General features: G+C 71.6%; 103 protein-coding genes (2 of these 103 cut by a window edge). 43 read left to right on the forward strand and 60 right to left on the reverse strand.

Annotation, left to right across the window (positions count from 1 at the left end; translation table 11 throughout):
• The 6 genes from pfkB to IT072_RS17765 all read right to left on the reverse strand — a co-directional run.
• Positions 1–876, reverse strand: the 5' portion of a protein-coding gene (gene pfkB / locus IT072_RS17740) for a 1-phosphofructokinase (protein ID WP_223358157.1). Its footprint begins 72 nt before the window's first position; 876 of the gene's 948 nt are visible here — the first part of the coding sequence; it begins with the start codon at positions 874–876; its stop codon lies beyond the left edge, outside the window.
• Positions 873–1,658 carry a DeoR/GlpR family DNA-binding transcription regulator gene (locus IT072_RS17745; RefSeq protein WP_223358158.1) on the reverse strand — a complete coding sequence of 262 codons (786 nt, stop codon included), beginning with the start codon at positions 1,656–1,658 and terminating at the stop codon, positions 873–875. The genes pfkB and IT072_RS17745 overlap by 4 nt, the downstream gene beginning before the upstream one ends.
• A 151-nt stretch (positions 1,659–1,809) precedes the next feature.
• On the reverse strand, positions 1,810–3,912 hold the full coding sequence (locus IT072_RS17750) for a glycoside hydrolase family 2 protein (RefSeq protein ID WP_223358159.1): 2,103 nt from the start codon (positions 3,910–3,912) through the stop codon (positions 1,810–1,812).
• Between the two features lie 2 nt (positions 3,913–3,914).
• Positions 3,915–4,850, reverse strand: coding sequence for a carbohydrate ABC transporter permease (locus IT072_RS17755; protein ID WP_223358160.1), 936 nt, complete (start codon positions 4,848–4,850; stop codon positions 3,915–3,917).
• 2 nt (positions 4,851–4,852) lie between these two features.
• Positions 4,853–5,767, reverse strand: coding sequence for a carbohydrate ABC transporter permease (locus tag IT072_RS17760; RefSeq protein ID WP_223358161.1), 915 nt, complete (start codon positions 5,765–5,767; stop codon positions 4,853–4,855).
• Between the two features lie 13 nt (positions 5,768–5,780).
• Positions 5,781–7,142: an ABC transporter substrate-binding protein gene (locus tag IT072_RS17765; RefSeq protein ID WP_223358162.1), complete on the reverse strand. Its 1,362-nt coding sequence runs from the start codon at positions 7,140–7,142 to the stop codon at positions 5,781–5,783.
• A gap of 79 nt (positions 7,143–7,221) precedes the next feature.
• On the opposite strand from IT072_RS17765, the gene IT072_RS17770 reads away from it, so the two are divergent.
• Both IT072_RS17770 and IT072_RS17775 read left to right on the forward strand, forming a co-directional pair.
• Positions 7,222–8,238: a LacI family DNA-binding transcriptional regulator gene (locus IT072_RS17770; RefSeq protein WP_223358163.1), complete on the forward strand. Its 1,017-nt coding sequence runs from the start codon at positions 7,222–7,224 to the stop codon at positions 8,236–8,238.
• 94 nt (positions 8,239–8,332) lie between these two features.
• Positions 8,333–9,994 (forward strand): sialidase family protein, encoded by a 1,662-nt coding sequence (locus tag IT072_RS17775; protein ID WP_223358164.1) that lies wholly within the window; start codon positions 8,333–8,335, stop codon positions 9,992–9,994.
• A 29-nt stretch (positions 9,995–10,023) separates the two neighbouring features.
• Here IT072_RS17775 and IT072_RS17780 read toward each other — a convergent pair whose 3' ends face one another.
• From IT072_RS17780 to IT072_RS17805, 6 genes are all read right to left on the reverse strand, one after another.
• Complete coding sequence (locus IT072_RS17780; protein WP_223358165.1) at positions 10,024–10,965, reverse strand: 1-phosphofructokinase family hexose kinase; 942 nt, start codon at positions 10,963–10,965, stop codon at positions 10,024–10,026.
• Positions 10,962–11,933, reverse strand: a complete 972-nt coding sequence (locus IT072_RS17785) for a carbohydrate kinase family protein (RefSeq protein WP_223358166.1) — start codon at positions 11,931–11,933, stop codon at positions 10,962–10,964. Before IT072_RS17785 ends, IT072_RS17780 begins: the two co-directional genes overlap by 4 nt.
• 5 nt (positions 11,934–11,938) lie before the next feature.
• Positions 11,939–12,826: a carbohydrate ABC transporter permease gene (locus IT072_RS17790; RefSeq protein WP_223358167.1), complete on the reverse strand. Its 888-nt coding sequence runs from the start codon at positions 12,824–12,826 to the stop codon at positions 11,939–11,941.
• A complete protein-coding gene (locus IT072_RS17795) occupies positions 12,826–13,779 on the reverse strand; it encodes a carbohydrate ABC transporter permease (protein WP_223358168.1) in 954 nt (317 codons plus the stop codon). Before IT072_RS17795 ends, IT072_RS17790 begins: the two co-directional genes overlap by 1 nt.
• Before the next feature lie 19 nt (positions 13,780–13,798).
• Entirely contained in the window at positions 13,799–15,121 is a 1,323-nt protein-coding gene (locus IT072_RS17800) for an ABC transporter substrate-binding protein (protein WP_223358169.1), read from the reverse strand.
• A gap of 89 nt (positions 15,122–15,210) precedes the next feature.
• Positions 15,211–16,092 (reverse strand): SIS domain-containing protein, encoded by an 882-nt coding sequence (locus tag IT072_RS17805; protein ID WP_223358170.1) that lies wholly within the window; start codon positions 16,090–16,092, stop codon positions 15,211–15,213.
• Between the two features lie 139 nt (positions 16,093–16,231).
• On the opposite strand from IT072_RS17805, the gene IT072_RS17810 reads away from it, so the two are divergent.
• Positions 16,232–17,299: an amidohydrolase family protein gene (locus tag IT072_RS17810; protein WP_223358171.1), complete on the forward strand. Its 1,068-nt coding sequence runs from the start codon at positions 16,232–16,234 to the stop codon at positions 17,297–17,299.
• A 96-nt stretch (positions 17,300–17,395) separates the two neighbouring features.
• On the opposite strand, the gene IT072_RS17815 is transcribed toward IT072_RS17810, so the two are convergent.
• Both IT072_RS17815 and melA read right to left on the reverse strand, forming a co-directional pair.
• Positions 17,396–18,256 (reverse strand): class II fructose-bisphosphate aldolase, encoded by an 861-nt coding sequence (locus IT072_RS17815; RefSeq protein WP_223358172.1) that lies wholly within the window; start codon positions 18,254–18,256, stop codon positions 17,396–17,398.
• Positions 18,253–19,566, reverse strand: coding sequence for an alpha-galactosidase (gene melA, locus IT072_RS17820; protein WP_223358173.1), 1,314 nt, complete (start codon positions 19,564–19,566; stop codon positions 18,253–18,255). The genes IT072_RS17815 and melA overlap by 4 nt, the downstream gene beginning before the upstream one ends.
• Before the next feature lie 128 nt (positions 19,567–19,694).
• Between melA and IT072_RS17825 the strand changes: the two genes are divergently transcribed.
• Both IT072_RS17825 and IT072_RS17830 read left to right on the forward strand, forming a co-directional pair.
• Positions 19,695–20,510, forward strand: coding sequence for a DeoR/GlpR family DNA-binding transcription regulator (locus IT072_RS17825; protein WP_223358174.1), 816 nt, complete (start codon positions 19,695–19,697; stop codon positions 20,508–20,510).
• A 159-nt stretch (positions 20,511–20,669) separates the two neighbouring features.
• Positions 20,670–21,101, forward strand: coding sequence for a hypothetical protein (locus IT072_RS17830; protein ID WP_223358175.1), 432 nt, complete (start codon positions 20,670–20,672; stop codon positions 21,099–21,101).
• Positions 21,102–21,116: 15 nt separating this feature from the next.
• Here the strand turns inward: IT072_RS17830 and IT072_RS17835 are convergent, their stop codons facing one another.
• From IT072_RS17835 to glsA, 3 genes are all read right to left on the reverse strand, one after another.
• Positions 21,117–21,638, reverse strand: a complete 522-nt coding sequence (locus IT072_RS17835; RefSeq protein WP_223358176.1) for a hypothetical protein — start codon at positions 21,636–21,638, stop codon at positions 21,117–21,119.
• A gap of 83 nt (positions 21,639–21,721) precedes the next feature.
• Positions 21,722–23,290, reverse strand: a complete 1,569-nt coding sequence (locus IT072_RS17840; RefSeq protein ID WP_223358177.1) for an MFS transporter — start codon at positions 23,288–23,290, stop codon at positions 21,722–21,724.
• Between the two features lie 49 nt (positions 23,291–23,339).
• Complete coding sequence (gene glsA / locus IT072_RS17845; protein WP_223358178.1) at positions 23,340–24,389, reverse strand: glutaminase A; 1,050 nt, start codon at positions 24,387–24,389, stop codon at positions 23,340–23,342.
• 224 nt (positions 24,390–24,613) lie between these two features.
• Between glsA and IT072_RS17850 the strand changes: the two genes are divergently transcribed.
• The 4 genes from IT072_RS17850 to IT072_RS17865 all read left to right on the forward strand — a co-directional run bounded on the left by IT072_RS17850 (position 24,614) and on the right by IT072_RS17865 (position 28,459).
• A complete protein-coding gene (locus IT072_RS17850; protein ID WP_223358179.1) occupies positions 24,614–25,582 on the forward strand; it encodes a Gfo/Idh/MocA family protein in 969 nt (322 codons plus the stop codon).
• Between the two features lie 179 nt (positions 25,583–25,761).
• Positions 25,762–26,508 (forward strand): 3-hydroxybutyrate dehydrogenase, encoded by a 747-nt coding sequence (locus IT072_RS17855; protein WP_223358180.1) that lies wholly within the window; start codon positions 25,762–25,764, stop codon positions 26,506–26,508.
• The gene (locus tag IT072_RS17860) at positions 26,505–27,410 is read left to right on the forward strand and encodes an alpha/beta fold hydrolase (RefSeq protein ID WP_223358181.1); all 906 of its coding nucleotides are present in this window, start codon (positions 26,505–26,507) and stop codon (positions 27,408–27,410) included. The genes IT072_RS17855 and IT072_RS17860 overlap by 4 nt, the downstream gene beginning before the upstream one ends.
• On the forward strand, positions 27,407–28,459 hold the full coding sequence (locus tag IT072_RS17865; protein ID WP_223358182.1) for an alpha/beta fold hydrolase: 1,053 nt from the start codon (positions 27,407–27,409) through the stop codon (positions 28,457–28,459). The genes IT072_RS17860 and IT072_RS17865 overlap by 4 nt, the downstream gene beginning before the upstream one ends.
• Positions 28,460–28,526: 67 nt before the next feature.
• Here IT072_RS17865 and IT072_RS17870 read toward each other — a convergent pair whose 3' ends face one another.
• Positions 28,527–29,147 carry a TetR family transcriptional regulator C-terminal domain-containing protein gene (locus IT072_RS17870; protein WP_223358183.1) on the reverse strand — a complete coding sequence of 207 codons (621 nt, stop codon included), beginning with the start codon at positions 29,145–29,147 and terminating at the stop codon, positions 28,527–28,529.
• A 77-nt stretch (positions 29,148–29,224) separates the two neighbouring features.
• On the opposite strand from IT072_RS17870, the gene IT072_RS17875 reads away from it, so the two are divergent.
• Both IT072_RS17875 and IT072_RS17880 read left to right on the forward strand, forming a co-directional pair.
• A complete protein-coding gene (locus IT072_RS17875; RefSeq protein WP_223358184.1) occupies positions 29,225–30,283 on the forward strand; it encodes an agmatine deiminase family protein in 1,059 nt (352 codons plus the stop codon).
• Positions 30,280–32,001, forward strand: coding sequence for an amidase (locus IT072_RS17880; protein ID WP_223358185.1), 1,722 nt, complete (start codon positions 30,280–30,282; stop codon positions 31,999–32,001). Before IT072_RS17875 ends, IT072_RS17880 begins: the two co-directional genes overlap by 4 nt.
• 84 nt (positions 32,002–32,085) lie before the next feature.
• Here the strand turns inward: IT072_RS17880 and IT072_RS17885 are convergent, their stop codons facing one another.
• The gene (locus IT072_RS17885) at positions 32,086–32,703 is read right to left on the reverse strand and encodes a TetR/AcrR family transcriptional regulator (RefSeq protein ID WP_223358186.1); all 618 of its coding nucleotides are present in this window, start codon (positions 32,701–32,703) and stop codon (positions 32,086–32,088) included.
• A 78-nt stretch (positions 32,704–32,781) separates the two neighbouring features.
• Between IT072_RS17885 and IT072_RS17890 the strand changes: the two genes are divergently transcribed.
• Positions 32,782–33,870 carry an FAD-dependent oxidoreductase gene (locus tag IT072_RS17890; RefSeq protein WP_223361014.1) on the forward strand — a complete coding sequence of 363 codons (1,089 nt, stop codon included), beginning with the start codon at positions 32,782–32,784 and terminating at the stop codon, positions 33,868–33,870.
• Between the two features lie 16 nt (positions 33,871–33,886).
• Here IT072_RS17890 and IT072_RS17895 read toward each other — a convergent pair whose 3' ends face one another.
• Positions 33,887–34,597: a hypothetical protein gene (locus IT072_RS17895; RefSeq protein ID WP_223358187.1), complete on the reverse strand. Its 711-nt coding sequence runs from the start codon at positions 34,595–34,597 to the stop codon at positions 33,887–33,889.
• 205 nt (positions 34,598–34,802) lie between these two features.
• Here IT072_RS17895 and IT072_RS17900 point away from each other — a divergent pair, with 205 nt between their 5' ends.
• The 4 genes from IT072_RS17900 (at position 34,803) to IT072_RS17915 (ending at position 38,114) form a co-directional block, all read left to right on the forward strand.
• Complete coding sequence (locus IT072_RS17900; protein ID WP_223358188.1) at positions 34,803–35,378, forward strand: M15 family metallopeptidase; 576 nt, start codon at positions 34,803–34,805, stop codon at positions 35,376–35,378.
• Between the two features lie 58 nt (positions 35,379–35,436).
• Positions 35,437–36,873 carry an argininosuccinate synthase gene (argG, locus tag IT072_RS17905; protein WP_223358189.1) on the forward strand — a complete coding sequence of 479 codons (1,437 nt, stop codon included), beginning with the start codon at positions 35,437–35,439 and terminating at the stop codon, positions 36,871–36,873.
• Between the two features lie 64 nt (positions 36,874–36,937).
• Positions 36,938–37,660: an alpha/beta hydrolase gene (locus tag IT072_RS17910; protein WP_223358190.1), complete on the forward strand. Its 723-nt coding sequence runs from the start codon at positions 36,938–36,940 to the stop codon at positions 37,658–37,660.
• A 4-nt stretch (positions 37,661–37,664) separates the two neighbouring features.
• The gene (locus IT072_RS17915; RefSeq protein WP_223358191.1) at positions 37,665–38,114 is read left to right on the forward strand and encodes a MarR family winged helix-turn-helix transcriptional regulator; all 450 of its coding nucleotides are present in this window, start codon (positions 37,665–37,667) and stop codon (positions 38,112–38,114) included.
• On the opposite strand, the gene IT072_RS17920 is transcribed toward IT072_RS17915, so the two are convergent.
• Together IT072_RS17920 and IT072_RS17925 are read right to left on the reverse strand one after the other, a co-directional pair.
• Entirely contained in the window at positions 38,077–39,054 is a 978-nt protein-coding gene (locus IT072_RS17920; RefSeq protein WP_223358192.1) for a diacylglycerol/lipid kinase family protein, read from the reverse strand. The genes IT072_RS17915 and IT072_RS17920 overlap by 38 nt on opposite strands.
• A gap of 325 nt (positions 39,055–39,379) precedes the next feature.
• Complete coding sequence (locus tag IT072_RS17925) at positions 39,380–40,645, reverse strand: serine/threonine-protein kinase (RefSeq protein ID WP_223358193.1); 1,266 nt, start codon at positions 40,643–40,645, stop codon at positions 39,380–39,382.
• 139 nt (positions 40,646–40,784) lie between these two features.
• Here IT072_RS17925 and IT072_RS17930 point away from each other — a divergent pair, with 139 nt between their 5' ends.
• The 3 genes from IT072_RS17930 to IT072_RS17940 are packed head-to-tail and all read left to right on the forward strand — an operon-like array spanning position 40,785 to position 41,788.
• Positions 40,785–41,309: a MarR family transcriptional regulator gene (locus tag IT072_RS17930; protein WP_223358194.1), complete on the forward strand. Its 525-nt coding sequence runs from the start codon at positions 40,785–40,787 to the stop codon at positions 41,307–41,309.
• 50 nt (positions 41,310–41,359) lie between these two features.
• Positions 41,360–41,524 carry a hypothetical protein gene (locus IT072_RS17935; RefSeq protein WP_169730356.1) on the forward strand — a complete coding sequence of 55 codons (165 nt, stop codon included), beginning with the start codon at positions 41,360–41,362 and terminating at the stop codon, positions 41,522–41,524.
• A gap of 12 nt (positions 41,525–41,536) precedes the next feature.
• Positions 41,537–41,788 carry a DUF6458 family protein gene (locus tag IT072_RS17940; RefSeq protein ID WP_223358195.1) on the forward strand — a complete coding sequence of 84 codons (252 nt, stop codon included), beginning with the start codon at positions 41,537–41,539 and terminating at the stop codon, positions 41,786–41,788.
• Positions 41,789–41,857: 69 nt separating this feature from the next.
• Here the strand turns inward: IT072_RS17940 and IT072_RS17945 are convergent, their stop codons facing one another.
• The 3 genes from IT072_RS17945 to IT072_RS17955 form a co-directional block, all read right to left on the reverse strand.
• The gene (locus tag IT072_RS17945; RefSeq protein WP_223360928.1) at positions 41,858–43,021 is read right to left on the reverse strand and encodes an IS30 family transposase; all 1,164 of its coding nucleotides are present in this window, start codon (positions 43,019–43,021) and stop codon (positions 41,858–41,860) included.
• Between the two features lie 310 nt (positions 43,022–43,331).
• Positions 43,332–44,726: a pyridoxal phosphate-dependent decarboxylase family protein gene (locus IT072_RS17950; protein ID WP_442786774.1), complete on the reverse strand. Its 1,395-nt coding sequence runs from the start codon at positions 44,724–44,726 to the stop codon at positions 43,332–43,334.
• Positions 44,727–44,837: 111 nt separating this feature from the next.
• A complete protein-coding gene (locus IT072_RS17955; RefSeq protein ID WP_223358197.1) occupies positions 44,838–45,389 on the reverse strand; it encodes a helix-turn-helix domain-containing protein in 552 nt (183 codons plus the stop codon).
• Between the two features lie 31 nt (positions 45,390–45,420).
• On the opposite strand from IT072_RS17955, the gene IT072_RS17960 reads away from it, so the two are divergent.
• The 4 genes from IT072_RS17960 to IT072_RS17975 all read left to right on the forward strand — a co-directional run bounded on the left by IT072_RS17960 (position 45,421) and on the right by IT072_RS17975 (position 49,626).
• On the forward strand, positions 45,421–46,386 hold the full coding sequence (locus IT072_RS17960) for a DMT family transporter (RefSeq protein WP_223358198.1): 966 nt from the start codon (positions 45,421–45,423) through the stop codon (positions 46,384–46,386).
• A gap of 42 nt (positions 46,387–46,428) precedes the next feature.
• On the forward strand, positions 46,429–47,376 hold the full coding sequence (locus IT072_RS17965; protein ID WP_223358199.1) for a GlxA family transcriptional regulator: 948 nt from the start codon (positions 46,429–46,431) through the stop codon (positions 47,374–47,376).
• A 246-nt stretch (positions 47,377–47,622) separates the two neighbouring features.
• On the forward strand, positions 47,623–48,621 hold the full coding sequence (gap, locus tag IT072_RS17970) for a type I glyceraldehyde-3-phosphate dehydrogenase (protein WP_223358200.1): 999 nt from the start codon (positions 47,623–47,625) through the stop codon (positions 48,619–48,621).
• A 93-nt stretch (positions 48,622–48,714) separates the two neighbouring features.
• Entirely contained in the window at positions 48,715–49,626 is a 912-nt protein-coding gene (locus IT072_RS17975) for an aminoglycoside phosphotransferase family protein (protein WP_327058919.1), read from the forward strand.
• An 88-nt stretch (positions 49,627–49,714) separates the two neighbouring features.
• Here IT072_RS17975 and IT072_RS17980 read toward each other — a convergent pair whose 3' ends face one another.
• On the reverse strand, positions 49,715–51,859 hold the full coding sequence (locus IT072_RS17980) for a DEAD/DEAH box helicase (RefSeq protein WP_223358201.1): 2,145 nt from the start codon (positions 51,857–51,859) through the stop codon (positions 49,715–49,717).
• Between the two features lie 266 nt (positions 51,860–52,125).
• Here IT072_RS17980 and IT072_RS17985 point away from each other — a divergent pair, with 266 nt between their 5' ends.
• From IT072_RS17985 to IT072_RS18000, 4 genes are read left to right on the forward strand one after another with little or no spacing between them, the layout of a single operon-like run.
• A complete protein-coding gene (locus IT072_RS17985) occupies positions 52,126–53,589 on the forward strand; it encodes a phytoene desaturase family protein (RefSeq protein ID WP_223358202.1) in 1,464 nt (487 codons plus the stop codon).
• Between the two features lie 4 nt (positions 53,590–53,593).
• Positions 53,594–54,028 carry an SRPBCC family protein gene (locus IT072_RS17990; RefSeq protein WP_223358203.1) on the forward strand — a complete coding sequence of 145 codons (435 nt, stop codon included), beginning with the start codon at positions 53,594–53,596 and terminating at the stop codon, positions 54,026–54,028.
• 57 nt (positions 54,029–54,085) lie between these two features.
• On the forward strand, positions 54,086–54,358 hold the full coding sequence (locus IT072_RS17995) for a DUF2277 domain-containing protein (RefSeq protein ID WP_223358204.1): 273 nt from the start codon (positions 54,086–54,088) through the stop codon (positions 54,356–54,358).
• Between the two features lie 60 nt (positions 54,359–54,418).
• Entirely contained in the window at positions 54,419–56,782 is a 2,364-nt protein-coding gene (locus IT072_RS18000; protein WP_223358205.1) for an ATP-binding cassette domain-containing protein, read from the forward strand.
• A gap of 384 nt (positions 56,783–57,166) precedes the next feature.
• Here IT072_RS18000 and IT072_RS18005 read toward each other — a convergent pair whose 3' ends face one another.
• Positions 57,167–57,553, reverse strand: a complete 387-nt coding sequence (locus tag IT072_RS18005) for a phage holin family protein (RefSeq protein WP_223358206.1) — start codon at positions 57,551–57,553, stop codon at positions 57,167–57,169.
• Positions 57,554–57,619: 66 nt separating this feature from the next.
• Between IT072_RS18005 and IT072_RS18010 the strand changes: the two genes are divergently transcribed.
• On the forward strand, positions 57,620–58,807 hold the full coding sequence (locus IT072_RS18010) for a S1C family serine protease (RefSeq protein WP_223358207.1): 1,188 nt from the start codon (positions 57,620–57,622) through the stop codon (positions 58,805–58,807).
• A 105-nt stretch (positions 58,808–58,912) separates the two neighbouring features.
• On the opposite strand, the gene IT072_RS18015 is transcribed toward IT072_RS18010, so the two are convergent.
• Positions 58,913–59,671 (reverse strand): IclR family transcriptional regulator, encoded by a 759-nt coding sequence (locus tag IT072_RS18015; RefSeq protein ID WP_223358208.1) that lies wholly within the window; start codon positions 59,669–59,671, stop codon positions 58,913–58,915.
• Between the two features lie 126 nt (positions 59,672–59,797).
• Here IT072_RS18015 and hutH point away from each other — a divergent pair, with 126 nt between their 5' ends.
• From hutH to hutI, 3 genes are read left to right on the forward strand one after another with little or no spacing between them, the layout of a single operon-like run.
• The gene (gene hutH / locus IT072_RS18020; RefSeq protein ID WP_223358209.1) at positions 59,798–61,360 is read left to right on the forward strand and encodes a histidine ammonia-lyase; all 1,563 of its coding nucleotides are present in this window, start codon (positions 59,798–59,800) and stop codon (positions 61,358–61,360) included.
• A gap of 35 nt (positions 61,361–61,395) precedes the next feature.
• Positions 61,396–63,075 (forward strand): urocanate hydratase, encoded by a 1,680-nt coding sequence (hutU, locus tag IT072_RS18025; protein WP_223358210.1) that lies wholly within the window; start codon positions 61,396–61,398, stop codon positions 63,073–63,075.
• Positions 63,075–64,253, forward strand: coding sequence for an imidazolonepropionase (hutI, locus tag IT072_RS18030; RefSeq protein WP_223358211.1), 1,179 nt, complete (start codon positions 63,075–63,077; stop codon positions 64,251–64,253). Before hutU ends, hutI begins: the two co-directional genes overlap by 1 nt.
• A gap of 135 nt (positions 64,254–64,388) precedes the next feature.
• Here hutI and IT072_RS18035 read toward each other — a convergent pair whose 3' ends face one another.
• From IT072_RS18035 to yczR, 3 genes are all read right to left on the reverse strand, one after another.
• The gene (locus IT072_RS18035; protein WP_223358212.1) at positions 64,389–65,303 is read right to left on the reverse strand and encodes an arginase family protein; all 915 of its coding nucleotides are present in this window, start codon (positions 65,301–65,303) and stop codon (positions 64,389–64,391) included.
• A gap of 95 nt (positions 65,304–65,398) precedes the next feature.
• Positions 65,399–68,818: an efflux RND transporter permease subunit gene (locus IT072_RS18040; RefSeq protein ID WP_223358213.1), complete on the reverse strand. Its 3,420-nt coding sequence runs from the start codon at positions 68,816–68,818 to the stop codon at positions 65,399–65,401.
• 235 nt (positions 68,819–69,053) lie between these two features.
• Positions 69,054–70,532 carry a MocR-like transcription factor YczR gene (gene yczR, locus IT072_RS18045; protein WP_223358214.1) on the reverse strand — a complete coding sequence of 493 codons (1,479 nt, stop codon included), beginning with the start codon at positions 70,530–70,532 and terminating at the stop codon, positions 69,054–69,056.
• Between the two features lie 63 nt (positions 70,533–70,595).
• Here yczR and yczE point away from each other — a divergent pair, with 63 nt between their 5' ends.
• Positions 70,596–71,537 (forward strand): membrane protein YczE, encoded by a 942-nt coding sequence (yczE, locus tag IT072_RS21335; RefSeq protein ID WP_327058920.1) that lies wholly within the window; start codon positions 70,596–70,598, stop codon positions 71,535–71,537.
• 109 nt (positions 71,538–71,646) lie between these two features.
• On the opposite strand, the gene IT072_RS18055 is transcribed toward yczE, so the two are convergent.
• Positions 71,647–72,408: a MerR family transcriptional regulator gene (locus tag IT072_RS18055; RefSeq protein WP_223358215.1), complete on the reverse strand. Its 762-nt coding sequence runs from the start codon at positions 72,406–72,408 to the stop codon at positions 71,647–71,649.
• A gap of 165 nt (positions 72,409–72,573) precedes the next feature.
• On the opposite strand from IT072_RS18055, the gene IT072_RS18060 reads away from it, so the two are divergent.
• The gene (locus IT072_RS18060) at positions 72,574–73,854 is read left to right on the forward strand and encodes a hypothetical protein (RefSeq protein WP_223358216.1); all 1,281 of its coding nucleotides are present in this window, start codon (positions 72,574–72,576) and stop codon (positions 73,852–73,854) included.
• Positions 73,855–73,873: 19 nt separating this feature from the next.
• Positions 73,874–74,413: a GNAT family N-acetyltransferase gene (locus IT072_RS18065; protein ID WP_223358217.1), complete on the forward strand. Its 540-nt coding sequence runs from the start codon at positions 73,874–73,876 to the stop codon at positions 74,411–74,413.
• 51 nt (positions 74,414–74,464) lie between these two features.
• Here IT072_RS18065 and IT072_RS18070 read toward each other — a convergent pair whose 3' ends face one another.
• The 7 genes from IT072_RS18070 to IT072_RS18100 all read right to left on the reverse strand — a co-directional run bounded on the left by IT072_RS18070 (position 74,465) and on the right by IT072_RS18100 (position 83,370).
• A complete protein-coding gene (locus tag IT072_RS18070) occupies positions 74,465–75,730 on the reverse strand; it encodes a Glu/Leu/Phe/Val family dehydrogenase (RefSeq protein WP_223358218.1) in 1,266 nt (421 codons plus the stop codon).
• Between the two features lie 211 nt (positions 75,731–75,941).
• On the reverse strand, positions 75,942–77,306 hold the full coding sequence (locus IT072_RS18075) for an NAD-dependent succinate-semialdehyde dehydrogenase (protein ID WP_223358219.1): 1,365 nt from the start codon (positions 77,304–77,306) through the stop codon (positions 75,942–75,944).
• A 129-nt stretch (positions 77,307–77,435) separates the two neighbouring features.
• The gene (locus tag IT072_RS18080; protein WP_223361016.1) at positions 77,436–79,586 is read right to left on the reverse strand and encodes an APC family permease; all 2,151 of its coding nucleotides are present in this window, start codon (positions 79,584–79,586) and stop codon (positions 77,436–77,438) included.
• Between the two features lie 279 nt (positions 79,587–79,865).
• The gene (locus tag IT072_RS18085; protein ID WP_223358220.1) at positions 79,866–80,507 is read right to left on the reverse strand and encodes a PadR family transcriptional regulator; all 642 of its coding nucleotides are present in this window, start codon (positions 80,505–80,507) and stop codon (positions 79,866–79,868) included.
• Positions 80,504–81,355 carry a DUF4097 family beta strand repeat-containing protein gene (locus IT072_RS18090; protein WP_223358221.1) on the reverse strand — a complete coding sequence of 284 codons (852 nt, stop codon included), beginning with the start codon at positions 81,353–81,355 and terminating at the stop codon, positions 80,504–80,506. Before IT072_RS18090 ends, IT072_RS18085 begins: the two co-directional genes overlap by 4 nt.
• A 300-nt stretch (positions 81,356–81,655) precedes the next feature.
• Complete coding sequence (locus tag IT072_RS18095) at positions 81,656–82,249, reverse strand: antibiotic biosynthesis monooxygenase (RefSeq protein WP_223358222.1); 594 nt, start codon at positions 82,247–82,249, stop codon at positions 81,656–81,658.
• A 68-nt stretch (positions 82,250–82,317) separates the two neighbouring features.
• Complete coding sequence (locus tag IT072_RS18100) at positions 82,318–83,370, reverse strand: LacI family DNA-binding transcriptional regulator (RefSeq protein ID WP_223358223.1); 1,053 nt, start codon at positions 83,368–83,370, stop codon at positions 82,318–82,320.
• 398 nt (positions 83,371–83,768) lie between these two features.
• On the opposite strand from IT072_RS18100, the gene IT072_RS18105 reads away from it, so the two are divergent.
• The 5 genes from IT072_RS18105 to IT072_RS18125 are packed head-to-tail and all read left to right on the forward strand — an operon-like array spanning position 83,769 to position 89,884.
• Positions 83,769–85,019 carry a sugar ABC transporter substrate-binding protein gene (locus tag IT072_RS18105; protein ID WP_223358224.1) on the forward strand — a complete coding sequence of 417 codons (1,251 nt, stop codon included), beginning with the start codon at positions 83,769–83,771 and terminating at the stop codon, positions 85,017–85,019.
• A gap of 14 nt (positions 85,020–85,033) precedes the next feature.
• On the forward strand, positions 85,034–86,170 hold the full coding sequence (locus IT072_RS18110) for a carbohydrate ABC transporter permease (protein WP_223358225.1): 1,137 nt from the start codon (positions 85,034–85,036) through the stop codon (positions 86,168–86,170).
• The gene (locus IT072_RS18115; protein WP_223358226.1) at positions 86,167–87,090 is read left to right on the forward strand and encodes a carbohydrate ABC transporter permease; all 924 of its coding nucleotides are present in this window, start codon (positions 86,167–86,169) and stop codon (positions 87,088–87,090) included. The genes IT072_RS18110 and IT072_RS18115 overlap by 4 nt, the downstream gene beginning before the upstream one ends.
• Entirely contained in the window at positions 87,087–87,890 is an 804-nt protein-coding gene (locus IT072_RS18120; RefSeq protein WP_223358227.1) for a peptidase E, read from the forward strand. The genes IT072_RS18115 and IT072_RS18120 overlap by 4 nt, the downstream gene beginning before the upstream one ends.
• Positions 87,887–89,884: a glycogen debranching N-terminal domain-containing protein gene (locus IT072_RS18125; protein ID WP_223358228.1), complete on the forward strand. Its 1,998-nt coding sequence runs from the start codon at positions 87,887–87,889 to the stop codon at positions 89,882–89,884. Before IT072_RS18120 ends, IT072_RS18125 begins: the two co-directional genes overlap by 4 nt.
• A gap of 82 nt (positions 89,885–89,966) precedes the next feature.
• Here the strand turns inward: IT072_RS18125 and IT072_RS18130 are convergent, their stop codons facing one another.
• Positions 89,967–91,040 carry an NAD(P)-binding domain-containing protein gene (locus IT072_RS18130; protein ID WP_223358229.1) on the reverse strand — a complete coding sequence of 358 codons (1,074 nt, stop codon included), beginning with the start codon at positions 91,038–91,040 and terminating at the stop codon, positions 89,967–89,969.
• Between the two features lie 141 nt (positions 91,041–91,181).
• Here IT072_RS18130 and IT072_RS18135 point away from each other — a divergent pair, with 141 nt between their 5' ends.
• Complete coding sequence (locus IT072_RS18135; protein ID WP_223358230.1) at positions 91,182–91,394, forward strand: DUF3073 domain-containing protein; 213 nt, start codon at positions 91,182–91,184, stop codon at positions 91,392–91,394.
• A 226-nt stretch (positions 91,395–91,620) separates the two neighbouring features.
• Here IT072_RS18135 and IT072_RS18140 read toward each other — a convergent pair whose 3' ends face one another.
• From IT072_RS18140 to IT072_RS18200, 13 genes are all read right to left on the reverse strand, one after another.
• Entirely contained in the window at positions 91,621–92,148 is a 528-nt protein-coding gene (locus tag IT072_RS18140) for a YbhB/YbcL family Raf kinase inhibitor-like protein (protein WP_223358231.1), read from the reverse strand.
• Positions 92,145–92,774, reverse strand: a complete 630-nt coding sequence (gene leuD / locus IT072_RS18145) for a 3-isopropylmalate dehydratase small subunit (protein WP_223358232.1) — start codon at positions 92,772–92,774, stop codon at positions 92,145–92,147. Before leuD ends, IT072_RS18140 begins: the two co-directional genes overlap by 4 nt.
• Positions 92,775–92,785: 11 nt before the next feature.
• Positions 92,786–94,192, reverse strand: a complete 1,407-nt coding sequence (leuC, locus tag IT072_RS18150; RefSeq protein ID WP_223358233.1) for a 3-isopropylmalate dehydratase large subunit — start codon at positions 94,190–94,192, stop codon at positions 92,786–92,788.
• A gap of 198 nt (positions 94,193–94,390) precedes the next feature.
• Entirely contained in the window at positions 94,391–94,999 is a 609-nt protein-coding gene (locus IT072_RS18155; protein WP_223358234.1) for a response regulator transcription factor, read from the reverse strand.
• Complete coding sequence (locus IT072_RS18160; protein ID WP_223358235.1) at positions 94,996–96,141, reverse strand: sensor histidine kinase; 1,146 nt, start codon at positions 96,139–96,141, stop codon at positions 94,996–94,998. The genes IT072_RS18155 and IT072_RS18160 overlap by 4 nt, the downstream gene beginning before the upstream one ends.
• 24 nt (positions 96,142–96,165) lie before the next feature.
• Positions 96,166–96,909 carry an ABC transporter permease gene (locus tag IT072_RS18165; protein ID WP_223358236.1) on the reverse strand — a complete coding sequence of 248 codons (744 nt, stop codon included), beginning with the start codon at positions 96,907–96,909 and terminating at the stop codon, positions 96,166–96,168.
• Entirely contained in the window at positions 96,906–97,829 is a 924-nt protein-coding gene (locus IT072_RS18170; RefSeq protein ID WP_223358237.1) for an ABC transporter ATP-binding protein, read from the reverse strand. The genes IT072_RS18165 and IT072_RS18170 overlap by 4 nt, the downstream gene beginning before the upstream one ends.
• An 88-nt stretch (positions 97,830–97,917) precedes the next feature.
• Positions 97,918–100,380 (reverse strand): helix-turn-helix transcriptional regulator, encoded by a 2,463-nt coding sequence (locus IT072_RS18175; RefSeq protein ID WP_223358238.1) that lies wholly within the window; start codon positions 100,378–100,380, stop codon positions 97,918–97,920.
• Between the two features lie 98 nt (positions 100,381–100,478).
• Complete coding sequence (locus IT072_RS18180) at positions 100,479–101,759, reverse strand: Calx-beta domain-containing protein (RefSeq protein ID WP_223358239.1); 1,281 nt, start codon at positions 101,757–101,759, stop codon at positions 100,479–100,481.
• A 95-nt stretch (positions 101,760–101,854) separates the two neighbouring features.
• The gene (purM, locus tag IT072_RS18185; protein WP_223358240.1) at positions 101,855–102,976 is read right to left on the reverse strand and encodes a phosphoribosylformylglycinamidine cyclo-ligase; all 1,122 of its coding nucleotides are present in this window, start codon (positions 102,974–102,976) and stop codon (positions 101,855–101,857) included.
• Positions 102,977–103,033: 57 nt separating this feature from the next.
• On the reverse strand, positions 103,034–104,626 hold the full coding sequence (gene purF / locus IT072_RS18190; protein ID WP_223358241.1) for an amidophosphoribosyltransferase: 1,593 nt from the start codon (positions 104,624–104,626) through the stop codon (positions 103,034–103,036).
• A gap of 32 nt (positions 104,627–104,658) precedes the next feature.
• The gene (locus IT072_RS18195; RefSeq protein ID WP_223358242.1) at positions 104,659–105,054 is read right to left on the reverse strand and encodes a hypothetical protein; all 396 of its coding nucleotides are present in this window, start codon (positions 105,052–105,054) and stop codon (positions 104,659–104,661) included.
• Positions 105,055–105,119: 65 nt separating this feature from the next.
• Positions 105,120–105,476 carry a sterol carrier family protein gene (locus IT072_RS18200; protein ID WP_223358243.1) on the reverse strand — a complete coding sequence of 119 codons (357 nt, stop codon included), beginning with the start codon at positions 105,474–105,476 and terminating at the stop codon, positions 105,120–105,122.
• A gap of 98 nt (positions 105,477–105,574) precedes the next feature.
• Here IT072_RS18200 and purD point away from each other — a divergent pair, with 98 nt between their 5' ends.
• Entirely contained in the window at positions 105,575–106,828 is a 1,254-nt protein-coding gene (purD, locus tag IT072_RS18205) for a phosphoribosylamine--glycine ligase (protein ID WP_223358244.1), read from the forward strand.
• 81 nt (positions 106,829–106,909) lie between these two features.
• Here purD and IT072_RS18210 read toward each other — a convergent pair whose 3' ends face one another.
• Positions 106,910–108,154: an FAD-binding protein gene (locus IT072_RS18210; protein ID WP_223358245.1), complete on the reverse strand. Its 1,245-nt coding sequence runs from the start codon at positions 108,152–108,154 to the stop codon at positions 106,910–106,912.
• Between the two features lie 146 nt (positions 108,155–108,300).
• Here IT072_RS18210 and IT072_RS18215 point away from each other — a divergent pair, with 146 nt between their 5' ends.
• Entirely contained in the window at positions 108,301–109,215 is a 915-nt protein-coding gene (locus IT072_RS18215; RefSeq protein ID WP_223358246.1) for a phosphoribosylaminoimidazolesuccinocarboxamide synthase, read from the forward strand.
• A gap of 99 nt (positions 109,216–109,314) precedes the next feature.
• Here IT072_RS18215 and IT072_RS18220 read toward each other — a convergent pair whose 3' ends face one another.
• The 3 genes from IT072_RS18220 to IT072_RS18230 all read right to left on the reverse strand — a co-directional run bounded on the left by IT072_RS18220 (position 109,315) and on the right by IT072_RS18230 (position 112,331).
• Positions 109,315–111,018 (reverse strand): DHA2 family efflux MFS transporter permease subunit, encoded by a 1,704-nt coding sequence (locus tag IT072_RS18220; protein WP_223358247.1) that lies wholly within the window; start codon positions 111,016–111,018, stop codon positions 109,315–109,317.
• 11 nt (positions 111,019–111,029) lie between these two features.
• Positions 111,030–111,611, reverse strand: a complete 582-nt coding sequence (locus IT072_RS18225; protein WP_223358248.1) for a PadR family transcriptional regulator — start codon at positions 111,609–111,611, stop codon at positions 111,030–111,032.
• A gap of 99 nt (positions 111,612–111,710) precedes the next feature.
• A complete protein-coding gene (locus tag IT072_RS18230) occupies positions 111,711–112,331 on the reverse strand; it encodes a uracil-DNA glycosylase (protein ID WP_223358249.1) in 621 nt (206 codons plus the stop codon).
• A 56-nt stretch (positions 112,332–112,387) separates the two neighbouring features.
• Between IT072_RS18230 and IT072_RS18235 the strand changes: the two genes are divergently transcribed.
• Positions 112,388–112,933 carry an NUDIX hydrolase gene (locus tag IT072_RS18235; RefSeq protein WP_223358250.1) on the forward strand — a complete coding sequence of 182 codons (546 nt, stop codon included), beginning with the start codon at positions 112,388–112,390 and terminating at the stop codon, positions 112,931–112,933.
• Positions 112,934–112,943: 10 nt separating this feature from the next.
• Here the strand turns inward: IT072_RS18235 and IT072_RS18240 are convergent, their stop codons facing one another.
• The 3 genes in view from IT072_RS18240 to IT072_RS18250 are tightly spaced (at most 56 nt apart) and all read right to left on the reverse strand, a layout consistent with a single transcriptional unit that may run on beyond the window.
• Positions 112,944–113,609, reverse strand: coding sequence for a TIGR00645 family protein (locus IT072_RS18240; protein ID WP_223358251.1), 666 nt, complete (start codon positions 113,607–113,609; stop codon positions 112,944–112,946).
• A gap of 56 nt (positions 113,610–113,665) precedes the next feature.
• Positions 113,666–114,841: an alcohol dehydrogenase catalytic domain-containing protein gene (locus tag IT072_RS18245; RefSeq protein ID WP_223358252.1), complete on the reverse strand. Its 1,176-nt coding sequence runs from the start codon at positions 114,839–114,841 to the stop codon at positions 113,666–113,668.
• A protein-coding gene (locus IT072_RS18250) for a phosphonatase-like hydrolase (protein WP_223358253.1) crosses the window boundary here: on the reverse strand, positions 114,838–115,343 show its 3' portion. It continues 322 nt past the right edge of the window; 506 of the gene's 828 nt are visible here — the last part of the coding sequence; its start codon lies beyond the right edge, outside the window; its stop codon occupies positions 114,838–114,840. Before IT072_RS18250 ends, IT072_RS18245 begins: the two co-directional genes overlap by 4 nt.

Genomic DNA, 115,343 nt, shown 5'->3' on the forward strand with positions numbered 1-115,343 from the left:
CAGGGTCGCGGCCGCGGAGCCGTATCGGATGGCGTTGACGAGACGGTCGACCGGGGCCGCGCCCGCGACGTCGGCGAGCAGGTAGCCCGCCAGGGCGCTGTCGCCCGCCCCGACCGTGCTCCGCACGTGGACGCGGGGCGCCTCCGCCGCATACGCGACGTCGGGGGTGACGAGCACCGAGCCGCGCGCGCCGAGCGTGACGAGCGCCGCGCCGACGCGGTCCGGCACGAGAGTCCGCGCGACCTCCGACACCGCGTGCGGCAGGTCTTCGTCGTCGAAGGCGACGCCCGCCAGGTCGGCGAGCTCGTCCTCGTTGGGCTTGATGAGGTCGGGATGCGCGTGCAGGGCTGCGGCCCGCAGCGCCTCCCCCGAGCTGTCGACCGCGACCTGCGGCGCCGCATCCCGCCAGCGCTCGCGCACCGCATGGATCACGGTGACGTAGAAGTCGTCGGGAACTCCGGGCGGCAGCGATCCGGCGAGGACCAGCCAGCGCGCGCCGGCGCAGGCCTCGACCACCGCTGCGACCAGCGCGGCGGCGTCCGCTGGCTCGAGTGCGGCTCCGGGCAGGTTCAGCTTGGTGGTGACCCCCGACGGGTCGGTGATGGTGAGGTTCGCGCGGGCGTGGCCGCGGATCGGGACGCGTCGGGTCGGAACCCCGGTGGCCTGCAGAGCAGCCTCGAAGGGGTCGTCGGCCGCGAGAGGGAGCACCGCGAGCGCCGCGATGCCCGCCGTCGCCACGACGCGGGCCACGTTGATGCCCTTCCCGCCCGCGTCTTCGCGCGCGGCGACCGCCGCCTGCACCTCGCCGGGCTGGAGCGGCGCACCGAGGGTGACCGCCCGGTCCAGCGACGGGTTGGCCGTGAGCGTGACGATCATGCCGCCCACACCTCGACGTCGGCGTCGGCGAGCGCGTCGGCGAGCGCGCCCTCGGGGGCCCGGTCGGTGACCAGCAGATCGACCGCGGCCAGGCCGGCGAACGAGACGAGGGACTCCTGGTCGAACTTGCTCGAGTCGGCCACGACGACCACGCGTCGGGCCGCCCGCACGATGGCCTCCTTGACCGCGGCCTCCTCCGGGTCGGGCGTGCTCAGGCCGAACCCGGCCGAGACACCGTTGGTCCCGACGAAGACGATGTCCGGACGGAGGGACTGGATCGAGCGCACCGTGGCGGCGCCCACCGCCGCTGCGGTGACCCCGCGGATGCGGCCTCCGACGACGGTGAGCGCCACCCCGTCCGCTCCGGCGAGCGCCGGGGCGAGGGTGAGGGAGTGGGTCACCACCTCGGTCTCGCCGCGGGTCTCGGACAGCCGCCCGGGGAGGAGGCCCGCGACGGCGGCCGTCGTGGTGCCGGCGTCGAAGTACAGGGATCCGCGGAACTTCTCCCCCAGCACGTCGAGCGCGCGTGCGGCGATCCGCTGCTTGGTGTCGGCGTGGAGCGTCGTGCGCTCGCCCACGCTCGCCTCCGCAGTGCTCCCGCGGCCGATCGCGACGGCGCCGCCGTGCACCCGCCGCAGCGCGCCGGCCAGCTCCAGGGCGTCCAGGTCGCGGCGCACTGTCTCGGTGGTGACGCCGAAGCGGGCCGAGAGCTCGACGACCGCGACGCGACCCTCATCGAGCAGCTGACGCTCGATCAGTCCCTGACGCTCCGTTGCATACACGTGGTGGCCCCTCCATTGGTTTCCCACAAGCTACAACAGAAACCAACAGAGAGCAACATGGATTTGTGTTGCTTTCTCGCGGTGGGCCGCCGAGGTTCACGTCGTGGCGCTCATTCCGGCGGAATGGGCGCCACGACGTGAACTTCGCGCGTCAGGCCTGGCGCGCGCCGCGACGGTTGGGCGCCTCCACTTCGGCCGCATCGAGAAACGCCCGCGCGACGACGGCACCGGAGGCGTCGGTCGCCCACACCAGCAGCCGTGCCGCGACCGGCGACGCGCTGACCGTGAGCTCCACTCCGTCCGACACGACGAACGGCTCGACACGCAGCTCGGCGCCCACGGCATCCGGACGACCGCGCGCGGCCCGTGCCGATGCACCGTCGACCGGGGCGCCCGCCGACAACCAGGCGGCTTGGACGCGCACGTCGACCGGCAGGGGGCCGTGGTGCGAGACGTGCACCGTGAGCGCGAACGGCTCGCGCGGCGGCTCGATGTCTGCTCCAGCACGCAGCGGCACGAGGTCGAGGATGAGGACCGTCTCCGCGTTGACGTCCGCGGGCACGCAGCCTCCCCAGTCCTTCGCACGCCGATCAGTGGTCAGCAGGCCGGCGGCCTCGTGCTCCACGTCAGCGAACTCGGTGTAGACGTAGCCGGCGAAACGGTCGTGCCGGCGCAGCTCCTGGGTCTCCCAGCGCAGGTGCCAGGCGCGCTCGAGACTCGTGAAGCCTTCGCCGTACTCGCTGTTGACGATCGGCACCCCGGTGCGCGGCACCGCGTCGGAGGCGTAGAAGGACTTGTCCACGATGAAGTCCGGACCGAGACGGACGGAGAAGCCGTCCTGCGACCCGTCGGCCATCGCCGCGACCGCGCGCTTCCACTCGGCGAGGTCCGGCTCGTAGTAGTGCCAGTCGACGAGGTCGGTGCGCACGTGCGACCAGCCCGAGTTCTCGACGATAGGACGGGTGGCGTCCAGCGCCCGCAGCGTCTCGTAGGCGTGCTCGGCGGCGGCGGCCCGCTCCGGGCTGCCCGGGATGTCCCAGTCCAGCCCCCACTCCTCGTTGTACAGGCCCCAGATCACGATCGAGGGATGGTTGCCGTCGCGCTCCACCATGGCCGGCAGCTGCGCCTCGAACGCCTCCGCCGCCTCGGCCGAGAACCGGCTCGGGCACGGCGGCTCCGCCCAGACGAGCATCCCGGCAACATCGGCCTCGTGGAGCCACAGCGGCTCCTCGAACTTGAGGTGCTTGCGCACGAGGTTGTAGCCCAGCCCGCGGGCGAGGGCGATCTCGCCGCGGAGCGCCGCCTCATCGGGCGCGGTCAGGCCCGTCTCCGGCCAGTAGCCCTGGTCGAGCACACCGCGGATGGAGAAGCGTTCGCCGTTCAGCACGAGCTGCTCGCCGCGGGTCTCGATGCGGCGAAGGCCCGCCGTCGCGATGAGCGTGTCCGCGTGCTCCCCGTCGCCGACCGCGACCTCCACCCGGTAGAGGTGCGGGGCCGCCGGCGACCAGAGGCGCGGCGCGGCGACCTCGAGCCGCCCGACGGCACGGCCCTCGCTGTCCGCGCGCAAGTCGACCGACTCCCCCGTCTCGCGGATGCGAGCGCGCACGACGGCTCCTGCGGGGGCCTCGCCCGTCGTGTCCACGACGAGGTCGAAGCCGGTGAGGCTGTCGCCGCGCAGAGAGACGGTCCGGGCGTAGGTACGCCCGCGCGCCTCCAGCCAGACGGTCTGCCAGATGCCGGAGGTCGGCGTGAACGAGACGCCGTCGTAGTCGTCGCGGGGGATCGAGCGCTGCTTGCCGTGCGGGACGGCCCGCTTGTCCGCCGGGGCGTGCACCTCGACGCTCAGTTCGGACGCGATGCCGGGCACGAGATGGGCGGTGACATCGAACTCGAACGACTCGTAGCCGCCGGTGTGCTCGCCGACCGGGCTGCCGTCGATCCGCACGACCGCATGGTGGTGCACGGCCCCGAAGGTCAGGACGACGCGCGCGCCCGCCCAGTCCTCCGGGACCGTTACCGACCGGCGGTAGACGGCGTGCTCGAGCCAGGTGCGGTTCACGCCCGACGCGGTGGTCTCCCACGCGAACGGCACCGTGATGGACGGAGCCGCGTCCGCAGCATCGAAGTCCCACACCCCGTTGAGGTTGAGCCAGCGGGACGAGCGGTCGAGGTCGGGCCTCGGATACTCCGGTCGCGGCTGATCCGGGGTCGCCCGCGGGGCGGTGACGACGGAGTCGGTCGGGGAGAGTGTCATGTTCAGCCTTTCACGCTGCCGGCGAGGATGCCGTTGATGAAGTGACGCTGGAGCACGATGAAGAGCACCAGCAGGGGGACCAGGGCGATCGAGCTCGCCGCGAGCAGCTCACCGGTGACCGTGGCGTAGTCGGCGCCGATCCGATTGCCCGTGATGTTCTGCGCCAGCGTGGAGAGCACGACCTGGAGGGTGGCCATCCGGTCGGAGCTCGCCACCACGACGGGCCAGACGAAGTCGTTGTAGATGTTCATGATCGTGAGCACCGCGAGCCCGGCCAGACCCGGACGGATCACGGGCACCACCACCCGCCAGAAGATGCCGAACTCGCCGCACCCGTCGACGCGTGCGGCGTCGAGGAGTTCGTCGGGCACGGCGCTGATGACCTGCCGCATCCAGAAGATCGCGAAGGCGTCGACCGAGCCGGGGAGGATGAGGGCCTGGTAGGTGTTGACCCAGCCGAACGTCTTCATCTCCAGCAGCAGCGGGATGATGAGCACGATCGTCGGGAGCATGAGCGTGACGAGGACCGTGCCGAAGATCAGGTTCTTGCCCACGAACCGGTACTTCGCGAACGCGTAGGCGGCGAGCGGAGCGAAGAACAGCGTGATCGCGCCCTTCGCCACGAGCACGACCGCGGTGTTGAGGAATCCCTGGCCGATGGGCACGTCGTGGAACATCGCCGCGAAGTTGTCGAGGGTGAACGCCGACGGGTCGAAACCCAGCGGGTCGCGGATGATCTCGTTCGCCGGCTTGAACGCCGAGACGATCGCCCAGGCGACCGGGGCGAGGAAGGCGACCAGCAGCAGGAGGAGGAACGCCTGCGTCCCGATCCGCGGCCGCGTTCGCCGTGGCCGACGGAGCGGGGAGGCGGGGGATGCCGGGGCCGGGTGCGCGGCCGCCGTGCCGGCCGGCCCGTCGAGGAGCGTGGGGGTGGCCATGGTCAGTCCTTCGCTCGGAGGAGGCGGACGAAGAACAACGACAGGATCATCACGATGATGACGAGCAGGAACGAGTTCGCCGCTCCTGTGCCGAGGTCTCCCCGGGTGATGTGGTTGTAGAGGTAGTAGCCGGCCGTCGTCGTCGAGTTGTACGGGCCGCCCTGCGTCACGACGAACGGCTCGGCGAACATCTGGAACACCGCGAGCGTCTGCAGCACCACGGCGAACATGATCGTGCGGCGCAGCAGCGGGACGGTGATGCTCCAGAGCTGGCGGATCGGCGAGGCGCCGTCGAGGTCGGCCGCCTCGTACATCGAGCGGTCGATCGATTGCAGCCCCGAGAGCAGGATGATCACGATGAAGCCGGTCGTCTTCCAGAGGAAGAGGAGCGCGAGGGTGGGCTTCGCCCAGGCGCTCGTCGTCAGCCAGCCGACGTCGGGGAGGCCGACCAGCCCGAGCAGCGCGTTGACCGCGCCGTGGTCCTGGTCGAACAAGACGACCCAGATCTGCGCGACCGCCACCAGGGGGGTGACGAACGGGACGATGAAGGCGACCCGGTACATCCCGCGCAGCCGCAGCTTGGCCGAGTCGAGCAGCACCGCGACGATCACCGCGAGCACCATCTGCACCGGCACGATCAGGAGCCAGAGCACGGCCGAGTTGCCGAGCGAACTCCAGAAGGCGGGGCTGCCCAGCAGGTAGGCGTAGTTGCCCCAGCCCACCCACTCCGCGGCACCGGTCCCGTGCCAGTTCGTGAAGCTCAGCCGGGCGGTGAAGATCAGCGGGTACACGCTGAACGCCAGGAAGATCACCACGAACGGCAGCACGAAGAGGTACGGGGCGAGACGGCGCCGCAGTCGCGGGCTGCCGAAGCGGCCGCGCGTCCGGGCCGCGGAGGGGAGGGTCGTGGTCGTCATCGTTCTCCGGCGCTCACTGTCGGTCGATGAGGTTGGTCTGGATGTCCGCGCCGGCCTTCTCGATCACCTGATCGGGGCTCAACTCGCCGTCGTACATCCGCTGCAGGTCGGTGCCGAGGTAGTCGGTCGACGCGTTCCACCAGGAGGGGATCGCCGTGCCGGCCGGGATCTGCGAGCCCGCCTCGGTCGCGACCTTCCAGAGGTCCTGGTCGCCGAGCGCCGGCACCTTCTGGAAGAGCGGCTTCGTCGGCTCCGCCGCCGGCAGGTAGGCCGGGATGGACGTGTTCAGCCCCTCGGGGTAGACGTCGCTCGGGCCCCAGACGGCCGAGTAGCCCGCCTCGTCGTACATCAGGAACTCGTAGAACAGCCACGCGAGCTGCGAGTTCTTGCCGCCCTTGGGCAGCACGAACGAGGATCCGCCCATCGCACCGCTGCGTGCGCCGCCGTCCTTCCAGGCGGGGAGCTCCATCGCGCGCCAGTCGCCCTTCGTCTCCGGGAGCAGTTGCTGCGGCGCGAAGTCGAACCAGATCGCCCACGGGTAGAAGACCTCGTTGCCGGCTTCCATCTCGGCGATGTCGGTCTGACCGAGGTACTCGGAACGGGTGCCGAGACCCTCCTTCTGCACGGTGTCGAGGAAGGTGAGGATCTGCTTGTACTCCGGGCTGTCGAGGCGCAGCTTCCCCTTCGCGTCCGCGAGCGAGGTGCCGAGCTGGCTGGCGTACATCTCCAACTGCAGCTGGCCCAGAAAGGCGCCCTGCTCGAGGTGGATCGGCTTCGCGCCCGGCTTGGCCTTCTGGTACTCGCGGGCCGCGGCGAGGAGGTCGTCGTAGGTCGCGATCTTCGTGGCGTCGATGCCGGCCGACTCGAGCGCCGTGGCGTTGTAGTACAGCAGACCGGGGTTCAGGTCGTACGGAACGCCGTAGATACCGCCGTCGACGGTGTTCGCGTCGATCTTCTGCGGGGCGATGTCTTTCACGTACGGCTTCAGGACGTCGCTGAGATCCCACAGGTGGTCGGCGAATCCGCTGACCATCGCGTCGTCCAGGAAGACGCCGTCGGGCACGTCGGTCCCGGTGATGAGCGTGTTCTGCAGCTTCGCGTTGATGTCGACGGCTTCGTGGTGGACGGTGATCTTCGGGTACTTCTTGTGGAAGTCCGCGATGACGCCGTCGAACACCTTGAACAGGTCGCCCGACCGGTCCCAGATGGTGATCTCACCCTCGGGCTGATCGGTGGTCGGCGCCTGCAGGCGGTCGGAGGCGGTGCCCCCGCCGCCGCTACCGATGTCGGGACCGCAGGCGGTCAGGGTCAAGGCGGAGGCGGCGAGCACCGCAGCGACCGTGAGGCCGCGGACCCGCCGTTTCGGGTGATTCATGGGACACTCCCTCGTGTTTTGCCAACGTATGCAAACTGTAGCGTTCGTTTGCGAACGTTGCAAACGCTACGATGACTCCATGCCAGCAACACTGCGAGACGTCGCCCGGCTCGCCCAGGTCTCCGTGCGCACGGTGTCGAACGTCGTGAGTGGCTACGAGCACGTCAGCGATCAGATGCGGACCCGCGTCCTCGCGGCGATCGAGACACTCGACTACCGTCCCAACCCCGTCGCCCGCACACTACGGACCGGGCGCACGGGGATGCTCGCGCTGGTCGTGCCCGAAGTCGACGTGCCGTACTTCAGCGAGCTCGCGCGCGAGGTCATCGACGCCGCCGCGCTCACGGGCTACCGCGTCATGATCGACCAAACCGGGCACGACCACGAACGGGAGCGCCAGCTGCTCCTCGGCGACGACCGGACCATGCTGTTCGACGGCCTCCTGTTCAGCCCGCTCGTGACCAAATCCGAACTGCTCGACATGCACGGCGCGACCCGGATGCCCCTGGTCCTGCTCGGCGAGCACGAGTTCGACGGCCGCTACGACCACGTCGCGATCGACAACGTGCAGGCCGCGAAGGACGCGGTCGGGCACCTGGTCGCCACCGGCCGTCGCCGGATCGCGGCCATCGGCGCCCAGCCGGCCGAGGAGTACGCCACCCCGCTCCAGCGCCAGTCCGGATACGCGGAGGCCCTCACCGCCGCAGGCCTGCCGTACGACGGCGATCTCGTGAAGACCGCCGGCCACTACAGCCGGCCGGGCGGCTATCGCGCAGCGCAGGAGCTCCTCGACCTCGACGAGCGACCGGATGCGATCTTCTGCTTCTCCGACCTTCTGGCGATCGGCGCGATGCGCGCCGTCTTCGACGCGGGACTCCGCGTGCCGGAGGACGTCGCCGTGATCGGTATCGACGACGTCGACGAGGGCCGCTTCGCCCGGCCCTCGCTCAGCACAGTCTCCCTCGACACGCCCTTCATCGCGCGCGAGGCCGTGCGTCGCATCGTCGCGCGGATCGACGAGCCGGGCCTCCCCGCCGAAGAGGTCGTCGCACCGCATCGCCTCGTCGTCCGGGAGAGCACCGCGCCCGCGGTCTGAGCCGCGATTCCCCCTTGCAACGTTTGCAAATGCCTGGCAAGGTCTGTTTGCAACGTCCGCAAAGCCGCGGGCGCCTCACCAGAGAGGACTTTCCATGGAATCGATCCTGCGTCGGGGGCGACGGCTCCCACTGCTCGCTGCAGCGGCCCTGGCCGCCGCGACGGTGCTCACGCTCTCCCCCGGCTCGGCACCGCCCGCCGAAGCCGCACTGCCCGGCTCCGTGCTGTATTCGCCGAATCTGAGCAGCTTCCCCAACGGCACCGCCGGCTACCCGCGGGCCATCGCCCTCGAGCACGACGGCACCCCGGCCGACACCGTGCTGGCGACCTTCGCCAAGGGCGGCCACAACGCTCCCGGCACCCTCCCCGTCTACAAGAGCATCAACGGCGGCACGAGCTGGTCGCAGATCTCGACGATCTCGTCCAACACCGCCGGGTGGGACATCGAGGCACCGACCCTGTTCGAGGTTCCGCGCACCATCCCCGGCCTAGCCGCAGGCGACATCCTCGCGGCCGGGACGGCCTGGCACGTCGGCGACTACACCACCCAGAAGGTGGAGGTGTTCAAGAGCACGAACGGCGGGGCGAGCTGGACCTTCCTCTCGAACTGCACGCAGACCTCCGGCCTCCCGAACTCCTGGGGCCACGGCATCTGGGAGCCATCGTTCGTCGTGGCGAACGACGACACCCTCGCCTGCTTCATCTCGGACGAGCGGCCGGCCGGCAGCACCACCAACAACCAGAAGATCGGCCACTACACGTCGACGAACGGCGGTGCGAGCTGGAGCTCTGCCATGACCGACGACGTCGTCTTCCCGTCCGACAACCTTGCCCGCCCCGGGATGCAGACGTTCGCCAAGCTCCCCGACGGTCGTTTCGTCATGAGCTACGAGATGTGCCGTGACGCGACCAACGCCGACCACGCGTGCGAGGTCTACATCAAGTTCAGCTCCAACGGCCTGAACTGGGGCGCGGCCGGCGACAAGGGAACACTCGTCCGCACGTCCGACGACCGCGAACTGCTGCACACGCCGTACATCTCGTGGGCACCGGGAGGCGGCCCGAACGGCACCCTGTTGCTCTCCGGCCAGCGCGTCGTCGCCGGCCCGACCGGCAACAAGACTGTGCTCGCCGAGTCCGGGACCGTCCTCTTCACCAACACCCAGCTGGGCGCCGGCACCTGGTACGAGGCCGCCACCCCCGTCACGGTGAACCCCACGGGCGGCTACGCCTCGGGAGCGCCCTCGTGCCCGGGCTACTCGACCCCGGCCATCCCGCTGGGCAACGGGACGACCTACCTGTACTTCGCGGCGACCTGGCTCGGCCAGGGCAACCAGTGCGACGTGCGCGTGGGCCTCGGCACCCTCCCCGGCCCAACCGGTGCGATCGTCGGCCCGGGCGGCAAGTGCCTCGACGTCGACACCAACACGGCGGTGAACGGCAACCGCGCCCAGCTGTGGACGTGCGGCACGGCCTCGGGGCAGGACTGGTCGGTCTCACCCGACAGCAGCATCCGCGCGTTCGGCAAGTGCTTGGACGTCGATGCCCAGGGCACGGCCAACTTCACCAAGGTGCAGCTCTGGGAGTGCAACGGCTCGGGCGCACAGAAGTGGGTGCACCAGGCCAACGGCTCGCTGCTCAACCCGCAGTCGGGCCGCTGCCTGGACGACCCTCAGGGTGTGACCACCGACGGCACCAAGCTGCAGATCTACGACTGCAACGGCCTCTGGACCCAGCAGTGGACCATCCCGGCCTAGGCGCGTAGCCGAGGTTCACGTCGTGGCGCTCATTCGGCCGGAATGGGCGCCACTTCGTGAACCTCGCTCAGGTTCACCTCGGCGGGGTCGAAGCGCGCGGCGCCCGGGACCTGCGCGTTGGCCGCCCCGGCCGCGGCCGCGACCTCCAGAGCGCGCTGCAGGTCCGCTCCCGCGTCCAGCGCTGCGACCAGGCCGGCGAGGTAGCAGTCGCCGCTGCCGACCGGGAAGAGCCCCGGCCGATCGACGGGAGGCGCGACGACCAGATCGCCGTCGGCCGTCGCCGCGACCGACCCGGCCTCACCATCGGTGACGACGGCGATCGCCGCGCCGCGTGCGACCAGCTGGCGGGCCGATTCCTCGCCGGTGGCGGCCCCGGTGAGGTCCGCCGCTTCGGCTCGGTTGACCTTCACGAGCCGAGGACGGGCGCGCTCGACGATCGCGCCGAGGGTCGGCCCGTGCACGTCGACGGCCAGCAGCACCCCGCGGGCCGACTCGGCCGCGAGGAGCTCCGCGAAGGCGGCGGCGTCGATGCCCGCGGGCGCCGCTCCCGAGACCGTCAGCCACTCGCCCGGGTGCGCGACGGCGAGCCGTGACGCGATCTCCCCCGGCGCCACATCGAACTCGGTGACCGGCTCGTAGAACTCGGTCAGGCTCCGCGCGCCGGTGTCGCAGGCCGTGATGCACAGCCGGGTCTCGACGGCGGTGGGGATGCGGTCGAGCTCCACCGTGCCCGCCCCCGTGCCGTCGCTCCGCGCCAGCAGTTCGGCGACGAGATCGCCGATGCGCCCGCCGAGCGGTGCCACGGCACGGGCAGGGACCCCCAGCAGCGCGAGCGCCCGCGCGACGTTGAGCGACTTCCCGCCCGCCGACCGCAGCACCACGGGAGGGCGGTGGATCGCGCCGGCGCGCACCTCGTCGAGCACGTAGACGACGTCGAGGGCCGGCGTCAGCCCGAGCGTGTGGACGGTCACACCGGCACCTCCGTGTGCGCGGCCAGCTCGTCGCGCGTGGCCTGCGCTCCGGTGCCGCCGGTTCCGCGAACGGAGAGCGAACCGGCGACGGCGGCCCAGCGAAGGCGGTCGGACTCCTCCGCCACGTCGGCGAGGAGGGAGGCCACATACCCGGCGTCGAAGCTGTCGCCTGCGCCGGTCGTGTCGACGACGTCCAGCACGAGCCCCGGCGCGGCGGCGACACGGGCGCCGCCCTCGAACGCCACGCCTCCGTCGGCTCCCGCCTTCACGACGACGCGGCAGCCGAGAGCGGAGAGCGCCGCGGCCGCCTCGTCGAGCTCGGCGAAGGCGCGACCGGCGACCGCCGCGGCGATGGCGAGGGCCTCCTCGCGGTTCGGCAGGAAGAGGTCGACGCGCGCGAGCACCTCCTCCAGGCCCGCCCACTGTTCGGCCGGGTCCCAGTTCGTGTCGATGCTGACGGTCGCACCTGCTGCACGCACTTCGTCGAGCAGCGCGGGCAGCTCGGCCGCGAGGCCCGGAAGCAGGAAGTAGGAGGCGAAGTGCACATGCCGGGGCCGCAGCCGCTCGATGGCCGCACGGGCCGCCTCCACGGTGAGCACCGGGATGGTGCCGGGCAGGGTGAGGATGGCGCGGTCGCCGGGCTCGGAGAGCACGACCGAGAGGCCGGTGGGCCGGTCGGGGTCGACGGTCACTGCAGAGACGTCCACGCCCCCGGCACGGAGCCGGTCGAGCACGACGGTCCCGAACTGGTCGTCGCCCACGACCGCAGCGAGCCCGGTGCGAACTCCCAGCCGCGCCAGCCCGCAGGCCACGATCGCCGCGCTGCCGCCGAGCAGCAGCTCCGCCGAGTCGAGCAGCTGCTCCGCCTGGCCGAACCGCGGCACCGTGTCTCCGGTGAGCAGGAGGTCGGGGTTGGCGTCGCCCACGACCAGCACGTCCACGACGGATCCGCCGCCGGCTGCAGCCACGCCGCTCATCCCTTCAGTCCCGAGAACGTCATGGTCGCGATGAACTGCCGCTGCGCGAACAGGAAGAACAGGATGAGCGGAAGCGTGGCGATCACGTTGCCGGCCATGATGAGGCTCCAATCGGTCTGGTGCGCGCCCTGGAAGTTCGCGATGCCGAGCTGCAGGGTGAACGCCGACTGGTTGTTGATCGCGATGAGCGGCCAGACGAGGTCGTTCCACGCCCCGAGCAGGGTGAAGATCGCGAGCGTGGCGAGCGCCGGGCGGGCGAGCGGCAGCACGATCCGGAAGAACACCTGCCAGCGGTTGCAGCCGTCGATCGCTCCGGCCTCCTCCAGCTCGGCCGGGAGCGAGAGGAAGAACTGCCGCATCAGGAAGATGCCGAACGCGGTCGCCAGCCAGGGCACGATCGCCGCGCCGAGACCGTTCAGCAGCCCCAGCTTCGCGAACAGGATGTAGGTCGGGATCATCAGCAGCTGCGTCGGGATCATGATGGTCGCCAGGATCATCAGGAACCCGAAGTCGCGGCCCGCGAACTTCAGCCGGGCGAAGCCGTAGCCCGCCAGCGAGCACAGCACGATGTTCGACACGATCGCCGTCGCCGAGACGATGACCGTGTTGCCGAGCCAGAGCAGGATGTCGGTCTGCTGGAACAGCTTCACGTACCCGTCGATCGTGAAGTGCGACGGGATGAACGGCGGCGGGAACGCGACCAGCTCCTTCGCCGGCGAGAACGACGCGAGCGCCATCTGCAGAAACGGCACCAGGAACAGGATCGCGATCGGGAAGAGCACGAAGTGCCAGCCGCTCAGCCGGCGGCGGCGCGGCGATCGGGCGCGCGCCTCCTCCGCCACCGTGCGGGAGGCCGAGGAGACCTCGTCGAGAACCGTGGCCATCAGAACGCCTCCGAGCCCCGGCGCCGCTGGATGACCACGACGCCGATCGTGATGAGCAGCGTCGCGGCGAAGAGCACGTAGGCGGCGGCCGAGCCGTAGCCGAACTCCAGCGCGTGGAACGCCTTGTCGTACAGGAAGTAGACGATGGTCTTCGTCGCGTCGAGCGGGCCACCGCGCGTGGTGGTGTACACGAGGTCGAAGAGCTGGATCGCCTGGATGGTCTGCCAGATCGCGACGAACGCCGTGACGGGCGCGAGCTGCGGCCACACGATCCGCCAGAAGGTCTGCCAGCGGTTCGCGCCGTCGATGCGCGCGGCCTCGATGAGGTCGGCGGGCACATCCTGCAGCGCCGCCAGGTAGATCACCGTCGTGAAGGCGGCCGAACCCCACAGCGACATGATCGCGATGACGAGCATCGCCTGCTTCGGGTCGTCGAGCCAGCCCTGCTGCGGCAGGTGGAGCACCCGCAGCACGTTGTTGACGAGACCGAACTGCGGGCTGAAGAGGTAGGTCGACAGGATGCCGGTGGAGGCCGCCGACGCGACGAACGGGACGAAGATCGCGGTGCGGTAGAAGCCCATCCAGCGGATCCGCCGGTTGAGGGCGACAGCCAGGAACAGCCCCAGCAGCACGGAGGCGGGGACGAACAGCAGCGTGAAGCCGACCGTGTTGAGCACGGCGTTGCCGAAGTCGGCGTCGCTCAGCAGCTGCGCGTAGTTGTCCCCGCCGACCCAGGTCGCGTCGCTGAAGCCGTCCCAGCTCTGGAATGACAGCACGAACGCCCACAGCGCCGGGAAGATCGACAGGCCCAGGATGATGATGGTCGCCGGGGCGACGAAGCCCCAGCCGGTCAGCGCCGAGGTGAGCCCGCGGCGCCGACGGCCCCGGCGCGACCCGGTCGCGTCCGAGGACGCGCCGGGCCGCCGGAGCGCGGGGGCGGTGGTGTCTGCCATGCGCGTGGCCTCGCCCCTCTTACTTGTCCTTGGCGAGGGCCGCGTCGGCGGTCTTCGCCGCGTCCTCGAGCGCCGCCTTCGGCTCGCCGTCGCCCTGCAGCACCGCCGAGATCGATTTGCCGATCGCCACGGAGAGGGCAGCGTACCCCTTGGTCGTCGGGCGTGTCTGCTTCACATTGGCGGAGTTGGCGACGAAGACCTCGTAGCCGGGGTACTCCGCGGCCTCCTTGGCGACGGCGGCGGAGTCGGCCTCCGACGAGCGCAGCGGGAGGTTGCCGATCGCGACGTTGAAGCGCTCGTCCTGCTCAGGCGATGTCAGCCACTCGGCGAACTGCGTCGCCCAGTAGGCCCGGTTCATGTCCTTGTGGTCGAAGAGTGCCCAGATGTCCGGCCCGGAGACCGTCTGGTGGTCGCCGTCCGTGCCGGGCAGCTGCACGACGCCGTACTTCGTGCCCCCGGTCTTGAGGTCGGAGAGCTGCCAGGGGCCCGAGGTGATCATCCCGATGCGGTCGCTGACGAACAGCTGGCCGAACTTCACGTCGGTCTGGTCGAGATAGACGCTCTTGTCGTCCACGGCCATGTCGCGCAGGAAGGTCAGGGCGTCGTCGCCGGCCTGCGAGGCGAACTCGGCCTTCGTCGCGTCGTCGTTGAGGATGGCGCCGCCGTTCTGCCACAGGTGCGGCCAGAACTGCCAGGTCGTCTCCTCGCTGCCGGACACCGAGTAGCCGTAGCCGTAGATGTGGTTGGCGGGGTCGGTCAGCTTCTTCGCCGCCGCCCGGAAGTCGTCCCACGTCCAGTCGGCCGTCGGGTACGCGACACCGGCCTTGTCGAAGAGCGTCTTGTTGTAGAGGAGGCCGATGTTGTCCACCACGGCGGGGAAGCCGATGACCTTCTTACCGGTGGGCTGGGCGGTGCCGCGGGCGGCCGCGGTGAACTCGTCCCACTTGACCTCCGGCTTCTTCACCTCGTCCGAGATGTCCAGCGTGCGCCCGGAGGCCTCCAGCTGGCCGGCCCACGAGCCGAACGCGTACGACATGTCCGGGTACTGGTCGCCCGCGAAGCCGGCGGAGAGCTTCTGCAGCAGCTGGTCGGTCGAGGAGGCGCCCGGCGAGAGGTCGATGGTGACGTTCGGGTGGGCCTTCTCGAATTCCTTCGCGAGTCCCTCCATGACCTTCTGCGCAGCGTCGGCCTGGCCGGACCAGACCTCGATCTCGACCTTGGCCTTCGTGTCGAGCGTCGTCGCGCCCTGCGAGCCGCTGCACCCGGCCAGGGCGACGACTCCGACGGTGGCGGCCAGCACGGCGGTGGCGCGCAGCGCCCGCCTGCGGAATGGAGTCAGCATCTTCGGATCTCCCTTGTGGATTCTGCTGGTGTCGGATTCTGTCGCGCCCGGCTGCGGGTCAGCCGGGCGCGACGAGCGCGGCTGGGGGGTCAGCCGAGCACGATGGAGCGGGTCAGGTGGCGCGGGGTGTCGGGGTTGAGTCCGGCGCGCTCGGCGACGGCGACCGCGAGGCGCTGCGCCTGGGCGAGCTCGACGAGCGGGTCGGCGTCGCCCACGCGCACGGTCGCGCCGGTGCGCTCGATGTCGGCGACGAGGCTGGGCTCGGCCTTGCCGATGATCCACACGAGCGAGCGGGAGTCCGCGACGGCCAGCGGGCCGTGGCGGTAGTCGAGCGACGGGTACGACTCCGCCCACGCCTGCGCGGCCTCCCGGATCTTGAGCGCCGCCTCCTGGGCCAGGCCGTAGGTCCAGCCGCTGCCGAGGTAGACGAAGTGGCTGACGCCGTCGAGGTCGACGTCGAGCGGCCGACCGAGCACAGCCTCGGCCTCGGCGGGGAGGGCGGAGACGTCCTGGCCGAGGGCGTGGCGCGCGAGCAGGAGGAAGGTGGTGGGGAAGCGCGTCTGCACGACCGACTCCTCGTCGGCGAAGTCCAGCAGCAGCACGTCGTCGGCGCGCTCGGCGACCGGCGAGTCCGCCACACCGGTGACGGCGATGGTACGGACGCCGGCCGGGATGGTCTCGATCGCGTCGAGCACCTCGGTCGTGGTGCCCGAGCGGCTCAGCAGCAGCACGGCGTCGTAGTCGCGCCACGTCCACGGCTCGGAGGCGTAGGCCGCGTCGGTCACGCCCAGCCCGGCGCCCTCGCGCAGGTAGGCGAACGACTCGGCGACGAAGGCTGAGGTGCCGCAGCCGAGCACGAGGACGCTCTCGCCCGGGCGGGCGAGCAGCTCGGTCGCGCGGTCGGCTCGGGTCGCGAGCGCCTCGCGCCAGATGTCCGGCTGGCTGGCGATTTCGCGGGAGGTCAGTGTCACGAGGTGCTCCTGTTGGTCGTTCCGGTGCGTGCGCACTCCGGTGCGCGTTGTGATTATCATTGGCGGACATTGAGCGTTTGACAACGAAACTGTGCAGATCGCTCAGTCTGCCTGATTGTTTGTTACAGAGAGGTTTCGAATGCCGAAGCAGGAGCACCCCTCCCTCGCCGATCTGCGCCTCGCCGACTGGGCGCCGCGCAGCCAGCTGCGCGCCCGCACCACCGTCGTCGACCGGCCGGCCCACCCCGTGATCGACGTGCACAACCACCTCGGCCGCTGGCTGACCGACGGGGACTGGATGATCGACGACGTGCCCGCGCTCGTCGCCCTCATGGACGAATGCGGGGTGGAGACGATCGTCAACCTCGACGGCCTGTGGGGCGAGGAGGTCACCGCGAACGTCGAGCGCTACGACCGCGCACATCCCGGCCGGTTCGCCACGTTCTGCCAGCTGGAGTGGGACCTCCTGGCCGCGCCGGACGGCGTCGCCCGGCTGATCGCGTCGCTCGACGACAGCGCCGCCCGCGGAGCCCGCGGTGTGAAGGTCTGGAAGAGCCTCGGGCTGACGGTGCGCGACGCGGACGGCAGCCTGATCCTCCCGGACGACCGGCGGGTGATCGACGTGCTCGCGCACGCCGGCTCGCTCGGCCTCCCGGTGCTCATCCACACCGCCGATCCCATCGCCTTCTTCGAGCCGCTCGACCGCCACAACGAGCGGATCGACGAGCTGGGCGCGATGCCCGAGTGGTGGTTCGGCGACAGCGACCGGCACCCCCGCTTCGACCGGCTGCTCGACGCGCACGCGGCGCTCGTGCTCGGTGCTCCCGGAACGAGGTTCATCGGGGCGCACGCCGGGTGCGCGGCCGAGGATCTCGACCGCGTCGAGCGTCTGCTGGAGGCCGCACCGAACTACGCGATCGACACGGCGGGCCGCATGGCCGAGCTGGGCCGTCAGCCGCGGCGGTTCGCGCGCCTCGTGGCCGCGCATCCCGACCGCGTGCTCTTCGGCACCGACATCTACCCGGTGACGGCCGAGCAGTACCGGCTGCACTACCGCTTCTTCGAGACCGCGGACGAGGGCTTCGGCTACGCGCCCGAGAGCGAGATCCCGGGTCAGGGTCGCTGGGACGTCGCGGCCCTCGATCTCGACCCCGTCCTCCTGGAGCCCGTGTACCGCGGCAACGCCCGCCGCCTCCTCGCCCTCTGACCCCGCATTCGTGCGCGCGCGAGGACGCTTCACATTCGGCACGAATCGCGGAAAAGCGACGCGCTTTCGCCACATTCGGCACGAATGCTTGCGGCGCTAGGCGAGGGTGCGGCGGGGCTCCACGACGCGGCAGAACGCGGCGACGAGGTCGGCCATGGCAGCGCGCGCGCTGCGCGTGTAGCGGCGCGGATCGACGGCGTCCGGCTGGTCGGCGAGAGCGCCGCGCAGCGCGCTCGTGTACGCGATGTTGAGCGCGGTGCCCACATTGACCTTGCGGATGCCCGCGGCCACGGCAGCGGCGATGACACCGTCGGCGACGCCGGACGAGCCGTGCAGCACCAGCGGCACCGGGACGGCGGCGGCGAGCCGGGCGATCAGGTCCAGGTCGAGCCGGGCCGAGCGGTCGCGCATCGCGTGCGAACTGCCGACCGCGACGGCCAGGCCGTCCACCCCGGTCGCGGCGACGAACTCGGCGGCCTCTCCGGGATCGGTGCGGACGCCGGGCGCGTGCGCGCCGTCCTTGCCGCCGATCTCGCCGAGCTCCGCCTCCACCCAGACGCCGACCTCGTGCGCGTGCGCGACGACATCCCTGGTCGCCGCGACGTTCTCGTCGTACGGCAGCCGGGAGGCGTCGAACATGAGCGAGCCCACGCCGAACTCCTGCGCGCGGGCGAGGACCCGATCCACCAGGTCTCTGCTCTCGATGTGGTCGAGGTGGATGCCCAGCGGCGCCTCCGACGCGGCGGCGATCTCCCGGCACGCCGCCAGCAGCGGCTCCGGCGCCCCGCGGAACGCGATCGCGTTCTCGCTGAGCTGCAGCAGCGCGGGAGAGCCGGCCGCGGCGGCCCCCGCCGCCACGGCCTCCGCGTGGTCGAGAGAGAGCACGTTGAAGGCCGAGAGCGCTCCCCCCTCCGCGACCGCCCCCGCGATCAGCTCGCGGGTCGCCGCGAGGCTCACGGCGTGCCCTGCAGGGTACCGCCGAGAGCGGCGGGCAGCAGGGGCGCGTGCCGGGAGGTCAGCTCGTCGCACAGCGCCCAGATCTGCTCCGGAGTGAGCGACGACGACGCGTTCGGATCGGTGAGCACGGCACGGCGGACGAGTTCCGGGTCGCCGCTGCGGGCGGCCTCGATCGTGAGCTCCGCCACCGAGAGGTAGGTGCGGTTGAGCGCGGCGCCCTGCACCGGGATCGCGCCGAACGGCAGGGGGTGCACGCCGTCCGCGTCCACCCGGCTCGGCACCTCGACGACGGCGCCCTCCGGCAGGTTGTCGATCAGGCCGCGGTTGACCACGTTGGCGTGGATGATCCGCTCCGTGCCGGTGAGTACCGAGTGGATGACCTGGGGCGCGTACTCGGCGGCGCCCTCCTCCAGCGCCAGCGGCTCCCCGGCGGCAAGCGCGGCCCGGGCGTGCTCGAACTCGGCGACGTTCTCCTCCGAGATGCCGATGTACTCGAGCGGGTTCAGGCGGAAGCGCTCGATCTGCTCGGGCGAGCGGAGGAACCAGTCGAGGTACTCCGAGGAGTGCTCGCTCGTCTCGGTCGGGTAGAAGCCGATGCGGCGGAAGATCTCGACGCGCACGCGGCGGCGAAGCTCCGGGTCGCGCTCGATGGCCTCCCGCAGCTTCGGGTAGAGGTCTTCGCCGTCGCGCGACCACTCCACGAGCCAGGCCTGGTGATTGACGCCCGCGGCCCGGTAGTGCGTGCCCTCCATCGGGACGCCGATGAGCTGGCACAGGTCGTGGACCGTCCAGTAGACGCTGTGGCACAGGCCGACCGTCTTGATCGAGGGGGCGACGACGGACATCCACCACACGTTCATCGCCATCGGGTTGGTGTAGTTGAGGAACCACGCGTCCGGGCAGAGGTCGAGCATGTCGGCGGCGATGCCCGAGAGCACGGGGAAGGTGCGCAGCGCGCGGAACACCCCGCCGACGCCCGTGGTGTCGCCGATGGTCTGCAGGAGGCCGGCCGCGGCCGGGACCTCGAGGTCGACGCGGGTGGCGTCGATGCCGCCCACCTGGATCATGTTGATCACGAAGTCCGCGCCGGCGAGCGCCTCGCGCCGGTCGAGCGTGGCGACGATCTCGGCGGTGCGGCCGAAGCGCTCGGCGACGTGCTCGGCCGTGCCCTGCGCCACGTGGAGGCGCTCGGCGTCGATGTCGTGCAGCACGATCCGCAGCGGGGGCAGGTCGTCGAAGCGGAACAGGTCGGCGAGGAGCTGGCGGGTGAAGACCACGCTGCCCGCTCCGAGGAAGACAATCTGAGGCATGATGCGATCCTGCGGTAGCGTGTCTACTCCGCGCAACAGAATGAGCGATTCGCCGCTAAAGTGATCATGTGGAGTGATCGATTCGCGATCGTCTCCGCGCTCGACCGCTCTGCCGAAAGGACCGCTCCATGGTCGCTCCCGCCGCCGAATCGCTCATCGCACGCGTCACCTCCGGTCGCCGCGCCCAGCGCCTGCTCGCCATCCTCGATCTGATCTCCGAGCGCGGCACCATCAGCCTCGCCGATCTCTCCGAGGCACTCGACATCTCCGCCGCCACCGCCCGCCGCGACCTCTCCGACCTCGCCGACCAGAACCTGATCCTGCGCACCCACGGCGGCGCCTCCGCCCTGGAGCAGGGCCGCGAGATCCCGGTCGCGCTGCGCGACACACGGTTCCAGGAGGCCAAACGGGCGATCGCGAAGGCCATGGTCAGGAGGCTGCCCGCCGAGCGGCACGTCGTCGCGCTGAGCGGCGGCACCACCACCGCGAGCGTCGCGCGTGCCCTCGCGAACCACCGCGACATCGCCGTCGTGACCAACTCCCTCAGCATCGCCGGTCTGCTCTCCGGCTACGCGGGCGTGCGGGTCGTGATGACCGGCGGCTTCCTGCGCCCGCAGTCGCTGGAGCTCGTCGGCGCCCTCGCCGAGAGCACCTTCAACGCCGTCAACGTGGGCACCGCCATCCTCGGCGCCGACGGCATCAGCGCCACGAGCGGCGTCACCACCCACGACGAGACCGAGGCGCGCACGAACCGCGCGATGGTCGCCAAGGCGCAGCGCACCGTCGTCGTCGCCGACGGCTCCAAGATCGGCGGCGTCGCCCTCGCCCAGATGGCGGAGATCGAGCAGGTCGAGATGCTCATCACGGACAGCAGCGCCGACCCCGACGAGCTCGACCGGCTGCGCGCCGCCGGAGTGAAGGTCGTCATCGCCGACGATGAGTGACGGCGCCAGGCCGCCGAGGTTCACGTCCGTGCGGCCATTCCGCGTGCGTGACGGCCACGACGTGAACCTCGCGGAGCTCGTGACGTCATCCTCCGGACGGATGACGGGTTGGTCCTCTCGGCCGACGCGCCCGCGCCTCCCGCGCGGTGGACTGGAGCCATGAAGCGCACCAGCACCTCCGGTCAGGCCGTCCGCATCCTCGCCCTCGCGCTGCCCCTCCTCGCCCTCGCCGCACTCGTCGGGACGAACAGCGGCAGCGCACTCGCCGCCGCCGTGTCCGTCGCGGCGGCGCTCGTGACGCCGCCGGTGCTGAACTTCCTCGCGACGCGCGCCGCCCGCCGGCTCGGCTCCGCGTCCCTCCCGCGCCGGGTGTGGATCGCCGTCACCTGCGCCCTCTGGCTGGGCATCACCGGAGCACTGGCGATGGGTCAGCACTTCCTCAGCGTGCAGGCCGGCCCCGGCGAACTGCTGTTCCTGCAGATCGCGGGCGCGGCGTGGCTCGGCGCGACCGTCTCCGTCCTCCTGTCGCTGGTCTTCGCCGTGGCGATGACCGTTCGGTTGATCGCGAGCCCGCGGCCCGCCGAGGGCTGACCCCGCCTCGCCGTCTCAGAGCCGCAGCACCGACGGGCGCGGGAGGCCGAGGTCTTCGAGCAGGTCGCCGAGCAGGCGGTCGAGCTCGAAGGCGGCCTGCGTGATCTTGTTGTTGCCGAAGGTGCGGAGCGCAGAGCTCGGCTGGTCGAAGGCGACGACCGTGCGGGAGCCGCGGGCGTGGAGCTCGAGGCGCGCGGGGGCGTAGAGCGCGGTCCCCGGGTCGTGGCGGAACATCCGGGCCGCGGTGACGTAGTCCCCCAGCGCGTAACCGGCGGCGGGCAGGTCGGCGCCGCCCACGCGCATGACCGGCGTGGGGTCGTACGACCAGAACCGCAGCAACCCGGACGGCCCCGAGACCTCCCGGGTCAGCTCCGCCCACGACGCGCCCGCGCGCAGGAGCGACGCCACCCGCTTCTCGTCGAGCGCCGGAACCTCCCGCTCGAGCGCGGCCCGCAGCGCGACGAACGGCGCCTCGGCCTCCAGCTCGATCCGGTTCACGCTGACCGACACGATGCGCTCGCTGGCAGGAATACTCACCCCACCATCCTCCCGCCCCCGCCGAGTCTGCGGAAAGTGGAGCCGAAACCGTCGAGTACGCAGAGAATTCGCGGACTCGGCGGCTACACGTTCTCGGGCTCAGGGATCTCGCCGGGACGGTACCGGGGGAGGCGCGAGGCCGGGATGATGGCCACCGCCGAGACGCCCGCGAGGATGAGGAGGCCGAGCTTCAGAGCGCTGAGGCGGGCATCCTCGTTCACCGCGACGGCGGCTTCCACCTGGGCCGGCGTGGCGTCGGTGCGGGAGAGCGCCGCGCGCAGGTCGTCGTTGCTGACGAAGTTGATGTCGTCGAGGTCGACCTGGGCGACGATCTCGGGCGGCAGCTCACGGTGGTCGGCGACCGCCTGACCGACGTTGAGTCCCAGGAGGGTGACGAGCATCGCCCCGGCGAGCGCGGTGCCGACGGCGGAGGCCAGGTTCTGCGTGGTGCCGCGCACGGAGCCGACGTCTCCGGCGAGCTTCTTCGGGGCAGATGTGACGAGCACGTTGAACACCAGGGTCACGAGGGCGCCCTGCCCGACGCCGAAGACGATGAGGCCCAGGATGGTCGGCAGCGTCTCCCAGTTGTTGGTCACGACGAACGCCGGCCACACCAGCGCCACGGTGGTCAGCGAGAACGAGAAGACCCCGATCGTGCGCGGAGCGAACCTCCCGTAGAAGCGCACGACGAGCGTGGCCACGATGAACACCGTCAGGTTGAACGGCATCATCGCGAGCGATGTGTCGAACGGGGTGCGACCCTGGACGATCTGGATGTACAGCGGCACCGAGAAGTTGAGCGCCGCCTCCAGCGCGACGACGATGAACATCGCGTAGACCGCCGCCCGCTCACGCGAGGACCCGAGCACGGTGAGGCTGACGAGAGGCACCTTGCCCTGCTTGGTGCGCCTCCGCGTCCAGAGGAAGAACGCCTGGCCGAGGATGAGGCCGAGCAGGATGAAGACCGGGGCCGGCGAGAGCCCGAGGATGCTGAACGGTGCGCTGTCGCGCGCGAGCAGCACGCCCCACGCGTTCAGGTTGTTGAAGCCCAGGGTGAGCAGCACGATCGCCGCGCCGATGAGCACCGCGGCGACCACGTCGATCTTCACGGCCGGGTTGGCGCCGTCGCTGCGCAGCCGCGTGCTGAAGATGAGGACCAGGATCGCGAGGACGAGCACGATGCCGAACACCGGCCGCCAGCCCACGAACGTTCCGAGCGCGCCGCCGATCAGGAAGGCGCTCACGCCCGAGATCGCACGGGCCGAGCCGAGCGATCCGACGGCGGTGGCCTGCTGCGCGCCGCGGTAGTTCTCGGCGATCAGGGCGACGAGCGACGGCACGATGATGGCCGCCGACGCACCGGCGAGGGCCTGTGCCGCGATCACCCAGCCCACGGTCGGAGCGAGGATCATCGTGAGCGCAGAGACCGCGAAGATCCCGACCACGATGCGGAAGATGAGCACCCAGCCGATCCGCTGGCCGAGCTTCGCGCCGACCATCACCAGCGCCGCGACCGTCAGGCCGTAGGTCACGATCGCCGTGCTCACCGAGGTGGGCGGCACGCCGAAGTCCTGGACCATGCCGCCCAGCGAGACGGGCAGCGCCGCCACGTTGAACGACATCAGCACCTGGGCGAGGAACAGCCCCACCATCGGGGCCCAGGAGGCTCGGGGGCGGTCTGCGTGTCCGGCGTCGCGGTCATCACACGGTCCTTTCGTCGGGGGCGGGCGTGGATGCGGGAGCAGGCGCGGCAGACGCCCCGACCGCGGCCGACGCGAACAGGTTCAACCCGAGCGTGCGCGACAGGTAGGCGGTCGCGCGCTCGCCGCGCACGCTGTTGCCCGCGGCGTCCAGGGGAGGCGCGAACGTCCCGATCGCCCCCTTGCCCGGCGCGATCGAGACGATGCCGCCCGAGACGCCGGACTTCGCAGGTAGTCCGATCTGGAACAGCCACTCGCCCGAGCGCTCGTACAGCCCGTTGGCGGCGAGCACGGCGAGCGTGTCGCGGCTCACCTCCTCCGACACCACCCGCTCCCCCGTGACCGGGTTCACGCCGCCGTCGGCGAGGGTCGCGCCCATGATCGCGATGTCGCGGGCGGTGACCAGCAGCGAGCACTGGCGTGTGTAGACCTCGACGATCTCGCCGGGCTCCCCGTCCAGCCGGCCGTAGCTCTGCAAGAGGCGGGCGATCGCCTGGTTGCGGGAGTTCGTCTCGGACTCGGAGGTGAAGACGCGGTCGTCCACCTCCAGGTCGCGCCCGGCGAAACGGGCGAGACCGCGCGCGATCGTCTCCCACTTCGCGTCGGCGGTCTCCCCGGCGACGAGCGCGGTGGTGGCGATCGCGCCGGCGTTGACCATCGGGTTCATCGGGTGGCCGCCGTTGAGCTCCAGCGCGATCACCGAGTTGAAGGGGAGGCCGGTGTTGTCGACGCCGACCAGTTCGCCGATCCGCTCGTGCCCGAATGCGTCGCACACGAGCGCGTAGACGAACGCCTTGGAGATCGACTGGATGGAGAACGGGACGCCGGTGTCGCCGATCTCGACGAGTCCGCCCGCCGTGTCGGCCACGCAGATGCCGAACCAGCCGTGATCGGCCTCCGCGAGGGCGGGGATGTAGTCGGCGACCGATCCCGCATCCACACCGCGGTAGCGCTCGTGGGCCGCTCGCACCAACTGCTCCACGCGGTCGCGCGCGGGGAGCGCGCCGGTCGCCGCCTCCTGCCGGATCCCCTCGGTGTCCGTCTCGAACATCGCGCTCCTCCCGCCGCCTGCCGTGCTGACGCTATCGATCCGCACGCCGCTCCGCCAGACCCCGCGTGGCTCGGTGCGTCGAGACGGCCCGACATGCCGTGCGCGACGCCGAGACGGCCCATAGTCGGCCGCCTCGATGACTCGCGCGCAGTCGAGCGCGGCGGGAGCGTCGCTACGATGGCGGCGCGGGTCCGTGCCGATGCGGGCCCGACGAGAGGACACGAATGACCACCTGGGGAATCCTCGGCACCGGTGGGATCGCCGCCGCCATGACCGCCGACCTGACGCTGCACGGCCACGCGGTCGGGGCGGTCGGCTCGCGCACGTCGGAGTCCGCGGCGCGGTTCGCCGCGTCCCACGGCATCCCGCGCTCGCACGGCAGTTACGAGGAGCTGGTGGCCGATCCCGAGGTCGACGTGGTCTACATCGCCACCCCGCACCCGCAGCACGCCCCCAACGCGCTGCTCGCTCTCCGCGCCGGCAAGCACGTACTGGTCGAGAAGCCGTTCACGATGGACCGCGCGGAGGCCGAGCAGATCGCGGAGGCCGCCCGGGCCGGTGGGCTCGTCGCCCTCGAGGCCATGTGGACGCGCTGGCTCCCCCACATGCTGCGCATGCACGAGGTGATCTCGGACGGCACGATCGGCGAGGTCCGCTCGGTCATCGCCCACCATTCGCAGAAGGCGAGCCCCGACCCGGCCGGCCGGATGCTCAACCGGGCGCTCGGCGGCGGCGCCCTGCTCGACCTCGGCATCTACCCCGTGTCGTTCGCGTGGGATGTGCTCGGAGCGCCCTCCGGCATCCACGCGATCTCGACGCCGACGGCGACCGGCGTCGACCGGCAGACCGCCATCCTCTTCGCCTACGAGAGCGGCGCGCAGGCCGTGCTGACGACCGAGCTGGACGCACGCGGCAGCAACACCGCGACCGTGATCGGCACCGACGGCCGCATCGAGTTCGACCCGTTCTTCTTCGCTCCGACCGCCTTCCGTGTGCTCGACCCGGAGGACACGGTCGTCGAGCGGTTCGAGGCGACGGTCACCGGTCGCGGGATGCAGTACCAGGCGCAGGCGATCGAGCGGCTGATCGCGGCGGGCGGCGGGGAGGACCCGCGCCTCCCGCTCTCGCAGTCGGTCGAGATCATGGGCTCGCTGGACGCGATCCGCGAGCGCATCGGCCTGCACTACTCCTAGCCGGCGCCCCTTCGCGGCGCCGCCGCCGCAATCGCGGGGTCGCATCCCGCCGCTCTGCGCACGGCGGAGCGACGGAATGCGACCCCGCTGTGCGGCAGCGGGCCACCCGCCCTTCCGCTCGCGCCCGCCGCGGCGTTAGAGTGCGGCCAGGGCCGTGCGCGCCCGCCGGGAGGAGTGTCGTGACCGATCTCTCGGGCCGCAGGGCCCTCGTCACCGGAGGCGCCAGCGGCATCGGCCGTGCGTGCGCCGAGGCGCTCGCCGGCGCGGGCGCCCACGTCACCATCGCCGATCTCGACGGGGACGCCGCGCGTGCGGTCGCCGAGGGCGTCGGCGGCGAGGCGTGGGAGGTCGACCTGTCGCAGACGGAGGCCCTCGACGACCTGCGCCTCGACGTCGACATCCTGGTCAACAACGCGGGCATCCAGCACGTGCGCCCCATCGAGGAGTTCGAGCCGGAGCGCTTCCGGCTGCTGCTGACGATCATGCTGGAGGCGCCGTTCCTGCTGGTGCGGGCGGCACTGCCCGGCATGTACGAGCGCGGGTTCGGCCGCGTCGTCAACATCTCGAGCGTGCACGGTCTGCGCGCCTCCGCGTACAAGTCGGCGTACGTCGCCGCCAAGCACGGCCTGGAGGGCCTGTCGAAGGTGACCGCGCTCGAGGGCGGCCCGCACGGCGTCACGTCCAACTGCATCAACCCCGGCTACGTGCGCACTCCCCTCGTCGAGAAGCAGATCGCCGACCAGGCGCGTCTGCACGGCATCCCTGAGGCGGAGGTGGTCGAGAAGGTGATGCTGACCGAGTCCGCGATCAAGCAGCTGGTCGAGCCGACGGAGGTCGCGAGCCTGGCCCTGTGGCTCGCCGGCGATGACTCCCGCATGGTCACCGGCGCCAGCTACACGATGGACGGCGGGTGGAGCGCGCGGTGACCGGCTACCGCACGTTCCGGGCCCCGGTCCCCGGCGGCGAGCTGGCCGGCGGCGTCTGGAACCCCGATGCTCCGGCCGCGGGCGGCTCGTCCGGCTCGACGCTCGTCGCCATCCACGGCATCACGGCCAGCCACCGCGCGTGGGAGCTCGTCGCGGCCGCCCTTCCCGACACTCGCCTGATCGCGCCCGACCTCCGTGGCCGCGGCCGCAGCTCCGGGCTGCCGGGCCCGTATCGGCTCGTGGACCATGCCGACGACGTCGTCCGGGCGATGGATGCGCTCGGCGTCGACCGCGCGCCGGTCGTGGGTCACTCGATGGGCGCGTTCGTCGCGGTGCGCGTCGCCGAGCGCCATCCCGACCGTGTCGAGCGGCTGGTGCTCGTGGACGGCGGGCTCCCGATCCCCCCGCCGCCCGGTGTCGCCCCGGAGGACCTCCCCTCCGTCGTGCTCGGGCCCGCCCTGCAGCGTCTCGGGATGCGGTTCGCGTCACCCGAGGAGTACCGCGCGTTCTGGCACGCTCACCCGGCGATCGGCCCGTGGTGGAACGACGCCATCGAGCGGTACGTCGACTACGACCTGGTCGGTGAGGCGCCCGCGCTGCGGTCCAGCGCGGCCGAGGCCGCCGTCTCGGTGAACGCTCTCGAACTGGACGGCAGCGCCGGATACGCGGAGGCGCTGGCCGGGTTGACGCTGCCTCTCGCCTTCCTCCGGGCCCCGCGCGGCCTGCTCGACGCCGACCCGCTGTACGACCCGTCGGTGGTCGCCGACTGGGCCCGCCGGCTGCCCGCGATGCGCGTGCACGAGACCGACGACCTCAACCACTACACGATCGTGATGACCGAGGACGGCGTGCGGCAGGTCCTCCCGCTGCTCCACCCCACCCGAACCGAGGAGACCCCATGACCGGAACCCTGCTCGCGGGCGTCGCCGCCCGACGCGTTCCCACCGACCGCCTCTCGGCGAACGTGCTCGAACGTCCCTCGTCGGGGGAGGCGCAGGCGACCGTGCTGTTCGTGCACGGCAACGTGTCGTCGTCGCTGTTCTGGCAGCCGCTGATGCTGGCGCTTCCGCACACGGTCCGCGCGCTCGCCGTCGACCTGCGCGGCTTCGGCGACTCCGAGACCCTGCCGGTGGACGCCACCCGCGGCGTGCGCGACTTCTCCGACGACGTCGCCGCGGTCGCGGACGCCCTCGGAACGGGACCGGTGCACCTCGTCGGCTGGAGCATGGGCGGCGGCGTCGCGATGCAGCTCCTCCTCGACCGCCCGGACCTGGTGCGCACCCTCACCCTCGTCTCCACGGTGTCGCCGTACGGCTTCGGCGGCACAGGTGCTGACGGCGGGCTTCTCAACGCCGACGCGTCGGGTACCGGAGGCGGCGGCGCGAACCCGGACTTCGTAGCACGGCTGCGGGCGGGCGACACGGGCGAGGAGTCCCCGACTTCGCCGCGCGCCGTCTACCGTTCGTCGTACGTCGCTCCGGGCTTCCAGTCCGACTTCGAGGACCTCTGGGTGGAGTCGATGCTCAGCACCGCGACCGGCGAGGACAACTATCCGGGCGACGCGTCCGCGACCGAGCACTGGCCGGGATTCGGCCCCGGCACCCGCGGGGTGCTCAACACGATGGCGCCGACCTACTTCGACACCTCCGGCATCGTCGACCTCGCGGAGAAGCCGCCCGTGCTGTGGATCCACGGCGAGCTCGACGCGATCGTGGGCGACGCCTCCTACTTCGACCTCAACCAGCTCGGCGCGGCCGGGATCGTCCCGGGCTGGCCGGGAGAGGAGGTCGCGCCTCCGCAGCCGGTGCTCGCCCAGACCCGCGCCGTGCTCGACCGCTACGGGGCGGCCGGGGGCAGCTCCCGCGAGGTCGTCTTCGACGACTGCGGCCACTCACCCCACATCGAGAAGCCCGACGAGTTCCTCGCGGAACTGCTCGCGCATCTCGGCTGAGCGCCGCGAGAGATCAGTCGTTGCGGCCTCGGCGGCGACTCACCCGCGACGACTCACCCGCAACGGCTCACCCCTCGGCGAGAGCGAGGAGCGCGCCGCGGTCGAGGCCGAGCATGCCCTCGACGGCATGGGCCAGGAGGGGGTGCCGCTCGCCCGCGCCACCCCAGCGGACCAGTCCCTGCGCGTTGAGGCCGTCGATCGTGCCGAGCAGCTGCCAGGCGGCCGCAGCGGCGTCGGGCACGCGGAACTCCCCGGTGGCGACGCCCTCCTCCACCACCTCCAGGAGCAGCGCCTGCCAGGCGTCCATCTGCTCCCGGACCGCTGCCGCGAGCCGTTCGTTGCGACGGCCGAGGGCGAAGGCCTCGACCCAGACCGTGGTCACGTCGTCGCGCGTGCCGTCGAGCAGGGTCCGCAGCACGGCGGCGATCCGTCCGATCGGGCCGTTCTCGGCTGCGAGCAGGGCGCGCACCTCGCCGATCTCCGGTGCGACCGCGGCCGCGAACGTCGTCGCGACCAGCTCGTCCATCACGGGGTGGTAGTGGGCCACCAGGGCCGGCGTGACGGCGGCGCGGGAGGCGACGCCGCGCATCGTGACGGCCGTGAGGCCCTGGTCGAGGGCCAGCTCGCGGGCCGCGTCGGCGATCGCGGCGCGGCGTTCGGCGGGCGGGCGGCGGGCTGCTCTTGACATGGTGGGTTCAGTATAGGTACTTTCGAGCACATCTATTGATCACTTGATCAACAAAGTCACGACCGACGGAGGTTCGCATGAGCTGGCGTATGCCCGCCGAGACCGCACCGCACGAGCGCACCTGGATGGCCTTTCCGCGCGCCGGGATCACCCTCGGCGACGACGCCGCCTCGGCGGAGGAGGCCTACGCCGCCTGGACCGCCGTCGCCCACGCGACCGCGGAGTTCGAGCCGGTCACGATGGTCGTGGACCCGAGCGAGCGCGCTCGCGCCGCGCGCATGCTCGGCTCCCACATCGAACAGGTGGAGGCGCCCCTCGACGAGTTCTGGATGCGCGACTTCGGCCCGACCTTCGTCCTCGACGACGAGCGCCCCGGTGTGCTCGGCGCGGTCGACTGGGTCTTCAACGGGTGGGGGGACCCGGCCTGGAGCGAGTGGGAGAAGTCGGCGGAGATCGCCCGCTTCGTCGCCGACCGCACGGGCGCGGAGCTCGTCAGCTCGCTGCTGGTGAACGAGGGCGGCGGCATCCACGTCGACGGCGACGGCACCGCGCTGGTGACCGAGACCGTGCAACTCGACCCGCGCCGCAACAAGTACGCCGACAAGGCCCGCGTCGAGGCCGAGCTCGCGCGCACGATCGGCGCAACCCATGTGGTCTGGCTGCCGCGCGGCCTCACCCGTGACTACGACGACTTCGGCACCAACGGCCACGTCGACATCGTGGCGACCATCCCCTCCCCCGGCCGTCTGCTCCTGCACGACCAGCGCGACCCCGAGCACCCCGACCACGCCGTCTCGCGTGAGCTGCGCGCGCTGCTCGCCGACACCACGGACGCCGCCGGGCGTTCGTGGGAGATCGTCGACCTCCCGGCGCCCGCGACGCTGCGCGACGCGGAGGGCTTCGTCGACTGGAGCTACGTGAACCACCTCGTCGTGAACGACGGCGTCGTCGCGTGCGGCTTCGGCGAGGAGCGCGCCGATGCCGAGGCGACCGAGATCCTGGAGGCCGTCTACCCGGGCCGTCGGGTCGTCATGGTCGACTCGCGGCCGATCTTCGAGCGCGGCGGCGGCATCCACTGCATCACGCAGCAGCAGCCCCTCGTCCCCGGGTCGGCGTCTGCGGCGGCCGCGCGATGAGCGTCGACGTCGTCGAGGCGACGATCGCGCAGCTGCGTTCGGCGCTCGAGAGCGGAGCGACGACAGCGGTGGAGCTGGTGGAGGCGTACCTCGCCCGCATCGACGCCTACGACACGGCCGGCCCGCGCCTCAACGCGGTCGTGGTGCGCGACCCCGGCGCGCTCGCGGCGGCGCGCGCGTCCGACGAACGACGAGCCCGGGGCGAGACACTCGGGCCGCTGGACGGCATCCCGTACACCGCGAAGGACAGCTACCTCGCCCGCGGGCTCACCGCCGCCGCCGGCTCGCCCGCGTTCGAGCACCTGATCGCGCAGCGCGATGCCTTCACGATCGAGCGGCTGCGCGCTGGCGGTGCCATCCTGCTCGGCCTCACCAACATGCCCCCGATGGCGAACGGCGGCATGCAGCGCGGCGTCTACGGGCGCGCCGAGAGCCCCTACAACGCCGACTTCCTCCCGGCGGCCTTCGGCTCCGGCTCGTCGAACGGATCGGGCGCCGCCACCGCGGCGAGCTTCGCGGCCTTCGGGCTCGGCGAGGAGACGTGGTCGTCCGGCCGAGCCCCCGCCTCCAACAACGCCCTCTGCGCGTACACCCCGTCGCGCGGCGTCATCTCGGTGCGCGGCAACTGGCCGCTCGTGCCGACGATGGACGTCGTCGTGCCGCACGCGCGCAGCATGGCGGACCTCCTGGAGGTGCTGGAGGTCGTCGTCGCCGACGATGCGGAGACCCGCGGGGACTTCTGGCGCGTACAGCCGTGGATCGAGATCCCCGCGTCGTCCGCGGTGCGGCCCGCGTCGTACCCGGCGCTCGGCCGCGACGCCTCCGGGGCGGACCTCGCAGGCAAGCGGTTCGGCATCCCGCGCATGTACATCAATGCCGATCCGGAGGCCGGGACCGGCACCGGTGGACCGACGGGCACGGGTGGGATCGGCGGCGCGACCGGTCAGCGCATCGAGACGCGGCCCGCGGTGATCGCCCTCTGGGAGGAGGCCCGGCGAGCACTGGAGGCCGCGGGAGCGGAGGTGGTCGAGGTCGACTTCCCGGTCGTCTCGAACTACGAGGGCGACCGTGCGGGAGCCCCGACCATCGCGACGCGCGGGCTCGTCTCCCCCGCGTTCCTGCACAGCGAGATCGTCGACCTCTCTGCGTGGGGCTGGGAGGACTTCCTCCGCGCCAACGACGACCCCGCGCTGCACACGCTGGCCGACGTCGACGGCGCCACCATCTTCCCGCAGCCTCCGGGCGCACTTCCCGACCGGTACACGGGCTTCGACGACGACATCGCCGAGTATCCCGCGTGGGTGCGGTCGCATCCCGGAGCGGCGCTGGAGAGCATCCCGCACCTGGCGGAGGGGCTCCGCGGCCTGGAGGAGACCCGCCGCGTCGACCTCGAGCAGTGGATGGACGCGCTCGGCCTCGATGCCGTCGTCTTCCCCGCCGTCGCGGACGTAGCGCCCGCCGATATGGACGTCGACCCCGCGTCCGCCGACCTCGGCTGGCGCAACGGGGTGTGGGTCGCGAACGGCAACCTCGTCCCGCGCCACCTCGGCATCCCGACGGTGACCGTGCCGATGGGCACGATGGCCGACATCGGCATGCCGGTCGGGCTCACCTTCGCGGGTCGCGCGTACGACGACACCGCCCTGCTGTCGCTCGCCGCCGCCTTCGAGGCCACCGGCACGCGCCGCACGGAGCCGCCGCGCACCCCGCGCCTCTGAGCGGGGCGCCGGGGCCCGCGATTGGGGCCGAGCGTCGGGAACGGCGCCCCGGCGCACCGCGCACCCGCGCACCGGTCGTGAAGGCTACGAACGCGGATGGAGCCACGGAGCGAGGGCACGTTCGGTGGCTTCGCGCACGCGAGCCCGACGATCCTCCTCGACGCCCGGCGAAGCCTCCCCGGCCGATGCGTCGAACACCGCGCGGAGGGCCGCCGTGACCGCACCGACGAAGGCGCCCACGACGGCGGCCGCCGCGACCTCGTCGTAGTCGTCGGGGTAGCTGGCCCGCAGCTGACGGGCGATCGCGTCCTGTGCCTCCGCCTGGTAGCGCAGTGCACGGCCCTGCACGACGGGCGACTCGGCGATCAGCCGCATCCGGAGCCGTGCCGCATCCGACGTCATATCGCTTCCCGTGACACCGGCGCTGTCGAGGGCGCGAACGAGGGCGCTCATCGGCGCTTCGCCAGGCGCATGGTCGCGCAGAGCGTCGACGGCGGCACTCACCCGGAGCTGCGCATCCGGGAACAGGAGGTCTTCCTTGGAGGCGAAATAGGCGAAGAAGGTCCGCGCCCCGACCTCCGCCTCCTCCGCGATCTCCGCGACGGTCACGCCGTCGTAGCCGCGCTCGGCGAAGAGACGCACAGCCGAAGCGACGAGCGCCTCGCGCGTGCGGTCGCGTTTCCTCTGACGGAGTCCGGTCATGGCAGCGATCCTACCAATAACGGCATTGTCTGCATTTCAGCAATGACTGCTATATTGCATCGCATGCGGAAATAATCGATCGTCGTCGTCGGAGGCGGCATCGCGGGGAGTGCGGCCGCCGCCCTGCTCGCTCGCGACGGACACACCGTCACCCTGCTGGAACGCGCCGGCGAGCTACGTACGAGCGGCAGCCCCGTCGACATCCGCGGAGACGCCATCGGCGTCGTCGCGAGGCTCGGCCTCGAGGCGGAGCTGCGGTCCGCGGACACCGGTGTGACGCGGCTGCGGATCGTGGACACCGACGGCCGCCGCACCGCCGAGACCCGACTCCGGCGCGCGGACAGTCCCGAAATCGAGCTCTCCCGCATGGTCCTCGGCCGAGCGCTCGCCCGAGCGGCAGCTGATGTCGCGGACGTGCGGATGGGAGCCTCCCCCGAGCGGATCGAGCAGGACGGCGATCGGAGCGTCGTCCTGCTCCGCGACGGCGGCACCGTCGAGGCCGATCTCGTGGTCGGCGCAGACGGGCAGCACTCAGCCGTGCGTCGACTCGTCTGGGGCGGCGAGCACGGGTTCACCCACCCCATCGGGCTGACCATCGCGACCGTCGCGATCGGCCGGGGCCCGTGGGCCGATGACCCCACCGTGCTCGAGATGCACAACCGCCCCGGGCTCTCGCTCTCCGTGCACCCGGCGGGAGGGGCGGGGGTCGCGGCGTTCATCTTCCGGACGCCCGGTGACGCTGACGGCGGACGACGGGACCGCGGCGACAACGAGACCCTCCTCCGCGAACGCTACTCGACGATGGGATGGCGTGCGCCCGAGCTCCTCGATCGTCTCGCTTCCGCCCCTGACCTCTACATCGACACGGTCGCGCGCGTGCGGACACCCTCGTGGTCGCACGGCCGCGTGGTACTGCTCGGCGATGCCGCCTCGAGCGTGACCATCCTCGGCGAGGGGTCCAGCATGGCGCTCGTCGGCGCGGCCACTCTCACGGACGCCCTGCACGACGCGGGCAGCTTCGCGTCCGCGCTGTCGGCTTTCGAGCGCGCGCACCGCCCGATCGTCGAGGCCAAGCAGCGCGGAGTCCGCCTCGGCGCCAGCTTCCTGGTGCCCGCATCGCACCTCTCCCTCGGCCTGAGGAATCTGGCTGTTCGTGTCTCCCGGTGAGAGCCGCCCTCACCGCCTACGCCGTCACCCCGCACCCTTCCGCCGTGACGCGGTCGTCCGTTCCGACCTGGACGACCACGATCGCGTCGTCCGTCCGCCACGCCCCGAACACGATGGAGCGGCCCGCGCCATCGCTCACGGCGTAGGTGAGGAGCGCCTCGCCCTCGACCGAGGTGCGCCGGGCGTCGGGATACGCGATCGTCACCTGCCCGATGGTCGAGCCGAGGCCGATGCCGTCCGAGGTGCGCGGTGAGACGCCCGCAGCCGCCGGAGCCCCGGCGGAGGCGACCACGATCTGCGTGACGCCGTCGGCGGCGGACTCCGCGGTGCCGATGCGCAGCCCCGACGGTCCCGTGACGAAGTCGAGGCCGCAGGCGCCGGCCGGGGGCTCCGGCGCGAACGCGGCGAGCGCCTCCTCCCGCGCTGTCGATGCGTCGCCCAGCACGACGGGCCCCACACCGGCGTAACCGATGGTCCAGGTCTCCGGCCGCGCGGGATCGGCCGCCCCTGCGGCATTCCCCGCACCAGGCCCCTCTCCCGGCGCCGCTGTGCCGGACGGCGCTCCGCTCGCCCCTGCTCCGCTCGTCGCCGCCCCACTCGGCGCGATCGTCTCGGAGCCGGGGGCCGCCTGAGGTGTCGTGCAACCACTCAGTGCGAGCGCCAGCCCGACGGCGGCCACCGCCCCCACGAGTCCGCCCCACCTCCCTGCACGCGCCCGCTGTTCCACGCCGACGCCCCGGAGCCGCGCACGCCCTCGACGCCGCGCACACCGTCGCACTCCCCGCATACGCCCCCTCGAATCCATCCGTTCCCACAACCTATCCATCGCGCCCTCCCCTCACCAGCGATCCTCGCGCGGATCACTCCCCCGATGGACGCGGATGCGCCTTTCGGTGGATGACGGCGTTCTCCACCGTTGCGAGGGTGGAGGAATGCTCCTCCCGCGTCGCCTCCTTTTCACCACGGCCCTGACCGTGTCCGCCGTGCTCGCCCTCGCCGGCTGCACGGCAGCGACGCCCGGGACCCCCTCCGGCTCGGGCGCCGGTGCGGCGCTCGGCGCGGGCGGCGCGCTGACCGATGACGACGGGTACATCGCCGAGGGGGCCTCCCTCCCGCTCGACAGCGATGCGCCCGCGGTGCAGCGCCTGAGCCCGGCTCTGCTCGACGCCCTGCGCGAGGCGCGGTCCGTCGCTCTCGACCGCGGGACGGACATCACGATCGCCGACGGCTGGCGCTCCGAGCGCTACCAGGAGCAGTTGTTCGCCGACGCGGTCCGCACCTACGGCAGCGAGGAGGAGGCGTCCCGCTGGGTCAAACGCGGAGCCGACTCGGCACACGTCACCGGCGACGCGGTCGACATCGCGACCGCCGACGCGATGGACTTCCTGAACCGCTTCGGCGCCGAATGGGGGATCTGCCAGGCGTACGCGAACGAGCTGTGGCACTTCGAGCTCCTCGCCGAGCCCGGCGGCGACTGCCCGGCGCCGGCGGCGGACGGCCGCGGCTGACCGGCGGGGTCCCGACACCCGCCGCCCGCGCCGTCCCCTTCCCTCTAAACTTGTGGTCGTGTCCAAAGTCTTGAGCAGTCTCCCGGTCGGTGAACGAGTCGGCATCGCGTTCTCGGGGGGTCTCGACACCTCCTGCGCGGTCGCCTGGATGCGCGAGAAGGGTGCGATCCCCTGCACCTACACCGCGGACATCGGGCAGTACGACGAGCCGAACATCGGCGAGGTCCCCGGTCGCGCCCACGAGTACGGCGCCGAGATCGCCCGCCTCGTCGACGCGAAGGCCTCCCTTGTGGAGGAGGGCCTGATCGCCCTGCAGTGCGGCGCGTTCCACATCCGCTCCGGCGGCAAGACCTACTTCAACACCACTCCGCTGGGCCGCGCGGTCACCGGCATCATGCTGGTCCGGGCGATGATGGAGGACGGCGTCGAGATCTGGGGCGACGGCTCCACCTACAAGGGCAACGACATCGAGCGGTTCTACCGTTACGGCCTCGTCGCCAACCCGCGCCTGCGCATCTACAAGCCGTGGCTCGACTCCGCCTTCGTCGAGGAGCTCGGCGGCCGCAAGGAGATGAGCGAGTGGCTCGTCGCCCGCGGCTTCCCGTACCGCGATGCGACCGAGAAGGCGTACTCGACCGACGCGAACATCTGGGGTGCGACGCACGAGGCGAAGCGACTCGAGGAGCTCGACGCCGGTCTCGACATCGTCGACCCGATCATGGGCGTCGCCGCGTGGCGGGAAGACGTCGAGGTCGTGCCGGAGACGGTGTCCGTGCGCTTCGAGGCGGGCCGTCCGGTCGCCCTCAACGGCGTCGAGTTCCCCGACGCGGTCGCGCTGGTGCTCGAGGCGAACGCGATCGGGGGCCGCCACGGCCTCGGCGCGTCCGACCAGATCGAGAACCGCATCATCGAAGCGAAGAGCCGCGGCATCTACGAGGCGCCGGGCATGGCCCTGCTGCACATCGCGTACGAGCGCCTCCTCAACGCCATCCACAACGAGGACACGGTCGCCAATTACCACAACGAGGGCCGCCGCCTCGGTCGCCTGATGTACGAGGGCCGCTGGCTCGACCCGCAGTCGCTCATGCTGCGCGAGTCGCTGCAGCGCTGGGTCGGCTCGGCGATCACCGGCGAGGTCACCCTGCGCCTGCGCCGCGGCGACGACTACACGATCCTCGACACGACCGGCCCGGCGCTCAGCTACCACCCGGACAAGCTGTCGATGGAGCGCGTCGGCAACGCCGCGTTCGGCCCCGGAGACCGCATCGGCCAGCTGACCATGCGCAATCTCGACATCGCCGACTCACGCTCGCGCCTCGAGCAGTACGCCGCCTCGGGTCTGATCGGCGGCCCGACCGCCGACCTCGTCGGCACCCTGGAGGCCGGCAGCGCCCGCGCCATCCTGGAGCTCGACGTCACCGACACGGACGACACCCTCGCCCGCGAGATCGACGCCAGCTCCGAGGGCGCCGCTTTCGACGCCGGCACCGACTGAGCAGAACCCCTCCCGCGAGCGCGAGATAGTCAGCCGGCTGAGTATCTGGCGTAGGGTGAGGGGCATGGCTAGGCGCATCGGGGTCGTGGCGGGATGGGTCGCGGGCGTGCTCGTGCTGGCGGTCGTCGGGTTTCTGGGCTGGGCGAACACGCCCATGATGGGCGAGCGGCAGGCCGCGATCGAAGCGTGGACGGATCCCGCGGTGCAGATCCGGGATGCCGGGGACGCCGTCGTCGTGGCCCCGACCGGCCCGGCGTCCGGCGAAGGGCTCGTCTTCATCCCCGGAGCGCGCGTCGACCCGTACGCCTACCTCCGCAAGCTCTCGGGCGCGGTGGCGGAGACGGGGCTGACCGTGGTCGTCACGAAGCCGACCCTCAACCTGGCCTTCTTCGACACCCGCCCGCTGAGCACCTTCACGAGCCTCGCTCCGGCGGTGGACGAGTGGGCCGTCGGCGGCCACTCCCTCGGCGGCGTGCGCGCCTGCCAGCTCGCCGACGACCCCGTCGTCAAGCGACTCATCCTGTTCGGAAGCTACTGCGCGAACGACCTGTCGCAGACCGGTCTCGAGGTGCTCTCCATCGGCGGCGAGCGGGACGGCCTGAGCACTCCCGCGAAGATCGAGGCCGCGGCGCACCTGCTGCCCGCCGACGCCACGTTCGTGGAGGTGCCCGGGATGACGCACGCGCAGTTCGGCGACTACGGCCTGCAGCCCGGCGACGGAACCGCCGCGATCAGCGACAACCAGGCGCGCGACGCGATCACCGCAGCGCTCGCATCGGTACTCTGAGGGGGTGGACCAGCGCGCCGAGGAGGATCAGCACCGCCCCGAGAACTGGCCGCTCGGCCGGCTGCTCGGCGCGGCCTCCCGGGCGGTCGAACGCGCGTGGGCCGAGGCTCTCGACGCGCGCGGCCTCACGCACGCCGGGCTGATCGTGCTGCACCTGCTGGAGCTCGGCGTCGCCTCCCAGGCCGACCTCGCCCGCATCGCCCAGGTGGAGGCGCAGACGATGTCCCGCACGGTCGACCGCCTCGAGCGCGAGGGACTCCTCACCCGGCAGCCCGACGCCTCGGACCGCCGCCGTCACGTGCTCGCGATCACCCCCGCCGGCCGCACGGCGTTCGAGGCCATGCGCGGCCTGGAGGACGAGGTCTTCCCGGAGGTCGCCGACCCGGCCGGCCTGCGCGCCGCCCTGCTCCAGATCGTCAGGGCGTCTCCCCGTCCGGGGCCGCCGGCACCTTGACGACCAGGCTCAGCGGGTCGACGCGAGTGCGCATGGCGAGCACCTCGCCGAACAGGTCGCCGTCGAGGTCGACCGGCTGGGGCTCGCTGAGACGGAGGATGAGCTCGCGTCCCTTGAGGTAGTTCATCGCGTGGATCTCGTGGCCGGAGCCCATGAGCCGGCGGCCGACCCCGGTGCGACGGAGGATGCCGTTCTCCCAGAAGACCTTCGCGACGATCTGCACCCAGCCGAAGAACCCCTGCGGCCGCAGCACCACGATGTCGAACTCCCCGTCGTCGACGGCGGCGTCGGGCAGCAGCAGGATGTTCGCCGGCAGGGAGCCGCAGTTGCCCACGATGACGGTGTGCGCGCGCATCGCGTGGACCTTGCCTCCGTCGAGCCGGTAGCGCAGGTGCAGCTCGTTCTTGTCACGCAGCACGGTCCCGATCGCCTTCACGTAGGCGAGCCAGCCGGCCTTGGCCTTGAGCTCGTCGTCGGTCGCCGCGATCATCTGCGCGTCGATTCCGAAACCGGCCATCACCAGGTACGCGTGCTCGGTCGTCGCGCCGTCCGCGTCCCGCAGCTCCGCGACGCCGACGTCGATCGGCCGGTCGTCGCCGCCGAACGCGCTGTCGAGGGCGTTCTCCACGTCGTCCAGGGTGAGGCCGAGGTTACGGGCCAGGAGGTTGCCCGTGCCGGACGGCAGGAGGGCGAGAGGCGTCCCGCTCCCGCGGAGCGCCTCGGCGACGGTGCGCACGGTTCCATCTCCGCCTGCCGCGATCACCACGTCGACCCCCCGCTCGATGGCCTCACGGGCCTGCCCCGATCCGGGGTCCTCTGGAGTGGTCTCGAGCCACAGGGTCGGCTCCCAGCCCCAGCGCTCCTCGGCGGCGCCCAGGGCAGCGCGAAGGGCGGGCTCGTCGACCTTCACAGGGTTGACGACGATCGCGGCGATGCTCATTCAGGTCCTCTCGTCCCCCACGACCGTACCCCGCTCGGCGGCGAATGGCGCTCGACATCGCGCGCATCACGTTGCGGAACTGCGATCCCGGACGCAGTGCGCCTCGCGCCGCAGGTCCTCCCTAGCGGTCGGCGACGTCGCGGAGCACGACCTCGACGATCACGACGAGGCACACGGCCACGAGGGCCCAGGCGAGGAGGGTGAGAACCACTCTCCCTTCCTACCGGAGCGGGGGCTTGCATATGACGGATCGCGGGAACTCGTAACATGCGGGGGCAAGATGTCACACGCCGGAAATGCAGGAGAGCCGGACTGCGGAAGGGGATCAGCCTTTGCCGTTGCCCTTGTTGCCTTTGTCGCCCTTGTTGCCGTGCCCGTTGCCGCCGTCGCCCTTCCCCTTGCCCTTCCCCGGTCCGTCGTCGCCGGCACCCGGTGCAGGGTCGGGTGTGGAGGCCGGGGTCGGCTCGACCGCCGGAGCCACGGTCTGCGGCGGCGCCGGCACGCTCGGCGTGGGCCGCGGAGTCGGGCCGGTGTCGGTGGGGCCGCCTCCGGGCGCCGTCATCGCGCCGAGCGCGAGCGCGGCCGCCACCACGACGACGCCACCGCCGGCCAGCGCCGCGACCCGCAGCCTCCGTCGACGTGTCGTGCGGGGAAGCAGCCGCGTCGAGGCGGGAAGCAGCCGCGTCGCCGTCGCAGCCGCGCCCGGAGCCGCCACCTCCGCGCCGGGCGGCCCCACTGTCCGGGCGGCCGACACCGCCGCCTCCGGCGCCCAGCCCGCCAGCTCGGGCGCCATCTCCGCGGCCATCACGGCCACCTCTCCCGCGGTCGGCCGCAGGGCGGGGTCGCTGCTCGTCATCGCCAGCAGGAGCCCCCGCCAGCCGTCCGGGAGGTCGGCGGGCACCCGCGGGTCGTGCGCGGCCCGCGCCGCGACGGCCTCCATCGCGGTCCCGGGATACTGCGCGACGCCGGTCAGCGCCTCCAGCACCACGAGACCCAGCGCGTAGACGTCCGCGGCGGGGCCGACGTCGCCTCCGCGCAGCTGCTCGGGGCTGAGGTAGCCTGCGGTGCCGATGATGGTGCCCTCGGTCGTCAGCCGTTCCGCGCCGAGCAGGTGAGCGATGCCGAAGTCGGCCAGCTTCGCGACGGGCGGGCGGCCCGCAACGGGTGAGGCGGCGAGCAGGATGTTGGCGGGCTTGAGATCGCGGTGCACCATCCCGGCGCCGTGGACGACGACGAGGGCTTCGGCCACGCCTGACGCGACGGCGGCGGCCTGCTCCGCCGGCAGCGGGCCGGCATCGAGGCGCGTCCGGAGGTCCTCGCCGTCGACGAGCTCCATCACCAGGAAGCTCGGCGTGGCGTCCCCTCCCGCGGAGAGGTGCGCGTCGAAGAGCGTGACGAGGTGCGGGTGCGCCAGCCGGGCGAGCGCGCTCGCCTCCCCGCGCCTGCGCGCGTCGTCCGCCGCCGTCCCCGCTGGGAAGAGCTTGATGGCGACGAGTCTGCCCAGCTGCCGGTCGTACGCGCGGTAGACGGTCGCCATGCCGCCGCGACCGAGCCGGTCGCGCAGCTCGTACCGGTCGAGTAGCGGATCCACCGTGCGAGCATACGCGCCCACCTCGACGGAGGCGCGTCCGGCCGTCGTCCAGCCTCCACCGTGAATACGCCCAGAATCCGCTGTCCCGCCCTTGAACCCGGGGTGCGAGTGGGCCTCTGTGGGTGACGTGGATGAGCGTGTGGACGACCAATCGGGCGGCGTGGGCGACGCGCGCCGGCCAGAAACGGGCGTGCTCGAGGCGCTCCAGGTCTACCGCGCGGCCGAGGCGGCGATGCGACGGCGCACCGGCGCGGCGATGGGCATGGGCGACAACGACCTGCTCGCCTTGCGGCTCATCCTCGACAACACGGCCGCCGGCCGGCACACCGCCGCGAAGGATGTCAGCGTGTATCTGGGCATCTCCAGCGCCTCCACGACCGCTCTGATCGACCGCCTCGAGAGCGGCGGGTTCGTCGAGCGGCGCCGCAGCATGACCGACGGCCGCTCCATCACTCTGCTCCCCACACGCGCCGCGCTGGGCGAGACCGGGCCGCTCCTCGCGGAGGCCGACGCGCAGTTGGCCGCCGCGTCGGCCGAGCTGAGCGCCGACGAGGCGGAGACCGTGACGCGCTTCCTCATCCGCATGCGCGAGACGGTGGATCGCATCTCGGCCGACCGCGCACGGGCTAGACCCGAAAGGCGACGCAGTCAAGGGGATTACTAGGCAACCGAAACAGTTGTTCGGTGGTTGGCGTCTAGGAAAGGACACTCTCCATGAACATCCTGCTCATCATCATCGCGATCATCGCGATCGTCCTGCTGCTCACCGGAGGCTTCGTCCAGTCGCTGAACTTCCTCCTGTGGGTCGGAATCATCCTGCTCGTGCTCGCCGTGATCGTCTGGCTGGTGCGGATGCTGACCGGCAGCCGCCGGGTTTAGCGGAGGCCCTCGATGAGCCTCGGCACCGGGATCGTCCTCTTCGTCATCGGCGCGATCCTGGCGTTCGCCCTGAACGTGCAGGTGGACTGGATCGATCTCCACCTGGTCGGGTACATCCTGATGGCCGCCGGAGCGGTCGGCATCATCCTCGGAATCGTGATGATGTCCCGCAGGCGCCGCAGCGTGGCGACGACGCGCACGGCCGTCGACCCCGCCACCGGCGAACGTGTGACCCGCCGTACCGGCGAGTCGGACGAGTTCTGACGGCCTGCTGACACGACGGAGGCCCGCACCCCATGGCGGATTCAAGGGGTCGTCGCAACACTAAGTGAACTAAACGAGTTGTATCAGACGCTCGGCTGGGGTATCCCAGCCGAGCGTTTTGCGTGGCCGGCTGTTGAGTTTCTGGGCAACGTGTTCGAGGTCCTCCGGGCCGTGAGCGGTCAGGTCGGTGCCCTTGGGGAAGTATTGGCGCAGCAGCCCGTTAGTGTTCTCGTTCGAGCCGCGTTGCCAGGGGGACGCGGGGTCGCAGAAGTAGACCGGGACGCCGGTGGCGACCCGGAAGGCCTTGTGAGCGGCCATTTCTGCTCCCTGGTCCCAGGTCAACGACCCGCGCAGGTGTTGTGGGAGCGTGCCGATCAGTTCGACGAGGACGTCGCGGACGGCTTCGGCGGTGTGCTCGCCGGGGAGGTGGCCGAGCATCACGTAGCGGGTGGTGCGCTCTACCAGTGTGAGGATCGCGGACTGGTTGTTCGCGCCGACGATCAGGTCACCTTCCCAGTGGCCGGGGACGGCGCGGTCTTCGACCTCCGGCGGACGCTCTGAGATCATCACCATCGGATCCACGAACCGGCTGGTGCGTTGCTCGGGTGACCGGTGGGGTTTGCGGCGGGCGCGGCCGGTGCGCAACGCGTCGGCGATCTCGCGTTTGAGCCCACCGCGGGCCTGGATGTAGATCGCTTGATAGATCGTCTCCGTGCTCACCTGCATGCTCTCGTCATCTGCGTAATCACGCGACAAGACGCCGCTGATCTGCTCCGGAGACCATTGTTCCCTCAGTCGCTGGGCGACATACTCACGCAACCGTCCGGGCTGTGCGAGCTTCGCAGGTTTCGGGCGAGCTCGCTTGGTGGCGGCATCCCGATGCGCGCCGTGCGGGAGATAGAGACCGCCCTTCGAACGCGCATCGAGTTCGCGTTTGATCGTCGATGCGGGCCTGTCTAGCGCCCGTCCAATCGCCCGCAGTGTGAGCCCGGCCCGTCTGAGATCGGCGATCGTCTCCCGCTCCATAAGCGACAGGAGACGGGAGCCAACCTGCTCCGGAACCTTCGGCGGTGGACTCGTCATGGACTCCATCGTGGTGCGCCCGGTCGTGTAATCAACACGTCGCCCGTCCGAGTAAAACCGCGAATTCCGCGACTTCCTCACGCCGTAATCCCAGTCGCGGCCGGTGCGCTCGTGGATCCCGACTCGCGCCGCTGCCTCCCGGCGTGACACGCCCTCCGCCCGCAATCGGGCGAACTCCTCTCGTCCCGGGTGCGGCCTGGCCGGATACGCCTTCGCCCGGAACCCGGCCTTCCGCGCCCAACCGAACGCGGTATTCGTGTTCAACCCCAACTCACGCGCGGCAAGAGTCACACTGCCCAACGACCCCAACAACGCTAGGAACTCAGCCCGACGCCGATCCTGCTCCTCCGAAAACGACACGGTGGTCGCAACCTCCCGAAAACCGGAGTGTTGCGACCACCATTAGAACCCGCCCATCCCGGGTGCGGGCCTCCGTCGTGTCAGCGGGTCGACGCGGGCGTCACATCGTGTCGAGGATGGCCACGAGGTCCTCGAACGTCGTGAGGGGGTTCAGGATCGCGAACCGCGTGTTCGGCCGCCCGGCGTGCGAGCTCGGCGTGACGAAGGCGCGCTGCTCCTCGAGCAGGCGCGCCGACCAGCGAGCGTAGTCCTCCTTCGTCCAGCCCTCGCGCTCGAAGACGACGACGGAGAGCTGCGGCCTGCGCACGAGCCGGAAGCCGTCACGCCCCTCGATCTCCGCGGCGATCCGCTCGGCGAGCCGCAGCGAGGCCGTGACCGCCTCCCGGTACGCCGCGGCCCCGTGGCTGGCGAGTGAGAACCAGAACGGCAGCCCCCGCGCCCGCCGAGTGAGGTGCACGGCGTAGTCCGACGGGCTCCACTCGGCGGCATCGGTCAGTGTGTCGAGATACTCGGCGTGCTGCGTGTGCGCCCGTCGGCCCGCCTCCGGATCCCGGTAGATCAGCGCGCACGCGTCGAAGGGCGCGAACAGCCACTTGTGCGGGTCGACGATCACCGAGTCCGCGTGCTCGACACCGGCGAACCTCGGGCGGGCCAGCGGGGAGAGCATTCCGGCGAGCCCGTAGGCACCGTCGATGTGCAGCCAGAAGTCGTGCTCGGCCTTCAGCGCGGCGATCGAGGCGATGTCGTCGACGATGCCGAAGTTGGTGGACCCTCCCGTCGCGACGACGGCGAACACCGCGTCCCCGTACTGCTCGAGCGCGGGGCGCACGGCCTCGCCGGTGAGGATGCCCGACTCCCCCGGGGAGACCGGGACGACCTCCACATCCATGACGCGTGCCGCCGACGCGACCGACGAGTGCGCCTCCGCGCTGCACACGATCACCCACCGGCCGGACGGCGTGCGACCCTGGGCGCGGGCGTGATCGCGCGCGGCGACGAGGGCGGAGAGGTTGCCGAGCGTACCGCCCTGCACGAACACTCCGCCGGCGGTCGCGGGCAGCCCGAACTCGGCGGCGAGCCACGCAAGCACCTGGTTCTCCGCGTAGACCGCGCCGGACCCCTCCAGCCATGAACCTCCATAGACGGCGCTCGCCGAGACGACGAGGTCGAATGCGGTCGCCGCCTTGGTGGGGGCGGTCGGGATGAACGACAGGTACTGCGGGTGGTCCGTCGTGATGCAGGCCGGGGCGAGCACGTGCTCGAACACGGCCAGCGCACGCTCGGCGCCCATACCACCCTCGGAGACGGTCTGCCCGGCGAGGCGGCGCAGCTCGGACTCGGGCAGGGGCTTGTCGAGTGGGGTGTCGGTGCTCAGAATGCGGCGGCGCGAGTAGTCGAGCACGAGATCGACGAGCTCGCGCGTCTCGGGCGTGACGGCGTGCATCCGGTCTGCGGACTGCGGGGACTGGGCGTTCATGGGACCTCCGCGGTCCATGCTTTCACACGGAATGAGCAGGAGTGCAGCAGCAGACGCGGATTCGGTGCGTGGTTGTCCATCAGTGCGCACGTATCGTGCGCTGCCGTCGCACCCAACGGCGGCGACTGCTCACGAGACCACGAGCCGGACGAAGCGCACCCCCTCGTCCCCGGCCGCCGCGTAGGAGTAGCGCTGCGCACTGGAGTAGATGACGTGGTCGCCCGCTCCGAGCTCCGAGACACCGTCCTCCCGCTCGATCACGAGGCGGCCGGCGGTCACGAAGACGATCTCGTGCCAGCCGGCCGGATCGGGCTCGGCGTCGTAGCGGTCGCCCGCGGCGAGCGCCCAGGTCCACAGCTGTGCGTCGGCGCGGGCGGGCACGGCTCCGACCAGCGCGGCGACACTCTCCGTCGAGGCACCGCGCCAGGCGACCGCGTTGACCGCGATCGCCGGGGCCGACGGCTCGGCGACGAGCGTGACGAAGTCGGTGTCCAGCGCCGCGGCGATGCGGTCGAGCCCGGAGAGGCTGATGTTGGCCTCCCCCGCCTCCAGGTTGATGATCGTGCGACGGCTGATCCCGGAGCGGTCGGCGAGAGCCGCCTGACTGAGTCCGTGCTCCTGGCGGAGGCGGCGGAGGTTGCCGGCGACGTGGGCGAGGACATCCGAGCCGTGCTCTGGCATGTGCACCATTCTGCACCATAGAATGTGCAGGATGCTGCACACGCCCGTTGAGAGCCGCGAACCCGCGCGGCGACGCCTCCCCATCAGCCGCCAGGAGGGCGCGCTGCTGGGGATCACCGCACTGTGGGGCTCGACCTTTCTCATCGTGCATCTCGCCATGCAGCACAGCGGTCCGTGGTTCTTCGTCGGCCTGCGCTTCGCGGTCGCCGGGCTGGTCGGCATCGTCGTGTTCCACCGCGCCCTGCGCGGGATGCGCTGGCGCGACGTGGGGGCGGGCGCCGCGATCGGCTTCTCGATCGCGCTGGGCTACGGCCTGCAGACGATGGGCCTGCAGACGATCAGCAGCAGCACCTCCGCCTTCATCACCGCGCTCTACGTGCCGCTCGTGCCCCTGCTGCAGTGGCTCGTGTTCCGCCGCGCGCCACGCGCGCTCACCCTGGTCGGCGTCGCGCTCGCCTTCGTCGGTCTGCTGCTGCTCGCCGGACCGGACGCGCTGACCATCGGCCTCGGCTGGGGCGAGATCGCCACCCTCATCAGCACGCTGCCGATCGCGGCGGAGATCCTGCTGATCGGATTCTTCGCGAAGTCGGTGGACGCCGGGCGCGTCACCGTCGTGCAGCTGCTCGTCGCGGGGGCGGTCGGCTTCATCGCCATGCCGTTCGCCGGAGAGGCCGCGCCGTCCTTCTCGTGGGCCTGGCTGCTGCCCGGCATCGGCCTCGGCGTCGCGAGCTGCGTCATCCAGCTCACGATGAACTGGGCGCAGCGTTCGGTCTCGCCGACCCGGGCGACCATAATCTACGCCGGAGAGCCGGTGTGGGCAGGCCTCATCGGACGCATCGCGGGCGACCGCCTCCCGCCGATCGCGATCGCCGGGGCCTGCCTCATCGTCGCCGGTGTCATCGTGAGCGAACTGCGGCCCGGGAGGCGGAGGGCCGCCGATCCCGCCCCCGCCGCTCCCTCGTCCTCCGGCGCGGACCCGCAGCCCGACCTCGGCTAGACTCCGGCGCGCGGGCGTCTCCTGCCCGCGGAAGGAGCTCGGATGACCGCCCGGGACCATCGCGTCGCCGTCCTCGTGCTCGAGGGCGCGAAGCCGCTCGACGTCGGAATCCCGTCCCAAGTGTTCGCCCACCGGCCGAGCATGCCGTACGAGGTGCACGTGTGCGGCGCCGAACCGGGCCTCGTCACCGGCGGCGACGGACTCTCGTACCACGTCGCCGACGGGCTCGGCGCGCTGGAGTGGGCCGACACCGTCTTCGTGCCCGGCTACCGCGAGCCCGCGCGCACCGAGCCTCCCGCCGCCGTCGTCGAGGCGCTGCGCCGAGCCCACGACCGCGGCGCCCGCCTGGCCGCCATCTCGACCGGCGCGTTCGCGCTGGCCGCGACGGGGCTGCTCGACGGCCGCCGCGCCACCACGCACTGGCATTACACGCGCGCCCTCGCCGAACGGCACCCCTCGATCCGGGTCGACGAGAACGTGCTCTTCGTCGACGAGGGCGACGTCCTGACCTCGGCGGGCGCCGCCTCCGGGATCGACCTGTGCCTGCACCTCGTGCGACGCGACCACGGCGTCGCCCTGTCCAACCGTGTCGCACGCCGCCTCGTCGCCGCGCCGTACCGCAGTGGAGGCCAGGCGCAGTACGTTCCGCGCAGCGTCCCCGAGCCCTTGGGCGACCTGTTCGCGGAGACACGGGAGTGGGCGCTCGGCCGGCTCGCGGAGCCGATCGCGCTGGCCGATCTCGCCCGCAACGCCAACGTCTCGGAGCGCACCTTCTCGCGCCGCTTCGTCGAAGACACCGGCTACACGCCGATGCAGTGGGTGCTGCGAGCCCGCGTCGACCTCGCACGCGAGCTGCTCGAACGCAGCGATCTCGGTGTGGAGCAGATCGCCCACCGGGTCGGCCTCGGCACCGGCGCCAACCTCCGCCTGCACTTCCACCGCATCCTCGGCACCTCCCCCACCGACTACCGCCACACCTTCTCCGCCTAACCCCCCTCCCCCTCCCCTCCCCTCCCCTCCCCCCAGACGGCACAGCGAGGCGGCTCGAAATCGCACGAAAAGCTCCGAGGCGGCGCACTATTCGCCGCCTCGACGTCGCAGGGTGCGGATGGGTGGCGGGATGCTTGGGCGCAGTGGCGAGGACCGTGGCGGGATGCTTGCGGGAGGTGTCCACGCAGCCACTTTCGTGGCGCACGCGGAGTGCTGACGATGGAAGGCGCAACGAAAGGACTCCCCATGACCCGCATCGCCGTCAACGGCTTCGGCCGCATCGGACGAAACACCCTCCGCGCCCTCCTCGAGCGTGACACCGACCTCGAGGTCGTCGCCGTCAACGACCTGACCGCGCCCGACGCCCTCGCCCAGCTCCTCCGGTTCGACAGCTCGCTCGGCCGCCTCGGCCGCCCGGTCGAGGTCGACGGCAGCGCCCTCGTCGTCGACGGCCGCCGCATCGAGGTGCTCGCCGAGCGCGACCCCGAGAACCTGCCGTGGGCGGAGCTCGGCGTCGAGATCGTGCTGGAGGCCACGGGCCGCTTCACGTCCGCCGAGGCCGCCCGCGCCCACCTGCGCGCGGGCGCCGAGCGCGTGCTGGTGAGCGCCCCGTCCGACGGCGCCGACGTCACCCTCGCCTACGGCGTGAACACGGACGCGTACGACCCGGCCGCGCACACCATCGTCTCCAACGCCTCCTGCACCACGAACGCCCTCGCACCGCTGGCGAAGGTGCTGGACGACCTCGCGGGCATCGAACACGGCTTCATGACGACCGTGCACGCCTACACGCAGGAGCAGAACCTCCAGGACGGCCCGCACCGCGACCCGCGCCGCGCCCGCGCGGCCGGCGTCAACATCGTGCCCACCACGACCGGAGCCGCCAAGGCGATCGGCCTGGTGCTCCCGGGCCTCGATGGCAAGCTGTCGGGCGACTCCATCCGCGTGCCCGTCCCGGTCGGCTCGATCGTCGAGCTCAACACGACGGTCGCCCGCGAGGTCACCCGCGACGAGGTGCTCGCCGCCTACCGTGCCGCCGCCGAGGGTTCGCTGGCCGGCATCCTGGAGTACTCGGAGGACCCGCTGGTCTCCAGCGACATCACCGGGCAGCCCGCGTCCTCCATCTTCGACTCCGCGCTCACCCGCGTGGACGGCAAGCACGTGAAGGTCGTCGCCTGGTACGACAACGAGTGGGGCTTCTCCAACCGCGTCGTCGACACCCTCACCCTCCTCGCCCGGTCCTGATCCGTCTTGCGAGACGTGAGTCGTTGCGGGGTGGAGGCACGTCCTCACCCGCAACGACTCACGTCTTGCGGCCGGTCTGTTAGCGTCGAGCGGGTGCACTCAGGATCCACTCCGACGGCGGACATCGCCGCCGACGCCACGCTCGTCGCGCGCATGATCGCCGAGCAGCACCCCGATCTCGCCGGCCCGCTGCGGCTGGTCTCCGACGGGTGGGACAACCGCATCTTCCGGCTCGGCGACGACCTCGCGGTCCGCGTGCCGCGGCGGGAGGCCGCCGCCCACCTCATCGAGCACGAGCAACGCGTCCTCGCCGCGATCGCCGAGCGCGTCGCCGTCCCCGTCCCCGCCCCCGTGCGCGTCGGCGTGCCGAGCGTGACCTTCCCCTGGCCGTGGAGCATCGCCCGCTGGCTGGAGGGGGTCGACGGCGCATCGGTCGACGCCTCCGCCCGCGCCGTGATCGCGGAGCCGCTGGCGGGCTTCCTGCGCGCTGTGCACATCCCCGCGCCCGCCGATGCGCCAGTCAACCCGGTCCGCGGCGTTCCGCTCGCGACGCGCGACATCGCCGTCCGCGAGCGCCTGGCGATGCTCGCCGCCCGCCCTGACACCGTGGCCTCCACCGACGCCCTGCTCGCCGTGTGGGAGGACGCGCTGGCCGCTCCGCTGTGGACCGGGCCGGCGCTCTGGCTGCACGGCGACCCCCACCCCGGCAATCTCCTGCTCCGCACCGACGCCAGTGGCACCGTGGAGGGCCTCGCCGCGGTCATCGATTTCGGGGACGTGACCGCCGGCGACCCGGCGACCGATCTCGCGACGGCCTGGCTCACCTTCGACGCACCGGCCCGCGCCGAGTTCCGGGAGACGCTGGACGGCTCCGTCGACGAGGCGACGTGGCGACGCGCACGCGGCTGGGCGGTCATCATGGGCACGGCACTGGCGGCGAACTCCGACGACAGCCCGCGCATGGCGTCCCTCGGCCGGCACGCGCTGGCACAGCTGACCGGCTGACCGCCGGCCGCCCGCAACACAGGAGCCCCCGCCCACCGCTCAGCAGACGCTGCGCGACGGACGGGGGCTCCGCGCTTCGGGCCTCCGCTTACGCGTCGGCCCCGGCGAGCGCGGACGCCTGGGCGAGGTCGGTGACCAGCTGATCGCCCGGGATGACCGGGACGAACTCGGCCTCGATCTCGGCGCGGTCGAGCAGGTCGTTCATGCGGCGCTGGCGCTGGCGCGGGATGAGCGTCACGACCGTGCCCTGCTTGCCGGCGCGGCCGGTGCGGCCGGAGCGGTGCAGATAGGTCTTGTACTCGTCCGGCGCATCGGCCTGGATGACCAGGTCGATGTCGTCCACGTGGATGCCGCGGGCGGCGACGTCCGTCGCGACGAGCACGTTGACGCGGCCGCTCGTCAGCTGCTGCAGGTTGCGGGTGCGCCGGGACTGGTTGAGGTCGCCGTGGAGGCTGACCGCGGGGATGCCCGCGTCGTCCAGCTGGTCCGCCAGCATCTCGGCGAAGGCGCGGGTACGGGCGAAGATCAGCGTCTTGCCCTCGCGGTCGGCGAGCTGCTCGATGATGGCCGGCTTGTCACGGTGCTCGATCACGAGCACGCGGTGATCGATGGTGGAGGACGCCTGGTCCTCCCCCGCGACCTCGTGCACGGCGGGCTCGACGAGGAACTCGTCGACGAGCTGGGCGACCCCGGTGTCGAGGGTCGCCGAGAAGAGCAGCTTCTGGCCGCCCTCGGCGGTCTCGCGCAGGATGCGCTGCACCGGCTCGAGGAAGCCGAGGTCGCACATGTGGTCGGCCTCGTCGAGGACGCTGATGACGACCTGGCTGAGGTCGAGACGACCCTGCTCCACGAGGTCCTCGATGCGGCCCGGGGTGCCGATCACGATGTCGACGCCGCGCTGAAGGGCACCGACCTGACGGCCCTGCGGCACGCCGCCGTAGATCTGGGTGGTGAAGAGGCCGACGCTGCGGGCGATCGGCTGCACCGTGCGGTCGATCTGGAGGGCCAGCTCGCGGGTGGGGGCGAGGATCAGGGCGCGCGGGGCGCGTCCGATCTGGCGCTTGCCGCCCGACTTGCCCGACTCCGCCCAGAGCTGCATGAGGCGCTCGACCAGAGGGGCGCCGAAGGCGATCGTCTTGCCGGAGCCGGTGCGGCCGCGGCCGAGCACGTCCTTGCCGGACATCACGTCGGGGGCTGTGGCGGCCTGGATCGGGAACGGCCTCTCGGCGCCGAGCTCGGCGAGGGCGCGCACGACGTTGCCGCCGAAGCCCAGGTCGGCGAAGGTCACGCCGTCGACGTCCTCCGCCTGGATGGCGTCGGCCTCGAGCCGCTCGAGCACGACGTCGTCCTGCGCGTTGTAGGCGGGCTTGCCGTCGCGGGACGGAAAGAAGGAGGAGTCGCGACGCGGGGCACGGTCGCCGCGGTCGTCGGACGAACGACGCGGACGGTCGTCGTACTCGCGACGCGGCCGCTCGGCGCGGTCGTCGAAGGAACGTCGCGGGCGGTCGGAGAAGTCGCGACGCGGGCGGTCGGAGAAGTCGCGACGCGGGCGCTCGGCGCGGTCGCCGCGGTCGTCGAACGAACGACGCGGACGGTCGTCCTCGCGACGCGGGCGCTCGGCACGGTCGTCGAACGAACGGCGGGGACGGTCGTCATAGTCGCGACGCGGGGCACGGTCGCCGCGGTCGTCCAACGAACGACGGGGACGGTCGTCCTCGCGACGCGGGCGCTCGGCACGGTCGTCGAACGAACGGCGCATGCGGTCGGCACGGTCGTCCGCCGTGCGGCGCGGACGGTCGTCGTACTCGCGACGCGGAGCACGGTCGCCCCGGTCGTCGAAGGAACGACGTGGGCGGTCGTCGTACTCGCGACGCGGGGCCCGGTCGCCCCGGTCGTCGAACGACCGACGCGGGCGGTCGTCGTCGCGGCGCGGCCGGTCATCGCGGCCGGCGCGACCGCGGTTGTCCCACTCGCGCTCGGTGCGGCGGGCGTCTTTGCCGCGGGGCTCCCAGTTCGGGCGCTCTCCGCGACCACGGCCGCCGGCGCTGTCGGAGGCATCACGGGTGCCGTAGACGGAACGGCCGCGCTCGGCACTCGCGCCGCGCTTGGCCCGGTCGTCGGCGGACCAGCGGGCCTTCTTGCCCGCGGTCTGCTCCTCGGGGCGATAACCGCGGTGCTTGGGGCTCTTGCTGCCGACCTGCTTGGGCCGGTCGTTCTTCTTGTACGGGGGCATGCGTCGTTCTTCCTGGGTTGAGTTCAAGTGCGCGGCGGCGCGCTGAAGCGCACCGGGGATTCCCCGACGAACATCGTCCGGGGCCGTTCACATCGTGATTGTCCGCACCACCGATCGGGTGCGGAACCGGCCCGCTTGACTTACAAACCCATCCGCGCGCCACATGCGCGGTGCCAAGAGCCGACCGTTCAACGATACAGGATGGATGCTGGGAGCGGGCTGCCGATCCTCACGACCGCGGGCGACCTCCGGGGTATACAGGAGTCATGTCCTCCGATTCCTCCGTCGACGCCGTCGTGATCGGCTCCGGCCCCAACGGGCTCGCCGCGGCCGTGACGCTGGCCCGCGCCGGTCTCGCCGTCCGCGTGTACGAACGCAACGCGACGGCCGGAGGCGGGATGCGGACCGAGGAGGTCACCCTCCCCGGCTTCCGCCACGACCTGTGCTCCGCCGTGCACCCCCTGGCCTTCGCGTCGGGCTTCTTCCGCCGGTTCGGGCTGGCGGATCGGGTGCGGTTCATCACACCGACCGCCTCGTACGGTCACCCGCTCGACGGTGGACGCGCAGCCCTCGCCTATCGCGACCTGGAGCGCACGGCCGACGCGCTCGGCCCCGACGGAGCCGCCTGGCGCGCGCTGATCGGCCCGCTCGCGCGGCACGCGGACGAGGTGGCGCAGTTCACCGGCTCCGCGGTGATCCAGCTCCCGCGGCACCCGCTCGTCGCCGCCCGTCTCGGCGCGACGGCGCTGCTGCAGGGCGGCCCCTGGTGGAACCTCCCCTTCCGCACCGAGGAACCGGGCGCCCTGCTGGCCGGAGCCTTCGCGCACACGACGGTCGCCCTCCCGAGCGTCGCGGGCGCCGCCGCCGGGCTGACCCTCGTCAGCTATGCGCACGCCCGGGGCTGGCCTGTACCGATCGGCGGGTCGCAGAGCATCGCGAACGCCCTCGTCGCCGATCTGGAGGCGCACGGCGGCGAGGTCGTGACCGGGGCCGAGATCACCAGCCTGGGCGACCTCCCCGACGCGCGCGCCATCGTGTTCGACACCCACGTGCGTGCGGCCGCGCGCCTCGGCGAGGACCGCCTCGCCGCCGGGTACCTGCGCCGGGTCTCGCGATTCCGCGACGGCAACGGCGTATGCAAGGTCGACTTCGCCCTGTCCGGCCCGGTGCCGTGGACGAACCCTGAGCTGAACGAGACCGCGACCGTCCACCTCGGGGGCTCGCGGCCCGCGGTCGCCCGCTCGGAGCGTGCGGTCGCGGCCGGGCGGCTCGGTGACGATCCGTACGTGCTCGTCTCGCAGCCCTCCCTCTTCGACGGATCCCGGGCACCGCTCGGTAAACATGTCCTCTGGGCGTACACGCACGTCCCGCGGGGCTCCTCCGCCGACCGCACCGAGGCCGTCATCCGGCAGATCGAACGGTTCGCCCCGGGCTTCCGCGACCTCGTGCTCGCCAGCACGTCCCGCACCGCCGTGCAGATGGAGCAGTACAACCCCAACTACGTCGGCGGCGACATCTCGACGGGGATGCCCGATTTCCGCCAGCTCATCGCCCGCCCCGTGCTCTCCCCGGACCCGTGGCGGATGCCCGGCCGCGGCCTGTACCTCGCGTCCGCCTCCGCCGCGCCCGGCCCTGGTGTGCACGGGCTCGGCGGCTACTACGCGGCGCGGAGCGCGCTGCGCCACGAGTTCGGCGTGACCCGCATGCCGTCGCTAGCGCCCGAAGGGTGACATCGTGTCCGTGACCGTCCGCCGTCTCGACTGCACTCCCGAGCAGGTCTTCGCCGTGCTCGCCGACCCGTGGGTCTACCCGAGCTGGGTGGTCGGCGCGTCCCGCATGCGGGCGGCGGACGACGGATACCCTGCCGCGGGTTCGCGGCTGCACCACTCCATCGGGGTGTGGCCGTTCGTGCTGAACGACGAGACCCGCGTCGACGAATGGGACCCGCCACGACGGATGGTGCTGCAGGCCAAGACGCGTCCCTTCGGAGAGGAGCGTGTCGTGATCGACGTCCGCCCACGCGGCGCGGGATGCCTGGTGCGGATGGAGGAGCACCCGGTCGCGGGGCCGGCGCGCCTCATCCCGCGCCCGATCGCCGACCTCGTGCTGCACGTGCGCAACGCCGAGTCGTTGCGCAGGCTGGAGTGGGCGGCGCGCGGACGGGCGTAGCGCCGTCGCGGCCCGACGGGCATGGCGACGACGCCGCGCCCGGCGTACCCTCCCGGTATGTGCCGCAACATCCACGTCCTCCACAACTTCGAGCCCGCGGCCACCTCTGACGAGGTGCGCGCCGCCGCGCTGCAGTACGTGCGCAAGGTGTCCGGGTCGACCACGCCCTCCCAGGCGAACGCCGCGGCGTTCGACGAGGCTGTCGCGGAGATCGCCCACGCGACCCAGCACCTCCTCGATCACCTGACGACCTCCGCCCCGCCGAAGAATCGCGAGGTGGAGGCGGAGAAGGCGAAGGCGCGGTCGGCGCAACGCTTCGCCCAGGTCTAGCTCTCTGCACCGTCGGCCCCACCCGCTAGCGTGGGAGGCGTCGCACCGAGGGAGAGACCCATGAGCACGCCCACCACTCACGTCGCCGACACCCACGACCTGCTGCGGGTGCAGGGCGCCCGCGAGAACAACCTGAAGGACGTCAGCGTCGAGCTCCCGAAGCGGCGGCTGACCGTGTTCACCGGGGTCTCCGGCTCGGGCAAGAGCTCGCTGGTGTTCGGGACGATCGCCGCCGAATCGCAGCGGATGATCAACGAGACCTACAGCGCGTTCGTGCAGGGCTTCATGCCCACGCTGGCCCGACCGGACGTCGACGTGCTCGAGGGGCTGACGACCGCGATCATCGTCGACCAGGAGCGGCTCGGAGCGAACGTGCGGTCGACCGTCGGCACGGCGACGGACGTGAACGCGATGCTGCGCATCCTGTTCAGCCGGCTCGGGCAGCCGCAGGTGGGGTCACCGCAGGCGTTCTCCTTCAACGTGGCGTCGGTGCACGGCGACCGGGCCGTGACGATCGAGCGCGGCTCCGGCAAGGCGGAGGCCGGCAGCTTCACCATCACCGGTGGGATGTGCCCGCGCTGCGAGGGGATGGGGACGGTCAACGAGATCGACCTCGCGCAGCTGTACGACGGCACCCGATCGCTCTCCGAGGGCGCGATCACGGTCCCGGGCTACACGGCCGACGGCTGGGCGGTGCGGCAGTACGCCGAGTCCGGGTTCCTCGACGCGGCGAAGCCGATCGACGACTATACGGACGCCGAGCTGAAGGACTTCCTCTACAAGGAGCCGACGAAAGTCAAGATCTCCGGCATCAACATGACCTACGAGGGGCTCGTGCCGAAGATCCAGAAGTCCTTCCTGTCGAAGGACCGCGACGCCCTCCAGCCGCACATCCGCGCGTTCGTCGACCGCGCCGTCGCGTTCACGACCTGCCCGGACTGCGGCGGCACGCGCCTCAACGAGGGAGCCCGCTCCTCCCGCATCGACGGCGTGAACATCGCCGACGCGTGCGCGATGCAGATCAGCGACCTCGCGGAATGGGTACGCGGGATCGACGAGCCGTCGGTCGCTCCCCTCCTCTCGAACCTGCGGCACACGCTCGACTCGTTCGTCGAGATCGGGCTCGGCTACCTCTCCCTCGACCGGCCCTCCGGCACGCTGTCGGGCGGGGAGGCGCAGCGCACCAAGATGATCCGGCACCTCGGATCGTCGCTCACCGACGTCACCTACGTGTTCGACGAGCCGACCATCGGGCTCCACCCGCACGACATCCAGAAGATGAACGAACTGCTGCTGCGACTGCGCGACAAGGGCAACACGGTGCTCGTGGTGGAGCACAAGCCCGAGGCGATCGCGATCGCCGACCACGTCGTCGATCTCGGTCCGGGCGCGGGGACCGCGGGAGGCACCATCTGCTTCGAGGGCACCGTGGAGGGGTTGCGGGCGAGCGGCACCCTCACGGGCCGCCATCTCGACGACCGCGCCGCGGTCAAGGATGCGGTTCGCACCCCCTCCGGCGCCCTGCCCGTGCGCGGGGCGACCGCCAACAACCTGCACGACGTCGACGTGGACATTCCGCTCGGAGTGCTCGTCGTCGTGACCGGGGTGGCGGGCTCGGGCAAGAGCTCCCTCATCCACGGCTCGGTGTCGTCGCACGACGACGTCGTCTCGATCGACCAGGGTGCGATCCGCGGCTCACGACGCAGCAACCCCGCCACCTACACCGGCCTGCTGGAGCCGATCCGCAAGGCGTTCGCGAAGGCGAACGGCGTGAAGCCCGCCCTGTTCAGCGCCAACTCCGAGGGCGCGTGCCCGACCTGCAACGGCGCCGGGATGATCTACACGGATCTCGGGGTCATGGCGAGCGTCGCCACCGTCTGCGAGGAGTGCGGGGGCAAGCGGTTCCAGGCCTCGGTGCTCGAATACACTCTCGGCGGCAAGGACATCAGCGAGGTGCTGGCGATGCCGGTCACGGAGGCGCGCGAGTACTTCCGCGAGGGCGAGGCGCGCACCCCGGCGGCGAGCGCCATCCTGGACCGCCTGGAGGATGTCGGCCTCGGCTACCTCGCCCTCGGCCAGCCGCTCACCACCCTCTCCGGCGGCGAGCGCCAGCGGCTCAAGCTGGCCACCCACCTCGGCGAGAAGGGCGGCGTCTACGTGCTCGACGAGCCGACCACGGGCCTGCACCTGGCCGACGTCGAGCAGCTCCTCGGCCTCCTGGACCGGCTCGTCGACTCCGGCAAGTCGGTCATCGTGATCGAGCACCACCAGGCCGTCATGGCCCACGCCGACTGGATCGTCGACCTCGGCCCTGGCGCGGGGCACGACGGCGGCCGCGTGGTCTTCGAGGGCACGCCGGCCGAGCTGGTCGCAGCGCGCTCGACCCTGACGGGCGAGCACCTGGCGCGCTACGTGGGGGCCTGACGCGGCCAGGCGCTCAATACGTCGCGCGCCCCCGCTGACGTCGTAGACGCCCCCGTGGAGAAGCTCAGCCCGCCGGAGGCGAGCCGGGCGACGAGCATCGTCGCCGGATTCCACTGAAGATGGAAAGGAAGGGGCCACCCCGGTGACGCGCGGGCAGCGGAGAGGTGTCCGATCGGTGAACACACCCGCGCCCCCACCGATCCGCCGGCCCAGCGCCTTACAACGTGAGCCCCGACGTCCCTCCCCGCCTCACATTTGGACCGAATGTGCACTCTGGCGCCGACGCCATTCCCCACATTTGGTCCGAATCGCAAGGCTCGCACCACGCCACGGTCGGCACTGTCGGGCGTGCTCGGCGGCGTAGCGGCGTTGCGAAGCGCCGCCTCAGGCGCGGGAGGCGGTGACCTTCTTCTTCAGGAAGATCAGCGGCAGCAACCAGGTGCCGAGCGCCGTGACGAGCCACACCACCAGGGCCGCGAGGATCCACGTCGCGAAGTCATCGACACGGATACCGCCGGGGAACAACGACGCGATGATCAGCGCCACGAGCGTCGACACGAGCCCGATTCCGCCGAGCACCGCCGACGCGTACTTGCGCGCCAGGTTGAAGATGAACGGCGCCAGCACGCTCTGCGCGATGGCGAAGACCACGATGGCGACGAGACCGCCGGCCCACTCGAGATGGAACCCGGGCAGCAGCCACATGGCCACCAGCAGTCCGAGAGCGGCGGTCACGACGAAGATCGCCGCACGGATGAGGAACCTGACCATGCCAGGACAGTAGCGCCACGCGCTCCGGCGCCGCTAACCTTGCGCACGATCGACCAGGGAGGCGCCGTGACAGACCGCGACGAGCAGTCGGAGAACGCTCCGAACGACGGCGCCGACGCGCCGACCGGGTCGACATCAGAAGGGGTGAGCACCGAGCCGACGACCACGACGCCGGCCGACCTCGCGCCGACCCCCGCATCCCGCACCTCCTGGGCCACCGCCCTCCTCGTCACCGGTTCGGCCCTCGCCCTCATCGCCGGCGGATTCATCGCGGGCACCATCACGACGACCGCGCTTACGGCGGGTGCGTCCGGAGCCTGCGACGCCTCCTCGGTCGCGAACGGCGTCCTGCCCACGATCGTCACGATCTCCGTCACCTCCTCCTCGGGCGGCCGCAGTAACGGCAGCGGTCAGATCATCGCGGACGACGGCTACATCCTCACGAACAACCACGTCATCTCGCCCGCGGCCTCCGGAGGCTCCCTCTCGGTGCGCTTCAGCGACGGGCACGACCTCGACGCCCGGCTCGTCGGCCGCGACCCGAAGACCGACCTCGCGGTGGTGAAGGTCGACGACGACGAGCCGCTGCCGGTCATCTCGATCGGCGACTCGGGCGCCCTGTCCGTCGGGCAGCCCGTGGTCGCCCTCGGCGCGCCGCTGGGGCTGTCGAGCACCGTCACCGCCGGCATCGTCAGCGCGCTCGGCCGCACCGTCCCCGTCCCGAGCGACGACGACCGCAATGCGGTGCTGGTCGGCGCCATCCAGACCGACGCCTCCATCAACCCGGGCAACTCGGGAGGCGCGCTCGTCGATTGCCGCGGGCGTCTCGTCGGCGTGAACACCGCGATCGCGACCGTGCCGGGCAGTGGAGGCCAGAGCAGCACGGGCAGTGTGGGCATCGGCTTCGCCGTGCCGGAGTCCTCGGCGATGCGGATCGCGCACGAGCTCATCGACAAGGGAAAGGTCTCGTACCCCACGGCGGGCCTCTCCGTCCTCCCGATCCCGCCCGGCGTCGCCGCCGCCTACGGCATCGCCGACGGCCTCTTCGTGCAGTCCATCGACGCGGGAGGCCCGGCGGCCGACGCCGGGCTGCAGGCCGGGGATGTCGTCACCGCCCTGAACGGGACGCCCGCCAGCAGCGTCGACGTCCTCACGGCAGTGCAGATCACCTCCCGGCCCGGCGACGAGGTCGCGGTCACCTTCGTGCGCGGAGGCCGCTCGCACGACACGACCCTCACCCTCGCCGAGGGCTGAGCGGCCCCCTCTCCCGCCACAGGGGTCCCACTCCGCCGCTCTGATCGGCGCAATGCGGCAGAGTGCGACCCCTGTGCGGCAGCGGAGCGCCCGACGCCTCCCGCCTCAGCTCCCGCGGATGCGCCGCGACAGCTCCGCCGCCGCATCCCGCACCCGCGCGGCGAGCGTCTCCCATTCCGTGTGGGGCACGTTCTCGCGCGGGAACGTCACCGCGATCCCCGCAGCCGGCCAGCCGGCGTGATCGCGCACCGACACGGCGACGGACGCGAAGCCGGGCGTGACGTCTCCGTCCTCCGTCGCGAACCCGCGTTCGCGCACCTCCGCCAGCACCCGGCGCAGCTCGCCGTAGGTGTGCGGTCCGGCGCCGGTGCGCTCCTCGAAGGCGTCTCGGTCGGGGTACAGGGCGCGCAGCTGCCCGGCAGGGAGGGTCGCGAGCAGCGCCCGGCCGCTGGCGGTCAGGTGAGCCGGAAGGCGCACCCCCACATCCGTCACGAGCCGCGGCCGGCGGGGCGCACGCTCCTCCACGATGTACACGACGTCGCGCCCGTGCAGCACGGCCACGTGTCCGGATTCGCCGATCGCGTCGACCAGACCGGCGACGATCGGGCGGCCGAGCCTGCTCAGCGGCTGCTGGCGTGAGAAGGCGCTCGAGAGCTCGTAGGCGGCGACGCCGAGACCGTAGCGGCGCGCCTCCGGGAAGTGGAGGACGAACCCGTGGTCTCCGAGCACGGTGAGCAGGTGGTAGACGGTGGAGCGCGGCAGAGCAAGCGCCGTCGCGATGCTCGCCGCCGGAACCGGTCCTCGCTGTGCGGCGAGGTGGCCGAGGATGCGGAGGGTGTTCTCTGCAGCGGGGACCTTGCTCATCGACCCATCCTCTCGCGGGCGCGCGGCGGGGGAGGCCGCCCTGCCTCCCGGGCGCCGTCTGGGATCCCGGACACGGATGAGTGTACAGCCGACCCGAGCGCATGCCCCCGCGGCGAGGATCGGAGCATGCTCGTCACCACCTCCACCGACATCAGTGCCGTGACCGTGGGCGGCGCACCGCTCACCATCGCGGACGTCGTCGCCGTCGCCCGCCACGACGCCCGCATCGAGCTCGACCCGAATGCGCTCGAGACCGTCGCCGCCTCCCGCGCGATCGTGGAAGCGCTGGCCGACGACACGGAGCCGCACTACGGCATCTCGACCGGCTTCGGCGCGCTCGCGACCACATTCATCCCGGCCGAGCGGCGCGCGCAGCTGCAGGCGAGCCTCGTGCGCTCGCACGCCGCGGGCAGCGGACCGGAGGTCGAGCGGGAGGTCGTCCGCGCGCTCATGCTGCTGCGCCTCGCGACCCTCGCGACCGGCCGCACCGGCGCCACCCCGCGCACGGTCGAGACCTACGCCGCCGTGCTCAACGCGGGCATCACGCCGATCGTCCGGGAGTACGGCTCGCTCGGCTGCTCGGGAGACCTCGCGCCGCTCGCCCACTGCGCGCTGGCGGCGATGGGCGAGGGGCAGGTCAGGGTCGATGGCGAGCTCGTGGACGCAGCGGACGCCCTGGCCGCCGCCGGCATCGAGCCGGTCGTTCTCGCCGAGAAGGAGGGCCTGGCGCTCATCAACGGCACCGACGGGATGCTCGGAATGCTGTCGCTCGCCCTCCACGACCTCCAGCGCCTCCTCACCACCGCCGACATCGCGGCCGCCCTCAGCGTCGAGGCGCTCCTCGGCACCGACGCGGTCTTCGCGGACGACCTGCAGCGGCTGCGCCCGCAGACCGGGCAGGCCGTCTCGGCCGGCAATCTGCGCGACCTGCTCGCCGGCTCGCCGCTCGTCGCCAGCCACAAAGGCACCGAGTGCACGCGCGTCCAGGATGCCTATTCTCTGCGCTGCGCCCCGCAGGTCCACGGCGGAGCCCGTGACACCGCCGCACACGCCACGACCGTCGCCGAGCGCGAACTGGCCTCCGCTATCGACAACCCCGTCCTGACGCTCGACGGCCGGGTGGAGTCGAACGGCAACTTCCACGGCGCGCCCGTGGCCTACGTGCTCGACTTCCTCGCCATCGTCGTGGCGGACGTCGCGAGCATGTCCGAACGGCGCACCGACCGCTTCCTCGACCCGGCCCGCAACCAAGGCCTCCCACCGTTCCTCGCCCACGAGGTGGGGGTCGACTCCGGCCTGATGATCGCGCAGTACACCGCAGCGGGCATCGTCTCGGAGTTGAAGCGGCTCGCGGCCCCGGCTTCGGCCGACTCCATCCCGTCGTCCGCCATGCAGGAGGATCACGTGTCGATGGGATGGGCCGCGGGCCGCAAGCTCCGCCGGGCCGTCGACGGGCTCACGCGGGTGCTCGCGATCGAAGTGCTCACGGCCTCGCGCGGCGCCGACCTCCGGGCGCCCCTCGGCCAGGCTCCCGCCACCGGTGCGGTCACCGCGGCGCTTCGGAAGGCCGTCGCCGGTCCCGGGCCGGACCGCTACCTCTCCCCCGAGATCGAGGCCGCGGTCGCGCTCGTCGCCTCCGGCACCCTCGCCGACGCCGCCGAGAGCGCCCTCGGCCACGCCCTCCGCTGACCTGAGCCCACGACCACGACGAAGGAGCCGACACCATGGATGGAGCGAGAGCAGTGCGCGCCCCGCGCGGCACCCAGCTGACCGCCAAGAGCTGGCAGACGGAGGCGCCCCTCCGGATGCTGATGAACAACCTCGACCCGGAGGTCGCGGAGCGTCCCGACGACCTGGTCGTCTACGGAGGCACCGGCCGTGCGGCCCGCAGCTGGGAGGCGTTCGACGCGATCGTCGAGACCCTCCGCGACCTGGAGCCCGACGAGACCCTGCTGGTGCAGTCGGGCAAGCCGGTCGGCGTCTTCCGCACGCACGAGTGGGCGCCGCGCGTGCTCATCGCCAACTCGAACCTCGTCGGCGACTGGGCGACCTGGCCCGAGTTCCGCCGCCTCGAGGCCCTCGGCCTCACGATGTACGGCCAGATGACGGCCGGCTCGTGGATCTACATCGGCTCGCAGGGCATCCTCCAGGGCACGTACGAGACCTTCGGCGCCGTCGCCCGCAACAGGTTCGGGGGCAGCCTCGCGGGGACGCTCACGCTGACCGGCGGCTGCGGCGGGATGGGCGGCGCCCAGCCCCTCGCCGTCACGCTGAACGGGGGTGCCGTGCTCATCGTCGATGTGGACCGCAGCCGCCTCCAGCGCCGCGTCGACCACGGCTACCTCGACGAGCTCGCCGACGACCTGGACGACGCCGTCGCCCGCGCGGTCGCGGCCAAGGAGGAGGGCCGCGCGCTCTCCGTCGGCGTGGTCGGCAATGCCGCCGAGGTCTTCCCCAAGCTGCTGCGCCGGGCCGTTCCGATCGACATCGTGACCGATCAGACGAGCGCGCACGATCCGCTCAGCTATCTCCCCCTCGGCGTCTCCGTCGACGAGTGGCACGACCGCGCCGCCGCCGACCCCGAGGCGTTCACGCAGGCCGCACGCGCCTCCGTGGCGGCCCAGGTGGAGGCCATGGTCGGCTTCCTCGATGCCGGTGCCGAGGTCTTCGACTACGGCAACTCCCTCCGTACCGAGGCGCAGCTGGGCGGGTACGACCGCGCCTTCGCCTTCCCCGGATTCGTGCCGGCGTACATCCGGCCGCTCTTCGCCGAGGGCAAGGGGCCGTTCCGCTGGGCGGCGCTCTCCGGCGACCCGGCGGACATCGCCGCGACCGACCGCGCCATCCTGGACCTCTTCCCCGAGGACGAGCACCTGCGCCGCTGGATCACCCAGGCGGGCGAGAAGGTGCCGTTCGAGGGCCTCCCGGCGCGGATCTGCTGGCTCGGCTACAAGGAGCGCCACCTCGCCGGCCTGAGGTTCAACGAGATGGTCGCGAGCGGCGAGCTCCGCGCCCCGATCGTCATCGGCCGCGACCACCTGGACTCCGGCTCCGTCGCCTCGCCGTACCGCGAGACCGAGTCGATGGCCGACGGCTCGGACGCCATCGCCGACTGGCCGCTGCTGAACGCCCTGCTCAACACCGCGTCGGGCGCCACCTGGGTCTCGCTCCACCACGGCGGCGGTGTCGGCATCGGTCGCAGCATCCACGCCGGACAGGTGATCGTCGCCGACGGTACGCCGCTCGCCGCGGAGAAGATCGAGCGCGTGCTCGTCAACGACCCGGGCACCGGGGTCATGCGGCACGTGGACGCGGGCTATGAGCGCGCGGTGGAGGTCGCCGACGAGCGCGGCCTGCGCGTCCCGATGCGGGAGCACGCGGCCCGGGAGGGGTCCCGCGGCTGATGTCACGGCAGCCGTCTTCCTCGACGCTCCTCACCGGGATCGGTGAACTGGTCACTTTCGACCCGCAGCACGACGGGCCACTCGGACTCGTCCGGGATGCGGCCCTGCTCACCGTCGACGGCCGGATCGAGTGGACGGGCCCGGCATCGCGCGCACCCCGGGGAGACGCGGACCGCGAGGTGGACGCGGGCGGCGCAGCCGTCATCCCGGGGTTCGTCGACAGCCACACTCATCTCGTCTTCGGCGGTGACCGCTCCGCCGAGTTCGAGGCGCGCATGGCGGGGCGGCCGTATTCCGCCGGCGGAATACGCAGCACGGTCGCGGCGACGCGCGCGGCTTCGGACGACGAGTTGCGTAACCGCCTCACCCGGTTCACGGCCGAGTTGCGCGCCCAGGGGACCACGACCTTCGAGGTCAAGAGCGGCTACGGCCTCACGGTCGCCGACGAGGAACGCGCCCTGCGCGTGGCGCGGGAGGTCACCACGGAGACCACATTCCTCGGCGCGCATGTCGTCCCCGCCGAGTACGCGGACGACCCTGCCGCCTATGTCGACCTGGTCGTCGGCCCCATGCTCGACGCGTGCACGCCGCACGCCCGCTGGATCGACGTGTTCTGCGAGACCGGCGCCTTCGATCCGGAGCAGTCGCGCCGCATTCTGACGGCGGGCGCGGCGCGCGGGCTGGGCGTGCGGGTGCACGCGAGCCAGCTGGGTCCCGGCGAGGGCGTCCTCCTGGCCGTCGAGCTCGACGCCGCCGCCGTCGATCACTGCACCTACCTCACGGACACCGATGTGGAGGCCCTCGCCGCTTCCGGCACGGTGGCCGGGCTCCTTCCCGGCGTCGAGTTCTCGACGCGGCACCCCTACCCCGACGCCCGCCGGCTCCTCGACGCCGGCGTCCGGGTCGCCCTCGCGAGCGATTGCAACCCCGGGTCGTCGTTCACCTCGTCCCTGGCGTTCTGTATCGCCGTCGCGGTGCGCGACATGGGCATGACCGTCGCGGAGGCGCTGCGGGCGGCCACTCTCGGCGGCGCCGAGTCCCTCCGCCGCGACGACGTCGGTCACCTCCGCCGCGGCGCCCGGGCCGACTACGTCGTCCTGGACGCGCCCTCGTACGTCCACCTCGCCTACCGCCCCGGCGTCCCCCTCGTCGCGCAGACGGTCATCGGCGGCGCGTAGCCGCGCGCCCGCGTGCGCCGCCCGCCGGCCACTCAGGGGTCGCAAACCGCCGGTATTAGGGCGCCAAAGCGGCAGAGCGCGACCCCTCTCACGCTCACAGCGCTCACGCCACTCACACCCCGCAAGCCGCGCGCGTCAGGATGCGCGGGACGCGAGCCCGGCCACAGCCTCCAGCACCAGGAGCGCGGCCAGCCGCACCGTGCGCTGGTCGGCGGCGTCGGCGGTCGCGTCCACCTCCGCGATGTCGAGCGACCGGACGCGCGGGGAGGCCGCGGCGAGGCGTGCGAAGCGGCGCAGCTCCCACGCCGCGAGGCCACCGGGGACTGAGGCCGGGCAGCCGGGTGCGACGGAACGGTCGCACACGTCCACGTCGAGGTCGACGTGGACCGGGCCTGCGGATGCCCCGGCGATGTCGAGCGCCTCCGCCATGACATCGTCGAGCGGACGGCCGTGGAGCGCGTCACGCGGGACCACCGTGATCCCGAGCTCCTCGGCCCGGCGCGTGTAGGCGGCCGAGTTCGCGAAGTCGGCGATCCCGATCTGGACGATCCGGGTGCCGGCGAGCCCCGCCTCCACGAGCCGGCGGACGGGTGAGCCGTTCGAGACGCCGTCTCGGAGGTCGTGGTGGGCGTCGAGGGTGATGAGCCCCGCCGTCCGCAGGTCATCGCCGAATGCGCCGAGAGCGGCGGGAACGGTCAGGGAGTTGTCGCCGCCGACCGCCACCGTGACGGTCGACCGGGCCGCGGCGGCCCGCATCGCCGCGATAGCGCGTGCCTCGCCCTCCGGGCCGTCCGGCTCCACGACATCGCCCTCGTCGACGAGCCGCAGGCGGTCGACCGCCGCGCCTGCGGTGTGGGTCGAATAGCGTCTCAGCGCGGATCGCACCGCGGCAGGCGTCGCGTGCGCCCCGGTCGGCGAGAGGGAGGTGCGCCAGGTCGGGAGTCCGAGCAGGGCGAGGTCCGCACGCGCGTCGTCCCCGAGCGTCTCGAGCGCGGGCCAGTCACCGGCCCGCGGCCAGAGCGGATCGACGGACAGCGCTGCGGTGCTCATAGCGCGACGATACCGAGCGGGGGATGCGCGGACCGGAGCGGCCACGCATCCCCCGTCTGGGATCCCGGACGACGTGTCGATCGCCCGGGACATCGTCAGAGCTGCCTGCCCCCGACCGGGGACGTGAACACAGGCGGCTGCGGGGTGCTCGCGCCGACCTCCGCTCCGGTGCCGCCGGGGCCCCGGGGAGCCCCGCCGTCGCCCGGCCCATCGTCGCCCGGCCCACCGTCCCCGGACGCGCCGCCGCCCTTCGCCGCCTTCTTCGCCTGCCGACGCTCCCGCGCCCCCTCGACGAGGTTGTAGAGCGTCGGCAGCACGACGAGCGTGAGCACGGTGGACGAGATCAGGCCGCCGATCACCACGATCGCGAGCGGCTGCGAGATGAAGCCGCCGTGGCCGGTGAGTCCGATCGCCATCGGGGTCAGCGCGGCGATGGTCGCCAGCGCGGTCATCAGGATGGGGCGCAGACGGCGGGAGGCGCCGTGGACGACCGCCTCCGAGACCGAGAGCCCTCGCCTCCGGTACTGGTTCACCAGGTCGATGAGCACGATGGCGTTCGTCACGACGATGCCGATCAGCATCAGCACGCCGATGAGCGAGGCGACGCCGAGCGGGATGCCCGAGGCGAGCTGCAGCAGGATCGCGCCGGTGGCCGCGAACGGCACCGAGACGAGCAGGAGGAGCGGCTGACGCAGCGAACGGAACGTCGCCACCATCACGATGTACACGATCAGGATGGCTGCGAGCAGCGCGAGCCCCAGCTGCGCGAACGCGTCGGTCTGGCTCGACGAGACGCCGCCGATCACGGCGGTCGCGCCGTTCGGGAGGTCGGCAGCCTTGAGCGCCTTCGTCACGTCCGCGTTGGCGACCGTGAGGTTGTCCGTCGCGGGTGTCGCCGTCACCGTGGACGTGCGCAGGCCGCGCGCCGTGGTGACCGTCGCCGGGCCTTTGGCCTCCTCGACGGTCGCGAGGGAGCTGAGCGGCACGATGCCGGCGGCCGTCGGGATCTGCAGGTCCGCGAGCCCGGCGACGGTCGTCGGCGGGTTGGCGTTCTGGATGTAGATCTTCAGGCTGGTGTCGTCGATCGCGACGGTGCCGGCCTGGGTCGGCTGCATCGCCTGGGAGACGATCGTGCCGACCGCGACCTCGCTCAGCCCGGCCTCCGCCGCCTTGGTGCGGTCGACGGTCACGGCGATGTAGGGCAGCGAGGCGCTCAGGTTGTCGGTGACCTGCTTGAGCGAGTCGTGCTTCTTCAGCTCGGCGACGACGGAGTCGGTCGCGGTCTGCAGATCGGCGCTGGACGTCGCCGAGATGTCCACCTCGATGTCGCTGGAGGCGCCGAATCCGCTCTGCGACGACACCTGGATGGTGCCCGCGCCGCTGATCGAGCCGAGTTCGCTCTCGATCGTGTTCTGCAGCTTCTCCTGGTCGGCGTCCGGGTCGGTCGTGATGGAGAAGGTGGTGCCGCCTCCGCCGCCGCCCGCGAAGGCGTCGCGCAGGGCGGAGCCGCTGGAGCCGATGGAGACCTGCACGGTCTCGACGCCCTTCGTGTCGAGCAGCTTCTGCTCGACCGCCTTCGCCGCGTCGTCCTTGGCCTGGAGGCTCGCGCCCGCCTCGAGCGTCTGCGTGATCGTCAGCGAGTTCTGGCCGCTCGAACCGAGGAAGTTCGTCTTCATCAGCGGGGCGAGCGCGAGAGTGCCGATCAGCACGAGGATCGAGAGGATCACCGTGATCGCCGAGTGCTTGAGCGTCCACCGGATGATCGGCAGGTAACCCTTCTGCAGTCGCGAGGGATGCTCGAGCTCGTCGTGACCGGACGCGGCGGCCTCCTCGACCGTCAGGTGCGCGGCATCGTCGTCGTGGGCGCCCCCCTCGTGCTTGCGCGCCTTCGGAGCGCGCAGGAACCAGTAGGCGAGCACCGGCACGATCGTCAGTGCCACGAGCAGCGACGACAGCAGCGCGATCGTGACGGTCAGCGCGAACGGCCGGAACAGCTCGCCCGTCACGTCGCCCACGAACGCGAGGGGCAGGAACACCGCGACGGTCGTGATGGTGGACGCGGTGATCGCGCCGGCGACCTCGCGGACCGCGCGCACGATGGTGACCGCCCGGTCCGCGCCGGGCACCAGCTGTCTCTTGATGTTCTCGATGACCACGATGGAGTCGTCGACCACGCGCCCGATCGCGATCGTGAGCGCGCCGAGAGTGATGATGTTGAGTGTGTAGCCGGTCGCCCACATCACGACGAAGGTGATGAGCACGCTGGTCGGGATGGAGATCGCCGTCACCAGGGTCGAGCGCACCGACAGCAGGAACACCAGGATGACGATGACCGCCATCACGAGGCCGAGCAGACCCTCCTCGGTGAGCGAGTTGATCGACTGCGTGATGAAGGGTGCCTGGTCGAACACGACGGTGATCTTCGCGTCGGAGCCGAGCTTCTTCTCGAGCTCGGAGATGAGCGCCGTCACGCCGTGCGAGACCTCGACCGTGTTGGCCGACGGGAGCTTGGTCACCGCGATCGTCAGGGCGGGCTTGCCGTCGACGCGGGAGAGGGAGGTGATCGGGTCGTCGGTCTCCGCCACCGTGGCGACGTCGCCGATGGTGGGCGGGGTGGCCGCCGCGTCGGCCGCGGCGGCAGCGGCGGCAGCGGCGGAACCGGCACCCGCGGCACCAGCGCCCGCGGCACCAGCGCCCGCGGCACCCGAACCCGCGGCACCGGCACCCGCGCCGCCCGCACCCGCGCCGCTGCTCGATCCGCTCGCGGATGTCGTGCTGCGGACCAGCGGCAGTGCCGCGATGTCGTCGACCGAGGCGAGCTGCTTGCCCGACTGGATCGAGAGAGTCTTGCCGTCCTCGGTGATCGAGCCGCCCGGGAGCAGCACGCCGTTCTGCTGCAGCGCATCCTTGACCGCCGAGCTGCTGACACCCGCGGCAGCGAGCTTGGCCGCATCAGGGGTGATCGTGATGCGGCGGCCGACCTCGCCGACGAGCTGCGCGTCGTTGACGCCGGTGACGTCCTTGATGTCCGGGAGGGCGACCTTGGTGATGTCGTCGGCGAGCGTGCGCTGGTCGCCGCTGCTGCTGACGGCGAGCTGGATGACGGGGAGATCGTCGATGCTGCCGGAGACGACCTGCGGCTCGACCCCCGACGGGAGCGTCGACGAGATCTGGTTGATGGCGCGGTCGATCTTCTGCTCGGCCGTCGCCAGGTCGGTGCCGTAGGTGAACTTCGCCGTGATGATCGACTGGTTCGTGCTACTGACCGCCGACGTGCTCTCGAGGTCCGGGACGCCCTGGATCGCGGCCTCCACGGGCGTGCTCACGTCGTTGTTCACGACCTCCGGCGACGCCCCGGGGTAGGTCGACACGATCGCGAGCTGCGGGAACGAGATCGACGGGACGAGCTCCTGCTTCAGGTTCGCGAGCGCGAGGCCGCCGAACACGGCCGCCACGATCGTGACGAGCGCGATCAGCGCGCGATTCTTCATGCTGAGCACAGCGAGAAAGTGCACGGATGTTCCCCTCAGCGGGTGGTTGTTACTGGACGTGCGACAGCGACGGCGCATGCCGAGTATCGCATTGCAGCGACTGCACAATCCTCATGCCGTGGTACTACATCCCCTTCGGCGCCCGGCGCCGGGTCGAACGACGGGGGTCGCGAAACGCCGGATTGGTTGCACCGGAGCGGCAGGATGCGACCCCTCGGCGGGAAGGGCGGGGGCGGGCAGCGGCGCGGACGGCGGCGGCTCAGACCACGTTGGGCAGCGCCGGGGCGTCGTAGTATGGCGCGGGCTCGTTCGCCGCCACGGCCCACGCGCGCTCCAGGGCCGCGAAGGCGCGCTCCGTCTCCTCGACCGAGTAGGTGATCGGGATGCGCAGCGAACGCTCGAAGGCCCCGTCGAGCCCGAAGCGCGGGCCGGCGGCGATCAGGAGGCCGTGGTTGCGGGCGGCGAGAGCGAGCGCCGAGCTGACCGGCGCACCGATGCCGACCCACGCCGCGAGTCCTCCGTGGAGGCGCGGCATCGTCCAGTCGGGGAAGGTGGAGGCGATCAGGCGCTGCACGGTCGCGCGCCCCTCCCGCAGCTGCACCCGACGCTCCTCCACGATCTCCGCCGTCTGCGGCAGCATGCGGGCGACGACGAGCTGCTCGAGCATCGGCGTTCCGAGGTCGGTGGCGGGTTTGGCGGCGATCATCCGCTGCACGAGCGGTCGGTCGGCGCGGATCCAGCCGATCCGCAGACCACCCCACAGGCTCTTGCTGGCCGAGCCGATCAGCAGCACGGGGGCCCCTCCCGCGTGGGGCTCCGCATAGTGCGGCAGCGGGAGGTGCGCACCGAGGCGGTCGATGTCGAGCTCGCCCGTCGTCTCATCCGCGACGACGATCGTCCCCTGGGCCGCGGCCGCGGCCAGCACCCGCTCGCGCGTGGTGGGCGACATGGACGCGCCCGTCGGATTGTGGAAGTCGGGGATGAGGTAGGCGAGGGCGGGGTTCGCTCGGCGGATCGTCTGCTCGATCGCGTCCACGTCCCACCCGTCGTTCTCCGCGTCGAGAGGATGCGGCCCCTCCTCCGGCGGCGTCACCGTGATCGGGACGAGCCGCGCGCCCGCCAGCCGGAGCGCCTCCGTGGCGTGGGGATAGGTCGGCATCTCGACCAGCGCGCGGTCGCCGCGGCCGAGAAAGGTGCGGGCGATCAGGGCGATGGCCTGCTGCGCGCCGACGGTCACCAGCACCTGGTCCGGATCGGTCGGGAGCCCGCGTTCGGTGTAGCGGTCGGCGATCGCCTGCCGGAGGTGCGGCAGACCGACCGGGTCGTAGCCGGAGTCGGGGAGGAAGTGGGGCAGCTCTTCGGCGGCCGCGCGCGCGGCAGCCGGGAGCGACGCCGCCGCCGGCAGTGCGGCCTTCGTGAAGTCGAGCATCCCTTCGCCGCCGCCGATCGGCAGGGCGAGCGCGGGTCCGGGGAGGCGGGTCACGCTGCCGGAGCCGCGCACGCTGTCGACGAAGCCGCCCTCGCGCAGGTGGCGGTACGCCGCGGCGACCGTCGTGCGGCTCAGGGCCAGGCGGGCGGCGAGATCACGCTCGGCCGGCAGGCGTGTGCCGATCGGGATGCGGCCGTCGAGCACCAGGAGGCGCACCCGGTCGGCGAGGTCCTGGTACTGCGAGCCGTTCCCCCGCCACTGCCCGAGCAGGGCCTCCAGGGAGCGGGCCGTGAGATGTGTATCCGACATGCATGCCACCTTAACTTAATTGGCATCTTGATGGAAGGCCAATCGGGCGATTGGATTGTGAAGGTGACCACTCGACTCCTCCTGACCCGGCGCCTCGTCCAGTTGCTGATCGGCCTCTTCCTCTACGGGATGGCCATCGCACTGATGGTGCGCGCCGCCATCGGGGTGTCGCCGTGGGACGTGCTCGCCCAGGGCCTCTCCATCCACAGCGGCTGGGCGTTCGGCCTCATCACGAACGTGGTCGGCCTCGCGGTGCTCCTCCTCTGGATCCCGCTGCGACAGCGCCCGGGTCTCGGCACGGTGCTCAACGCGCTGCTCGTCGGGCCCAGCGCGCAGTTCGGGCTGTGGATCATTCCGCAGCAGACCGAGGTATGGCTGCAGGTACTGCTCTTCCTCGCCGGGCTGGCCCTGCTCGCCGTCGCGACCGGCCTCTACATCGGAGCCCAACTGGGCCCCGGCCCCCGAGATGGCCTCATGACCGGCCTGCACGCGCGGACGGGATGGCCGATCTGGGCCGTCCGCACCGGTATCGAGATCGTCGTCCTCGTGATCGGCTGGATCCTCGGCGGCAACGTCGGCGTCGGCACCCTCGCCGAGGCCCTCCTGATCGGGCCGCTCTGCGCCATCACGATCCCCTTCTTCGCCATCCGGCTGCCGCAGGACGCTGCAACGACTGCACCGCTGGAGAGCGAACTCGAGGGCACGGCCGAGCAGTCGGCCGGCCTTCGCGACGAGCAGGATGCCGCGCGTGTCGACGTGCGCGACGGCATCCTGCTCGAATCGGACGCCGCCGCACGCCATCGCTTCGCCGACCACGCGCGCAGCCCGCTCGTGCGCCGGACGCAGCCCGACCGGGCGCCGGCGGACGCGACGCCCGCCGCCCGCTCCGCGGACGCCGGAGAGTCCGCTCCCCCTGCCGACTCCGACCGCCGCCCCTCCCGCCTCGTCGCCGCCCACTGGCTCGACGACCGCCTCACCGGCCGCGCCCGCGCGCGCCGCGCCTGACCCGCGCGCGCCTCCGGCGCTCTCGCCGAGACGGCTCGAAATCGCACGAATCGCGTCGAGACGGCCCACTGTGGGCCGCCTCGACGGCGCGGGCACCCGGCGTGCGCGCCTACGCGGGGCCGGCAGCCACGTAGGCGCGCAGGGCGTCGCGGACGAACTCGGCACCGGAGGCGCCGCCGTAGTTCGCGGCGAAGCGCGCGTCGGCGACGTACATGTCGCCGAGGCCCGTCAAGTAGCCCGCCGGCGGCGTGCCGGTGCCGTAGCCCGGGGTTCCGGGGATGTCGGCCAGCCATTCCGCGTGACGCCGGGCGAGCGCCTGGGCCTCGTCCGAGTCGGGCGCGAGCCCGCGGGAGGCCGCGTCCGTCCAGTCGGCCGCGAGCCGCTCCTGGCGCTCCTTCCACCCCTGACGCTGCTCCGGGGTCATCCCCCGCCACCAGCGATCCGACGCGGCGTACGCCTCGCTCCCCCAGCGTTGCTCGACCTCCTCCTTGTACCGGGTGTGGTCGAACCCGTCGAACATGTCTTCCGCCATGATCTCTTCTCCTCTCTCCACGGCGTGGATGGTCGTCTCGACCGACGCGATCTGCCGCGCCAGTCGTGCCTGCTCGCCCTGCAGCCACCCGAGGTGGTCGCGCAGCGCGAGCACGGCGTCGTCCCGGTCGGCGAGCACGCGGGCGACGGCCGGGAGGCTCAACCCGAGCTCCCGCAGCAGCAGGATGCGCTGGAGCCGCACCAGCGCATCCCGGTCGTAGTGCCGGTACCCGTTCGAGCCGACGCGGCTCGGTCGCAGCAGACCGATGGCGTCGTAGTGGCGCAGCGTCCTGCTGGTGGTGCCGGCGATACGGGCGATGTCCTGGATGGACCAGTCCATGGCGACCCTCCTCTCGTTCGCTGCCACGCTACAACTTGACGTAACGTCAATCTCAAGGCGCCGCTGCACGGTATTCGGTGCAGGCCCGGATGCGCGTGGGCCGCGTTCTGTTAGCGTGACTGGCGGGGGCGAGGGGCCTCCGCCAACCGTGGAAAGGCGTACGACGTGACGACACCTGGCATCCGGAACAGTGCGATCGGCGGGTGGGCCCCGCGCGTGCTCATCGGGGCGGTGATCCTGGCGGCGCTCCTGTCGATCGGGTTCGTGCTCTTCGGCGTGAGCGGCGAGACCCTGGGACGCGTGATCGCGACCAACATCACCCTTGTCGTGTTCGCCCTGCTCGTGTGGGTGGACTCGCTCATCGGCCGGTTCCGTCCCTCCTGGTTCGAGTTCGCGTCGCTCGCAGCGGACGCCTACCTGCTCCTCCTCTGGATCGGGATCATCTGGCTCGGACCCTTCACCGTCGGCGACCAGTTCGCCTCGTTCTTCCTCGCGATCGGCACGCTGCTGTGGGTGCGCGCCATGCTGGGCCTCGGCGACCTGCTGCGCCTCATCTGGAACCGCTGGCGCAGCCGCCCGACGGACATCTTCGCCGTCATCGCGCTCGTCGCCATCGCCGTCGTCGCCGTGCTCGTGACTCTTCCGGCGCCGCACTCGCTCAACGACCTGTGGGATTACGAGTTCTACGGTCGCGTCATCGGCGCCGTCAGCATCGTCGCCGCGGTGTGCTTCGTCCTCGTGCCGTTGTGGGGCCTCCTCGGCTCTCGCGACCAGCGCGTCGCCGCCGCGCAGGCGCAGGCCGCGGCTCGGTCCGGATACGGGCAGGCTCCCTCCGCGGGCGCCCCCTACGGACAGGCACCGTACGGACAGGCACCGTACGGACAGGCACCCTACGGACAGGCACCCTACGGACAGGCACCCTACGGACAGGCCGCCAGCGCGGCCGCTCCGATCCCCGCCCCCGGTGCTCCGGCGGCTCCCGCGGCTCCCGCGGCTCCGGCGGCTCCCGCGGCAGCCCCCGCAACGCCCGCCTCCCCGGCTGGCCCCGCTCCGACCTCCCCGGCGGCGCCCGCCCCCGCGGGACCCGCCCCCCGGCGGCGCCCGCCCCGCGGCACCCGCCTCCTCGGCACCCGCCCCCGCGGCCACGCCGTCCCAGCCGCTCGCCTGGCCGCGCCTGACCGACGGCACTCCGCTCGCCGCCGGCCCGGACGGCCGGCCCGACTTCCACGCCGTCCCGGCGGGGAAGCAGCTCGGCTGGCCGCTGCACGTGGACGGCACCCCCGTCCCCGCCGGTCCCGACGGAGCCCCGCTCTACCGCTGAGCCTCCGCGAGACGCGAGTCGTTGCGGGTGTGCAGGCCGTCCCAGCGGCAATGACTCACGTCCCGCGCGGGAAGAAAGCGGGCCGTGCGACGGTTGCGGAGGAGGACGCGACGCGACGGCGATGAGAGAGGCACCACAGCAGCGATGAGCACGACCGAGACACCCCCGACCTCCCCCACGACGGCGGGTGACGGCCTCGTCATCCGGCTCGCGGAGCCGGACGAGTACGAGGCCGTCGGTGCGCTCAGCTATGCCGCCTACCGCAATGACTACACGATCAGCGACGGCTACCGCGCCCAATTGGTCGACACCGCGGGCCGCACCGACGAGTACGAAGTCTGGGTCGCCGCGGAGGCCGACGGCACGCTGCTCGGGACCGTGTCCATCCTGCGCGCCGGCTTCGACCTCGGCGGCGCACTGCGGGAGGGGGAGCTGTACTTCCGGCTCCTCGCCGTGAGCCCGGACGCCCGGCGGCGCGGGATCGGCGCCCGACTGACGACCTTCACCCTCGACGAGGCCCGGCGACGCGGTTACCGCGTGGTCGCGCTCAACAGCGGCGAGCACATGACCGGCGCGCACGCGCTGTACCGGGGACTCGGATTCGTGGCGGACCCCGACCGGGACATCCGCATCCACGACGACGACCACGAGATCGTGGTGCATCTCTTCACGCGCGAGGTCTGACGACGAAGCGCCGCGCGCCGCACCTGTCAGGGGATGCGGCGCGCAACACGCTCAGGGGTAGAGACCGCGTAGGCGGTGGGCCTCCGCCACCCGCTCCACGGCGAGCGCCGTGGCGGCCGCGCGCAGCGTGAGATCGCGCGAACGGGCGGATTCCAGCACGTCGCGCCAGGTCGCGAGCATGCGCTCCTCGAGGCGGGCCTCCACCTCGTCGACGCGCCACCAGTACGCCTGGTTCGCCTGCACCCATTCGAAGTACGAGACGATGACGCCACCCGAGTTGGCGACGATGTCGGGGACGACGAGCTGGCCGTTGGCGGCGAAGACCGCGTCGGCGGCGGCGGTGGTGGGGCCGTTGGCGCCTTCGACGATGACACGAGCGGTGACGCGCGGCGCGTTCTCCTCCGTGAGCACACCCTCGACCGCGGCGGGGACCAGGAGGTCGACGTCCAGTTCCAGCACCCGGCCGCTGTCGGCGGCGTCGGCGCCGATGTAGCCGACGACCGAGCCGGTGGCATCCACGTGGGCGGCCAGGCGCTCGGGGTCGAGCCCGGCGGGGTTGTGCACCGCACCGTACTGGTCGGCGACCGCGACGACCCGCACGCCGGCCTCGTGCAGGAAGAAGACGGCGTCGCGGCCGACCTTGCCGAAGCCCTGCACGACGGCGGTGGCGCCGGCCGGGGCGATGCCGCGGTGTCGCAGCGCGGCGAGCGCGATGTGCACCACGCCCCGGGAGGTGGCGCTGGCGCGGCCGAGGGATCCGCCGAGGCTGAGCGGCTTGCCCGTGACGACGCCGGGCACGGTGTAGCCCGAGACGACCGAGTAGGTGTCCATGATCCACGCCATGGTCTTCTCCGACGTCCCGATGTCGGGCGCCGGGATGTCGCGCTCCGGCCCGAGGATGGGCAGGATCTCGCTGGTGTAGCGGCGGGTGACGCGCTCGAGCTCCGCCTCGGAGTGCAGACGCGGGTCGATCCGTACGCCGCCCTTGGCGCCGCCGTACGGGATGTCGACGAGCGCGCACTTCCACGTCATCCACATCGCCAGTGCGCGCACCTCTTCGAGCGTGACGTTCGGGCTGTAGCGGAGGCCGCCCTTGGCGGGCCCGCGGGAGAAGTTGTGCTGCACGCGGTGGCCCGTGAACACCGTCACGGACCCGTCGTCGGCGCGCAACGGCACGGCCACGGTCATCTCGCGACGTGGGGTGGCGAGCATGTCGCGGATCCCCTGGTCGTAGCCGAGGGTCGCGATGGCCCCGTCCAACTGGGCGATCGCCTCCTCCAGCGGGTTCGCTTCCGTCCGATCCAACGTCAGGGCCACGGCTCCTCCTCAAGCTCTCGTGTGCTAGCCACGGTACGGAGACCCGGGCGGGAGAGTGGTCGACATGGTGTCGAATCGGGAGGCCGAGGATCGACAGGATGGCGAGCCGCGGCCTGCGGGCGTCGGCCGATCCCGAGCCGCCGAGCTGCCCGGGGGAAAGACGAACGGCCGCCCCGGAATCCCGGGACGGCCGTTCGTATGCGCGGCGGGGTCAGCCGATGCGGATGAGCTTCTTGTTCACGAACTCGTCGGCACCGAAACGGCCGAGCTCACGACCCGAGCCGGAGCGCTTCACGCCGCCGAACGGCAGTTCCGCGCCGTCGGCGAGGACGAGGTTGACGAAGACCATGCCGGCCTCGATCTGGTCCGCGACGCGGTTCGCCTGCTCCTCGTCGGTGGTGAAGAGGTAGGAGCCGAGACCGAACGGGGTGTCGTTGGCGATGCGGACGGCGTCGGCCTCGTCCTTCGCGCGGAACACCTGGGCGACCGGGCCGAAGAACTCCTCCTTCGACGCGGGGTTCTCGGGCGTGACGTCGGTCAGGACGGTCGTCTCGAAGAATGCGCCGTTGCGGCCGCCGCCGCGCACCAGGGTGGCGCCGTTCTCGACGGCGCGCTTGACCTGCTCGTCGAGGTTCTCGGCGGCCTTGAGCGACGAGAGCGGGCCGAGGGCGGAGTCGGTGCTGGTGGGGTCGGTGGCCTCCACCTCGGCCAGCTTCGCGGTGAACTTCTCGAGGAAGGCGTCGTAGAGCTCGTCCGCGATGACGAATCGCTTCGCCGCGTTGCAGGACTGGCCGCTGTTGTCGAGGCGGGCGTCCACCGCGTTCTGCACGGTCGCGTCGAGATCGTCGGTGGAGAGCAGGATGAACGGATCGGAGCCGCCCAGCTCGAGCACGACCTTCTTGAGGTTGCGCCCGGCGATCTCGGCGACCGCCGCGCCGGCGCGCTCGGAGCCGGTGAGCGAGACGCCCTGGACGCGCGGATCGGCGATGACCTTCTCGATCTGGTCGTGATCGGCGTAGATGTTCACGTACGCGCCGACCGGGAAGCCCGCGTCGAGGAAGATCTTCTCGATGGCCGCCGCCGACTCCGGGCACTGCTCCGCGTGCTTCAGGAGGATGGTGTTGCCGATGACCAGGTTCGGTCCGGCGAAGCGGGCGACCTGGTAGTACGGGAAGTTCCAGGGCATGATGCCCAGCAGCACGCCGAGGGCCGAGCGGCGCACGACGGCCGACCCGTCGCCGTCGAGGAGCGTGATCGGCTCGTCCTTGAGGAACTCGCTCGCGTGATCCGCGTAGTACTCGTAGATCGCGCCGGAGAAGTCGACCTCGCCCAGCGCCTGTTCCACGGGCTTGCCCATCTCGCGCACGATGATGTCGGCCAGCTCCTGCCGGCGCTCGACGTGCAGCTCGCCCACACGGCGGATGAGGGCGGCGCGCTCCTCGACCGTGGACGACTTCGACCAGCCGCGGTAGGCGTCGCTGGCGGCGGTGATGGCGGCCTCGAGCTCGGCGTCGCCGATCGGCTCGTAGGTCTTCACGGTCTCGCCGGTGGCGGGATTGGTCACGGCGTAGTTCATGGCGCTCCTCTTCTCCGATGAATGGCCTGCGGCCCTCTAGCGACCCTACGCGGGATCCGCGAGGATCGCCTCGACACCGCGTCCGAGTCCGAGGGCTCAGACCGACACAGTGTACAGAGCGGGAACGGGTCAACGCTTGGCGCGGGCGGGCACCTTCGCGGCGGGCTCCGAGCCGGAGGGGGACGCCGCGGGAGCCGGTCCCGGTGAGTCGTGCGGCGCGGGAGGCGCGGGGGCGTCGTTCTCCGGCTGCCCGACCGCGAGCGGCGTGGAGTGGATGTGGACGCGCGCGTGCGGCTTCGAGGCCGGCACCAGAGGGCGGCGGGCGATGGCGCGCACCGGTTCGCCGCGGCGGTCCTGCCCGGGGAGCGGGCGGGACCGGCGGCCGTAGATCAGCGACGACGAGTCGAGCAGCCAGGGCACGAGCGCGACGGTCACACCGTGGCAGAGCATCAGCATCTTGGCGAGCCGGCGGGCGCGGTGGTTGTGGAGCAGCCCTTCCCACCAGTGCCCAACGATGTACTGGGGCAGGTAGACGGTCGTGACCTCCGAGCCGTGCTCCTCGCGACGGTGCTTGAGGTACTTCACCAACGGGACGCCGAATTCGCGGTACGGCGACTCGATGATCGTGAGCGGCACGTGGATGTTCTGCTCGACCCACTGCTTCTGCAGCAGCTCCGTCGCCTCCTCCTCGATCGAGACGTGGACCGCCTCGATCGAGTCGTGGCGGGCGGCGATGGCGTAGTCGAGCGCTTTGAGGGCCGGCTTCTGCATCTTGCCGACCAGCACGATGGCGTGGTCGCCCACGGAGCCGAAGGTCGTGATCGGGTCGACCTCGATCTCCTTCTCCACGTCGCGGTAGTAGCGGTTCACGCCGAGCATGAGGAACCACAGGATCGGCATGAAGATGAAGACGAGGTACGCGCCGTGCGTGAACTTCGTGATCGTGACGACGATCAGCACGATCGCCGTCAGGCAGGCTCCGAACGCGTTGATGCAGAGCGAGCGGACGATGCTGCTGCGCTCGCGGGCGGTCTGGCCGCCCTCTCGGAGCAGCGTGATCCAGTGCTTCACCATCCCGGACTGCCCGAGGGTGAACGAGACGAACACCCCGATGATGTACAGCTGGATGAGCTGGGTCAGGTTCGCCTGATAGACGAGCAGCAGGGCCGTCGCGGCGAGCGCGAGGAGGATCATGCCGTTCGAGTAGACGAGGCGGTCGCCTCGGGTGTTGAGCGCCTTGGGGGCGTAGGAGTCGCGGGCGAGCACCGAACCCAGCAACGGGAAGCCGTTGAAGGCCGTGTTGGCGGCGAGCAGCAGGACGATCGCGGTGGCGGCCTGGATGAGGAAGAAGAAGAACGTGTTGTTGCCGAAGGTCGCGGCGGCGATCTGCGCGATGAGGCTGCGCTGCGGGGAGGTGGCGCACTGCGCCCAGCCTTGCAGGTCGCACGGGCTCTCGGCGTAGTGCACGCCGCTGATCAGGGCGGTCGCGGTGAGCCCGGCGAACAGGACGATCGCGATGCCGCCCATGAGCCCGAGAGTCACACGGGCGTTGCGGATCTTCGGGGTGCGGAAGGCGGGCACCCCGTTGGCGACGGCCTCCACACCGGTGAGGGCGGAGCAGCCGCTGGAGAACGCGCGGAGCAGGAGGAGCACCATCGCGGCCTGCGTCAGGCTGCTGGCGTGCACCTGGAAGCCGGCGGACTCGGCCACGGGGGCGTCGCCGAGCACGGTGCGGACGAGCGCCGTCACGATCATGAGGAAGACGCTGCCGATGAAGATGTAGGTGGGCAGCGCGAACGCCTTGCTCGACTCGCGGACGCCGCGCAGGTTCACCGCGGCGATGAGCACCACGCACAGCACCGCCAGCTCCACCCGCCACGGTGCGAGGAACGGCAATGCCGAGATGACGTTGTCGACGCCCGACGCGACCGAGACGGCCACGGTGAGCACGTAGTCGACCAGGAGCGCGGAGGCGACGATGAGGCCGGCCTTCTCGCCGAGGTTCTTGTGCGCGACCTCGTAGTCGCCGCCTCCCGACGGGTAGGCCTTGACCAGCTGGCGGTAGCTGAGGACGACGGTGACGAGGAGCACGACGACGGCCGCGGCGACCCACGGGGCGAAGGTCAGGAACGAGAGCCCGCCCAGCAGCAGGATCATCAGCAGTTCCTGCGGAGCGTAGGCCACGCTCGACAGGGCGTCGGAGGCGAAGATGGGTAGGGCGAGGTGCTTCGGGAGCAGCTGTCCTTCGAGTTTCTCACTCGGAAGCGGGTCGCCGATCAACCAGCGCTTCGGGGATCTCCCCTCATTTGTCACGAGGGACGAGATTACTCGCTGCCAATACCCTGTCAAGTCGGCGCGTCGGGGCGGCGTCGGCTTGCGATTCCGCAAGGCTCGGGCTTCGCCTCCCCGTCCTCTCCGGATCGGCGGAAAGACGCGGCGGAACGGGGGTCCGGCACTCTCTCTGAGACCTCTCAGAATGTTCGCCGGGAGTTGCTGTGCATCCGGTCACGGGCACGCTTCCACGCAGGTAGAACCTCAGCGACGACATCGCGTCCCCCGTCAGCGGCGCGCGAGCGCCTCCAGGACGGAGCGGCGCACGCGCACCAGCTCGTCCTTCAGCAGCGCGACCACGTCATCCGGCAGCGTGCCGCGCGAGGCCTGCAGCCGCAGCTCGGTGCGAAGCTCCTGGCGGAAGTCGTTCAAGGCGACGTCGGCCTCGCGGACGGCCGCGCCGGCCGCCATCCGGGCATCGCGCGTGGCCTCGCGGGCGGCGTCGCGTGCCTCCCGTCGCGGGTCCACTCGCGTGGCGTCCCGCCGATTCTGCCGGGCGGCGGAGGCCAGCTCGGCCCGCAGGGTGCGCATGGCGTCATCGACGCCCGCGCGCACCTCGTCGGCCAGCCGGCGCACCGAGTCGGTGACCTCGTCCTCGATCGCGTCGAGCTCGTGCTCCCGGGAGGCGAGCTCGCGCCGGCCCGCGTCGGTGATGGCGTACACGGTCTTGCGGCCGTCCGCCTGCTTGGTGACCAGCCCCTCCTCCTCGAGCTTGGCGAGGCGCGGGTAGATCGTGCCGGCGCTCGGGGTGTACGTGCCGCCGAATCGGTCGGAGAGCGCCTGGATCAGCTCGTACCCGTGCCGCGGGGACTCCGCGAGGAGGCTGAGCAGATACAAGCGGAGGCTGCCGTGGGCGAAGACGGGGGTCACGCGGACGCCGCCTCGCCGTTGCGGCCCGCACCCTCCTGAGCCTCCCGTGGGCTGCGGAGCACCGAGACGCCGCCGGAGACCGAGTTGACGTTGATGTCGACCCAGGTGCCGTCGAGCGTGCCGGAGGTGCCGGTGTACCCCTTGCCGCCGTATCCGACGACCACCACGTCGTCCAGCTGCACGCGGCCGGAGACCGTGTTGGCGCGGTAGCGCGCTCCGACGGCTTCCGGGATGCGGATGGTCGAGTCGCCCGAGACCGTGTTGATCGCGATCTCGTCCGGCGTGCCCGAGATGTCCGCCATGACGTCGCCGGAGACGCCGTCGACCGCGAGCTTGCGGATGGCGCCGCTCACGGTCACGTCGCCCGAGACCGTGTGCGCGTTGATGCGGCCGGTGTGGTCGCGCACCGAGAGCTCACCGCTCACCGAGTTGAGCTCGATGTCCCCCACCAGGCCGTCCGCGACCACGTCGCCCGAGACAGTGCTGAGGCGCGCGTCCGTCCGCAGGCCCGAGACGAGTGCCGTCGCCGAGACCACGCCGAACTTGAGTGCGACGTCGCGCGGCACCAGCACGCTGACGTCGGCCTTGGCGTTGGACCGCATCGACTTGAAGACCTCGATGAAGTTGTCCCAGCGCAGCTGCGGGTGGTCCACCTCCAGCCGGTCGCCGTCGATCGAGATCTTCAGATCCCGTCCCTGCACCGAGTGCACCTCGATGCGCGCTCCCGGCTCGTCGTGCCCGATCACGTCGATCTGCCCGCCGATGAACCCGACCTTCAGCGCGCGGACCAGCTCCACGTCGATCGTGCGGCTCTCGCCCGGCTGAACCAGCCACTTCTCCTGTGCCATCGTCCTGACCTCTCCGTTGTGCCGCTGCCACGCGGCGATGCTGAAGAGGGTCCGGGCCGGTTCGCCGGGACCCTCGGTGACTCGCGATATATCGCGATGTTGACAAGACTCACGATATATCGCGACTCGCGCCTCCTGCAACCCTGGCGCAGGGATTCAGGGTCGGATCAGGGTGCGCTCAGGGTCGCGCCGCCGGCGGCGCTTGCGCCTTCCAGGGTTCGCACATGGCCGGAATGTCGGAGGGAAAACGGCGGAATGCGACCCCGCTGACCGCTGGGCCCGCGGAGGACGCCGGGCGGCCTAGGCGCGCGGCTCACGTCGCAGCCAGGGCTGCAGCAGCCGGGTGACGAACGGCAGGAGGAGGTAGGTCATCGTCGGAGTGAGACACAGCGTGCTGATCAGCACGGTCGCGAGGGGCCACAGCGAATGCCAGCCCGGGACGAACGTGACGGTCAGCCAGGTGAAGAGGAGCGACAGCGGGAAGAAGCCGAGCCAGATCGTCACGGCCTGCTTCCAGCGGGGAGGCGCCGCGGGCACACCCGGCTGGGGCGCGTCGAACCATCCCTCGATCCCGGTGCGGCGCTCGACGCGCGAGACCTCGACCAGCTCACGGCCGTCGTAGAGCCAGGACGTGCGGTCATCGGAGGCCTCCCACGCCTCGAGCGTCTCCGCATCGGCGAAACGGTAGAGCATGTGCCACTCGTCGGAGTCGGCGTGCGCGCGCACCCATCCCGAACCGAGGAAGCCGTCGTAGGTGTTGGCCAGGTTCACGCCCGACTGCACCCACCGGGTGACCTCGGGCAGGCGGTTGCCGTCCACGCGACGGGTGATGGACACGGTGATCGGGAGGCGGTGCGCTTGTGGCGCGTCCCGCAGCGACTCTTGTGGAGACATGCCTCCATTGTCTCCACCGCGCGTTACACCGGTGTTTCGGGGGGTGGACGAGCGCGGTGCGGTGCTGCTCAGCGCGGAGCGATGAGAGCGGGGCCGTCGCGGACCACGAGGCGCGGGGCCACGAGCCGGTGGCGGGGATCCGAGAGATCGCTGCCGGCGGTGACGCGGCCGCCGTGCACACCCGTCAGCAGTTCGAGCACGCCGCCGGCGACCTCCTCGAGCGGCTGCTCGACGCTGGAGTAGCCGAGCGATGCGGCGACGGGGGTGTTGTCGTACCCGACGACGGGGACACGGGTGCCGACCACCGTCAGCGCCCCGAGGGCGAGGGAGTCGGAGGTGCAGACGACCGCGTCGACGCCTTCGGCGCCCGCTGCGACCTCCAGCCGTCGCATGGCTTCCGCGCCGAAGGTCACGCCGTCCTCCGCGATCGCCTGGAGAGCGGGGAGGTCCGCCTCCGGTACGGTGCCTGCGTCGCGCATCGCCTCGAGCCACCCGGCCCGACGGTCGTCACCGGTGCCCGAGCCGTCCGGCCAACCGAGGAAGCCGACGCGGCGCGCGCCGTGCTGGAGGAGGTGCGCCGTCGCATCCCGGAGGCCGGAGCGTCCGTCGACGTCGACCCAGAGGTGCTCCGGATCGGTCATGTCGTCGATGCCCCACGGGCGCCCGAACGTGACGAAGGGCTGGCCGTGCTCGATCAGCCATTCGGTGCGCGGATCGCCGTGGAAGGTGGAGGTGAGCACGAAGCCGTCGACGTCCGCCGCGTCGGAGAGGCGGCGGAACTGGCGGATCTCGTCGTCGGGGCTGTCGGCCGTGAACAGCAGGACGCGCAGGCCCTTGCGGTCCGCCTGCTCGGTGAGCGCATGCAGGAAGCGATCGAGGATGCTGCCCGAGATGCCGTCCTGCGTGATCGGATCGAGGCGGATCCCGATCGTCGAGCTCTTCTGGGTGCGCAGGCGGCGGGCGGAGGCGTGCGGGCGGTAGCCGAGGCGCACGATCGCGTCCTGCACGCGCTCCCTGGTCGCCGGGCGGACGACCTCGGGCGCGTTGAGCACGTTCGAGACCGTCTGACGGGAGACGCCTGCCGCATCGGCGACATCGCTGACGGTGGGCTGGGACCCCATGGCGGCCTCCTCTCGGCTCGGTGCTGGCTGTCCTAGACCCTACCGTCCGCCCGCTTGACAGGTCAGGAGGCCCATGGTTATGGTGACAACACTCCAATTTGATCGTTCAAATGGACGGTAGCACGACAAGATTTGATCGTTCAAGGACGATTGCACCACGGACCAGAGGAGGTCGGATGCCCGCACCGAGGCGCAGCGTCCCTCCCCTGGCACACACGCTGACCGCATCCATGCCGCCGGATTCTTCGCGGGTCCGCTGGGCTACTGTCGGCGGCGCCGCCCCCTCCGGCACGGCGTGCTCCACAGCCCCGTCGCCGACCTGACCCCTCCACACTTTCCCGACCCCACCCTCTGCGTGCCCGCCTGGCTGGCACGCTCACACCAAGGAGAGAAAACACATGCGCAAGAACACCAACCGGTGGATCGCGAGCGGCGCCGTCGCCGTCGCGACCGCCTTGGCGCTGACGGCCTGCGGGTCCGGCTTCAGCGGCAGCAGCAGCAGCGACTCGGGCAAGCTCACGTCGTCCGACAAGGCGCTCACCGTCATGATCGGCTCGTCCGGCGACGCGGAGACGACCGCGGTCAAGTCCGCGGTCTCCGACTGGTCGAAGAGCTCCGGGACCAAGGCGTCCGTCGTGGCGGCGACCGACCTCAACCAGCAGCTCTCGCAGGGCTTCGCGGCGAAGAAGCCGGCGGACGTCTTCTACCTCTCGACAGACGCCCTGGCCGGCTACGCGTCCAACGGCTCGCTGCTCGCCTACGGCGACCAGCTGAGCAACAAGGACGACTTCTATCCGAGCCTGGTCAAGTCCTTCACCTACGACGGCAAGTTCTACTGCGCGCCGAAGGACTTCTCGACCCTCCAGCTGATCATCAACACGGACATGTGGAAGGCGGCCGGCCTGACCGACGCCGACATCCCGAAGACGTGGGACCAGCTCGAGTCCGTGAGCAAGAAGCTGACCACCGCCGACCACGTCGGCCTCGGCATCTCCGGCGAGTACGCCCGCATCGGGTCCTTCATGGTCCAGGCCGGCGGCAACCTCATGAACGACGACTCCACCAAGGCGACCGCGAACAGCGACGCGAACGTGAAGGCGCTCGACTACGTCAAGACGCTGCTCGACGGCGGCGAGCTCAAGTACGCCAAGGACCTCGGCGCGGGCTGGGGCGGCGAGGCCTTCGGCAAGGGCCTCGCGGCCATGACCATCGAGGGCAACTGGATCACCGGTGCGATGACCGCCGACTACCCCGGCATCAAGTACCAGGTGGCCGAGCTGCCCGCGGGCCCTGCCGGCCAGGGCACTCTGCAGTTCACCAACTGCTGGGGCATCGCCGCCGACAGCCCCAACCAGGCTGCCGCGCTCAAGCTCGTCGAGAAGCTGACCAGCAAGGACGACCAGCTCGCCTTCTCGAAGGCGTTCGGCCCGATGCCGTCCATCAAGTCGGCCGCCGACGACTGGAAGTCGGCCAACCCCGAGCTCGTTCCGTTCCTCTCCGCCGCCGACTACGCCAAGGGCGTGCCGACCGCGAAGGGCTCGGCCGATGTCGTCACCGACCTCAACAGCAAGCTGGAGTCGCTGGCCACGGGTGACCCGAAGGCCATCCTGGACGCGACCCAGAAGAACCTCGAAGCACTGCTGAAGTAGGAGCGATCACTCCCATGTCGCAAACCACGAGTCGGTCTCGCCGTTCCGGAATCCGGCGCGGCGAGGCCGCCTCGGGGTGGTTGTTCACCGCCCCGGTCATCATCCTGCTCGGCGTGTTCCTGGTCGTCCCGGTGCTCATGGCGCTGTGGGTGAGCTTCTCGGACTGGGGCGGGCGCGGCAGCCCCTTCTCCAGCGATGTCAACTTCGTCGGACTGAAGAACTACACGTCGATCCTCGCGGGTGGCGGCCTGGCCGAACAGGACTTCGGCATCTCCCTCAAGAACAACGCCTGGTACGTCGTGCTCGTCGTCCCGATCCAGACCGCGGTCGCCCTCGGCCTCGCGGTTCTCGTCAACCGCGCCGTCCTGCGCGGCCGCGGATTCTTCCGCACCGCCTTCTACTTCCCGTCGGTCACCAGCTCGGTCGCGATCACCGTGCTCTGGCTCTTCCTCTTCAGCACCACGGGCGCCGTCAATCAGATGCTGTCGTGGATCGGGATCAACGGCCCCAACTGGTTCAACGACCCCGACGGCATCGTCCACAACCTGCTCGGCGTCTTCGGCGTGAAGCAGGGGCCGGCCGCACTCACCCAGAACACGCTCCTCGGCGTCTCCTGGTGGGATTGGCTCGGCGGTCCCTCCGTCGCCATGAGCGCGTACATCGTGATGGCCGTGTTCACCACGAGCGGCACCTTCATGCTGCTCTTCATCGCGGCCCTCCAGAACCTCGGCGGCGACGTCACCGAGGCCGCCATGATGGACGGCGCCAACGGCTGGCAGCGCTTCTGGCGCATCACGCTGCCGCAGCTGCGCCCCACCCTGTTCACTGTTCTCACGCTCGGCCTCATCGGCTGCTGGCAGGTCTTCGACGCGATCTACACGGGCACCAAGGGAGCCCCGGGCAAGACGACACTCACGCCCGCCTACCAGTCGTACAAGACCTCGTTCGTCGACCAGAACTGGGGTCAGGGCGCGGCGATCGCGTTCATCCTGTTCGTCATCATCGTGCTGTTCACCATCTTCCAGCGCTGGGTGCTGCGCGAGCGCTCGGTGTCGAAGCGCCGCATGCGCCTGTACGCGCCCGCCGTCGCCGCGAGCGGCTCCGTGCCGGCCGGTGCGACCGCCCCGGCCGAGAAGGAGTCGAAGCGATGAGCGCGACCGCCCCCACCGCCCCCTCGGGAGCCGAGGCCGCCTCGGCCTCCCCTGCTTCCGCGCGCCCGGCACGGCCGCCGCGCCGGCACTCCACCGGCACGATCGCCGCCACGTCCGTCAGCTACGCCATCCTGATCGTCCTCGCGGTCGTCTACATCCTGCCGTTCCTGATCCAGGTGGCCACCTCGTTCAAGACCGACGCCGACGCCACCGCGCACCCGGTCTCGCTCATCCCGCAGGTGTGGACGACGGCCGCCTACACGAAGCTCTTCCTCAACTCCGACTTCCCGACCTGGTTCGCGAACTCGGTGATCGTGACGGTCTTCGTGACGCTCGGGCGCGTGTTCTTCAACTCGCTCGCCGGGTACGCGCTGGCCCGCCTGCACTTCCGCGGCCGCGGCGTCATCTTCGCCGGGCTGGTCGCCGTGATGTCGGTGCCCATGGTCGTGCTGCTCATCCCCAAGTTCCTGGTGATCAACCAGCTGGGCATCTACGACTCCTACGCCGGCATGATCCTGCCCCTGCTGACCGACGCCGCCGGTGTCTTCATCATGAAGAACTTCTTCGAGTCGATCCCCGCCAGCTTGGAGGAGCAGGCCCGCATCGACGGCGCCGGCACCTTCCGCGTGTTCTGGTCGATCGTGCTGCCGATGGCGCGCCCCGCGCTGGTGACCATCGTCATCCTGTCGTTCCAGGGATCGTGGAACGAGCTGGCGCACTTCATCGTCTCCACACAGGATCCCGCCCTCACCACCCTGACCAAGGGTGTGGCAGGTCTCGCCAGCGGCCAGCTGAGCCAGGGCAACCAGTTCCCGCTCAAGCTCGCCGCCGCGGCCCTCATGACGATCCCCGTCGCCGTGATGTTCTTCATCTTCCAGCGCCGCATCATGAACTCGAGCGAGGGAGCGGTGAAGGAGTGACCGCCGACGCCCCCACGATCGTCGCCACCTGCGGCGGCCTGAACGGCGGCGACTGGTCCGACTCCGTGTACGGGCCACTGCTGCTGCACGCGATCGAGCTCGCCCGGGTGAAAGGACGAGCGCCCCGGGTCACGCACATCAACACCGCCGGCGGCGACCAGCGCCACGTCGAGGGCGCCGAGCTCGAGGCCGCCCGTCTCGCGGGAGTCGACGCCAGCCATGTGCGGTTCTTCCCGCACCCGAACATCCCCGACCTGCGCGCGCACCTGCTGCGCCAGGACGTCGTCTGGGTGAGCGGGGGGAGCCTGGTCAACCTGCTCGCCGTCTGGCGCGCGCACGGCCTCGACCGTCTGCTCGCCGAGGCCTGGCAGGCGGGCGTCGTACTCGCCGGCGGATCCGCAGGGGCACTCTGCTGGCACGAGGGCGGCACCACCGCCTCCTTCGGCCCGGGCATCAGCGCGGTGCCCGACGGTCTCCGCCTGCTGCCCGGCTCGCTGGGCGTCCACTGGGACTCCGACCCGCAGCGCCGGCCCGCCCACCTCGCGGCGATCGCCGCCGGCACCCTCGGCGACGGTCACGCCCTCGAGGAGGGTGTCGGCCTCGTCTACCGCGGCACCGACGTCGTCGATGTCGTGTCCGAACGCCACGGCGCCGCGGCCTGGCGCCTGACCGCCTCCGCGGGCGAGGTGACCGAGACGCGCGTGACTCCGCGGGTCATCGGGCACAGCTCGGCCCCCACCGACCCCTCCGACCGAACCACACTCACACCCCCTATCGAGGAGGCGCGACAAACGCGATGACCCATCCGCTCCAACCCCTGCTGCACGACAGCGTCGTGGTCCTGACCGCGCCCAGCCAGGCCTGGTCGACCGCCGACGGCGACATCGACGGTGTCGGCATCCACGGGTTCTTCCACTCCGACCTGCGCGTGCTCGACCGCGTCGGCCTCACCGTCGCGGGGTCCGCTCTCGAACACCTCGCCACGGCCGGGACGGATGCGGCGACCGCCGTGTTCACCGCGCTCGCGCGCGGGCTGGACGACACCACTGCCGACCCGCGTGTGCGGGTCGAGCGCACCCGCGAGGTGCGCGCGGGCGTGCTCCGCGAGACCATCGTCGTCCGCAACGCGCTGAAGCAGCCGATCTCGACGACCGTCTCGATCTCCGTCCGCGGCGACTTCACGCCGATGCAGGTCGTCAAGGCCGGGATGACCGGGGCGGAGCACCCGGTCGAGGCCGCCGTCGACGGATCCACCCTGACGTACACCTCCGGTCCGGTCACGGCCGTGCTCCGTGCTGAGGGCGCACGCATCGCCATGGACGGAGCCGCCGCGACGCTCGACTGGGACGTGGAGCTCGCCGGTGCCTCCGCCGCGACCCTCTCGTGGGAGATCTCCGTCGACGACCCGACCGCTGTGGTCGCCGGGGCAGGTCCGTCGGCCCAGCGGGAAGCGTTCACGATCTCGACCGGCGACTCGCGACTCGCCTCCTGGCTCGAGCGCGCCCTCGCCGACCTCCAATCGCTGCGGATGACCACCACCGCGCGCCCCGACGATGTCTTCCTCGCCGCAGGTGCCCCGTGGTTCTTCACCCTGTTCGGCCGCGACTCGATCTGGGCCGCCCGGATGCTGCTGCCCCTCGGGACCGACATCGCGGCCTCGACGCTGCGCGTCCTCGCCGCTCTGCAGGGCACGGATACCGTCGGGGAAACCGCTGAGCAGCCCGGCAAGATCATGCACGAGCTGCGTCCCTCCGCCCTGACCATCCCGGGCGAGGGCGTCGTGCTCCCCCCGCTCTATTACGGCACCGTCGACGCCACCGCCCTCTGGATTGCCCTCCTGCACGACGCCTGGCGCTGGGGCATGCCCGCCGCCGAGGTCGAGGAGTTGCTCCCGGCGCTCGAGGCCGCCCTGGTCTGGATGCGCGACCACGGCGACAGCGACGGCGACGGCTTCCTGGAGTACCGGGACACGACCGGTCACGGGCTCGCGAACCAGGGCTGGAAGGACTCGGGCGACTCGATCCAGTGGAACGACGGCACCCTCGCCGACGGTCCGATCGCACTCTGCGAGGTGCAGGGCTACGCCTACGAGGCCGCCATCGGCGGCGCCGAGCTCCTCGAGGCCTTCGGGCGCACCGGCGCCGATGAGTGGCGCACGTGGGCCGCCGATCTGAAGGATCGCTTCGCCGCCTCCTTCTGGATCGACGACCCGGCGGGCGCCTACCCCGCGATCGCGCTCGACGCCGCCAAACGCAGGGTCGACACCGTGACCAGCAACATCGGGCACCTGCTCGGCACGGGCATCCTGCAGGACGGACAGGCCGAGCTGATCGCCCGCCGCCTCGCCTCCCCCGAGCTGTCGTCCGGCTACGGCCTGCGCACCATGTCGAGCGCCGCCGGCGGGTACTGGCCGCTCAGCTACCACGGCGGAAGCGTCTGGGCGCACGACACCGCGATCGCCATCACAGGCCTCGCCCGCGAGGGCTTCGCCGCCGAGGCCGAGCAGCTCTCGGACGGCCTGCTCGCCGCAGCGGACGGCTTCGGCTACCGCATGCCCGAGCTGCACTCCGGCGACAGCAGCGCCGAGACGGCAGCGCCCATCCCCTACCCGGCCGCGTGCCGACCGCAGGCGTGGTCGGCGGCCGCTGCCGTCGCGGTCCTGACGGCACGTCTCGGGTTGACCGCGGACGCTCCTGCAGGCCGCCTCGATGTCACGCCCGGCTCCGCCGCAGCGAACACGCGCGTCCACGGCCTCCGGTTCGCCGGCGAGCCGCGCGACATCGAGGTCGCCTAGGCACTGCACGGACGGCGAGGTTCACGTCGTTGTCGCCATTTCGCGCGAATGGGCGCAACGACGTGAACTTCGGCGGGCTTTGCTAGAGCTGGGCCATGATCTGGCGGGCGATCACGCGGCCGGCGCGGTTGGCGCCGATCGTGCTCGCCTGCGGGCCATAGCCGGCGAGGAATATGCGGCTGTCCTGCCACGAAGCGCCTGAGGCGACCGTGAGGCCCCCCGCCTTCTCGCGGAGCTTGAGCGGCGCAAGATGCCGCAGCTCCGGACGGAAGCCCGTTGCCCAGATGATCGCATCGGCTCTGGTGAACGTGCCGTCCGGCCAGCGGACACCGTCGGTCTCGATGGCGCTGAACATCGGCCGCTCCACCAGCAGGCCGCGGTCGATGCCGGCGGCGATGCGGCGCGTGCGCGGCACCCCGGTGCCGCTGACGATGCTCGGGAGGGCCGCGCCGGCCCGTGCGGCGGCATCCTGCTGCTGCACGGCGGCCACCCCTCCCTCGATGGTGAGCTCCGACTCGTCCCGGAAGTCGACCGGACGTCGGGTCGCCCAGGCCAGGTCGGCCGCGACGCCCTCCAGCTCGAGGAGGAAGCCGATGGCGCTGGTGCCTCCGCCGACGACGACGACCGATTGGCCGGCGAACTCGTCGGCCGACACATAGCCGGACGTATGCACATGCCGTCCTGAGAATGTGTTCATCCCGGGGTACCACGGGACGAACGGCGCGCCCCAGGTTCCGGAGGCGTTCACCACGACCCGGGTCGCCGTCTCCCCCGCGGAATGCGCGACGACCAGGTCGGCACCGCGATCGAAGACGCTCGCGACCGCGACCGGCCGCTGCACCTGCAGGCCGAAATGCTCCTCATAGCGGCGGTAGTAGCCGGCGACGATGTCCTTCGCAGGCAGGGAGCGGTCGGCGGTCTCGAAACTGAGCCCGATCTCGGCCATACCGGGAAGGTCGTTGACGTGATGGGCGCTGCCGAGCTTGAGCGCGTCCCAGCGGTGCTGCCACGCTCCGCCGGTGTGGGGGCCGCGGTCGAAGATCACGAAATCCTCGCCGGGAACCAGCTCGAAACGGCGGAGATAGTAGGCCACTGCAAGGCCCGCCTGGCCGGCACCGATGATGACCACCTGGGTCTCGGTCCTGGTCGTGGTCACACTGCCATCCCATCATGTCGCGCTGTGCGCATACTCCGGGTCCCGGAGGTCCCGCATGCTAAACTCGATGCTAGTTTTTATTGTTTCTGTTCGGATCCCCGGGAGCCCAGCCCCCGGGCTGGGACCAAAAGGGGGTCACGCATGGGGCGCGGCCGTCAGAAGGCAAAGCACACCAAGATCGCACGTGAGTTGAAGTCGTTCAGCCCGACTGTCAACTACGACGCTCTCGAGCGCGAGCTGACCGGACATTCACACCACGAGGACGACCAGTACGCCGCGTGGGCCGACTACGAGCCGGAAGACGCCGGCGACGAATACGAGGACGAAGAGACCGAGACGCCGAAGCGCGCTTGATCGATCCTCTGCGCTGCCGTGCATGACGGCCACGCCTGCTGCGGGCCGGCAACGACCGGGCAACAGCGGCTCCACCCGCGGGCGCACGCCCGGATCACCTGCCGATGGCGCGGCGGACGCCGCAGCTTCGCGAACTCCCCGGGTCGAGCACGCGGGCGACACGGCGACACAGCGAGCGGGCGCGTGAGGACGCCCGCGCCGCCGAGTGGCGCGCCCCCGGCGTGAGCTATGCGACGAGCGTGGTGTGTGCCCGTGCGATCGTGTTCGCGCCGATGATGAACGTCGCGACCGCGGCCGAAGCGCTCGGAGGGATCTCGAGTCGTGGCACGGCGAGAGCGTGGACGGTGAAGAGGTAGCGGTGAGGGTGGTCCCCCTCCGGGGGCGCAGCGCCGTCGTAGGTCTCGTTGCCGAGGTCGTTCCGCAGCGTGTGAGCTCCCACGCCGAGGTCGGGGAGGGCGGCGGCATTCTCGGACAGCGCATCCGTCTCTGCAGGGATGTCGGTCACGATCCAGTGCCAGACCCCGGACGGGGTCGGCGCGTCGATGTCGAAGCAGCTGATGGCGAAGGACTGCGTTTCCGGCGGGGCGCCACGCCAGGTCAGAGCCGGGCTGGAGTCGGCACCGCCGATCCCCGCGGCCTTCTGGGGGAGCGGCATGGGGTCGCCGTCGCGCCCTGCGGTGGTGGTGACCGTGAACTCCGGTCGCCTCGGCATGAAGTCGTAGGGGTGCGGTGGGCGGGTGCGTTCCCAGGTCATCGATGGTCTCCTTGTCGCGGTGATCGTTCTGGGCGTCCGGCGGGGAGCCAGGGGTGCCTGCGGTTCTCATGACGGCGGATGATGTCGTCGAGCGTGAGCGTGACGGCGATCGGGTCCAGTCCGTTCACGAGGTTGTGGTGCGGTGCGTCATCGAGGCGGAAGGGAGCGTCTCTGATGCCGGCTGATTCGCAGGTCACGGTTCGCGCGACCACATCGATGCGCACGGGCGCTGCCACGTCGGCCTCCACCGCATCCATGATGCGATCGAGGACGTCGGGCTCGACTTCGACGGGGACGAGCCCTTCTTGCGGAAGGTTCGTGCGGTGGATGTCGGCGATGCGTGAACTGATCACCGCTCGGAAACCACCATCGCGGAGCGCCCAGACGGCGTGTTGACGCGAGGAACCGCAGCCGAAGTTGGGCCCGGCGACGAGGACGCTGGCGCCGGCGCGGGCGGGGTCGTTGAGGGGGAAGTCGGGATCCTTTCGCCAGTTCTGGAAGAGCCCTGGTCCATAGCCGTCGCGGTGGATCCGTTTCATCCACGGTGCAGGGATGATCTGGTCGGTGTCGATGTTCTCACGGCGCAGCACGACGGCTGTCCCGGTGACGGTGGTGACGGGGTGCATCGTCGCGGCTCCTAGTGCGTTCCGATGGGTGACAGGGTGCTCGGCGTGGTGAGATGCCCGGCGATGGCCGTGGCGGCCGCGGTCTCGGGTGAGACGAGATGGGTGCGGGCGCCGGGTCCCTGCCGTGATTCGAAGTTGCGGTTGGAGGTCGAGGCGGAGTGCATCCCGGTCGGAACGGTGTCGCCGTTCATCCCGACACACATCGAGCAGCCCGGGGATCTCCATTCGAAGCCGGCGTCGAGGAAGATCCGGTCGAGACCTTCCTCTTCGGCCATCCGTTTGGTCTGCGCGGAACCGGGGACGACGATCGCACGGATGCTCTCGGCGATCGAGCGCCCGTCGACGATTCGGGCCGCCGATCTCAGGTCGTCGATCCTGCCGTTGGTACAGGAGCCGATGAAGACGGTGTGGATCGGGATGTCGGCGATCGCCTGCCCCGGTCGCAGGCCCATGTAGGCCAGCGCCGCTTCCGCGGCGGCGCGCTGCTGCGCGTCGGGGAACTCGGAGGGGATCGCGCCACCGACGGAGACGGACTGTCCCGGGTTGGTGCCCCAGCTGACCATCGGACCGACGCCGGTCACGTCGACGACGACCTCTCGGTCGAATGCCGCTCCGTCATCCGTCCGCACGGAGCGCCAGTAGGCGACCGCCTGCTCCCACAGCTCTCCGCGCGGGGACCGGTCGCGGCCCTTCAGATACGCGAACGTGGTCTCGTCGGGTGCGACCAGGCCGGAGCGCGCGCCGGCCTCGATGGCCATGTTGCAGAGTGTCATCCTCCCCTCCATGGTCAGCGCGGTCACGGGGTCGCCCCGGAACTCGATCAGATGACCGGTCGCCCCGCCGTGGCCGATCCGGGCGATGATCGCCAGGGCCAGGTCCTTGGCGGTGGCGTCCGCGTGGGGTGCGCCCACCAACGTCACCGACATCGTCTTCGGCCGGTCGACGCGGACCGTCTGGGTTGCGAGCACGTGTTCGACCTGGCTCGTGCCGATGCCGAAGGCGATGGCTCCGAAGGCTCCGTGGGTCGCCGTGTGGCTGTCCCCGCACACGATCGTCATGCCCGGTTGGGTCAGACCCATCTCGGGACCGATCACGTGCACGATTCCCTGCCCCGCCGATCCCATCGGGTGCAGTTCCACGCCGAACTCGGCACAGTTCTCACGCTGGAGCCGCAGTTGCTCGGCGGCGAGCGCGTCCGCCAGGGGCAGATCGAGGCCGCTGGTGGGAACGTCGTGGTCGGCCGTGCCCACCGTGAGGTCGGGGCGGCGAACCCGTCGCCCGGCCTGCCGGAGCCCCTCGAACGGCTGCGGTGAGGTCACTTCGTGGATGAGATGCATGTCGACATAGAGCAGGTCGCCCTCCGCCTGGTGGAGGACGTGCTCGTTCCAGACTTTGTCGATCAACGTCATGGCTGTCATTCGTGGTCCTCCTACTCGAGGTCGCGCGGGACGCGGGCGGTGGCGGGCGATGACAGAGCTCGTCGGGTCAGGCATCGACCCCCAACAGAATTGGGATACCAGAATGGTACACCACGTTGGTATCCCAACTCGGTGCACCAGAATGACCACGCTGGACAGAGCTTTCCACCGACGTCGCGGCGGGCCGGGGCTCGGCGCTTACAGCCACCCCTGGCGGGTGGCGATGAGCACCGCGTCCGAACGATTGCGCGCGGCGGTCTTGCCGATCGCGCTCGACAGGTGATTGCGCACCGTTCCCTCGCTGAGGTGGAGCCGTCCGGCGATGTCGGCGATCGTCGCTCCGTCGCCCGCGAGCGCCAGCACCTCCGCCTCCCGTACGGTCAGCGGAGAGACTCCGGAAGCGAGCGACTCGGCAGCGAGCGTCGGGTCGACCACGCGCAGGCCGGACGCGACTCGGCGCACCGCGTCGGCGAGCTGACCCGACGGCGTGTCCTTGACGATGAAGCCGGACGCGCCGGCCTCCATCGCCCGCCGCAGATAGCCGGGACGCCCGAAGGTCGTGACGATGAGCGACCGGCACTCCGGCACCGTCACGCGGAGCGCTGCGGCGACCTGGATGCCATCGAGACCGGGCATCTCGACGTCGAGCAGGGCGACGTCGGCCGCGGATGCGAGCGCAGCCTCGACGACCTCGTCGCCGCGGCCGACCTGCGCGACCACCTGCAGGTCGGCTTCGAGGTCGAGCAGCGCGGCGAGCGCGCCCCGCACGAGCGCCTGGTCGTCGGCGAGCAAGAGGCGGATGGTCATGCGGTCCTCCGGACGGTCAGCAGGGTGCCCCCGCGGGTGCCCTCGGAGATCTCCAGCACAGCGCCCGCGTCGCGCGCCCGCTCGGACAGACCGGCGAGGCCGGATCCGCGGACGGCGGCGGCCGCCGGCGCCGACCCGACGGGCGCGGGGCCTTGCCCGTCGTCCTCGATGGCGAGCGTCTCCGGCCCGACGGTGACCCAGCAGTTGCGGGAGCCGGAGTGCCGGATGACGTTGGTGATCCCTTCCCGCAGCACCCAGCCGAAGAGCTCGCGCAGGTCGGGCGCCACCTCCTCGCCGTTGCGTGGCAGGTGCGCGGTGATGTCCGCGGCGGCGAGGCTCGCCTGCACGGCGGCGAGCTCGGTGGAGATGCTCATCTCTCGGTAGCCGGCGACGGCGGCGCGCAGGTCGGCGAGGGCCGAGCGGGCGAGGCGCTCGATGTCCGCGAGCTCCGCCTCCGCCCGCGCCGGGTCCACCGGGACGAGTCGGCGCGCGAGCTCCGACTTCACGGTCACGACCGTGAGCGAGTGGCCGAGCACGTCGTGCATGTCACGGGAGAAGCGCGAGCGCTCCTCGACCACCGCCAGCCGCGCGATCTCGCCCTGGGCGGCCCGCAGCCGGCGCAGCGCGTTGATCTGGCGGGCGAAGGCGCTCATCATGACGCCGATCGACACCGTGATGAGGGCGATGTACCAGTAATCGTCGAACCCGCCCGCGATCAGGAAGACCACCAGCTGCAGGAGCCCGAGCCCCACGATCAGAGCGGTCGACAGGACGGGGCGCGCGACGACCATACCGATGACGCACGCGACGAAGACCCAGGTCCAGCAGGTGATGATGCCGAGGAACGGGACGAGCAGCAGGGTCAGCGCGAAGTACGCCGCGATCGCGACGAACCGCGTGCGCTCGCCCTCCCACCACAGCAGCGGCGGGAGGGCGAGGAAGCCCGCGTAGACGAGCGCGAGGAGCAGAGTGGCCACGACCTTCGACGCGGTCGAGCCGTCGGAACCCCAGAGTCCGAACAGGACCGACACCTGGTACACCAGGCCGATCACGGCCCCGGGGTACCAGCGCAGCGCCGCCGCGTGCGCCAACCGGGCGCCGAGGCCGACCGGCCGCCGCGCGTCGAGCTCGTTGCTGAACACGTCCCTACCCTAATCAGCGGCCGGTCAGCCGCGTGCTGCGTCGCGGCGGTAGCGCCAGACGATCAGCGCCCCGAGAGCGACGGTCCACGCGGTGAGCACGAGCGCCGGGGTCAGGGCGTCGCCGCTCTGCAGGGCGCCGAGCTGCCCGACGCGGTTGAGCCAGTAGGAGGGAACCGCTTGCGCGACATTCGCGACCCAGGCGGGGAAGATCTGGAGCGGGATCCACAGGCCACCGAGCACGGCCATCCCCATGAACACCGCCATGAAGAGCGGCTGGGCGAACTCGGGCTTCGCGAACTGTCCGATCAGGATGCCGAGCAGGGCGAACGGGATGACGCCGCACCAGATCCCGAGTGCCGCGAGCATCCAGCTGCCCGCCGAGAGCACCGGGTGGTAGAGCGCCAGCGAGACACCGATGATGACCACGATGCTGACCAGCGCGAGGGCGAGGGCGGCGACCAGCTTCGACACGAGGTAGCCGGTGCCGGAGAGCGGGGTGACCCGCAGCTGGCGGTTCCAGCCGATCGACCGCTCGGTGACGATCCCGAACGCCTGCGAGAGCGCCGCCATCATGCCGCCGTAGGCCGCGACCTGGATGGTGGTGACCACGATCCAGGGGAGGTGCGTGACCGTGTCCACCTGGCCGCGGCCCCCGAAGGTGCCGCCGAAGGCGATCAGCATGACGAGCGGGACGGCGAGAGTGAACACCATCGACCGCATGTTCTTCAGCTGGCGGAGCGACTCGCGCCCCAGGTAGGCGATGCTCATCGCGTCGCTCCGTCCGTCTCGTGCGCCTCGGTCAGGGCGAGGAAGGCCTCGTCCATCGTGTGCGCGGTCACTTCGATGTCGTGGATGTCGTCGTGCGCCGCGAGGAGCGCACGGAGGGTGGCGTCGGAGTCGTCGCTGACGAGCGCGACGGTCCCCGCGCGGTGCTCGACACTGCGCACTCCGGGCAATCCGGCGAGTGCGGTCTCGACCGTGGGGCTCCAGGGGAAGTCCACATTCGCCCGGATGCGGCGACCCGACACCACCGCCTTCACCTCGGCGGGCGTGCCGTCGGCGACGACCCGGCCGCGGGCCAGCATGACGATGCGATCGGCGTAGGTATCCGCCTCGTCGAGGTAGTGCGTGGCGAAGACGACGGTGCGGCCCTCCTCGGTGAACTCCCGCATCGACTGCCAGAACGTGCGTCGCGCCTCCACGTCCATGGCGGCGGTGGGCTCGTCGAGGAACAGCAGGTCCGGGTCGGAGACGACGGCGACGGCGAACCGGGCGCGCTGCATCTGACCGCCGGACAGCTTGGAGACCCGCTGCGTGGCGATCTCGGTGCAGCGGGCGCGCTCGAGGGCCTCGGCGACGCTCAGGGGCTGCCGATGGGCGGAGGCGACGAGCGCGACGCACTCCCTCACGGTCAGGGTCGGCAACAGCGCGCCACCCTGCAGCATGGCGCCGACGCGTCCGTCGCGGATCGCGCGGATCGGCTCGGCACCGAACAGCTCCGCGGTTCCTGAGCTGGGCCGTGCGAGGCCGAGGGCGAGGTCGATGGTCGTCGACTTGCCTGCCCCGTTCGGGCCCAGCAGCGCGACCACCTCGCCGGGGCGGATGGTGAGGTCGACGCCGTCGACGGCGGTGAGCGGGCCGAAGGACTTGCGCAGCCCGTCGAGGCGGATGGCGGGTGTCTGATTCACCTTCTCAGCGTCGCGCCGAGCGGGTCGCGGTGTGCAGAGCGGGTGTCAGGAGCTCGACGTGACGAATGTCACGGCACGCGCCGCCCGGTCAGTCGCCCTCGGACGCCGCCGCGGCCAGCTCCGCGCGGGTCTGCCGCCCCGTCTTGCGGAGGCCGTTCGAGATGTGGTGCTCGACGGTGCGGACGCTGATGCTCAGGCGCAGCGCGATCTGGGCGTTCGTCATCCCGCCGGCCAGGAGGGCGACCTCCCGCTCGCGCGCACTCAACGGCTCGTCCGCATCGAGGGTCGCGGTGAGCGGATGCAGAGGGCTCGCGGCGCGCGCCTCCAGCCCTCTGCAGAGCGGCTCGAGCTCCGCGGCGACCTCCCGATGGCCCTCGGCGTCGGCGCGCCGCTGACCTGCTCGCAGGATCTGCGCGACGAGCTGCACATCCTGTCCGACCGCCCCGCCGTCGACCATCGCTCTCAGCTCGCCCACCCGATGGGCCCGCACCGCGGAGGCGGCCCGTGCACTGTTCACGAACAGTGGTGGCGTGGCCGCCGCCGCCAGCTCCTCGAGCTGGTCGACGATCTCGTCGCCCGTGTCGAAGGTGGCCGCCGAGACCGCAGTCGTCCACGCGGAGAGGAGGTACCCGCGCGATCGGCGCAGACGGACGCCGCCGGCGAGCAGACGTTCGAATCCGCGCCGTTCGTCGGCTCTCATCGTCTCCGGAGGCGTGAGGTCGTTCCCGGTCGCGTACACGGGGCCGGCGAAGGAGGCGTAGGTCGACACGTCCCGCGCGAGGATCCGCGACGCGGCGGACCCGGGCCGATCCACGCGTGCCATCGCCGACGCGATGTTGAGGATGCCGCCGAACATCGGGCGGGCGAACATCGTCACCGGCGCGAGACCGAGCGTCGACCTGATCAGCTCGGACGCATCCGGGATGCGCCCCTCGAGCGTTGCGGTCAGCACGGCGATGTAGGAGGCGGAGACGAACTCGGTGCGGTCGCGCTCCTGGGCCGCCGCGTCCCGCTGCGCGAGCGCGTCCGTGTACGCCCCGCGCAGATCGCCCGCGTACGCGTTGACCAGCGACGCGAGGCTCGTCGGCGCGATACCCCGGGTCTTCGCCAGGACGGGCGCCAGTTCGGCCTTGGCGCGGCCCACCTCTCCGCTGAAGAGGAAGAGCGTGGCCAGAACCTGACGCGCGAACCCGCTCGTATCCTCGCTCCCCAGTTCTTCCAGCTCGGCTGCGAATCCCGCCGGCACCGCCTCGAGGAATGCCTGCAGGAGAAGAGCGGCGGACCGGGCGCGCGCCCGCTCCAGGCGGTTGGACGCGACCAGTTGCGCCAGAACAGTGAGACCGGCATCGAGGTCGCCGCGGTCGAAGGCGAGCCACGCGGCCCGCTCGAACGTGAACCGGAACAGCTCGTCGCGTGTCGCGGCGGCGTGCGACGTGCGGGCGAAGACCTCGTCAACGCGGTCTCCGTCGACGAGGGTGCCCGGCGCGTGGAAGACGTACGCGCTCGCGACCGCCGTCGTCGGGGTGCGCTGCCACTGCCGGAACCGCTCGTCGGCCTCGGTGTCCGCCGCGACGTGGAAGGCCCCCGTCACCACGGATGCCGTCGGTGGTCGACGCGAGCGCGGGAACCCGTCCGCGTCGTCGCCGATCAGGACGCGCACCGGATCCTGCGCGAAGAGGTCGCCGATGAGAGGCGGCCAGACGTCGAGAAATCGTTCGGACGGGACCACGTCCACGATGCGGACGAAGCCTGCGGCGAGAAGGAGCCCCACGGTCTCGTCGTCTCCGTCGAACGCGCCGCCTCCGAAAGGAACGGGACCGTTCAGCGCGACGTGTCGCAGCGCTCTCACGGCCTCCGGGGAGAGGTCGCGGATGCGCCAGCGGAGGAGAGGGATGAGTTGCTCGTTCCAGAGCGACCGTTCCGCCATCCGCCACAAGCCCGCCTCCTGGCGGAGGAGGCCGGACTGCAGCGCCGACTCCGCGATGGCGACCACGAGCTCCGGGTTGCCGCCCGAGGTGGAGAGGATGCGCGCGGTGACCGCGGTCGACGGGTCGGCACCCGGCAGTCGGTCGCGCAGCAGTTCGGCGACCCCCTCGAACCCGAGCTCGGGCATGGCGACCGTCACCTCCGGCCACACCGGCTCGCTGCGCCCCGCGCTCACGCGCAGCACCCGGACGCTCACGAGCGGAGGACTGACCGAATCGAGCACCTCCATCGAGACGGCGTCGATCAGGTCCGCATCGTCGATGAGCAACACGGCTCCCGGCGTCTCCAGCAGAGTCCGCTGCATCGCGAGGGCCGCGTCCACCGGGGTACGCCGCTCCTCCTTCGCCCCCAGCTGCATCGACGCCACCGCGAACCCCGGAAGCTGCAGCGGCCGTGCCGTCTCCGGCGTCCGCAGCACCTCGAATCCACGTTCTTCCAGCAACCGTCCGATCTGACGCACCGTGGTCGACCGCCCCGACCCCGCACTCCCGACCAACCGAACGCTGCGCCCCTCGGCGACGTGCGCCGCGACGACCCGTGCCGTCTCAGCGAAGTGGAAGATCACGCACGGCCCCTCTCGGACGGTTGACTGCACGGTACTCCGGCCGGCGTCGAGGTTGAAGGCACGAGCGGGCTCCCGCCGCGGAGGTCAGCGGCCGAGCGTCACGAGGCCCGCGCCCGCTCCATCGTCATCCCGCGGATGACGCTGACGACCCCGACGATACCTCCGGCCGTGAGCAGGGCGCCGACGATGAGGAGCAGGAGATCCTGGCCGGCACCGCCGTCGACTCGGGCGGTGGGGTCCGCCAGGGGAAGGGCGGAGGCGGGGCCGCCGCGGTCGCCGGTGGCCGGACGCGCGCCGGACGCGCCGGAAGAGCCGCCGGGCTGATCGGCCACGGCGAGCGCCGGCGCGGCCGGGACCGCGGGGAGCAGCACCACGGCGGAGGCGGTGGAGACAGTCGTGGAGGCCCGCTGCAGAAGGACGAAGAACGACACCGCGGGCGCCCCGGCGACACGCGCCGGGAGCGGGATGCGCACCGTCGCCTCGCGCATGCCGTCCGCCAGGACGACGGTGCCGGAGGCGGCGGCGTAGTCGAGGCCGGCGCGGGCGGTGCCGTCGGCCGTCGTGTAGTCGACAGTGGCTTCGCCTGCGGCGGAGCCCCGGGACACCACGACGATCGCGGAGGCGCTGCCCGCGACGACGCTGTTCGCGGCGACCGTCAACGGGCCGACCGCGCTCGCGCTGGCGAGCGCGGTCGAGGCGGACGACGGGCGGAGCGCGGATCCCTCCGCGGGCACGTAGCGGGCGGTGAGCGTGTGCGCGCCCGCAGAGGGAGCCACCAGCGTCGCGCGCGCCGATCCTCCCGCGACGGGGACGACGGTCTCGTCCCCGTCGTCGAGGGAGAAGGCGACCGCGCCGCCGCCGACCGGTCCGAGCAGCAAGCGCGTGACGGCCGCCGTGACGACGACGGCCCGGCCCGGCTCCGCGGTGGCGGGCGCGCTCAGCGTGACGGCGGTCGCGGCCGTGCAGGCCGGGGCCGCGGGATCGATGGGGGCGACGGCATCGCGCACCCGCCAGCCGACCGTCGGCTCGGACTGCGCGTCGATCGTGAGGAGGGCGACGCCGTGGTGCTCACCGGGAAGGAACGTGCTCGGCTGCCCGCGATCGGGGGCGCCGGAGGTCAGATCGTTCTGGCCGCCGCCGGCGGGGATGGTGACAGGCCGATCGGCCGTGGACCGGTAGCCCAGGACGACCGTGCGGGACACGACCGCGCCGAGGGGCGCATCCTGCACGCAGTCGACGACAGGAACGATCGCTCCGTCTGCGGCGGGCGCACTCGCAGCGGGCTCCGCGAGAGCGGCAGGGGCCGCGCCGAGCAGGAGGGCCAGCACGGCGACCCCGATTCCGCACGCCACGCGAAGGTGGGCAGACGAGCGGGTCACCCGGCCACTCTATCCGCTGGCCCGTGAGCGCCGCTCCGACCAGAACAGGGCACGCCGGGCACGGCGGAAGGCCCGCCTCCCGGGCGGGCGGGGGGTCATCCCGCGTACGAGCCGACCAGACGGACCGCGCCGCCGTCGACGCCCTTCGTTCCCTGCTCGAACCCGGCGAGGTCCCGGGCGGAGGTCGAGACCGTGCCCGCACGCCAGGTCGGGATCCCGTCGGCGGCGAGCGCCGCAGCGACCGCGTCGGCGGCCTCCGACGCCACGACCGCGAACATCCCGATGCCGAGGTTCCAGGTGCCCTCGGACGACTCGAGCGTGCTTCCGGCGAGGTCGCTCAGGATGCGGAACACCGGGCTCGGCGACCACGTCGAACGATCCACCTCGACCCACGAGCCGACGGGCAGCACGCGAGCCAGATTGGCGGCGATGCCGCCGCCCGTGACATGGCTCAGCGCGTGCACGGCCCCGCGGAGCGACGGCTCCTGGAGCACGCGCAGCAGCGGCGAGGTGTAGAGGCGCGTCGGCTCGAGGAGCGCCTCGCCCACCGAGCCGCCGAAGTCCTCCGAGTGGTCGGTGAAGCCGATGTTCCGCTGCGCGAGGATGTGCCGCACCAGCGAGTACCCGTTGGAGTGCAGTCCCGACGATTCCAGCGCGAGCACGACATCGCCGTCGCGCACGCGATCGGCTCCGAGCAGCTCGTCGGCCTCCACCGCGCCGACGGCGGCTCCGGCCACGTCGTAGTCGTCGGGGCCGAGCAGGCCCGGGTGCTCGGCGGTCTCGCCGCCCACCAGCGCCGTGCCGGTCGCCTCGCACGCCCCGGCGATGCCGGCGACGATCGCGGCGATGCGCTCGGGCACGACCGTGCCGCACGCGATGTAGTCGGTCATGAACAGCGGGCGCGCACCGACCACGACGATGTCGTCGACGACCATGCCGACGAGGTCCTGCCCGATGGTGTCGTGCTTGTCGATCGCCTGGGCGATCGCGACCTTGGTGCCGACGCCGTCGGTGGAGGTCGCCAGCAGCGGACGGCGGAAGTCCTTCAGGAACGACACGTCGAAGAGCCCGGCGAAACCGCCCACTCCCCCGAAGACCTCGGGACCGTGCGTGCGCGCGACGGCGGTCTTCATGAGCTCGACCGCGCGGTCCCCGGCGGCCGTGTCGACGCCGGCGGCGGCGTAGGAGGAGGACGAGGATGCGGTGGAGTCGGTCACCCGCCAATCGTACCCGGGGTGCGGCGGCTCCCCGGTCACCCCGGTCGCCCGGGTGCGCTACTCCTGGCGCCCCGGATCACCGAACGAGAGCAGGCGCTCGTACTCGGAGTCCGGGCCGGGCTCGCAGCCGTCCGATGCGGCGTCCGCGCCGGTGTCGGTCTCGGCGATCGCGACGGCGGGCGCTGCCTGCTCGGTGCGCTCGAGGAGGTTCTTGCCGAGGTGGTGCGCGTCCGGGAGCTCGATCGGGTACTGGCCGGTGAAGCAGGCGGTGCAGAGGCGCTCGCGCGGCTGCTCGGTCGCGTCGATCATGCCGTCCTCCGACAGGTAGCCGAGGCTGTCGGCGCCGATGGACTGGCGCACCTCCTCGACGCCGAGGCCGGTGGCGATGAGCTCGGCACGGGAGGCGAAATCGATGCCGTAGAAGCACGGCCAGGTGATGGGCGGGCTGGAGATGCGCACGTGCACCTCGGCCGCGCCGGCCTCCCGCAGCATCGAGACGAGCGCGCGCTGCGTGTTGCCGCGCACGATCGAGTCGTCGACCACCACGAGGCGCTTGCCCTTGATGACCTCCTTGAGCGGATTCAGCTTGAGCTTGATGCCGCGCTGGCGGATGGTCTGCGAGGGCTGGATGAAGGTGCGGCCGACGTAGGAGTTCTTGACCAGGCCCTGCCCGAACGGGATGCCGGACGCCTGCGCGTAGCCGATCGCCGCCGGCGTGCCGGACTCGGGGGTCGGGATGACGAGGTCGGCCTCGACCTCGTGCTCCCGGGCGAGCTGGCGCCCCATCTCGACCCGGGCCTCGTAGACGCCGCGACCGGCGATCGTGGTGTCGGGACGGGCCAGGTAGACGTACTCGAAGACGCAGCCGGCGCGCTTCTCGGCAGCGAACCGCGCGGTGCGCAGGCCGTTCTCGTCGATCACGACGAGCTCGCCGGGCTCCACCTCGCGCACGAAACTGGCGCCGACGATGTCGAGGGCTGCGGTCTCGGAGGCGACGACCCAGCCGCGGTCGAGGCGGCCGAGCACCAGCGGGCGCACGCCCTGCGGGTCGCGGGCGGCGTAGAGCGTGTGCTCGTCCATGAAGACGAGGCAGAAGGCACCCCGCAGACGCGGGAGCACCTCCAGGGCAGTGGCCTCGAGCGTGTGGTCGAGGTCGCCCGTGAGCAGTGCGGTCACGACGGCCGTGTCGGTCGTGTTGCCGCGGGTGAGCTCGCCGTCGAGCTCGGGGTAGCGCTCGTGGACGAGCTGCATCAGCTCGGCGGTGTTGGTCAGATTGCCGTTGTGGCCGAGCGCGACAGTGCCGCTGGTCGTGCGGCCGAGCGTCGGCTGCGCGTTCTGCCAGCTGGAGGCTCCGGTCGTGGAGTAGCGCGTGTGACCGACGGCGATGTGACCGGGGAGCGAGTTCAGCGCGTTCTCGTTGAACACCTGGGAGACCAGGCCCATGTCTTTGTAGATGAGGATCTTGTCGCCGTCGCTCGTCGCGATGCCCGCCGACTCCTGCCCGCGGTGCTGCAGCGCATAGAGGCCGAAGTAGCTGAGCTTGGCGACCTCCTCGCCGGGGGCCCAGACGCCGAAGACGCCGCACGCGTCCTGCGGGCCCTTCTCACCGGGCAGCAGATCATGACTGAGAAGACCGTCGCCTCCGGCCACAGCGGACCCCTTTCTCGAGGTGTGTCGTGTGTTCAGCTCTCGGGGTGGGAGGCGGGGCGTTCACCGTCGGGCTCGACACCGGTGCGCGGGGTCTCGCCGGGCTCGGCGTCCTCGGGCTCCTCCACGGGGATGTGCACGTCGATTCTATCCGCCTGGACGCTGCGCGCGCGCCGGGAGGTGGAGCGGTCGACGATCAGCGCGACGACGCTGCCGACCGCGACGCCGACGGCCACGCCGATCGCCAGCAGGAAGCCGAAGACGCTCCCGCGGTCGTAGGTCGGGTTCTCGGGGAACGAGAATGTGAGGACGAGGGCGACGATCGCGAAGAGCACGGCGCCGGTGAGCATGAAGCGGAAGTACCGCGGCGAACGGTGCACCCGCACCTCCGCCTCGGTGACGGACGCCTGCTCCTCCGGATCAACGCTCATCCCCCCATTCTCCCCTACCCCGCCTGGGCGAACGCGCGTCGTCGGCGCAGGGATGCGGGACGCGGTCAGTACCGGAGCGGGAGCAGGCCCTCGAGGGAGGCGCGCTGGCCGGAGGCGTGCACGGCTCCGGAGGCGAGGCCATCGTCCCAGCTCAGCGCACCGGAGGCGAGGGCGAGCCACGTGCGCGGGTCGGTCTCGATCACGTTGGGCGGGGTGCCGCGCGTATGCCGCGGGCCCGGGATGCACTGGGTCGCGCCGAAGGGCGGGACGCGCACCTCGACGGTGTTGCCCGGGGCGCGCTCGGCCAGCAGCTGGAGAAGGTAGCGCACGGCGGTCGCGGTGGTGTTGCGGTCGGCGCCCTCGGTGAGCGCGGCGCGCACGGCGGGACCGCCCTCGGAGTCGGGGATCTTCGCTCGGGCCATGACCCCATCCTCCCACCGTGCACATCCGGGAGCCGGCGGAAGCGACTCCGGAGCACGGCCGGGCCGTAACGCCCCTCCCGGCCCTCTAGCATGGTCGCGTGAAGATTCTCGTCCTCGGTTCCGGTGCCCGCGAGCACGCCATCATCACCGCGCTCCTCGCGGAGGAGGCGGGCCACCACATCGTCGCCGCCCCCGGCAACGCCGGCATCGCCGCGGATGTGCCGGTCGAGACCGGCCTCGACATGCTCGACGGCGCGGCGGTGGCGGAGTACGCGATCGAGAACGGCATCGAGCTCGTGGTGATCGGTCCCGAGGCCCCGCTGGTCGCCGGGGTGGCCGACCCGCTGCGCACCCGCGGCATCCCGGTCTTCGGTCCGGGCAAGGCGGCGGCGCAGCTGGAGGGGTCGAAGACCTTCGCGAAGCGCGTCATGGAGGCCGCCGGGGTGCCGACCGGCCGCGCCGTGCGCGCGGCCACCCTCGCCGACGTCGAATCCGCGCTCGACGATCTCGGTGCCCCGTACGTCATCAAGGCCGACGGGCTGGCCGCTGGCAAGGGCGTGCTCGTCACCGAGGACCGCGCCGCCGCGCTCGCGCACGCCGAGCACTACCTGACGCAGGGCGGGGTCCTGATCGAGGAGTTCCTCGACGGCCAGGAGGTCTCGCTCTTCCTCGTCAGCGACGGCCACACCGTGCTCCCGCTCAGCCCGGCCCAGGACTACAAGCGCCTCCTCGACGGCGACGCCGGACCCAACACCGGGGGGATGGGCGCCTACTCGCCGCTCCCTTGGCTCCCGGAGACCTTCGTCGACGAGGTCATCGACACCGTCGCGCTGCCGACCGTGCGCCGGCTGGCCGTCGAGCAGACGCCGTTCATCGGGCTCCTTTACTGCGGACTGATCGTGACGGAGCGCGGCATCCGCGTGATCGAGTTCAACGCGCGCTTCGGCGACCCGGAGACGCAGGTCGTCCTCCCTCGGCTGGTCACGCCGCTGTCGTCGCTGCTGTTCGCGGCGGCGACCGGAGCGCTGGCCGGGATGCCGCGGCCGGAGTTCGCGCTCGACACGGCGGTCACCGTGGTGGTCGCGAGCGAGGGGTACCCGGAGGCGCCGCTGACCGGCCGCCCTATCACCGGACTGGAGGCGGCAGCCGAGGTCCCCGAGGTGACGATCGCCCACGCGGCGACCGCACGCGACGCGTCGGGTGCGCTGATCGCGACCGGCGGCCGGGTGCTCTCGGTGGTCGCCCGCGGCACGACCTTCGCCGAGGCGCGCGAACGCGCCTACGCCGCCGTCGACCGCATCCACCTCCCCGGTTCCCAGCACCGCACGGACATCGCCGCCCGCGTCTCCTGACCCGCGGCCTCGAGGCCACCGAGGCGGCCGATAGTCAGGCGTCTGGGCGGATTCGACCCCATTTCGGGCCGCTTCGGCGGCTCAGCCGAGGAGGCGGGTGAGGAACGGGTTGCGGAAGCGGCCCGCGGGGTCGAAGCGCTCGGCGAGGGCGCGGAAGTCGTCGAGGCGCGGGTACAGGTGCGGGACGAGGCCGGCCGGGTCGAGGTAGAGCTTGCCCCAGTGCGGGCGCGCGCCGAGCGGGAGGAGGGCGTCCTCGAGCGCGGGGAGCACCGCCTCCACCCCCTCCTGGTCGCGCAGCCAGGTGAAGTGGAGACCGACCACGTCGGTGCCGTAAGCGCTCGACAGCCAGAGGTCGTCGGCCGCCGCGGTGCGGATCTCGCTGATCTGCAGCACCGGAGCGATCAGCGCGCCGAGGGAGCGCACGGCGCCGATCGCGGCGACGGCGTTCGCGCGCGGCACGAGGTACTCCGACTGGATCTCCGCGCCGTTCGACGGCGTGAACTCGAACCGGAAGTGTGCGAGCCGCTCGCTCCACGGGCCCGCGACTCCGAGCTGCTCGGTGGTGTTGCGCACGTCCATGGTCGCGATCATGTGCCGGGCCTCGGTGAGGGCGGGTGCGCCGAAGAAGTCGTCGCCGACGGCGGAGGGAGCGTCGGCGAGCTCCTTGATCCAGCCCAGGCTCACCGTGGGCTCGTCCCACGTGGTGAAGAGGGAGACGCTGTAGGCCGCCGACGTCACCTCGTCGAACCGGTCGAGGACCGCCTCCCACGGCACCCCGCCGAACAGTCTCTGCCGCACGGTGTAAGTCGGCCGGATGTCGAGGGTCACCTCCAGCACGACGCCGAGCGCCCCGAGCGAGACCACGGCGCCGTCGAAGCCCTCGTCCCCGCGGCGCAGGTCGACGACGTCCCCGTCGGCGGTGAGGATGCTCAGCCCGGCGACCGCCGTCGCGAGCGTGCCGTTGCGGTCGCCCGACCCGTGGGTGGAGGTCGCGATCGCGCCCGCGACGGAGATGTGAGGGAGCGACGCGAGGTTGTGCAGTGCCCAGCCGGCGGCCTCCAGCTCCCGCGCGAGGTCGCCGTAGCGCACCCCGCCGCCGACGGTGGCCGTGCGCGCCTCCGCGTCGATCCGGATCATCGCCGGGAGCGCCGCAGTGCTCACGAGGAGGTCACCGGTGTCGGCGAGATCGTTGAACGAGTGCCGGCTCCCCAGCGCCCGCACGGTGCGGGCGCTGGCGATCAGCTCCCGCAGCTCCGCCACGGTCGCCGGAGCGGCGATGCGGCTCGCCCCGTACTCGTAGTTGCCGGCCCAGTTCCATTCGCCCACGTGGTCCTCCTTCGCACCGTGGCACGCGCGGTCCCGCGCCGCCTCCGACCGGTTCAGTCTAGGGATGTGAACGTGCGCATCGCGACGGCGACGCTGCTCGGCCGGCGGAGGCGCGTGCACCCGACGAACGCCCCTACGATGGACGGGTGAGCGAACTGGCGGGATGGGTCCACAGCTATTCGGGCAAGGTGCGTGACCTCTATGTGCCGGACGGCGCCTCCGGGCTCGACGACGCGGATGCGATGCTCGTCGTCGCCAGCGATCGGGTGAGCGCGTTCGACCACGTCCTGTCCCCGGGCATCCCGGGCAAGGGCGAGTTGCTGACCGCGCTCAGCCTGTGGTGGTTCGACCAGCTGAGCGACGTTCCGAACCACCTGGTGCCCGATCACGAGCTGCGCCGGGAGGGGGCGGATGACCGGGTCGTCGAGCGCATCCCCGCCGAGGTCTCCGGCCGCGCCATGCTGGTGAAGCCGCTCGACATGTTCCCCGTCGAGTGCGTCGTGCGCGGGTACCTGACGGGCAGCGGGTGGGCCGAGTACCAGGCCAGCCGGAGCGTGTGCGGCATCCCGCTGCCCGAGGGCCTGAGCAACGGCGACCGGCTTCCGGAACCGCTCTACACTCCCGCGTGGAAGGCACCGCTCGGAGAGCACGACGAGAACATCAGCTTCGAGCGCACCGTCGAGCTCGTCGGCCCCGAGGTCGCCGAGGAGCTGCGCCGGCTCTCCCTCGAGGTCTACGCGCGCGCCTCCGCCATCGCCGAGCAGCGCGGCGTCATCATCGCGGACACCAAGTTCGAGTTCGGCGCCGACCGCACCACCGGCGAGATCACCCTCGCGGACGAGGTGCTGACGAGCGACTCGAGCCGGTACTGGGACGCGCGGGTCTACGCGACGGCGGCGACCGCCGAGGAGCGCATGGCGAGCTTCGACAAGCAGATCGTCCGCGACTGGCTCGCGGCGCACTGGGACAAGTCCGGCACCCCTCCCGAGCTGCCCGCCGAGATCGTCGAGCGCACGACCGCGCGCTACCGCGAGCTGCTGGAGCGGCTGACCGGCGCCTGAGCGCGCCCGGCTCCTTCCCCTCTTCCGACTTCCGAGCACGACGAAGCCCTCCCGCCGAACGGCAGGAGGGCTTCGTGACGTCGGGCGCCGGTCGGCCGGTCAGTCCGCGACCGGGGCGGAGTGGAGGCCGTGCGGCGGCTCCTCCCCCTCGGCCAGGTCGGTCGCGGGAGGCACGTCGGCGGCGTGCGATCCATGCGCCACCGCGTCGACGGGGACCGGCGCGGCATGCGAACCGTGCCCGCCGACCTCGGCGGGAGCGCCCGCTGGAGCACCCGCCGCGGCTCCCGCTGCAGCCCCGGGACCGGCCGCGGCGGCAGCTCCAGGCCCCCACGCGGGCGGCTTCGGCTTGGCCCACCAGATCACGATCAGCGCGCCGAGGAGGGCGACCGCCGACGGCAGCAGCAGGGCCTCCGCCATCGCCTGCGTGAATCCGGCGTGGAGGAACTGCGGCAGTTCGGTGCCGGCGCTCGCTTCGCTGACGTTCGCACCTCCGGGGACCTTCGGCAGATCGACCGCCAGACGGCTCTCGATCAGTGCGGCGATGGAGGCGCTGCCCAGCACGGCGCCGATCTGGCGGGTGGTGTTGAAGACGCCGGATCCCGCGCCCGCCTGGTTCAGCGGGAGGTTGCGCGTGGCCGTCGCCGAGATCGGTCCCCAGACCCCCGACATCGCGATGCCCATGAGGGCGCTCGGGATGAGCAGCCACCAGATCGTGACGTCCGGCGAGAGCATCCGCGAGTAGAGGAACAGGGCGATCGAGAAGAGCAGCAGGCCAGGGGCCGCGATGAACTTCGGGTTGATCTTGTCGATCAGGCGGCCCATGAGTGGCGCCAGCACGCCGGAGAAGACGGCAGTCGGCGCGAGCATCAGAGCCGACTCGGTCGGAGTGAGGCCACGGACGGTCTGGAAGTAGAACACCAGGGGCAGCGCCATGCAGGTGACGGCGAACCCGACGGTCGTGATCGCGCCGTTCGACAGCGAGAAGTTGCGGTCGCGGAACAGCGGGAGCGGCAGCAGCGGCTCCTTCTTGTTCATCGCCTGCCAGATCACGAACGCGATCAGGACGACGATGCCCGCGATGATCAGCCCCCACACGCTGATGGGACCCCAGATGACACCCCAGTCGTAGGTGCCGCCCTCCTGGATGCCGAAGACGAGGAGGAACATGCCGATAGCCGAGAGGATCACACCGAGGATGTCGAAGCTGTGCGAGTGCGTCGGAAGGGCGGGCACCAGGCGCATCGCGAGGATGAACGCGACGACGCCGACGGGGACGTTGATGAAGAAGATCCACTCCCAGCCGAGGGTATCGACCAGGATGCCTCCGAGCAGCGGGCCGATGAGCGTGGCGACGCCGGCGACGGCTCCCCAGAGGCCCATGGCCGCGCCTCGGCGGTCCGGCGGGAAGATCCGGGTGATGACGGCCATCGTCTGCGGTGTCATCAGCGCCGCACCGAGGCCCTGGACGACACGGGCCGTGATCAGCATCCCGATGCCGCCTCCGGGCATGTCCCCCGCGAAGCCGCACCAGGCGGAGGCCAGTGTGAAGATCACGAGGCCGATGAGGTAGATGTTCTTCGGTCCGAAGCGGTCGCCGAGGCGGCCGGTGATCAGGAGGGGGACCGCGTACGCGAGGAGGTACGCACTGGTCACCCAGATGACCGCGTTGTAGTCGGTGCCGAGGTCGAGCCCCTTCATGATCGAAGGGTTCGCGACCGACACGATGGTGGTGTCGATGAGGATCATGAAGAACCCGACGACCAGTGCCCAGAGGGCCGGCCAGGGCTTGAGTTCGCGTTCCATGGGTCTCTTTCTCACTGCTTCTTCTCGTCGTCCCAGGAGATCTCTCCCGAGACGAGGTCGTCGATGAGGGCCTCGAGCGTGGCCGCGTCGGCCTCCGCCATCGCGCGCTGGTAGCGCACGTCCATCCAGTACCGGGCAGGCAGGCCCTTGGCCGTGACGGAGCGTTTCGCATCGTCGAGCGTCTCGATGTCTGCCCTGATCAGGGAGACGCGCTGCCGCAGCAGCGCGATGACGGACTCGACGGGGAGGTTGTGCGACTCCCCCAGCCCGACGGGGAACTCGGGATACTCGTTGACGGGCGTGCCGACGATGTCGGCGATCCGTTCCGTGAGAGCCCGCGTCCCCTGCTCCGTGATCTCGTAGGTGGTGCGCTCGGGCCGGTTGCCCTCGCGCTCGGTGCCGGTCGCCCGCACATACCCCTGCCGGGCCAGGCGGTCGACCGTGTGGTAGAGCGACCCCGGGCGCACCTTGACGAGCCGGTCCTCCGACCGCAGCACGAGGGTCTGATACATCTCGTACGGATGCGTGGGACCTTCGGCGAGCAGCGCGAGCGCCGCCACGGCGAGCGGGGTGAGGGAGGGACTGGGTGTCATGGGGAGCGTTCCGAGATCAATTATTCCGTCTTGATTATTCCGTGTGGAATAGTATGCGGCGAACCAATCGCGTGTCAACCCCGGCGTTGCCGGCCGCTCTCAGCCGTGCATGCTCCCGGTGAGCCTCAGCAGCTGCTCGGTGAACTGCCGCGCTCCCCCCTGTGCGGGATGCCGGACGGCCGGTGCCTCGACCCCCGCCGCGGCGAGCGCCCCCTGCGCCTTGCGGCCCACGGCGACCACGACCTCCACGCCGAGCGCGCGGATCAGCTCGAGCGCCACCGGAGCGCCTGCCCGCACCTCGGCGGGGCGCGGTGTGCGGTTCGTGCGCGGGTCGCCCGCGACGAAAGGATGGTGCGGGTACACCGGCCAGGAGAGCGGCAGCGGCCCCGTCCAGGCGCGGAAGGCCGCCCAGACGTCACGGCTCGACGCCTCCCACGGCGCCTGCGGTTCGGAGGGCAGCTCGAGGGCGGCGATCTCGGGAGTGACCGCAGCCTCCACCTCCCGGACCGATGTGAACGGCACCCCGGTGACCGTCATGCCCCGCCAGCCCGGCGCCTCGCCCAAAAGGAGCACGGGCGCGTGCGGCATGGCCAGGTAGCGGCGCAGGTTGCGCTCCCGGCGCGCACCCTCGGGGTCGTCGCCGTAGAGCGCCTCCGCGTCGTCCGGCACCGGCACGGCACGGAGCAGACGGAAGAAGCCGGCGAGAGGGTCGACGCTCATGCCTCCACGATGCACCCGATTCGGCGAGCGGCGAAGGCCGGCGCGAGGATGAGGGGATGGACGAGCAGAAATGGACCAGGGTGTCGGCGCGGACCGTGTACGAGGGACGGATGACCATTCGCGAGCACTCCGTCCAGCTGCCCGACAGCACGCCGGGACGCTACGAGGTGGACGAGAGCGTTCCCTACGGGGCCGCGGTCCTGATCCGGGACGGCGGCGACATCCTGCTCAGCCGCCAGTACCGGTTCCCGGTCGACGGGTGGATCCACGACTTGCCGGGTGGCGCGGGGGAGGACGGTGAGCAGCCCGCCGAGGCCGCGCGCCGCGAGGCCGTCGAGGAGCTCGGGATAGTGGTGGGCGACCTGACGCCTCTGCAGACGTTCTACCCGAACCCGGGCCGGTCCGCCTGGCCGGTCCACCTCTTCTTCGCCGAAGCAGCGGGGACACTCGCGCCGAAGGCGGACGACCCGTTCGAGCAGGTGCGGTGCCTGCGCATCCCGATCGCCGACCTCGCCTCCCTGGTCGACCGCGGGGAGATCGTGGACCCGTCGCTGCTCATCGCGTGGCACACGGCGACGACCAGGGGGCTGCTGGCCCCCTGAGCCGGTGCGGTCAGTGCCCCTTGTCGCCCGCCTTGCGCGACATCCGGTCGATCGCCGCGAGCGCGACGGCCGAGAGGATGAAGACGCAGTGGATGACGACCTGCCAGAGCACGCCCTGCGGCGTGTAGACGGCGCCGGTCACGTTCGTCGCGCCCGGGGCGCCGAGGTCGCCCACCTCGATGAAGGTCTTGAGGAGGTGGATGGACGAGATGCCGATGATCGCCATCGCCAGCTTGACCTTGAGCACGTTGGCGTTCACGTGGGAGAGCCACTCGGGCTGGTCGGGGTGGCCGTCGGTGTTGACGCGGGAGACGAACGTCTCGTAGCCGCCGATGATGACCATGATGAGCAGGTTGGCGATCATCACGACGTCGATCAGGCCGAGGACGGCGAGCATGACCTCCGCCTCTTTGATCTCGCCGTGGATGACCACCTTCTCGCCCAGATGCCACAGCTCGACGATGAACACCCAGACGTAGATCGCCTGGGCGACGATCAGGCCGAGGTAGAGCGGAGCCTGCAGCCAGCGGCTGAAGAAGATCAGCGAGCCGATGGCGCGGCTGGCTGGGCCCGGCTGCCGATGCTGCCGAGGCGCTGCGGGAGCCGGCGGCTCGGGCGGCGCGGCCTGGTCATCGGTGCTGCGGGGACGGGTGGTCGGGTCGGTCGTCTCGATCACGGGATTCCTCACGGGTTCGGGAGCTCGATCCTAGAGAACCGAACATGTGAGAACGCTCAGGAAACGGGCGATGGCCGCACACCCACCCGCGAGTGCCCGGTCGCCTGCAGCGCAGCGTCCACCTCGGCGAGGGGGAAGATCGCCCCGACCTGCTCCGCGAAGGGATAGGCGCGGCCGCCCCCGGCGAGGAAGCGGACCGCCTGCTCGAGGTGCCGCGGGGCGTAGTTGTGCACACCTCGGATCGTGAGCAGGCGCCGGGCCAGCTGCTCCGGCGAGACCGTCAGGTCGGGGCCGGGGAAGACGGAGCCGACCAGGACGAGCACCCCGCCCACGTCGACGGCGGCCAGGAGCGAGCGGAGGGCCGCGGCCGTGCCGGAGAGCTCCAGCGCGATGGTGGGTGCGGCGGCGCGACCGCCCGCCCTGCCGAGCGCTGTCGCGAGACCGGCGGGGGAGTCCGCTACGGCGCGCGGATCGGCGACGGCCGCGGCGCCGAACGCGAGGGCGGCCTCCCGACGGGCGGGCACGGGATCGCTGACGACGACGCGCGCCCCCGCCTCCGTCGCCATCGCGGTGGCGGTGAGTCCGAGCATCCCCGCGCCCGCGATCAGCACCAGGGCTCCGTCCAGGGGGACGATCTCGGACGCCGCCTCGAGTGCGGCGGCGACGGTGGCGGTGGAGCAGGAGGCGGGGGCGAGCACTGCTGCGGGCAGGTCGTCCGGAGCGGCCACGATGGGCGTGCCGTCGAGGATGTGGGTGTGCGTCGCGAACCCGCCCGAGAGCTCCCAGCCGCGGCGCATGCGCTCATGGCCGTATTTCTGGACGGTGAGGCACTTCTGCGGGAGGCCGCGGCGGCACCGCACGCAGCGCCCGCACGGCACGGCGACCGACCAGACGACGCGCTCGCCCAGGGCGACCCGGTGGCCGTCGGTCGTCTTGGCGCCGCCCCGGCCGAGCGCGACGACACGGCCGACCTGTTCGTGGCCGAGCACCAGCGGCGTCGGCGCCGAGCGGTGTCCGAGCACCGTGTGAACATCGGAGCCGCAGACGGTCGCGAGCTCGATCTCCACCAGCACGTCCCCGGGAGCCAGGCGCACGCCGGGCACGGCGACGGCCTCGTGCCGGTGCCCCTCCCCGGGCCACACCATCGCCGTCGCCGACGGATACACGCTGACCCCCATCCCCAGGCTCGCCGGCGGCGCGACGACGCGCGGTGTCACCGCCTTGATCGTCACCGGCCGGCCGGTCCCTCGGCAGGCGCGAGCACAGCGTCCCCCGCGAAGCGGCCCTCGTCGGCCGGGTCGTCCTCGTCGTCGAAGCCGAGCAGCTCGGCGAGGTCGGCCACGCTGTGCACGACGGCGTCCGCTCCCGCGTCGAGCAGGTCGCGCTCGTCGTGGGAGCCTGAGAGCACACCCACCACGAGACCGGCGCCCGCCGCGATGCCGGAGGCGATGTCGCTCGCGGTGTCTCCGACGACGACCATCCCGTCGACGGAGGTCGCGCCGGTGCGCAGCAGTGCGGTGAGGGGGAGGTCGGGGTACGGGCGGCCGCGACCCGCCTCGTCCGCGGTCAGCGTCACGTCGGCGAGGTCGTCCCAGCCGAGGGCGTCGAGGACGACGTCGAGCGTCGCCCGTGAGAGCCCGGTCGTGAGCGCCACGGCGACGCCGGCATCGCGGAGCAGCCGCACCAGCTCCTCGGCGCCCGGAACCGCGCGGACGCCCTCCGCGGCGACGAGCT

This window comes from Leifsonia sp. ZF2019 (genome assembly GCF_019924635.1).
In the GTDB taxonomy this organism is placed as follows: Bacteria; Actinomycetota; Actinomycetes; order Actinomycetales; family Microbacteriaceae; genus Leifsonia.

Bases quoted from the DNA above. Each gene is read 5' to 3' on its own strand.
- IT072_RS17920 (WP_223358192.1), bottom strand. From the start codon at position 39,054: ATGAGCATCGCCGCGATCGTCGTCAACCCTGTGAAGGTCGACGAGCCC.
- IT072_RS17750 (WP_223358159.1), bottom strand. From the start codon at position 3,912: ATGACACTCTCCCCGACCGACTCCGTCGTCACCGCCCCGCGGGCGACC.
- IT072_RS17840 (WP_223358177.1), bottom strand. From the start codon at position 23,290: ATGGTGGGGCTGTTCCTCGCCCAGGTGCTGATGTCGTTCAACGTGGCG.
- IT072_RS17775 (WP_223358164.1), top strand. From the start codon at position 8,333: ATGGAATCGATCCTGCGTCGGGGGCGACGGCTCCCACTGCTCGCTGCA.
- IT072_RS17795 (WP_223358168.1), bottom strand. From the start codon at position 13,779: ATGGCAGACACCACCGCCCCCGCGCTCCGGCGGCCCGGCGCGTCCTCG.
- IT072_RS18135 (WP_223358230.1), top strand. From the start codon at position 91,182: ATGGGGCGCGGCCGTCAGAAGGCAAAGCACACCAAGATCGCACGTGAG.
- melA (WP_223358173.1), bottom strand. From the start codon at position 19,566: ATGCCTCAGATTGTCTTCCTCGGAGCGGGCAGCGTGGTCTTCACCCGC.
- IT072_RS18100 (WP_223358223.1), bottom strand. From the start codon at position 83,370: ATGGGGTCCCAGCCCACCGTCAGCGATGTCGCCGATGCGGCAGGCGTC.
- IT072_RS18090 (WP_223358221.1), bottom strand. From the start codon at position 81,355: ATGGCACAGGAGAAGTGGCTGGTTCAGCCGGGCGAGAGCCGCACGATC.
- IT072_RS17770 (WP_223358163.1), top strand. From the start codon at position 7,222: ATGCCAGCAACACTGCGAGACGTCGCCCGGCTCGCCCAGGTCTCCGTG.
- IT072_RS17980 (WP_223358201.1), bottom strand. From the start codon at position 51,859: ATGCCCCCGTACAAGAAGAACGACCGGCCCAAGCAGGTCGGCAGCAAG.
- IT072_RS18075 (WP_223358219.1), bottom strand. From the start codon at position 77,306: ATGAACTACGCCGTGACCAATCCCGCCACCGGCGAGACCGTGAAGACC.
- IT072_RS17910 (WP_223358190.1), top strand. From the start codon at position 36,938: ATGGCTAGGCGCATCGGGGTCGTGGCGGGATGGGTCGCGGGCGTGCTC.
- IT072_RS17765 (WP_223358162.1), bottom strand. From the start codon at position 7,142: ATGAATCACCCGAAACGGCGGGTCCGCGGCCTCACGGTCGCTGCGGTG.
- IT072_RS17880 (WP_223358185.1), top strand. From the start codon at position 30,280: ATGAGCGTCGACGTCGTCGAGGCGACGATCGCGCAGCTGCGTTCGGCG.
- hutU (WP_223358210.1), top strand. From the start codon at position 61,396: ATGGATGGAGCGAGAGCAGTGCGCGCCCCGCGCGGCACCCAGCTGACC.
- IT072_RS17965 (WP_223358199.1), top strand. From the start codon at position 46,429: ATGACCGCCCGGGACCATCGCGTCGCCGTCCTCGTGCTCGAGGGCGCG.
- IT072_RS18200 (WP_223358243.1), bottom strand. From the start codon at position 105,476: ATGGCCCGAGCGAAGATCCCCGACTCCGAGGGCGGTCCCGCCGTGCGC.
- IT072_RS18105 (WP_223358224.1), top strand. From the start codon at position 83,769: ATGCGCAAGAACACCAACCGGTGGATCGCGAGCGGCGCCGTCGCCGTC.
- IT072_RS18230 (WP_223358249.1), bottom strand. From the start codon at position 112,331: ATGAGCGTCGACCCTCTCGCCGGCTTCTTCCGTCTGCTCCGTGCCGTG.
- IT072_RS17755 (WP_223358160.1), bottom strand. From the start codon at position 4,850: ATGGCCACCCCCACGCTCCTCGACGGGCCGGCCGGCACGGCGGCCGCG.
- IT072_RS18015 (WP_223358208.1), bottom strand. From the start codon at position 59,671: ATGAGCAAGGTCCCCGCTGCAGAGAACACCCTCCGCATCCTCGGCCAC.
- IT072_RS18155 (WP_223358234.1), bottom strand. From the start codon at position 94,999: ATGACCATCCGCCTCTTGCTCGCCGACGACCAGGCGCTCGTGCGGGGC.
- hutI (WP_223358211.1), top strand. From the start codon at position 63,075: ATGTCACGGCAGCCGTCTTCCTCGACGCTCCTCACCGGGATCGGTGAA.
- IT072_RS18095 (WP_223358222.1), bottom strand. From the start codon at position 82,249: ATGTCTCCACAAGAGTCGCTGCGGGACGCGCCACAAGCGCACCGCCTC.
- IT072_RS18000 (WP_223358205.1), top strand. From the start codon at position 54,419: ATGAGCACGCCCACCACTCACGTCGCCGACACCCACGACCTGCTGCGG.
- IT072_RS18140 (WP_223358231.1), bottom strand. From the start codon at position 92,148: ATGACCTGGGAACGCACCCGCCCACCGCACCCCTACGACTTCATGCCG.
- gap (WP_223358200.1), top strand. From the start codon at position 47,623: ATGACCCGCATCGCCGTCAACGGCTTCGGCCGCATCGGACGAAACACC.
- IT072_RS18195 (WP_223358242.1), bottom strand. From the start codon at position 105,054: ATGAGCGTTGATCCGGAGGAGCAGGCGTCCGTCACCGAGGCGGAGGTG.
- yczR (WP_223358214.1), bottom strand. From the start codon at position 70,532: ATGTCGGATACACATCTCACGGCCCGCTCCCTGGAGGCCCTGCTCGGG.
- IT072_RS17955 (WP_223358197.1), bottom strand. From the start codon at position 45,389: ATGCCAGAGCACGGCTCGGATGTCCTCGCCCACGTCGCCGGCAACCTC.
- IT072_RS17935 (WP_169730356.1), top strand. From the start codon at position 41,360: ATGAACATCCTGCTCATCATCATCGCGATCATCGCGATCGTCCTGCTG.
- IT072_RS17810 (WP_223358171.1), top strand. From the start codon at position 16,232: ATGCCGAAGCAGGAGCACCCCTCCCTCGCCGATCTGCGCCTCGCCGAC.
- IT072_RS17985 (WP_223358202.1), top strand. From the start codon at position 52,126: ATGTCCTCCGATTCCTCCGTCGACGCCGTCGTGATCGGCTCCGGCCCC.
- IT072_RS17870 (WP_223358183.1), bottom strand. From the start codon at position 29,147: ATGTCAAGAGCAGCCCGCCGCCCGCCCGCCGAACGCCGCGCCGCGATC.
- IT072_RS17875 (WP_223358184.1), top strand. From the start codon at position 29,225: ATGAGCTGGCGTATGCCCGCCGAGACCGCACCGCACGAGCGCACCTGG.
- IT072_RS17940 (WP_223358195.1), top strand. From the start codon at position 41,537: ATGAGCCTCGGCACCGGGATCGTCCTCTTCGTCATCGGCGCGATCCTG.
- IT072_RS17825 (WP_223358174.1), top strand. From the start codon at position 19,695: ATGGTCGCTCCCGCCGCCGAATCGCTCATCGCACGCGTCACCTCCGGT.
- IT072_RS17950 (WP_442786774.1), bottom strand. From the start codon at position 44,726: ATGGACCGCGGAGGTCCCATGAACGCCCAGTCCCCGCAGTCCGCAGAC.
- IT072_RS17790 (WP_223358167.1), bottom strand. From the start codon at position 12,826: ATGGCCACGGTTCTCGACGAGGTCTCCTCGGCCTCCCGCACGGTGGCG.
- IT072_RS18220 (WP_223358247.1), bottom strand. From the start codon at position 111,018: ATGGAACGCGAACTCAAGCCCTGGCCGGCCCTCTGGGCACTGGTCGTC.
- IT072_RS18005 (WP_223358206.1), bottom strand. From the start codon at position 57,553: ATGGTCAGGTTCCTCATCCGTGCGGCGATCTTCGTCGTGACCGCCGCT.
- IT072_RS17760 (WP_223358161.1), bottom strand. From the start codon at position 5,767: ATGACGACCACGACCCTCCCCTCCGCGGCCCGGACGCGCGGCCGCTTC.
- IT072_RS17830 (WP_223358175.1), top strand. From the start codon at position 20,670: ATGAAGCGCACCAGCACCTCCGGTCAGGCCGTCCGCATCCTCGCCCTC.
- IT072_RS18110 (WP_223358225.1), top strand. From the start codon at position 85,034: ATGTCGCAAACCACGAGTCGGTCTCGCCGTTCCGGAATCCGGCGCGGC.
- IT072_RS18225 (WP_223358248.1), bottom strand. From the start codon at position 111,611: ATGACACCCAGTCCCTCCCTCACCCCGCTCGCCGTGGCGGCGCTCGCG.
- IT072_RS17865 (WP_223358182.1), top strand. From the start codon at position 27,407: ATGACCGGAACCCTGCTCGCGGGCGTCGCCGCCCGACGCGTTCCCACC.
- leuD (WP_223358232.1), bottom strand. From the start codon at position 92,774: ATGCACCCCGTCACCACCGTCACCGGGACAGCCGTCGTGCTGCGCCGT.
- leuC (WP_223358233.1), bottom strand. From the start codon at position 94,192: ATGACAGCCATGACGTTGATCGACAAAGTCTGGAACGAGCACGTCCTC.
- IT072_RS18055 (WP_223358215.1), bottom strand. From the start codon at position 72,408: ATGGACTGGTCCATCCAGGACATCGCCCGTATCGCCGGCACCACCAGC.
- IT072_RS18235 (WP_223358250.1), top strand. From the start codon at position 112,388: ATGGACGAGCAGAAATGGACCAGGGTGTCGGCGCGGACCGTGTACGAG.
- IT072_RS18035 (WP_223358212.1), bottom strand. From the start codon at position 65,303: ATGAGCACCGCAGCGCTGTCCGTCGATCCGCTCTGGCCGCGGGCCGGT.
- IT072_RS18115 (WP_223358226.1), top strand. From the start codon at position 86,167: ATGAGCGCGACCGCCCCCACCGCCCCCTCGGGAGCCGAGGCCGCCTCG.
- hutH (WP_223358209.1), top strand. From the start codon at position 59,798: ATGCTCGTCACCACCTCCACCGACATCAGTGCCGTGACCGTGGGCGGC.
- IT072_RS18165 (WP_223358236.1), bottom strand. From the start codon at position 96,909: ATGAGCATCGCCTACCTGGGGCGCGAGTCGCTCCGCCAGCTGAAGAAC.
- IT072_RS17995 (WP_223358204.1), top strand. From the start codon at position 54,086: ATGTGCCGCAACATCCACGTCCTCCACAACTTCGAGCCCGCGGCCACC.
- IT072_RS17885 (WP_223358186.1), bottom strand. From the start codon at position 32,703: ATGACCGGACTCCGTCAGAGGAAACGCGACCGCACGCGCGAGGCGCTC.
- IT072_RS18125 (WP_223358228.1), top strand. From the start codon at position 87,887: ATGACCCATCCGCTCCAACCCCTGCTGCACGACAGCGTCGTGGTCCTG.
- IT072_RS17960 (WP_223358198.1), top strand. From the start codon at position 45,421: ATGCTGCACACGCCCGTTGAGAGCCGCGAACCCGCGCGGCGACGCCTC.
- IT072_RS17850 (WP_223358179.1), top strand. From the start codon at position 24,614: ATGACCACCTGGGGAATCCTCGGCACCGGTGGGATCGCCGCCGCCATG.
- IT072_RS17900 (WP_223358188.1), top strand. From the start codon at position 34,803: ATGCTCCTCCCGCGTCGCCTCCTTTTCACCACGGCCCTGACCGTGTCC.
- glsA (WP_223358178.1), bottom strand. From the start codon at position 24,389: ATGTTCGAGACGGACACCGAGGGGATCCGGCAGGAGGCGGCGACCGGC.
- IT072_RS17800 (WP_223358169.1), bottom strand. From the start codon at position 15,121: ATGCTGACTCCATTCCGCAGGCGGGCGCTGCGCGCCACCGCCGTGCTG.
- IT072_RS18065 (WP_223358217.1), top strand. From the start codon at position 73,874: ATGAGCACGACCGAGACACCCCCGACCTCCCCCACGACGGCGGGTGAC.